Source organism: Dyella terrae, assembly GCF_004322705.1.
GTDB lineage: Bacteria > Pseudomonadota > Gammaproteobacteria > Xanthomonadales > Rhodanobacteraceae > Dyella_D > Dyella_D terrae.
In genome coordinates this window covers 171944-281122 of record NZ_SIZZ01000004.1, presented here as the reverse complement: position 1 = coordinate 281122, position 109179 = coordinate 171944, and the positions used below count along the sequence as shown (strand labels likewise).

The window sequence follows — 109179 nt, the reverse complement described above, 5'->3', positions numbered from 1 at the left end:
GGCCCTTTGGAGGCTCAGTACGCCGATGGGTCGCAATTGAACGAGCGGCGGACACCGTCGGCGGATGGGAAGCAGCTCGTGGTGGATGGGGAGTGGAAGCCGCAGGGGATGGCGGATGCGGTGGGGTTCAAGAGGACGTACGTGGGGTTGCAGTGAGGGATTAGTTGACCGCACCCCTCACATGTCGTCATTGCGGCGAAAGCCGGAATCCACGGCGACGACCCATTTGTCGCCTCATCGCTGCAGCCTTGAAACGTGGTCGCAGTGGATTCCGGCTTTCGCCGGAATGACGGCCCTTTGGAGGCTCAGTACGCCGATGGGTCGCAATTGAACGAGCGGCGGACACCGTCCGCGGATGGGAAGCAACTGGTGGTGGATGGGGAGTGGAAGCCGCAGGGGATGGCGGATGCGGTGGGGTTCAAGAGGACGTATGTGGGGTTGCAGTGAGGGATTAGTTGACCGCACCCCTCACATGTCGTCATTCCGGCGAAAGCCGGAATCCACGGCGACGACCCATTTGTCGCCGCATCGCTGCAGCCTTGAAACGTGGTCGCAGTGGATTCCGGCTTTCGCCGGAATGACGGCCCTTTGGAGGCTCAGTACGCCGATGGGTCGCAATTGAACGAGCGGCGGACACCGTCGGCGGATGGGAAGCAGCTCGTGGTGGATGGGGAGTGGAAGCCGCAGGGGATGGCGGATGCGGTGGGGTTCAAGAGGACGTATGTGGGGTTGCAGTGAGGGGTTAGTTGACCGCACCCCTCACATGTCGTCATTCCGGCGAAAGCCGGCATCCAGGGGCGATCATGCTCATCTGTGCGATACCGCGACCGGGCCGCTTACGCAGCGGGCGTTTCGGCCTGGCTGCCGCCGGCCGAGGCCCAAAATAAAAGTAACCCAAAGAAAATGGCCTGAGAGGCGGGGTGCGCTCAAGTTAGATACGTGCCTCACGGGACGCGCAGGCTCAAGTGATCACCGGTGGGGCCAACTAACGTCCGACTGTTGGCTATCCGCCCCACCGCTAATGGCACTCGCGCACAATCCGCGTCGTCCATGAGCGACTACGCACGGTTTACACCCCACGTCCAAAAAAGCACCGTCATGCCTGCGAAGGCAGGCACCCAGTGACGACCACACACGGTTATCGCCCCACACTCCCACGTCGTCATGCCGGCGAAAGCCGGCATCCAGTGGGATGCGTCGTGCGAAGCACTCCATTTAATCGGCGTGCTGCGCACCCGTATTTCGCTGGATTTCGGCCTTCGCCGGAATGACGACGGTTGGGGAAGCAGCGCGATCTACTCCTCCTCCACCTCCCCCGGCCGCCAGCTCTTCTCAAACCACCCCTCCGTCGGCCCATACAACCGCAGAATCACGAACCACCCCTTCCCCGGCAGCGTCTGCACCCAGTTCACGCCTTTTCCCTTCGGCGCCGTCGGCCCGAAGTGCACGTCCACCGATCCATCGCCATTCTTGGCCAGCCCTTGTTTCTGGCTCCCGATCCCCGGCAACCGCTGATCCGTCTGCAGTTCCGAGCGCGTCTGCGTGTCGTAGACCACCAGCGACCAGAAATTTTTCGCCGGGATGCCGCTGGGCAAATGCACGCGATAGCTCTTGCCGCCGTCGAGCATCTGGCCGTGCGCGTCGACGTAGTTGGCCGCGTATTGCGAGCCCATGCCGGGTTTCGCTTCGCTCATCGCCGGCGTGATGCCGGTGGCCATGAAGAAGAACATCGAGCGCGGGTCGAGCAGGCGCACGCCGTTGTGCTCAAACGTCGAACTGCCGCCGATGAAACCGGTGACCCATGAACCGTCGGGATAGATCTTCGCGGCCTTGTCGCGATTGCGATACACCATGGAACGCAGCGTGGCCTGCCCCACGGTGGCAGCCTCGCCGAGGATCTTCCTCATGCGCGCATCCGGCGCGAACGGCTGGCCTTTGACGATGCCGATGGATGCAAGCACGCCCAGCGTCTCCGGATCGCTCGCTTCGGCGGGCTCTTCCTGCACCACTTCGTTGACCTGCTCGAAGAACGACGCGTCGGAGGCCTGGATCGTATTGAAAGCCTTGCCGGTGACATTGACGAAATGGAACGGCGGCGGTTTGTCCGCCTTCGCCAGCGCGAAGATCCGCAGCTTGCGCATGTTGGCGGCGGCAGGACGCGGGTTGCCGTTTTCGGTGAAGCCGCGAAGGATCAGCCAGTTGCCGAAGGTACGCGGACGCGACACGTAGTAGCCCGCCGGCACTTCGCCGCTGTAGCCCGGCGGGACAAACAGGTACTTCGCGCCCTTGCCGCCGTCGGGGCCGGCCAGGCCGATGTCGGTGACGTAGTGGAACCAGAAATCGTCGACGAGGCCCAGCACATGGGGTGGCACTTCCACCACGACCGGGCCTTCATGCAGGTCGATCCACGCCGTCGCGTAGACGGTGTCCGTATTGGCGGTGAGGAACAACGACTTCGAATCGAGCAGGTCACCGAACAGCAGGGCGGCATGCGCGCTGCCACCGGCACTATGAATCCCCTTGCGCATCGCGGCCAGCGAGGCGGCCTGCTGCGTATCGAGGAAAGCCTGCACGGCCCGCTGGAAATCGAGGTTGTCGTAAGCCTTTTGCGCGGTGTCTTCGTCGGGTACGCCGTCCTTGAAGTTGAGCGTGCCGATAGGCGTGTCGACGGAAGGGGGAATGGTCAGCGACGACGGTATGTCGGTCGTCATCTTCGGCCGCTTCGCATGCTTGGCGGCATGCTTGGGCGGGGAGTCCGCCGCGAAGCCGGGCACGATGAAGACCGACGCAACGAGGGCCAGGATGGCGGCGGCCAGCCGCGCACGGACGATGGACATACGCTCGCTCCCTTGCGTGAACGACTGTTCTCGCGGGGCGATGCACCGTACCCGGGGCAACGCATCCTGGCCGGGTATGTTCGCTTCGTCCTTGCCGGTGACCGCGTCGTGGGAGCCGTGGCGTTCGAGGCCCTGACGAAGGGGGATATCAGCACGGCGCGCAGGCGGTGGTTACCGTAAATTCACCGAATGCGCGCCAGTAGTTTTACTTAGGCGCCCGGGCGGCTTCCTCGATGGATTGCTTGAGCTGCTGGGCATCGCCGGATGCGGGGGCGACCGCCAGCAGCCGCTCCGCATAGCCGCGCGCAGCGACCCAGTCATGGGCATCGCGCTCGATGGCGGCGAGGGTGAAGAGCAGCGCCGGGTCGTACGGCGAGACCTTCAGCGCCTTCGCCAGGACGCTCTTCGCCGCATCGATCTGCCCGGACGATTGCAGGGCGACCGCATAGACATAGGCGAAGCGGGCGCTGTCCGGCGCGGCATCGGTGGCGCGCTTGAGCCAGGCCAGCGCCTCGGGCGTCTTGCCCGCGCGAACCAGTGCGAGACCCTTGGCGTGCAACAGGCTGGCATGGGCGGGCGCCGCTTTCAGGCCTTCTTCGATGACGGCGCTGGCCTCGTCTTCGCGCCCTTGCGAGCGGTACAGATCGGCGAGGTTGACGTAGGCCGGCACGAAGTCGGCCTGGCGCTTCATCGCCAGGCGGAACTCGCTTTCCGCTTTGGCGGCATCGCCGCGTTCGGCGTAGACGATGCCGATGTCGAAGTGCGGTTCGGGGCGATCGGCGTTGACGGCCTGGGCGTCCAGCCAGAACGCGAAGGCACGATCACGCGCTTCGCGTTGTGCCGGATCGAGCAGGTTGTCCGGAAGCGAGGCGACGGCACGCGCGGCCTTGATGCGCACGTTGCGCACCGGGTCGTCGACATGCGCCAGCGCCAGCTGCGCGCGCACCGGGGGCGGGAACGACAGCAGGGATTCCAGCGCCGCCATGCGCATCAACGGATCCGGATCACTCAAGGCGTGTTGCAGCGTGGGCAGCGCCTCACGGCTGGGATAACGCTGCAGTTCGTTGACCGCCGTCGCGCGGGCAATCGCTGGCGACGTGGCGTCCTGCGCCAGTTGCATCAGGCCCGATGCCGCCCCGGGCGCCCCCTTGCGGGCCGTGTCCAGCGCGGGGAGGAAGTGCTGGTAACCCTTGCGCTCAGGGCCATGGGCTTTTTCGATCGCCTGTGCTGCCCACGTCGCGCCCTTGTCGGCGTGGCAGGTGGCGCAGGCATTGGGCACGCCGAATTTCTCGGTGAGGTCCGGGCGCGGCACGCGGATGGAGTGATCCGGGCGCGGGTTGACCACCATGTAGTTCTTCGCGGGCATGTGGCAGGCGACGCATTGCGAGCCGGCGCTGTCGGCCTTGTGCATGTGGTGCGCGGTGGTGTCGAACTTGCTGGCGGTGTGGCAGCTCAGGCACAGCGCATTGCCCTGCGCGCGGGTCTTGCCGCTGTGCGGATCGTGGCAGTCGCTGCAGGTCACGCCCTGCGCGTACATCTTGCTCTGCAGGAACGAGGCGTAGACGTAGACCTCGTCCAGTTGCTGGCCGTCGGCGTGATAGAGGCCCGTTGTGAGCAAGGCCGGATCGTGCGTGTCCATCAGGCGGCCGGTGGGCGCGGAGTCTTTCGCGATCACGCCGCGCCGCGCATGACACACCGCGCAGGTTTCCACTTCGCGATGACTGGACAGCACCGCGCTTCGCACGGGACTACCGCTGGCTTCATTGGGTACCCAGTGCACGCCATGGCGCTCATCCAGGGCGATGGCCAGGCCCTTGCTCTTGTCGCCGGCTTTCTGCGTTTCGCTGCCTTTCGTCCAGTCGAGATGGCGCGAGCCGGGGCCATGACAGGCCTCGCAAGCCACATTGATGTCGCTCCACGTGCTCTTGAAGGTATCGGCGGTGGCGTCGTAGTTGCGCTGGAAGTTGGTGGAGTGGCAATCCGCGCACATGTAGTTCCAGTTCTGGTTCAGGCCGGTCCAGTGCAGGTTGTCGTGAGCGCCGATGTGTTCGCCGGGGTACTGATTGAACCAGCGCTGGCCACCGGCTTCGCGCGGACGCGCATCCCACGAGGCACGCAGGGCCTGATAGCGGCCATCCGGAAATTCGACCAGGTACTGCTGCAACGGATATACGCCGAAGGTGTACTTGATGGCGAAGTCCGCTGGCTGGCCGTCCTTGCCATCGGTGCGCAGGTAGAACATGTCGTCGCGCTTGAACGGCAAGGCCGTGCTGCCGTCGGCCTTGAACGCCACGCCATCGAAACGTCCCTTCACCGCATCACCCTGCGCCAGCATCATCGCCTGCGCGTGGTGCGAGCCCTGCCAGGACTGCATTTGCGCCTGATGACAACCGCCACAGGTCTGGGCTCCGACGTAATGCGCGGGCGGCGTGGCCGGTGCTGCCGCTGTGCTGGCGGCCGGTGCGGGCGGGGCGATGATCGTGGGCGAGGACGGCTCATGCAGCCACCAGGCGCCCAGCGCCAGGATCACCAGCAGGCCGATGGCCAGCGGGGCCCACCAGTAGCGGGTGGACGTGTCTTCGGGAACGGGGGTCGGCGCGGGTTTGGCAGGTGTCTGACGACGTTTCTTGGACCTACCCATTCCCGCCCTCCGGTGTGAATCGCTGGTCGTTATCGCGTGACAGGATCGTATACCGGGCCAGATGTCGAGTCTTGGTCAAACCGGGTTCAAGGGCGGCAGGTCGACCCGGCGGCGCCACGGTGGCGTATGCCGTCGCTGGCGCGCGGCTTTGAGCGCGTCGAGCAGCGGCTGCGCGGTCCAGCCATCGGCCGTCTTGCTTTCCTCGCCATAAACGCGCGCCAGCAGTTCGCGTGACTGCAGCCGCAGGCCGTCGTCGCCATACCGCCGGATCCAGGCATCCAGGCTGCCTGGTTCGCCTTGCCGCGCACAGCGGCGAAGCCAGTCGTCCACCGCGCGATAGACGCGGTCGGCATCGCTGCTGTGGCGAAGACGCATGAGCTTGTGGAACGCCACGCTCTCTGATTGCCGATGGCGCTCGCGCCGCTCACGCATCGACTGCACGGCGCGCCGCAAGTGTGCCCGGAACCACCACGCCGCCACGCCCAGCGCCACCAGCACGACGAGGGCGATGCCCAGGTCGCTGCGCAGGAACGCCCACGCACGCTCCACCGGCCCCTGCCCCGGCACGCCGAACCGCCCCTGGGCCGGCGCACCCCACCACGCATGGAACTTCACGGCAGGCACAGTGCTTTCGCGCCACTGATGGGTCTGCACATCCATCCAGCGCACGGTGACCGGCGGCAAGGTGTAATGCCCGCGCTCCTGGATCACATACGACACCGACTCCGTCCGCTCTCCGCCCATGAATCCACCTTGGTCGCCCACCGCATTGCGCGTCTGTGCCGGCGCGGCATAGGTGGTGAGTCCATGGATGGGAGGAAACGCCAGCGGCGGGATCATCATCGCCGGCGCACCGTCGGCAGTGATGACGATGCGTCGCGTGACGCTGTCGCCGACACGCAACCCGCCCTTGTCGGGTGCCACGGCCTGGCTGACCTTCACGTCGCTGGCGATCAGCGCCTCGGTAACGCCGGGCGGGAGCGGCAGTGCCTGCACGCGCAAAGGCACCGGGGGTGTCATCGCCGTCACCGTGTCGCCATTCGCCCCCAGGCTCACCGACACCTGGAACGAAGGAATCGTCATGCGCCCGCCGCTCAGCGGTGTCACCAGGTACACGCGGCTGATGCCGGACCAGTTGGCGCCATCGATCGTCACCACGGGATGCGCGGCGTTCTCGTCGGTGAGGGCGACGTAGAGTCCCTCGATGCGTGGCGTGGGCAGCGTCGGCGCTTCGTGGAAGAACTCCGGCGTCAGGAGGTCCACGACGAGGCGCGCCGTTTCGCCCTGCACGAGCGTGCCTTCGGGCTCCAGGTGCACGCGCAACTGCAGGCGCTTCGGATCGTCCGTATTGGGCAACGCCGTGTCGTCCGCTCGTGCCACGACGGTAAGCAGTGCCAGCAACAGGAACAAGGCTGCGCGGATCATTGCGCCGTGCTCCTCGCCGGTACCGTGCTGGCCGGCGCCGGCCCCTCTCTTTCGATATTGAATTTCATGCGCAGGAAATCCGCCGGCGACACGCTCAGGTTGCGCATCCACACATCGGCCGGCACCTGGCGTACGCCACCGGACTTCACCGCTTGCTTCTCCTTGCCGCGCTTGCCCTCTTGATCCTCCTTGATCTCGTCGGCCTTCTCGTCCGGCGGGTGATCTTCGGGTGGGTTCTTTTCGCGTTCGGCGATCAGTGCCTTCATCAGGTCGCGATTGTTTTTCGCTTCGACGAACGTCGGACGAAGTTTCAGCGCCATCTCGTAGCCGATCAGCGCATCATCGAATTCCATGCGATGCGCATGGCAATTGGCGGCCATGAAGGCCGCATCAGGGCCGGGAAGGCTCGCGAAAATCGTCTGCGCCTGCTCGAAACGGCCCCAGCGATACATCGCAAGCGCTTTCCAGTACGGGTCGGAAAAATGATGGGCGGCCGCTTCGTAGTTGCCGTGCTCGAAGTACCAGCGACCCTGCTGATCGGGCGTCACGAACCAGTTGATTACGGTGCCGTCGGCCGCGTGGGCCGGTGCCGGCAACATGGACGGTGCCAGTACGCCGAAGACGATCACCCAGCGCACCATCCAGCCGCGCCGGAACCAGAACAGCGCGATCAGCGCGAGCGGGAAGCACAGGATGTAACCGGACTCTTTCCAGCGCGTGGTCGCATTCGGGTCGTGCACGATTTCCAGGTGATGGATGGCTTCGCGCTGCACCCAGCGCACATCGGTGTTGTCGTTGGTGAGGCTGGCGAGCGGCACCTTGGCCCCGTCGGAAAGACGCTTCAGGGCCGCCTCGTCGAGCTTGGCGATCTCGGGCGCGCCGCCGCTGCCGATGACCATCTTTCCGTGGGCATCGACCAACGTGCCGCCTTCGGTCGTGCCGACGGCGAGCAGCAGCACCTGGGCGTGCGAGGTTTTTGCGTGTGCCTGGAAGGCGGGAATCTGCGCATCGTCAAAGCCGCTGGTGATGAAGACGATGGTGCCCGGATCGGCTTCGGCGGCCAGCAGGCGATCGGCCATGGCGAGCGCGGCCGCAGCGTTCTGGCCCTTGTCGGGCATGAGATCGGTCGACAGCGCGCTGACGAACAGCTCCATCAAGCTGGCGTCGTCCGTGGGCGGCAACACCATATGCGCGGAGCCGGCGTAGACCACCAGGCCGGTGCGACCACCGGCGCGCTCCTTCATCAGGTCGCGGATTTTCTGCTTGGCGCGTTCGAGTCGCGTGGGTGCCACGTCCACCGCGTTCATGGCGGGAGACAGATCGAGCGCCACCACCATGGCGGCGCGATCCTCGCTGAAGGGCGGCGGGTCGCGTTCCCACGTGGGACCGGCGCAGGCGATGCCGCCGATGACAAGCACCGCGCACACGAAGTGGATGGGGCGCGGATGCCAGTGGCCCATGTCGCCGATCACCAGGTGTTTGAGCAAGTGCGGCGCGATCAAGCCCTTCCAGCGTTGCAATGGATCGTTGCGGCGCTGCCACCACCAGCCCAGGAACAGCCCCGCCGGTAACAGCAGCAGCCACAGCGGGCGGATGAAGTGGAAGCCCTGTTCCATCGCTCAGGCGCTCCGTGGCTCTGGCACGGGCTCGTCGCGTCGCCGGGTCATGGGCGCGAGCACGGTCAGCATCAGCAGGTGGTAACCGAGCATCAGCAACAGGCTCAGTCCCAGCGGGTAGTAGTAGAGCTTGACCTTGGGGCGATAGACCGAGTGCTTCACCTTGCTGGGTGTCATGCGGTCGAGCAGGTGGTAGATGTCCGCGAGTTGTTCGCGGTTCTCGCCGCGATAGCTCTGGCCGCCGGTGACTTTGGCGATGCGCTCGAGCGCGCTCAGGTCCACCTGGTTTTCGCCGCTCGCGTCGGGATCGCCAATGCCGATGGTGTGGATGACGATGTGGTGGTCTTTGGCGATGGCGGCGGCTTTCTCGGCCGGCAGGCGACCGGCGGTGTCGTGACCGTCGGTGAGCAGAATCAGTACGCGTTCGCGCTGCGCCGAATGCTCGGTCATCTTCACTGCCATGCCGATGGCGTCGCCGACGGCAGTCTGCGGGCCGGCCATGCCCACGCGAAGATCATTGAGCAACTCGCGCACCGCGTTGTGATCGAGCGTGAGCGGTGCCTGCGGAAAGGCATTGGTGCCGAAGACGATCAGACCGATGCGGTCGGTCTTGCGACGGGTGATGAAATCGTCGACCACGCCTTTGACCGCCGACAGCCGGTCGATGCGCGCACCTTGCGCATCGAGGAAATCCGGTGTCTGCATCGACCCGGACAGATCCACGGCCAACAGCAGGTCGCGCGCGGACTCGGTGCGCTCGACCGGCGGCGCCAGCCATTGCGGGCCGGCCGTGGCCACCACGACCAGCACCCAGCACAGCGGCGCAAGGATGCGACGCAGCCAGTTCGAACGCAGGATCACGGCGCCACGCGCGGGCGTCTGCCCGGTGGCTAGCGCCACGTCGTCGAAGAACGGCACGCGGATCGCGCGCGTGCGCTCGCCATACGCGGGAAGCAGCCACCACACCAGCAAGGGCAGCGGCAAGGCGAGCAGGAGCCAGGGGTACTCAAGCTGGAACATGGTCGCGTATCCAGCGTCGCAGCAAGGCCAGCAGGGCGTCCTGTTCCGCGTTGCCCAATGCATCGCCGCCGTAGGCGATGGTTTCCAGCCGCTGCCCCGGCCCGGCGGTGAAGGGGTTCCCGGGCAAGGTGCGGTCGAGGAAGCCGAGCCACGCGTCACCGGTCATCGGCGCGATGCGTTGCCGGGGCGCCCACGTGAAAACCGTGCGCTTCACCAGCGCCGGCAGCGCTTCAAGCGCGGCACCGCGACGCGCGGGCTCGGCGAGATCGCGTTCGATCGCATCCAGCTCAAGCAGGGCGGCGCGCCTGTAGCGATCGGCCCACCAGCGCCATGCGCGCCGGATCGCGTAGACCAGCAAGGCCAGCACGATCAGCGCCAGCAACACCCACCAGCCCGGCGCCTGCGGCCAGTACGAGGTGGGCGGAGGCGGCAAGGGGAGATCCTTCAGCGTCGCCAGGCTGGGCACATTCGGACCGGGCGCCTGCGGCAGCATCACGTACGCTCCCGCCGGCGCGAGGCATGACCGAGCATGCGCGCCACCTGGAGTTTCGTGGACTGCTCGGTGTCCAGCGCCAACATCGGCACCGCACAACGGGTCAGCAGATCCAGCGTGTCGCGCTCGTGGGTGTTGAACATCTCGCGGATCGGTTCGCGGATCGAGGATTTCCCCAGGTCCAGCTCCACCTGCAGCTCGCCTTCGGTGACGACGATGCGACCACGATCCGGCACGGCGCGCGCGGAGGGATCGAAGACCAGCGCGGCAATGACGTCGTTGTGCTCGGCCAGTTCGCGGATCAGCTTGAGCGTGTGTTCGTCGGCGCCGTAGAAGTCGCTGATGATGCAGACGAGGTAGTCGTGCGTGGCCACTTTGTGCGCCGCGCGCAGGGCATCGTCGAGCTGGCTGGCCTTCGCGCGGACGGTCGTGTTGGCATCGAGGGACTGGTTGCTGCGAGCGAGTGCGCCGAGGATGGCCTGCACGCGCGTGCGGCTGCGATGCGGGCGCACGCTCTGGATGCGCTGGTCGTCGAACACCACCCCCCCGGCGCGGTCACCGGCCTGAAACGCCATCCACGCACCGATCGCCGCCATCTCGGCGGCGACCACGGATTTCATCGCGCGGCGCGTGCCATAGAACATCGAGATGCGCTGGTCGACTACGAACAGCGCTGGGCGGTCACGCTCTTCGGTGTACGAACGCACCAAGGCGCGACCGGCGCGCGAGGAGGCGCGCCAGTCCAAGTAGCGAATGTCGTCACCGGGCACGTAGGCGCGGATCTCCTCGAAATCCAGGCCGCGGCCACGCAGGCGTGACGCGTGCCGGCCAGCCAGCACGCTGTGGTGTGGGCGATGCGGAAAAAACGAAAGCCGGCGCGCGTCGTATTCGAGGCGTGCAAGGTATTCGGGCGTGACGTAAACCGTGCCGACGTCGTTGGGTGCGGTAGCAGGCATGCGACCCCCTCAGGCCGGCACCGCGACACGCTCCAGGATCGTGTCGATCACGGTGTCGGCTTCGATGCCTTCCGCACCGGCATCGTAGGAGAGGATCAGGCGATGGCGCAGCACGGCGTGTGCCGTGGCGCGAACGTCGTCGGGCGTGACGTGGTCGCGGCCTTCAAGCCAGGCATTGACGCGCGCGGTGCGATCAAGCGCGATGCCACCGCGCGGACTGGAGCCGATCTGGATCAGCGTGGCCAGGTCCTTGTCGTAGGCGGCCGGATGGCGCGTGGCGTCGATGATGCCGATGACGTACTGCTTGATCGCCGGTGCGACATGGATCGCATGGATCTGCTTGCGCGCTTCGAAAACGTGCTCGGGCGCGATTTTGACGACGGGCGCGGACGGACCGCCCACCCCCGCCGGCACTTCTTCGCTGCGCACCAGATCCAGCACCGAAATTTCGCTTTCCTTGTCCGGATAATCGACCAGCACCTTCATCAGGAAGCGATCCAGCTGCGCCTCTGGCAACGGGTACGTACCTTCCTGCTCGATGGGGTTCTGCGTCGCCATGACGATAAACAGGTCTGGCATGGCATGCGTGGTGCCGGCGACGGTGATCTGCCTTTCTTCCATCGCTTCGAGCAGGGCCGATTGCACTTTCGCGGGCGCGCGGTTGATTTCGTCGGCCAGAATCACGTTGCCGAAGATGGGCCCGGGCTGGAACTGGAAGATGTTCTGGCCGCCCTGCTGGTGCAGCACTTCGGTGCCAGTGATGTCCGACGGCAAGAGGTCCGGCGTGAACTGGATGCGGCGCATCTGCGTGTCGAGATGCTTGGCCATGCTTTTTACGGCACGCGTCTTGGCCAGGCCCGGCAAGCTCTCCAGCAGCAAGTGGCCGTTGCCCAGCAGACCGATGATCATCTGGCGGATCAGCTCGCGCTGGCCAACGATCGACGTCTCCATGCCGGCTTGCAGTTGGGCGATGGCCTCGCGTGCATCCATGGTCTGTCCTCTCGGGTTGGGGCGAAGGGCTACTGCCCTCCGCCGGCCATCCAGCGGTAGTAGGGGTTGTTGCCGTCTTCGGCCATGACCCGGTCGAGATTGCGTCCCCAGCGCTCTTGGTCACCCTGATAGACGGCCAGGCCCGCGTCGTAGAAGGCCATCAGGCGCTGGTTTTCCTGGGTGACGTCGGCGGCCAGTTCCGGCGTGGCGTGCTGGAGCGGCGCATCGGTGCGCAGCGCGAGCACTTCCGGCAACACGCGCGAGAACTCGTCGGTGCGCAGCCAGTTGCCGTACTCGATGCTCGGGTGATCGTCGGTGACCGCGTCGGCACCGCCGGCGTAGCGTTCGAGCATCGCACGATCGCCGACCCAGGTCGCCAGCACGGCAGCGGAGTTGGATACGCCCACTTCGCCCAGCGCGCGCGCCACGCTCGGCTGGTTGAAGCGGCGAGCCACTTCATTCGCGTCCAGCGTGATGGGCTGGTAGGAGCCGATGAGCATCATCTCGTGCAGCTCGGTGGTCCACAGCGTGGCGTACGGGTAGGCGTCGAGGAAGGCGCGCACCATGGCTTGCGAGTCTTCGTTGTTCTGCGTCGCAAGCGGCCACCACTGGGCGACAAGGCCGTTCGTGTTGAGGCGCGAACCGGCCAGTTGATAGAAGTCGCGCGAGTAGAGGTTCACCACGCCCGAGGCATTGGGCGGCGGGGGTTCGAGGGTGATCAGGTCGTAGGTCTGGTTGCTGGCTAGCAGCTCACGGCGACCGTCGCGCAGACGGATGTCGAGGCCCTTGTCGGTGGTGCCGGCGCCGTAGTTGCCCTGGAACTGACCGGCGGCACGCACGACGGCGGGCAGGAGTTCGGCCACGACGCGATGTTCGAGCCCCGGGTACTGCGACAAAGCACCGGCGGTGATGCCCGTGCCGAAACCGATCACCAGCGCCGACTTCGGCGCGTCTTTGTGGATCAGCAGCGGAAGCAGCGCCTGCAGGCGCATGTAGCGCTGCGAGGGCAGCGTGTCCCCGGAATTGGAAACGCCCTGGATGTAGAGGCGGTGGAAGCTGTTGGCCTGGCGGCCCTGCTGGAGCACGGCCACCGTACCGCCGCGGCTCTCTTCGTAATACGACACCGCACCGCCGCGCGCCTGCGACAACAGCTCGGCCATCCGTTGCGGCGACATCACGACCGCGATGGCGACGGAACAGGCCACCAGGCCGATGGTGGCCATGCGCGCGCGCTTTTGCAGCGATGCGCCGCCATACACGGCAACCCATCCCACGACGCCGGCCGCAATGCCAAGCATCGCCAGCGTGCGCACGAGACCGAAGGTGGGGATCAGCGCGAAACCCGTGAGCGTCGTGCCGGCGATACCGCCCAGCGTGTTGAGCGCGACGATCGAACCGACGTTGCGGCCTTCGTGGCCGGCTTGCGCGCACAGGCGCAGGGCCGCGGGAAAGGCGGCTCCAAGGGCCAGCGTCGGCGCCAACACCAGGCACGCGGAGGCCACGGCGAAACGTGCGCTCATGGCGGCCAGGCGACTGTCGGTCAGTCCCAGCGTCGTGCTGGCCGCGACGCGCTGGACATCCATCAGCCAGGTACCCAGCACCGCCAGTTGCAGCAGCGCCAGCGTCCCGGCGAGAGCGATCAGCACACCGAAGGCACCCCAGGGATCGCGGATGCGGTCGGCGTAGCGCGAGTAGATGGCGCTGCCGATCATCAGGCCACCGAGGTAGGTGGCGAGCATCACCGCGAAGGCGAAGGCGCGCGTGCTCATGAACTGCACGATCACCTGCGACCACACCACTTCGTAACCAAGGGCGATGCCGCCGGCGACGGCATAGAGGATCAGTGCGAGGCGGATGTGGCGCGGCAAGCGCTCGCCTTTGGGTTGATCGACGATGTCCGCGTTGCGCGCGCCGTGATCCAGAACGATGGCCAGCAAGGCGACCAGCAGATTGATGGCGGCGGCGGCCAAAGCCGAACCGCGCACGCCGAACGCCGGCAGCAACAGGAAGGGCGCCAAGAGCGCGCCCGCGATGGCGCCTGCCGTATTGGCGGCGTACAAGCGACCACCGGTCTGCGCCATGCCACGGCCGGCCTGCATGCAGGCACGCACGAGCACGGGCAAAGTGCCGCCCATCAACACGGCCGGCAGTCCGACCAGGGCAAAGGGAAGCACCCATGCCAGCGCGCCGGCACTGTTCTCCATGCGCGCGAACGCGGGCGCGCTGTGCGCCAGCAGCCATGTCGCGGCAACACCCAGTACGGCGACGCCGACTTCGAGCGCCGCGTAGAGTCGCAAGGGCCGTTCGAGCCGATCGGCACGAAGTCCCAGCCAGAACCCGCCCACGGCGAGCCCGGCGAAAAAGGCACTCACCGCGATGGTGACGGCGTAGACCTCCACGCCCACCACCAGCGAGAGCTGTTTGATCCAGAGCAATTGGTACACCAGTGCCGCGGCACCGGACAGGAACAGCATGGCGATGGGCCAGACGGCCGGCATGCTGGAGGTGACGGGTACCGCCTTGCTGGGCTTGGCGCCGAGCTGCGGACGACGGGGCAAGGCGTTGGGCACGGTACTCACGATGTGATTGGCTCCCCTGGTGTCCCGGGCATCGTGCGAAGGCGGATGTCTTTTCCGTGCGAAAGGGTGGACCGCGGGCGCGACAGGGGCGCCCGCGGTCCGGTCGGACTTACTTGGTCTTTGCGTCGATCTTCTGCTTTACGTCATGCACGATCTGGTCAATCGAGAAGCTCGCCGGGCGCTGGCTCGGCGGGTAGTCGACGAAGGTCTGCAGGAACGCGGCTGCCTTGGCGACACCATCGGCGAAGAGGTAGGCGTTTTCCGTGCGCCACTGGTCGTAACCCATGCCGGAGATATCGGCATGTTCAAACGGATCCATGCGCAGGTTGTACATCTTCGGCACACGCAGGCAGGTAAACGGCTCGGCCCAGATGTCGAATTGACCCGCACGGCGCTGTTCGCAGAACACGAACTTCCAGTTGTCCATGCGCATGGCAACCAGTTCGGCGTCGTCATTGAAGTAGTAGAACTCGTGACGTGCCGGGACCTTGCTCTTGCCGGTCAGGTACGGCAGCTGGTTGAAGCCATCCAGATGCACCTTGAAGCTCTTGCCGCCCACGCTGGTGCCCTTGAGCAGCTTGTTGGTGATGTCGGCATCGCCTGCCGCCGCCACCAGCGTCGGGAACCAATCGAGGCCCGAAACCATCACGTTGGAGACCGTATTGGCGCGGATATGGCCGGGCCAGCGGATCATGCCAGGTACGCGGAAGGCACCTTCCCAGTTCGAATCCTTCTCGCTGCGGAACGGCGAGGTTGCCGCGTCGGGCCACGAGAACATGTTCGGGCCGTTGTCGGTGCTGTAGATCACGATGGTGTTGTTCGTGACACCAAGGTCATCCAGCGACTTGAGCAGTTTGCCGACATCCTGGTCGTGCTCGATCATGCCATCGGCGTACTCGTTGCCTGGCATGCCACTCTGGCCGCGCATCGACTCACGCACGTGGGTAAACATATGCATGCGCGTGGTGTTCATCCAGACGAAGAACGGCTTGCCGGCCTTGACCTGGCGACCCATGAAGTCGATGGCCGCACCGGTGGTTTCGTCATCGATGGTTTCCATGCGCTTCTTGTTGAGCGGACCGGTGTCCTGGATCTTGCCGTCCGCGAACGAGTGGATGACGCCGCGCGGGTGGTACATCTTCAGGAAAGCCGGATCGTCCTTCGGCCAGTACGGACGCTCGGGTTCTTCTTCGGCATTGAGGTGATACAGGTTTCCGAAGAATTCATCGAAGCCATGTGCCGTCGGAAGAAACTTGTCCTGGTCACCCAGGTGGTTCTTGCCGAACTGGCCCGTGGCGTAGCCCATGCCATGTAGCACCTGGGCAATGGTCACGTCGCGGTCCTGGATGCCCGCCGGCGCACCCGGCACGCCGACCTTGGACATGCCCGTGCGCCACACCGTCTGACCGGTGATGAAGGTCGAACGACCGGCCGTACAGCTGTTTTCGCCGTAGTAGTCGGTGAACATCATGCCTTCGCGCGCGATGCGGTCGATGTTGGGCGTGCGATAGCCCACCAGGCCGTTCGAATACGCGCTGATGTTGGTGATGCCGACGTCATCGCCGAAGATCACCAGGATGTTTGGCTTGCCATTGTTCTGTTGCTGGTTCTGCGCCGGCTCCTGTGCTTTGACAGGTGTCGGTTCCATCGTGACAGCAGCCACCACCAGCAGCGCGGTCGCTGCGATGGTGGCGAACGTCTGAGCAATTGCCTTTCGCGGCCAGAACATAAAGCCTCCTGATATGCACGGCCGCGTTGGCAGCCTCTCGTGGGGTCTCTTCTTACGTCGTTCTCATGGCTTCTCTGCGGGGTAGATCACCTTCCAGTCTTTCTTCATGTCGACCACCAGCCATCCCTTGGCGGTGGCTTCATCCAGGGCTTTATCGAGCTTGCCGATGGAGGATTGGCGGTCGTACGCGAACTCGCGCTCGCCATCGGTGTGGTGCACAAGCGCGGCGAAGCGCGGCCCGGTGCCGGCGGCCGTCCACTCGAGCATCTGCTGGTCACCGTCGGAATTGCCGAAGGCGAAAACCGGGCGCTGGCCAATGAAGCGTTCGATGCCGACGGGCTTGCCGGGGCCGTCGTTGATCAGCGCAACCTTGGGTGTCTTCACGAGCGTGGGCTTGCCGTCGCGCAGCTCATACTTCAGCTCGCCTTCGCTGCCGATGACCTGTTCGGGCGGAATGCCATAGACGGCCCAGACCCAGGGGCGCATGAAGTCCTGGCCGCCGCCGGACACGATGTAAGTGCGATAGCCGTTGTCGCGCAGGTACGCGAGCAGTTCGAGCATCGGCTGGTAGACCATCTCGCTGAAATGCCGGTTGGTCTTGGGATGGCGCGCGGTGGCCATCCATTGATTGACGCGATCGCGGAATTCGTCGCTGGTCATGCCCGCATGCGTCACGGCCAGCAGCTCCATCAAACCCTTCTGTCCCGTCGCGGCAACGCCTTTCATGTCACCGGCGAGCGCGGACTTGAATGGCTCGGTGGTCTTCCATTCCGGATGCTTCGGCGACAGCGCCTTCACCTGATCCAGCACGAAAAACAGCTGGAAATACATCGGCTGCTCGGTCCACAGCGTGCCGTCGTTATCGAACACGGCGATGCGCTGGTCCGGCGCGATGAAATCCGGCGAACCCTTGGTGGTGGTCTTGGTGACGAAGGATGTGATGGCCTGCTTGGCCGGGCCGTCGTTCCATGAAGGGAGTGCATCGCGTGCGGCCAGCGCGACGCCGGCCCATAGTCCCGAGAGCATCACCAACAACGCGATGGCTTTTTGGCAGGCTGCTGTCGCCCGACTGCGCTTTCCGTGTGACATCGCCACGTGGCCACCTTTGACGCATTCACTGGGGGATGACATTTGTCGCGTGCCGATGCAGCGACAAATGCCCAGTCAACGGTGGTCTATCGGGCGCGGGGGAACAATAGAAAAAATACTTAAGTGTGTTGCGGAAAATATACGGCGGCGGCGTGGGGGGTGCTCGCGTTGCGAGCAGTGGGGGGCGCCCGCTGTGCGGGCTGTGAACGGTAAACGGTAAAAGCAGGAGACGAAGCGCTGCCCCCGCTCTTACTGTTCACTGTTTACCGTTTACAGCGCCGAAGGCGCGCCAACGTTGCGAGCAGGGGGGCGCCCGCCGTGCGGGCTGTGAACGGTAAACGGTAAGAGCGGGAGACGAAGCGCCGCCCCGCTCTTACTGTTCACTGTTTACCGTTTACAGCGCCGAAGGCGCGCCAACGTTGCGAGCAGGGGGGCGCCCGCTGTGCGGGCTGTGAACGGTAAACGGTAAAAGCAGGAGGCGAAGCGCCGCCCCCCGCTCTTACTGTTCACTGTTTACCCTTTACAGCGCCACAGGCGCGACCTCACCGGGCGCGACAGCGCCCGGCCTCACGTCGTGCGACCGGCTTCGAAGAGGAACCAGGCGCGGCGTTCGGCTTCATCGATCCAGTTCTCGAGCAGGCTCGTGGTCGCTACGTCGCCGTGGCCGCTGCATACCTCATGCGCTTCGCGCATCTCGGCGACGATGGACACGTTGTCTTCACGCAGTTCCGCAAGCATGTCCGCGGGCGTGACGAAATCGGCGTCGTTGTCGGGCAGGCGTTGTAGCCGGGCAATATGTCCGATCGAGCGCAACGTCGTGCCGCCGAGTTTGCGCACGCGTTCGGCGATGGGGTCGAGCGTGGCGTAGATGCTGTCAGCTTGCTCGTCGAGCAGCAGGTGATAGTCGCGGAAGTACGGGCCGGACATGTGCCAGTGGAAATTCTTCGTCTTCAGGTAGAGCGCGAAGAAGTCGGCCAGCAAGGCGTTGAGTGCGCCACTGATGTCGCGACGGGCGGCTTCGCCCAGACCGGTCGGCGTAGCGAGCGGTGCCTTGCGGCGTTGTTTGGCCTTGTCGGCGTCTTTGACGGGCATGATGAGCTCCCTGGTTGGCAATGCATGCGGGTGGGGAACTGCGAGGGTGGCACCGCCCATGTCATCGGCGGATCAAGAGCGATCGCGAGCACGCGCGGCACAACGCCGCGGAGGACGACGGGGCAGCCCGTCGTCCCTTCTGCATTAACGCGGCAGGTCGAACACCAGCACTTCGGCATCCTGCGCCGCGTCGAGCACGATCTCCGACTCGCCATCGAGCTTGAGCGCGTCACCGGCCTTCAGCACCACGCCATTGGCGGTGAGACTGCCGCGTGCCACGTGCACATAGCCCAGGCGGCCTTCGGCCAGCGCGCGGGTCACACGATCGCTGCCATCGAGGATGCTCGCGTAGAGCAAGGCGTCCTGGTTCATGCGCAGCGAGCCATCGCGGCCGTCCGGCGAAACGATCAGGCGCAGCTGACCGCGCTTGGAGGCTTCGTCGAAATGCTTCTCTTCGTAGCTGGGCTTCACGCCGTTGCGCTCGGGCATGATCCAGATCTGCAGGAAGTGCACCGGGTCGTTCGGATCATGGTTGAACTCGCTGTGGCGCACGCCGGTGCCGGCGCTCATGCGCTGGACGTCGCCGTAGTGCAGCACCGAGCCCGTGCCCATGCTGTCCTTGTGCTCCAGGGCGCCGCCCAGCACGTAGGAAATGATCTCCATGTTCTGGTGGCCGTGCGTTCCGAAGCCCTGGCCGCCCTGCACCTGGTCTTCGTTGATCACGCGCAGCGGACCGAAGCCCATGTGCCTGGGGTCGAAGTACTCGGCGAACGAAAAGGTGTGGCGCGACGACAGCCAGCCGTGTTCGGCAAGACCGCGCTCGGCGCTGGTACGGACCTGGATCATGGGGAACCTCCTGCTGTCATGTTCAATGAGTTCGATGGCCGTTGAACCTTGCCATTTCCCTCGGATGGACAGAGTATGAGCCGGCCATGACGCCGCACAAAGCGAGCGTTTTACCCATCTATCATCGAATTTTTCGAATGCTCCGACTCAGCCTGGAAGCCCTGCAGATCCTGGACGCCATCGACCGCCGCGGCTCGTTCGCGGGCGCCGCCAAGGAGCTGCATAAAGTGCCCTCCACCATCTCGTATTCGGTGGGGCAGCTGGAGGAACAGCTGGGGGTGCAGCTGTTCGAGAGGTCGGGGCCAAGGGTGGCGCTGACCGAACCCGGGGCGGAACTGCTGAAGGAAGGGCGTTACCTGTTGCGGGCGGCTGAGGATCTGGAGGCGCGCGTGCGACGCGTGGCGTCGGGTTGGGAGACCGAGCTTTCGATCGGCATGGATTCGTTGTTCGCGCCGATTGCATTGCAGGAAGACATCCGGGCGTTTCTTGCCGAGGCTGATCAGACGCGCTTGCGACTGGATCAGGGTGCGCTGACCGGGACCTGGGAATCGCTGCTGGACCGTCGCACGGATCTGTTGATTGGCGCGGCCGGTGACGGGCCGTCAGGCGGCGGTTATCAGACGGAGGCGATGGGGGAGTTGTCGTTTGTGTTTGTGGTGGCGCCGGAGCATCCGCTGGCCGCGGTCGGGCATCCGTTGAGCAAGTTGGATTTGCAGCCGCATCGGGTGGTGGTGGTGGCGGATTCGGCGCGCAAGTTGCCGACGCGGACGGTGGGGCTGCAGTCGGGGCAGCATGTGATTACGGTGCCGGATATTCGTAGCAAGTTTGAGTTTCAGCGGGCGGGGTTGGGGTGTGGGTTTTTGCCGGAGCCTTATGTGCGGGGGGCTGTTGCTGCGGGGGAGTTGATTGTCAAAGGCGTGGAGGAGCCTAAACCGGATGAGACGTTTTATTTGGCTTGGAGGACGGGGGAGGATGGGGAGGGGTTGAGGTGGTGGAGGGAGAGGATGAGGGGTGCTGGGACTTTGGAGAGGTTGTTGGTGTTGTCGTGTTGAGGGGTGGGGTGACGCGACCTTGGAGAGGCTGTTGGCGTTGTCGTGTTGAGGGGTGGGGTGATGCGGCCTTGGAGAGGCTGTTGGCGTTGTCGTGTTGAGGGGTGGGGTGATGCGGCCTTGGAGAGGCTGTTGGCGTTGTCGTGTTGAGGGGTGGGGTGACGCGACCTTGCCGCTTACGCCGCGGGGGCGTTTCGTCCGACTGCCGTCGGCCGAGTCACTTTTCTTTTGCTGGCCCAAAATAAAAGTAACCCAAAGAAAATGGCCTGAGAGCGGGGTGCGCGCTTACGTTAGATACGTGTCTCACGGGACTCGCAGGCTCAAGTCATCACCGGTGAGGCCAACTAACGTCCGACTGATTGCTATCCGCCCCACCGCCGAAAGCGGAGTGGGGAACGACCGAACGTCGGCCTCGAAGGGGTGAGCGCAGCGAATAATCCATGGGCGACTGCGCACGGTTTGCACCTCGCACCCAAAAAACACCGTCATGCTGGCGCAGGCAGGCACCCAGTGGCGACCACATATGGTTATGGCCCCACCCTCCCACGTCGTCATGCCGGCGAAAGCCGGCATCCACGGGCGACCACGCACAGTTTTTACCGCACACCCCAAAAAAACACCGTCATGCCTGCGCAGGCAGGCACCCAGTGGCGACCGCACCCGGTTATCGCCCAACACTCCCACGTCGTCATGCCGGCGAAAGCCGGCATCCACGGGCGACCACGCACAGTTTTTACCGCACACCCCAAAAAAACACCGTCATGCCTGCGCAGGCAGGCACCCAGTGGCGACCGCACCCAGTTATCGCCCCACACTCCCACGTCGTCATGCCGGCGAAAGCCGGCATCCAGTGGGATGCGTCGTGCGAAGCACTCCATTTAATCGGCGTGCTGCGCACCAGTATTTCACTGGATTCCGGCCTTCGCCGGAATGACGGCGTATGGGGGTCTTACGCCTTCAACCCTTTCACATAAGCACCTGGCGCAACGCCAACGAGCTTCCTGAAATCCCGGATGAAGTGCGCCTGGTCGAAGTACCCCAGCTCCTGCGCGAGCGCCGCCCACGACACCTCGCGCCCCTCCTGCAGCTGCGCCAGCGCCTCATGCAGCCGGTAGCGGTTGATGACCCACTTTGGGCCCACGCCGATGTACTCGCGGAAGAGTCGCTGCAGGCCACGCGCAGTCATGCCGGTGCGTTCGCATACATGCTCGACGGTGGTGATGCTGCGGTCGTCGATGATGCTGGCGATGAGGGTGTTGACGCGGTCCACGGTGGCGTCGGGTGATGGCCAGTGGGTTTCCAGCAGTGTGGTGGCGAGCGATTCCATCTGCGTCAGGCCGGGTGCGGCGAGTACGTCGCGCTCGTAGGCTTCGCCGTCGGCACCGAAGACGTCGGCCAGCGCGATCGATTGATCGGCCAGGGTCGACAAGGCCTTGCCGTAGAACGGATGAAAGCCTGCGGGCTTGAACTTGATGCCGAAGGTGCGCCCCTGCCCACTCAGCTCGCACTCGAAGCGGCCGCTGTGCACGCCATAGATACGTGCCTGCGGTGGCTCGACGACCAAATGCACGTTGGGGTGCGGCAAGGTGGCTTGCTGTTGGGGCGGCAGGTCGCGCAGGTCCCAGGCCACGTACCAGAAGTGCTCGATCAGCGGGCGCAGGTGCTCCGGCGGCAGATGCCGCTCGTGCACGAAACTGCCCTCGCCCAGGTCCGTGCGAAGCACGCCGCGCGCCTTGCCGGCGTCGGTCATGGCAGGGAATCCCGAAGACGCTGTCGCATATTTCCAATCCCTGTGCGTCGCGGGGCGTTTCAATACGCCCGACACCTCATGGAGCAGCCATCATGCGCCTTGCCTTCCGCACCGTCCTGGCAATGAGCCTGTCCATGAGCCTCGCGCCACTGGCGCTGGCGAACGATACCCACTCACCATCCTTCCCGGCAAAGGAGACCACCATGTTGCAGGCCCGCGGCGATTTCGACGTCACCCTTACCCCTCACGCCGGCCCGGAAGGCGGCCCGGAGTTCGGGCGCATGGGCATCCACAAGGTGTTCCATGGCGAGCTGGATGGCAGTTGCGAAGGGGAGATGCTTTCCGTGATGACCGCGACGAAGGGCTCGGGCGCCTATGTCGCGCTGGATCGCTTCACCGGCACGCTGGCCGGCAGGCGCGGCAGTTTCATGCTGATGCACTACGCCACCATGACGCGGGGCGCGCCACAGCTATCGGTGACGGTGGTGCCGGATTCGGGCACAGATGAGCTCGCCGGACTGAGCGGCACCCTTGCCATCCATATCGATGACAAGGGCGCACACAGCTACACCTTCGATTACGCCATCAACTGATTTTGGCGAAGCCTTCGGACGCGGTGACCAACGCCATGCCGACCAGCAGCAGGCCGACGCCGCGGGCCACCTGACGCCCCCAGTGGGGCCGGCTCGCCAGCCAGGCCTGTGCTCCGCCCGCCGCTCCCGCCAGGGCGCCGTAGACCAGCAGCTGGCACAAGACAATCACCAGGCCCATCTCCACGGCCTGCAGCCAGATCGGCCCGCGCTCGGGATGCATGAACTGCGGAAACACGGCCAGCATGAACAGGTAGGCCTTGGGATTGAGCAGGCAAGACATCGCGCCGCGCTTGAACGTCAGCCAGCCCTGGCTGATGCGTACGTCGGCGTCGGGCAGCAGCAGCGACTGGGCGCGCAGCATCTGGTAGCCGATCCAGGCCACGTAAGCGGCGCCCAGCCACAGCACCGCTGTGTAGAGGCCCGGCACCACCTTGATCAACACGCCCAGCCCCAGCGTGGTCATCACCACGTGGACCGCGCCGCCGGCCATCACGCCAGCCACGGCGGCCATGCCGTTGCGCCGGCCTCCGACCACCGAACTGCCCAGCACATAAGCCATGTCGAGGCCGGGCAGCACGATCACGCCCAGCACCAGTAGTGCATAAATCGCCAGTTCCATCGGGGGAAGCATCGGGAAGCTCCACGGGTTGAAAGTCCTGGCGAACAAGCTATCGCTTAATCAGGACACTATCCGCCCTGTTTCCTGGCTATGCTCCACGCCATGTATCACCCCACTACCCGCGCCCTTGCCGTCCTCGAGCTGCTGCAGACGCACCGACGCATCAGCGGCGCGGAAATCGCGCGGCGCCTGGAGGTTGACGTGCGCACGGTGCGGCGCTACATCGCGATGCTCGAGGAGATCGGCATTCCGATCACCGCCGAGCGCGGACGCCATGGTGCCTACCTGCTGGTGCCGGGCTTCAAACTACCTCCGATGATGTTCAACGAGGACGAGGCCCTGGCCTTGTCATTGGGCTTGCTGGCGGCGCGCAACCTGGGGCTGTCCGAAGCCTCCACCGCCGTGGCCAGCGCGCAGGCCAAGCTTGAACGCGTGATGCCGGCGACCCTGCAAAGTCGCGTTCGCGCCGTCTCGGAAGTGGTGTTGCTGGATCTTTCGCGGGCCAGCGCGGCCGGCGCCAGCGAAACCCTCTTCACGCTCAGCAGCGCCGCCCAGCAATACCGCCGCGTGCACATGGGGTACCAGGCCGCCCATGGCGCGGCCAGCGAACGCGAACTCGATCCTTACGGCCTCGCCTTGCGCGAAGGTCTCTGGTACGTGGTCGGCCACTGCCATCTGCGCGGTGGGCTGCGCTCTTTCCGCCTGGACCGCATGCAGGAGGTGCGCATGCTGGAGCAGCGTTTCAAACGACCCCAGAACTTCGACGCCGTGGCCCACCTCACCTTCAGCATCGCCACGCTGCCGCGCGCGTATACCGCCGAAGTGATCTTGCATACCGACCTGCTCTACGCGATCGAGCGACTGGGCGGCGGCATGGGCCTGTTCGAGCCGGTGGAAGAAGGCGTCCTGTTGCGCGCGCAACTGGACGACCTCGATTGGTTCGCACGCCAACTCGCACGCATGCCGTTCGAATTCCGCGTGCTTTCGCCAAAACGTTTGCGCGCCGCGCTGGGCAAATTGTCGCGGCGCCTGCTTGCCATCTCGCTGACATAAATCGCAGCGCGCCGCATATCGGTGCCATGGCGTACAAATTGACGCAGCGAATTAAGTAGAAATACCGACTTTTTACCTGCTCCCGCACGACGTCTTTTTCACATCTTTGTCGACACGATGTGGACAAGGACTTAGTTGCTGGACTGACGCTTCCTAGTTGTTGCTCAGACGGCGCATGACACGACACGGATGCCGCCATGAGCGATCGCAACGAATCTGCCATCAGGCTTGCCACGCATCGTCGCGCGATGCCGGGCCACCAGGGGAAGGAGCGCTTCGTGTTTTCGTGGAAAAGAAACCTGCTCGCGGTTGCTCTGCTCGCGTGCGTGAGTCCGGTCTTTGCCCAGGACAGCAACGCGCAACTGAAGGCCGAGGTGGATGATCTGCGCGAAACGGTGAAGCAGTTGCAGGCCGAGGTGAAGGCCTTGAAAGCCAATCAGCAACAGCCGCCGGCGGTCACACAAACACCGACGACGACGCCGACACAACCCACGACACAAGTGGCGCAGGTGCCTTCGACCAACGTGCCCGTAGGCGCACCCGCAACGGCGCAGGTCACCGGCGTCCCCGCGCCCACCCTGCCGGCGCGTCAAAGCGTGTCGGACAACCCCGCCGGCGCATCGCGCCTGGACAACCAGGCGCCGCCGACCGATCCGGAACTGAAGGGCTTCATTCCGATCCCCGGCACCGACACCATGATTCGCCTGGGTGGCTACGCCAAGCTCGACGCGATGTACGACACCAAGGCGATGGGCAACACCGATCAGTTCGTGACGGCCAGCATCCCGGTGCCGCACGACGAGGACACGACCGGCAACTTCAACATGCATGCGCGCCAGACGCGCTTCAGTTTCGAAGTGCGACGCCCATCGAACATTGGCGGCACCATGCGTTTCTATCTGGAGAATGATTTCTTCGGCGGCGACAACGGCCAGTACAACTTCCACCTGCGCCAGGCCTTCGGCCAGCTGGGCAATACGTACGGCGGTTATGGCTACTCGGCTTTCATGGACGCCGATGCCCTGCCCGACACACTGGACTTTGCCGGCCCCGGCGGCCAGCTGTTCCTGCTCCAGCCGAGCATCCACCAGGCCTTCCACCTGGGCAAGTCATCCAGCCTCACGGTATCCGTCGAAAAGCCCGATTCCGAAGTGAGCACCATCAACGAAAACGACCCGGTCCGCGGCACGCAGCAGTTGCCCGACGTGGTCGTCGCCGCACGCACGGAGCACGACTGGGGCCATGTGCAAGGTAGCGTCGTGGCGCGCCAGCTCGGCTACACCAACGGCACGCGCAACGATCACGCCTTTGGCGGCGGTGTCGCGCTCACGGGTACATTCAACGTCACCGATCGCGGCAGCAACAACGACCTGGTGATGTTCAGCGGCAGCTGGGGCAAGGGCATCGCGCACTTCATTTCCGATACGGGTGCATCTGGCCTCGACGCCGCGGTCGACGCGCAAGGTCAGCTGCATGCGCTTGACGCCTGGGGTGCCTACGCCGCCTACACGCATTACTGGAACAAGGACTGGCGCAGCAACCTGGTTTACGGCGTCGCGCAGGCGCAGCGCAGCAACCTGCTTGCCAGCACGGCGTTCCGCGAGAGCAGCTACGGCGCGCTCAACCTGATCTGGAGCCCCTTCGCCACGCTCACGATGGGCGTCGAAGTGCTTTACGGCCGGCTGGAACAGCAAAGCGGTGCCGCCAGCAACAACATGCGTATCCAGGGCTCGCTGCAATACAGCTTCGTGCGCTGACCGTTCGATCCCTTACCCACCCGGGAGCCATACCATGGCAGACGAAAGCAAAAAGATTGGTGTTGTCGCCGCCACCTTCCTGGTGGCCGGCAACATGATGGGGTCCGGCGTGTTTTTGCTGCCGGGCAGCCTGGCCAAGATCGGCACCGTGTCGATGTGGGGCTGGGTGGTGACCACCATCGGCTCGCTGCTGCTGGCCTTCGTGTTCGCCAAGCTCGGGCGACTGGCGCCCAAGGCGGGTGGTCCCTATGCGTACGCGCGCGATGCGTTCGGCCCTTACATGGGTTTCCAGACCAACACCATCTACTGGTTCGCCAACTGGATCGGCAACGTGGCTCTGCCCGTCGCCGCGGTGGGCTACTTCAGTTACTTCATACCGGCGTTGAAGGAACCGATGATCCGCTCGGTCGTGGTGATCGCGCTGATCTGGCTGTTCACCTTCGCCAACATTCTTGGCGCCACGGTGGTGACGAGAATCCAGTCGATCACGACGTCGTTCGCGCTGGTGCCGCTCTTCGGCATTGCCATCTTCGGCTGGTTCTTCTTCAAGTCGGACATCTTTGCCGGCGCACACAACGTGTCGGGCAAGGGTGACTTCCAGGCGATTTCCAGCGCCGCGTCGCTGACCTTGTGGGCCTTTATCGGTGTCGAGTCGGCTTCCGTGTCGGCGGCCGTAGTGAAGAACCCGGAAAAGAACGTCGCCATCGCCACTATCGCCGGCGTGGCACTGGCCGCCGTGGTCTACATCTCCAGCTCCGCCGTGATCATGGGCATGATCCCCAACGATCAGCTGCAGGTGGCCGACGCGCCGTTTGCGCTGGCCGCACAAGTGGCCGTTGGCAATGTCGGCGGCTGGGTGGTGAGCCTTTGCGCGGCGCTGGGTGCCGGCGGTTCGCTGGGTGGCTGGATCCTGCTGACGGCATTGAGCGCCAAGGCGGCCGGCGACGATGGCCTGTTCCCGAAGATCTTCAGCAAGGCCAACAAGGACGACACGCCGGTTCAGGGCCTGCTGATCGTCGGCGTGCTGATGACCCTGATCGTGCTGGTGACGGCCGCCTCGCCGACGGCCTCCTCGCAGTTCGAAGTCATCACGCAGGCCGCCGTGGTGCTGACCCTGTTGCCGTACATCTACTCCTGCGTGGCCTGCTACTTCGCCGTCGAAGGCAGCCACACCACCACGCACACCGGTTTCTACTGGGTGCTGACCAGCATCACCGTCGTGTACTGCCTGTGGGCCATCTTCGGCACCTCTGGCGACCTGGTCACCTACGCCTTCCTGTTCATGCTCTTCATCTCGGTCTTCTATCCGTTCTTCAGCGAGCAGCGCCGCCGTGGCGAGCTCACTGTGCCGGTAAAGAAGACCCCGCTGTGATCCCCCGCGTTTCCCCTGCTTGCTGACGGAGTTAGGCCATGTATTTCAAAGCCCTCGACTATCCCATCGTCATCATCGATGCCGATTACGACTCGCCGCGCATCAACGGCATCCTGGTCCGCGCCCTCGCGGACGAGATCCGCTCGAACGGCCAGCGTGTGCTCAGCGGCCTCACCATGGACGATGCCGAGGCCGGTGCGCGCACGTACAACGCGGCATCGGCGGTGCTGATCTCCATCGATGGCACGGAAGAAGGGCCCCAGCAATTCGACCGGTTGTACAACTTCCTCGATACGCAACTGGCGTATCGGGAAAACCTGCCGATCTTCCTGTACGGCGAACGCCGTACGGTCGAACAGGTGCCGACCAAGCTGCTGAGCGTCACGCATGGCTTCATCTTCCTCTACGAAGACACCAAGAGCTTCATCGCCCGACAGGTGCTGCGTGCGGCCAGCGAGTACATGGAAGGCTTGTTGCCGCCGTTCTTCAAGGCGCTTGTAAACCACGCCGCGGAGTCGAACTACTCCTGGCACACGCCGGGCCACGGCGGCGGCGTGGCGTTCACCAAGTCGGCGGTGGGTCGTGCGTTCCACCAGTTCTTTGGTGAGAACACGCTGCGCAGCGATCTGTCGGTCTCGGTACCCGAGCTGGGATCGCTGCTCGATCACACTGGCCCGGTGAAGGCGGCCGAAAAAGAGGCTGCGCGCAACTTCGGCGCGGATCACACGTTCTTCGTCACCAACGGCACGTCCACCGCCAACAAGATCGTGTGGCACGGCACGGTGGCGCGCGGCGACGTGGTGTTCGTCGATCGCAATTGCCACAAGTCGCTGCTGCATTCGCTGATCATGACTGGCGCAGTGCCGGTGTACTTCCGCCCGACGCGCAATGCGCACGGCATCATCGGCCCGATCACGCTGGACCAGTTCGATCCGAAGGCGATGGCCAAGCGCGTCGCCGAGCATCCGCTGGCCAGCAAGGTAGCCAAGGCCAAGGGCAAGGATTTCCAGCCGCGTATCGCCGTGGTGACCAACTCCACGTACGACGGGCTTTGCTACAACGTGGAGCGCATTGCGGCGGACATTGGTGGCGGTACCGAGTACCTGCATTTCGATGAAGCCTGGTACGGCTACGCGGCCTTCCACGAGATGTACGAGAACCACTACGCGATGGCGAAGGGCAAACCACGCGACCAGGATCCGATCATTTTCGCCACGCATTCGACGCACAAGTTGCTGGCCGCCTTCTCGCAGGCCTCGATGATCCACGCCCGCAACAGCAAGACCCGCGAACTGGACGCCGCGCGCTTCAACGAGGCGTACATGATGCACACGTCCACCTCGCCGCACTACGGCATCATCGCCTCCTGCGATATCGCGTCGAAAATGATGGAAGGCCGCACCGGCCGCAGCCTGATCGAGCAGATGCACAAGGAAGCCATCGCCTTCCGCCGTGCCGTGCTGCACGTTGGCGATAGCATGAAGAAGGGCGACTGGTGGTTCCAGGTGTGGCAGCCGGATCAGCTGCGCGACCGTTTCGATGAAGGCGAGCGCGCGGGCATTCCGGTGAGCACCAAGCAAGCCGACTGGCAGCTGCAGCCCAAGGCCGCTTGGCACGGCTTCGGGGATATCCCGAAGAACTACGTGATGATCGACCCGATCAAGGTCACCCTGCTGATGCCGGGCCTGACCATGGACGGCAAGACGGAGAAGCGTGGCATTCCCGCCGCCGTGGTTTCCCGCTTCCTGTGGACCCGCGGCATCACGGTGGAGAAGACCAACCTCTACTCGTTCCTGATCCTGTTCTCCATGGGCATCACCAAGGGCAAGTGGAGCACGCTGACCACGGAGCTGCTGGCGTTCAAGGAGCTTTATGACGCCAATGCGCCGCTGGATGTGGCGCTGCCGACGCTGGTTCAGGACCATCCCGAGGCTTACAGCACGATGGGCCTGCGCGAACTGTGCGATGGATTGCACGCCTTCAATAACGAGCACAAGGTCGCGCAGGTGATGCGCGAGATGTACGTCGACTTGCCGGAGCCGGTGATGACGCCGTCGGAGGCTTACGACAAGCTGGTGCGCGGTGAGGTGGAGCGTGTCGAGATCGACAAGCTGTCCGGGCGGATTGCCTCGACGATGCTGGTGCCGTATCCGCCAGGTATTCCGACGATCATGCCGGGTGAGAAGTTTGGGGCGCAGAGCACCGCCATCCTGGAATCGCTACGGATTGCGCGCGCGCAGAATGAGCGCTTCCCGGGGTTTGAGTCGGATGTGCATGGGTTGATTGTGGAGGACGGTCCGAAGGGGCCGCGGTATGTGGTGGAGGTCTTGAAGAAGTGATTTGTGCGGCGGGTGGCCTTCCGCCCACCCGCCGTCATTCCGGCGAAAGCCGGACGGAGCCCAGCGGGCGGAGAACGACCGAAGGTCGGCCCCAGCGGGGTGAGGGAAGCGAATAATCCATGGGCGACACCGCTGGATCAAGCGACAACGTAGAAGGCCGCGCATTGGCCTTTGGTACGTCGTCGCGGCATCGCACCTTGTCGTAACTGGATTCTGGCCTTCGCCGGAATGACGACATGAAATGGTGAGGCAACGACCAACCGCTGTCGCACATGGATTCCGGCTTTCGCCGGAATGACGGCATGAAATGGTGAGGCGACGACCAACTGCTGTCGCACATGGATTATTCGCTTCGCTCACCCCGCTGGGGCCGACCTTCGGTCGTTCTCCGCCCGCTGGGCTCCGTCCGGCTTTCGCCGGAATGACGGCCTTGGGTGGTGAGTGGACCATTCATCGCTGTCGTCACTGGGCTCCTGCCTGCGCAGGAGTGACGGGATCTTGTGAGACAGCCCCAAGACAATGCAACGCGCTATCCTTCGCACCCATCATGGACACCTCACGCGAACAAACCCAACTCCGCCTCTCCATCTTCATCACCTTCCTCGTCGGCGCCAGCTGCGTTGGCATGGGTCTGGTGCTGAGGTCGCAGGCGATTGCGTTCGATGGCTTCTATTCGCTGATCGACGTGGTGCTCACCACGGGTGCGTTGGCGGTGTCCCGGCTGGTGATGAGCGAGGGTAGTCCTCGCTTCCAGTTCGGCTACTGGCACCTGGAGCCACTGGTCGTGGCGTTCAACGCGACCGTGCTGGCGATGACCTGTGGTTACGCCGCGCTCACCGCCGTGCAGGACCTGCTCAAGGGTGGGCACGAGCTGGCCTTCGGGCTGGGTGCCATGTGGGCAGCGTTGATCGGCATCGTCAGCATCGCGCTGGCGCTTTACATGAATCGCAAGAGCCGGCTGCTTCGTTCCACGTTGCTTAAACTCGATGCGCACGGCTGGATGATCGGTGGCGGCATCAGTATCGCGGTGCTGGTCGGTTACGGGATCGCCGCGATCCTGCATGGTGGCCCGTACGACAGCTTCACGCGTTACATCGACTCCACCGTGCTTTTGGTCGTCACGCTCGCCCTGCTTCCGCTCCCGCTCGGCAGCCTCGCGTCGGCGATGCGCGACGTGCTTCAGCTGGCGCCGGATGCACTCGACCACCGCGTGCGCACCGCCATGCAGGACGTGGTGCGCGACCGGGGTTATCTGGAGTTCGCCAGTTACGTCGCCAAGATGGGGCGCATGAGCTTCATCGACATCCACATCCTGGTCAGCCCGAACATGGAGCTCGGCAGCATGGCCGAGGTGGATGAGATTCGCGCGGACATCGCGCGACGCATCGGCGGCGATATCCGCGCGGAATGGCTGACGATCGTGTTTACCGGCAAGAAGGAGTGGCTGTAAGGATCGCGCCGGACGCTTACGGTTCGTCGTCCTCAAGCTCATCGCGCAGGCAATCCTTCAGCTCTTTGAGCGCCTCGGGAATGCCCGATGCGCCGATCAGGCTGGTCAGGAAGTTGTTGATCGCGTCGATCCATTTACGGAACGGCTTGATCCATGTGCCGCGTAAACGGCTGGCAATGGCTTCGCGCAGGGACCGATTCGCACGCGTGACCTGCTGCTCTTTCAAGTCCAGCTGCGCGCCATAGAAACCCGCGCGCTGAAAGCGCTCCAGCGGCGTGGCGAAAATCAGCGCCTCCGGGTGCACCAGTCCCGCGTCGGCCGGACGACGCCAGACATCACCCAGGCATTCGTCGATGGCGGCGCGCACGCGGTCGGCGGCGTCGCCGAACATGAAAGGCGCATTGATGCCGATCACCTCGAAGGTATCAATGGTGTCGGCGAGCATCAGCATCACGCGGCGGCGCGTGTCATTCAGATCGGACGTGGCCATGGGCATGACACGGCTCCAGCGTGGGGACACCGGTCAGCGTATGCCGTGCGAGGCTCCGGCGGGATTCGCCGGAAGCCATAGGTGAACCGCTGTAAGCGCCGGCACGGTCGGTGCCGGCGCTTACCTTGTTACGGGAACTTCTTCTCCACGCCGAGCAGGATCGACTGGTTGTCGCGACTGCTGTTGTCGAGCAGGTTCTGGTACTCGGCGCGAAGGATGAAGCCGCCCAGGGTCTGCAGCTCAATGCCGGCACCCAGCAGGGTGTGGTTGCGCGACTGGTTGGCGAGCGTGGCCTGGTACATCGGGCCGGTCAGCAGGTCGGCGTAACGCATAGTGGCCGTGCTCGAGCCCTGGAAGTCGTGGCCGAACTCGGCGCGCAGGCGCGGGATCCACACGCCGTAATCACGTTTGGCCGTCCATTCGGCACGCACACCCAGGGTGCCGGTGCTCGTCTTGACCGTCTGGCGACCATAGTTGAGCGCGTAGATCGCGTCGCCCTGCTCGGTGTAGCTGTCGAGCTTGGCCTGCGCGATATCCAGGCGGGCGTACGGCGACACCAGGCTGCCGTCGGTGCGGTGCTCGTAGCCGATGGCGAAGGAGCCAAACCACTGCTTGCCGTCGCGGCTGCCGTGGACGGTGTTGCCGTTGTCGGTGACGTAGCGGCGCGCGTCGAAGGAGAGCCACTGGTAGCCGACCAGGCCATCCAGGTACATCGAGGCGATCGGGCGGTAGCTGCCGTAGATGGCCACGTTGTAGCTGTCGACCGTGCTGCGGCTGTTGTGGCGACCGATGTCCGAGGCATCGTGACCGTAGCCCACACCGGCACCCAGCGCGAGGTTCGGGCCGAACTGCTTGTCGATACCGAGGCTGAGGCCCGAGGTGGTGAAGTCGATGCCGTTGTCGCTGGCGCCGACCTGGCTCTTGCCGAAGTTCACGGCACCGCCGGTCCACACGGCCACGTCACCCGGCAGGCCGGGACCCACCGATTTCGCACCCGAGGTGCCGGGCTCGTCGTCGTTCACCAGGTAGCGGCGGGTGAACTCGTCGCCTTCGCGCAGGCCGTTCATCGGGTCGCGGTTCTGGCGGCTGCCGGCCGAGGCCATGGTGATGCCGTTGGTGAAGCCGCTGCTGACGCCGTTGTGCAGGCTCTCCAGGCGACGCGTGAAGTTGCTGATCTGGCCGATGGCCAGGCGGCGGGCGGCGTCGGCCTGGGCGTCCAGGATGCCGCGCACTTCAGCGTCCTTCGAGGGATCGCTGCGGCCGGTCACCTTGACCGTCACCGTACCCGGTGCCGACGTCGCATAGGCGTTGGCGAGGGTGTAGGTGACCACGGCGTCACCGGCGTAGTGGATGTCGGCGGTGAAATCGAGCGCGTAGCCCGAGCCGCTCGCATGCACCGTGGCGGTACCGGCATTGGACGGCGTCACCGAGACCAGCGTGGCTGCGGTGAACGGGCCGCCATGCGCGCCAGCGGTGAGATCGACGGTCACCTGCTTACCTGCCGCTACCGCCGCCGTCTTCGGCACAGTGATCGGCAGCGGATTGACGGTCACCGTCACATGCGCCGGCGCGGACGTGCCAAACGGATTGGACAGCGTGTAGTCGAATCCGGTGGCGCCCTGCGCGTCGGCGGCCGCCGTGTACGTCATGTCGGTGCCACTGACGGTGACCGTTCCCACGGTCGGCGCCGTCGAGATGGCCAGGCCGGTGAACGGCGAACCCGTGGCGCCAGCCGCACCATGGATAACCACGCTCTGGCCGGCAAGCACCGTGATCGTCTGCGGTGCTGCCGTCGGCACGGCCAGCGGCGCGACGGCCACCGTCACGGTCGCATCGTTCGAGGTGCCGCCCGGGCCGGTAGCGGTGTAGTGGAACGTGTCAGTGCCGAAGAAGTTGGTCGCCGGCGTGTAGATCGCGTTGAGGCCGTTCACCGTGACGGTGCCATGCCCCGGGGCGCTGGTGATGGCAATGCTGGTGATCGGGCCCGTGTCGTTGCTGGTGACCGGAATGGTGACGGCGCTGTTCGCGTTCACCCCAGCGTTGTCGTTGACGGCAACCGGCGTCACATCCACCACGTTGATGGTGAGTGCCTGCTCGCCACTGAACCCACCGGGCCCCGTCGCCTTGACGGTGAAGTTGTAGCTGCCCGGCGTGGTAGGCGTACCGGAGAGCACGCCCGCGCTGGACAAGCCGATGCCCACGGGCAGGCCACCCGCACCGGACAGCGTGAAGGTGAATGAACCGGCCATACCCGAGGCCGTCAGCTGCGACGACATCGGCACGCCAACCTTCTGGTTCGGAAGGGAGGTAGGCGTGATCGAGATCGCCGGCGCGCCGATGTGGATGGTGACGCTCTGCCGGCCGTCGTAGGGCGCGTTCGGCCCGGTGGTGGTGTCCGTCGCGATCACTTCGAACGTGAAGTCACCCGCCGCCGTTGCGGCACCTGACAACTGACCCGACGAAGAGAGGCTGATGCCTGGCGGCAGGCCCCCGGTGCCGACGCTGAAGCTGTAACCGGGCGTGCCACCGGATGCGGTCACGCTGCCGGAGTACGGCACCATCGCGTCGGCCGATGGCACGGTCGCCGTGATCGCAATCTGCGGCGGGGCCAGGGTCCAGTCGTAGGCCTGCGTGGCGGTGAAGCCGTTGTCGTCGGTGACCTTGATGGTGAACTGCGTCTGGCCCGCCTTGGTCGGCGTGCCGGAAATGGCGCCGTCGCCGTGGAAGATCATGCTGGTGGGGAGCACCGTCCCCGCGTCCATCGTATACGTGTACGGGCCATGGCCACCCGTGGCGGTGAACGTGTGGTTGTAGCTTTGCCCGATCACCGGCAGCGGAAGTGTCGTCGGCAGGGAGATGCCCGGCGGGTTGACGATCAGCTGCACGACCGCGTTGACGGAGAAAGGCGCACCCGTGCCCGTGCTCGAGTCGGTGATCTTGAAGATCAGGTTGAAGTTGCCCGACTGCTTGGGCGTACCCGACAAGATGCCCGTGGCCGGGTCCAAGGTGAGGCCCGTGGGCAGGGTACTGGCCGTGGTCACCTCGTACGGCGCCGTGCCGCCCGTCGCACTGAAGGTGGCCGTGTAGGGCTCGCCGCCCGTCGTGGTCTGATCGAACGTCGAGGTGTTGATCAGCGTCGGCGGGGCGGGATGCAGCTGATACAGCTTCGATACCACACCACCGTTGCTGTCATTGACGGTGAGGGTGAATGACGACGTAGCCGTCGTCGTCGGCGTCCAGCTGATTTCGCCCGTCGTCGACGAGACGGTCAGGCCCGATGGTGCGCCCGCTACCGTGTAGGTGTACGGCGGAACGCCGCCCGTCACGGCCACGGTGGACGTGTATGGCTGCCCGATTTTCGCGGTGTCCGGAATCGTCGGCGGCAGGTTCATCGCCGGAACGTCGACGATGAGCGTGTAGTTCGCCGCGATCTGCCCGACCGTGCCAGTGGTGCTGTCGGTCACCGAGATCGTGATCGGGAAGTTGCCCGGTTGCGTTGGCGTACCGGAAAGTAGACCGGTGGATGCGTTGAAGCTCACGCCGTTGGGCAGGGTGCCGGTCTGTGTGAAGTGGTAGGGCGTATTGCCGCCGGCCGTGGTGAACGTCTGGCTGTAGGCCACGCCGTAGGTTGCATTGAGTGAGCCGCTCGCGGGCGACAGCGTCAGGACCGGGTCGCCGATGGTCAGAGGGTACGCCTGGGATCCCGTATAGGGTCCCGTGCCCGTCGACTTGTCGGTCGCCGTGATGGTGAAGTTGACTGAGCCGGTGGCCGTTGGCGTGCCGTGGAGCAGGCCGTTGGCATCCAGCGTCAGGCCGGCGGGCAGGCCCAAAGCGCTGAAGGTGTGGGGCGATATGCCGCCGGAGGCGACGATCGTCTGCGATACAGGGTTGCCGGCCCTCAGCGTCAGGCTGGTCGGAGTGACCGTGATCGTGGGCGCACCGATGTTCAGCGTGAGCGAGCCGCTCGTCGTGCTGAAGGGTCCGGTGCCGGTGCTCGAGTCCTTCGCTGTGATCGTGAACGTATAGGTGCCGCCACCCGTGGGTGTGCCGCTCAAGGTGCCGTTGGCGGCAAGCGTCAGGCCAGGCGGCAGCGAGCCACTGGCCGTGTAGGTGTACGGCGCGGTGCCACCGGTTGCGCCGGCCATGGGTTGGCTATAGGCCACGCCCACGGTGCCCCCCACCGTTGTCGGCGCGTAAACGATGGCCGCATTGGAGACGGTGATCGACACCGTCGCCGGCGACGATGTACCGGACGCGTTGGTCGCGGTGTAGGCAAACGAGTCGGTGCCCGAATAGCTGGCCACCGGCGTGTACGTGATGCTCGTGCCGACTGCGGTCGCGGTGCCGTGCGTCGCCTGGGTACTCACGGCGACGCTCGTTGCCGGGCCGCCCGTGAGTGGCAGATTGATGTTGTTGCTGCTGCTGCCGTGGGCAACGGTCGCCGATTGAATGCCTGCGACCGGCGGCGGGACAGCGAGGATGTTGACGGCGAAACTGGCGGCGGCAAAGTCGCCGTTCGCGTCCATCGCCTTGATGTTGAAGTTCGATGTACCGAGGGTCGTCGGCGTGCCGCTGAGCGTGCCGTCCGAGGCCAGGGTAAGGCCGGCGGGAAGCGTGCCGGTGTCCTTGGTGAAGGTGTAGGGTGACACGCCACCCGTTGCGGTGAACTTATAGCTGTAAGTGGTGCTGACCGCGCCGTTGGGCGGCGTGCCGGTCACCGTGATCGTCGCCTGGGTCACCGTCAGGTTGAAGGCCGCCGTGCCAGTGGCCGCCGTCGAATCAGTCACCGTCACCGTGATGTTGTAGTTGCCCAGCGTCGTCGGCGTACCGGAGATCAGGCCGGTGCCCGACATGGTCAGGCCGGGTGGCAGGCCGCCAGACACCGAGAACTGATAGGGGCCGGTGCCGCCGGTGCCGTGCAGCTGCTGGCTGTAGGCGACATTGCGCTGCGGTGAGGGCAGCGTCGATTCCTGGGTAGTAATTGTCGACGCGGCGCCAGTAATCGTGACATTGACCTGGACAAGATCGCCGTCGGAATCCAGAAAGGAGAAGAAGTCGGACGTGTGCGTCGTATCGTTCGTCGAATAGACGAAGTGACTCGTGCCCACATTACGGTCGACGTTGCCCCACTGTGCAGGCGTCACGATGTTGCCGACGCCGCCGAAGGATACGCAATCATTCGCGTCCAGGTCATAGGACGAACCGCTCGCTACGGTGATGTTGTATGGCCCGCACAACACCGAATTGGCCGCCATCGCTGGCGCCGGCCACATCGCGGCGAGCATCGCCAACACAGCCAGCGCGCACCCGACACGCGCGTACGACGAAAAGCGCATCGCAACGCGATGCAGCAGCGAACGGAGCAGCATGTGGATTCCCCTTGCGCGCCTCTTCCATGGCGTTGCGCTGGCGACCGGATGCGGCGCGCATCATCGGTGGCCCTGTGAGATGGCGACTGGAATTGCCCCGTACAAAAATGCGACTCAACGGGCTCAATCGTCCCGCATGGCCGATCTTCCCTGCCATGCTGAGTAACTTCCTGCGACCGGATATTTTCGCTGCCGGAACGGGCGTCTTGTCAAGCAGTGGGACAGTACGCCAGAGTAATAGTCTCAGGGCAGCCGGGACGGCTGGCCGGACACGGGGGACAACATGTCGGAACGCTTCATGGGGAACATCATCCCCGTCGGCTTTAACTTCGCGCCCAAGTATTTTGCCTTCTGCAATGGACAGATCCTGTCCATCCAGCAAAACCAGGCGCTGTTTTCATTGCTCGGCACCACCTACGGGGGCAACGGGACCACCGTCTTCCAATTGCCCAACCTGCAGGGTCGTACGCCTCTGGGCACAGGCGTGAGCCCCTCAAGCGGACAACCCTGGCAGATCGGCCAGGTCGGCGGCGTCGAACAGGTCACCCTGACGACGAACAACCTGCCTGCGCACAACCACATCGTCATGGGCACCAACGTCGCGGCCACCTCGCGCAATCCCGCGCTGGGCGTACCGGGCAACACGGGCTCCGAGAACGTGTATGCGGATGCCACCGGCCCGCAGGTATCGCTCAACGCCGCGGAGATCGCGCCGGTGGGCGGCAATGCCCCGCATGAAAACATGCAGCCCTACCTGGTGGTGAACTTCTGCATCGCTCTCCAGGGCCTCTTTCCCAGCCGTTCTTGACCGGAGCATCGACATGACACCTTATCTCGGAGAAATCCGGTTGCTCCCGTACACGCGCGTTCCGCTGGGTTGGATGGAATGCAATGGCGCACTCGTATCGATTGCCGAAAACGATGCGCTCTACACGCTCCTCGGCACCACGTACGGCGGCGATGGCGTACAGACCTTCGGCCTGCCCAACCTCCAGAGTCGCGTAGCGGTTCACCAGGGCACCGGGCAGGGTCTGAGCACTCGCGTGTTGGGCCAGGTGGGCGGCAAGGAGACGGTCACGCTCACCGCGCAGACCATGCCGACGCACACTCATATCATGCACGCGACAACGACCACCGCCACGGCCAATGCACCGTCGAACGCCCTTGAATACGGCGCCGTCGGCGGCGACACGATGTATTCCACGACGGTGGACGTGAACAGCGCGACCTTCCTGGCGACGTCGGTCACCATGTCGGGTGGCAACCTGCCACACGACAACATCATGCCGACCGTGGCCGTGCGCTATTTCATTTGCGTGTCCGGCGTCTTCCCGACACAGAACTGACCCGCTGTCCTCTGGACGCCACTTCTTACTAGAGAGAATGACTGATGGAGAGTTTCACCGGGGAAATCCAGCTTTTCGCGTTTAACTTCGCGCCCGCTCAATGGGCGTTTTGCCAGGGTCAGCTCGTCGCGATCCAGCAGAACACGGCGCTGTTTTCGTTGATTGGCACGCAGTTCGGCGGTAACGGGCAGTCGACCTTCCAGCTTCCCAACCTGGGCGGCCAGGTCGTCGCTGGTGCGGGTCAGGGTCCGGGACTGTCGCCGTGGGTGCAGGGCGAGCAAGAGGGTTCGCAGCAGGTTTCATTGCTGCTGCAGGAGATTCCCCAGCATACGCATGGCCTGCGCGCGTACGACCAGCGTGATGCCACCAAGCGCCATGCAACGCCCGCCAACGGTGACGCACTGGCGCTGCCGGGCAACGCCGCCCTCGCAACCAAGGACGTGACGCCCAACACGCAGTTTCCGCTGCAGATGCTTGATGTGACGGGCCAGTCGCTGCCGCACGAGAACATGCAGCCCTATCTGGCGCTGAATTTCTGCATCTGCCTGCAGGGCAATTTTCCGGCGTTCCAGTGAACCACCCGCTGCCCGCCTTCCCGCCGCGTGCGGGATGGATGCCCGACGAGACGCCGGCCTCCGCGCCGGCGTTTTCGTGGCGTGCAGCCACGGGCGACGACCTGCCCTTCCTGCGTGAGCTTTACGCGCAGCACCGCGCCCCGGAGTTCGCGGCGCTTGGCTGGCCGGAGTCGATGCTGCGGACGTTCCTCGATGGCCAGTTCGACATGCAACACCGCAACTACATCGCCTGCTACACGCCGGCCGATTTCCTTGTCGTTTTGCGCGAGGGTCGTGCGGTCGGACGCCTGTATCTCTACGGCACGGAAGACGCGATCCACATCATCGATATCCTGCTCATGCCATCCGAACGGGGTACGGGCATGGGAACGCATCTGCTGCGCACCGTGCAGGACGCCGTGCAGCGCAACGGCATGCAGGCCGTGAGCCTTCAGGTCGACGCACACAACCACGGTGCCCAACGCCTCTACGCGCGCCTTGGCTTCGCCTGCGAAGACGTCGGCGACGTGCAGTGGCGCATGCGCTGGCGCGCGGGCGTTACCGCCTGATCAGTTGAACACGGCCTGGTAAACGAAGCCCGATTTGTCGCGCGCGATCGGCACCAGGAACACGCCAAACTGGCCGAGCTTGCCGTGCGTCATGTCATAGATGCGTTGCGGGAAAAGCACCGCTGATTCGTTACGGAACAACAGCGAAAACGGCGTGCGCACCATGCCGGGAAAGAGCTTGCCCTGCGGGATGGGCGCCGCTTCGACCAGTACGAAATCCGTTTCGCCGTGTTGGTCGATGCGCACCCGGAACGTCTCGTTGACGTAGCTCGCGAAATGTTCGAGCTGGAAGAACTGCATGGTGATCCCCTGTCGGACGCTCCGCGTCCGTAAGGGATCAACGGTAAACGGTAAACGGCGATTGGGGAAGGCGCCGTCAGCCGGGACCGCGCATGTCCTTGATCACGCCGATGAGGGCCCGCAGGCCGGCGGGAACATGGCGGTGGCCCGGGTAGTACAGCGCGAGGCCTTCGTACGGAGGCGTCCAGTCGACCAGCGTGCGACGCAAGGTGCCGCGCTCGAGATCCGGCTGCACGTTCCACAGATTGAGATAGGCCAGGCCCAGGCTGGCGCGTGCCGCCTCCACGATCAGGCGTGGCTCGTCGAGCGTGATGGGGCCTTGCACGTCGACCGCCACCGCCTCGCCGCGCTTCTCGAACTCCCAGCGATAGACGCCGCCGCTGGGCAGTCGGTTGCGCACGCACACATGGTGCGCGAGGTCGGTCGGGACGCGCGGTTCCCCGTGCGCCTCAAAGTACGCGGGCGACCCCACAACGGCGAACTCCTGTGGTGCGCCCAGCGACACGGCGACCATGTCCTGCGGCACCAGCTCGGTGAGGCGGATACCGGCATCGAAGCCGCCCGCGACGATATCGACCAGCTTCCCCTCGGTAACGATATCCAGCTTCATCTGCGGATAGCGACGCAGGAACGCCACCAGCATGGGCATGCACTGCCACGCGGCGCCCGCGGAGGTGTTGATGCGCAACGTGCCCGATGGCGTGTCGCGGTGTTCACCGGCCTGCTCGATGGCCCCGCGGATCTGACCCATGGCCGGTGCCACGGACGCGACGAACTGCTCGCCGGCTTCGGAGAGCGACACGCTGCGCGTGGTGCGGTGGAACAGGCGCACGCCCATGCGGGTTTCCAGCGCGGCCACGGCGTGACTCAGCGCCGAGGTGGACATGCCCAGTTCGGTGGCGGCCGCGCGGAAGCTGCGCAGGCGGGCCACGGCCAGGACGGCTTCGAGTTCGATCAGTCCGGAGCTGCGCATTATCCCGATTTCCGCAATAGCTCATTGAGGTTTGTGCGGCTACACAACGCAATGATAGGCGCCTACCTTGATCCGTGCATCCCCTTCCCCCTTGAGGCAACCCCATGTACGCGATCAACCAGATCTATATCGACGGCGCCTTTGTCACCCCGCACGGCCAGGAGCTTTACGACCTGCACAACCCGGCGACCGGTGAGGTCAATGGCCAGGTCCGCCTTGCCGACGCCGAGGACGCCCGCCGCGCCGTGGCAGCTGCCAAGCGCGCTTTCCCCGCCTTCTCGCGCACCAGCAAGGCCGAGCGCGTCGCCCTGCTGCGCCGCCTGCACGACGCGGTGAAGGCGCGCGAGAACGACATCCTGGAGGCGCTGGTCGAGGAGTACGGCGCGCCGGTATCCCGCGCGGCATGGATGGCAGGCCACGCGAGCAGCGTGCTGGCCGATGCCGCCGACGTGCTGGAACACTACGCGTTCGAGCAGCAGGCGGGCCGCGCCCTCGTGCGCATGGAGCCGCTGGGCGTGGCCGGCATGATCACGCCGTGGAACAACGATGCCGGTTTCATCTGCGGCAAGCTCGCCGCCGCCATCGCCGCCGGTTGCACGGCGGTGATCAAACCCAGCGAGATGAGCGCACGGCAGACACAGGTGGTCACCGAAGCCCTGCACGAAGCGGGCTTGCCGCCAGGCGTCTTCAACATTGTCACTGGCCGTGGCGAGGTGGTTGGCGAGGCCATCACCACGCATCCGGACGTCGCCAAGGTGTCCTTCACCGGCTCCACCGCCGTGGGTCGCGCCATCCTTCGCAACGCCTCGGAAACCTTCAAGCGCGTCACCCTCGAACTGGGCGGCAAGTCGCCGGTGGTGATTCTCGACGACGCCAACCTGCGCGAAGCGATTCCCATGGCACTGCAGGCGGCCTACATGAACAGCGGGCAGGCCTGCATTGCCGGCACGCGCATCCTGATTCCCGCCTCGCGCAAGGCGGAAGCCGAAGCGATCGCGCGCGATGCCGCCGCGCAGATCAAGGTGGGTGATCCACGCGACACCGAGACGGCCGTCGGCCCGATGGTCAGCGCGAAACAGTGGGAGCGCGTGCAGCACTATATCCGTATCGGGCAGGAAGAAGGCGCGCGTCTGCTGGCTGGCGGCGAAGGCTTGCCGGGGTCGGTGCAGCGCGGCTGGTTCGTGCGTCCGACGGTGTTCACCGACGTGCGCAACGACATGACCATTGCGCGCGAGGAGATCTTCGGGCCGGTGGCGTCATTGATTACGTACGACGACGAGGCCGATGCCATCGCGATCGCCAATGATACGCCATACGGCTTGCAGGCTTACGTGATGTCTGCGGACGTGCCGCGCGCCGAACGCGTGGCATCGCAGATCACCGCCGGCCGCGTGCTGATCAACACGCTTTCGCACGAGCCGAAGGCGCCGTTCGGTGGCTTCAAGCAGTCGGGCATCGGTCGCGAGAACGGACGCTTTGGCCTGGAGGCGTTCCTGGAACCGAAGTCGATCCTGATGCCGTGAGCCTCACAGACGCGCGAGCCAGTCACCGAGCTGCTTGAACACCTGCGTGCGCGCCGGCTCCGCCTCGTTGAACAGCTCGTGGTACAGGGTGTCGAAGAAGCGCGTCGTCAGCTTCTGCGTGGCCCAGGCAGCCGCGGCGAAATCGCGGCTGCCGGCAGGGTTCACCAGATCGTCGCTGCCTGCGACCAGCAGCAAGGTGGGAATCGCCAGGTCGCGACCGTCGGCAACGGTCGTATGACCGGTGCGGAAAATGAAATCGGCCAGGCGCGGCGTGATGCGGCGATGGCACAGCGGGTCGGCCTTGTAGGCAGTGGCGACACGCACGTCGTGGGAAAGCTTGTCGAGCTTGAGGCCGTTGTCCAGCGGCAGGCGCGGGGCGATCTTCGCCAGCGAACCCGCCAGTCGCTGCAGCCAGGCCGGCTCGTGGCAACGCAGGGCCGGCGACGACAGGATCAGCGCCGACGCGCCGACCTGGCGGTCCAGCACGCAGCGCGCCGCCACCAGGCCGCCCATGCTGTGGCCCAGCAGCAGCGGCGGATTGTCCTGCTGTTCCGCGAAATCGTTGAACACCACGGCCAGGTCATCAACCAGGTCGTCACTGGTCTCCAGCCCGCCGCGCGGCCCTTCGCTGCGACCATGGCCGCGCTGGTCGTAACGGCGCACCGCATAGCCACGGGCATGGAACCACCGCGCCAGCGCTTCGTGCCGGCCACTGTGCTCACCCAGGCCGTGCACGATCAGGACGGAGGCGCGCGGCGCCTCGGGCGCGCTGTCCACCACGGCCAGACGGCAGCCGTCGGCCATGGCGAGTGAATGCTGGCGGGTGACGGGCGCGGAGCCCGGCGGAGCGACTTGCATGCGAAACCTGCTGTTCTTCCCATACTGACCACCGGGGTTTGCGACACCGGCGACCACCAACCGTCGCCGATGTCGCTGCACAAATCAATGTTCGTTGACTTGCAGCCCCTTGAGCAGCAGGTCGAGCTGGGTCTTCATCTTGTCCTGCGGCTGGGTCCCGCCCATGGTGAAGAACGCCGTGTAAACCACCGTGTCCTTGCCCACGTCGCCGGCCAGCTTCGGTGCGGCGATCTTGGTGTTGCCGTCGGCCGCATAGGCCTGGCTTTCGTAGGGATGGCGCCGGTTGATCAGCTTGTCCCAGTAGGACGCGTAGCTTTCGTCGAGCGACGCCGGCGGCTTCACATTGCGATAAATCACCAGGTAGTTCGACTCCGAACGGCGCGGGTTGTAGTGCAGCCCCACGGGGCCCCAGATCACCTTGCCATGGTCGGGCAGCATGCCCAGCGGCATCGAGAGCTGGCTGTCCGGCTCAATGCCCAGCAGGTCCGGCGTAAACGCCACATTGAAGCGCGGCGTGCGCAGGCTCAGGCTCTTCTGGTACGTCACATCCAGATGCACATCCTTGATGGCGTCCGGCAGCAGGCTGGTGTTTTTCAGGAACTCCGCCCACTGCGCCAGGCTGCCGTCGTACTCGACCGTCATGAAGTCGGTGATGGCGCGCAGGTCGGCCGCGGAGTCGTAGGCGCCACCCGCCGAGGCGAAGACCATCGACATCGCATAGCCGTCAGGCAACGGCAGGCAGTAGACGATGATCTTGGTGTCGTCGTACGGCAGGGTCCAGGTGCGGACCTGCCAGCGGCGCTTCCAGCCGTCGACATGCACCGTGTCGCTGATGGGCTTGCCCAGCGAGGTGATGCGCACGTGCTCGGGACCGACCGTACGCGCGAACAGTCCCGACTTGGCCAGCAGGTCGCCCAGCACCACCGGGTCGGTATAGAAGTTGGCGACCGGCGTGTTGTCCGGGCGACGCAGGTGCATGACGAACTTGCTCTGCGCCATCGATACGTCCAGATAGCCGTTGTTCGACAGCGACTGCCGTTTGGTGGTGTTGCTCTGCAGGAACCACTCGCCGGTGTTGCTGCGCACGATCATGCGCGGGAGCATGTTGCTCCACACCTCGTTGTACAGCAGGCGATCGCTGCCCTCGCCTCGCGGGAAGACGCGATCGGCATCCTTGGCCAGGATGTCCTTGAGCTGCGTTTCCACGTAGGCGTTGAACAGTTTGGTATAGCTGGCGAAGAAGTCCGGCAGCGTCTGTGGCAGCGGGAACGTGCCCTTGAAAGAGTTGCTGAGCGTCGTGTCGAAGATGTCCAGGCGATAGCTCAGGCGGCTGTCGATGACCGCGTTCTTCTCGGGCGCGTCGAGCACTTCCTTCATCTGCAGCGCGTAGTTGAGGTTCTCGTTGGCCGACTTCATCAGCACCACGCCGATGACCTTGCCGTCCTTGTCCAGCAACGGGCCGCCGCTGTTGCCCGGCGACGCCGCGGCCGAGAAGCGCATCCACTTCCACTGGCCCTGCTCCTGCTCGGGCGTGTCGGAGGTGTACAGGCCGTCGCGGATCACCACGCCCGTACCCAGCGCATTACCCACCGCGTAAACCTCCTGGTTCATCACGGGGCTCGTGTTGATCTCCAGCGGCTCGGGTGCCGGATCCTTGACCAGCGAGAACACCACCAGGTCGCGGCGCAGATCGAACTTCTCGATCTTGTCGATGGCGTAGACGTTGCCCTTGGCATCGCGCAACGACGGTTGGCCCCACAGGCTGTCGAGGCCAGCCATCAGCACGTGGCCGGCCGTCACGTAGCGGTTTTTGCCGATCGCGAAGGCGGTGCCGATGGAGAAGTATTTGTCGGTCCGGTCCTGGTAATCGAGCAGCTCCAGCGGCAGGGGCTTTTCGTAGGTCAGCGGATCCTTGTCCGGCTTGGCCGCCACCACTTCGAATGTCGCGCCCTGGATCCGCGGCAGCAAGGAGGCATCCAGGCTTGCCGCGCATGCCGTCCCGACCCACGCCGAACCCACCACCATCCACACCACCAGCACCAGCCAGCCCCGGATTGCCCGGCGACCCCATCCCTTCGTTGCGAACATACGTATCCCGCGCATGATGCGCGCCACCGATACCCCCCCTGGGTAGTCAGGAAGTGGCGCCAATGGGTCTCATAGTGGCACGGGCGCGGGGCCGCCCGCGAGTGTGCGCCATGGCGGGATGCGGGCAGGTTCTTGCGTGCGGAACGAACGAAGGGCCGGCATGGCCCGGCCCTTCGCTTCGCCCGTATCCGGGCCTTACAGGTCGGCCTTGAACTCCACGCCGATCACGCGCGGGTCGTTGACGAACGCGGTGCGGTTGTTGAAGTCGATGGCGCCGGTGATGACCTTCTTGTTGGTCAGGTTGCGGCCATACAGCGCGATTTCACGACGACCGAAGTCCCAGTTGTAGCCAACGCGGATACCGCCTTCGAGGAAGGGCTTGCTCTGGAATTCCTTCGACTCGTACAGGAAGAAATTTACGTCGCTGCGGTAGTTCCAGTCGGTGTAGACGAAGAACTCGCCGCTGTCGCCGTACGGAATGCCGTAGCGCGCGGTCAGCGTGCCGATCCACTTGGGCGCGTTGGGCAACGTGTTGCCGTCGACCAGCGCATTGCCCTGGGCGTTGAGCGGGTCGAGCACGGTGCAGCCCGAACCGCAGATGGCCACGGCCAGGTTCGGATCCTTCAGTTCCGTGTGGTTGTAGCTGCCGCCGGCGGTGACGATGAAGTTCGGCGTGAGGTAGGCCTCCAGGTCGAACTCGGCGCCGTAGCCGTCGGTCTTTTTGGCATTGAGCAGGCGAGTGACATTGATGTCGCCGCCCACGGCCGTCAGCTGCTGGTTGTGCATGGTGTAGCTGTACACGTCCGCATTGAAGCGCACGCGGTTGTCCATGCCGGTGGTTTTGATGCCCAGCTCGTACGAGGTGATCGTTTCAGGCTTGGCCACCGAGATGCTGTTGGCGAACAGCACGCGACCCTGCACGCTCGGCGCGCGGAAACCGTTGGCCACGCGCAGGTACAGGTTGACGTTCGGGTCGACCTGCCAGGTGCCGGTGACGTCGCCGCTCCAGCGCGAGTCGTGCGGATCGGCGGCCAGCGTCAGGGGGCCGCCACCGATCGGCGACAGGATGCGATCGACGCGGAAAGTGCGCGAGTCGTGCGAGTAGCGCGCACCGGCACGCACGTCGAAATCGTCGGCGATCTGGTACTTCGCCGATCCGAACACCGCCCACGCCTTGGTGCGCTGGGTCTGTTCGGCGTAGCCGTCCAGCGCATGATTGTTGAGCGTGGCGTAATCGAAGTTGCTGATCGCGATGTCTTCGTCGAAATAGTACGCACCGACCTGCCAGCTCAGCTGTTCCTTCGGATCGCTGGCCAGACGGAACTCCTGTGTGATCTGGCGATCGTGCGGGAGCGCGTCGGCCGTCTCGGACGGGAACGGCGTCACCCACTGCTGCTGCGCCGGCGTGTGCGGGATGGCGATACCGCCGTCGACGTCGCCGAGGCTGTACGTGGTGGCGCGCTCGAGGCCCGTGATCGACGTGAAGGTGTAATCGCCCAGCTTCCAGTTCAGGTGCAGGTTGGTGCCCCAGCTGAAGAGATGCTGGCGATTCTTGCCGTCCTGGTAGACCACATCGCGATCGAAGTTCGGGACGAAGCTGTTCTCGCCCAGCGGGATCGCATTGGCGCGGTTGACCATGGCGCTGCCGTCGAGCCAGCGTGCGTGCGCGCTGATCAGCGCGTTGAAGTCACCGTTTTCATACAGCGCCTGCAGACGGATGGCGCGATCGTTGTAACCGCCCAGCGCGTCCTTCTTGCCGGTGTAATCGTTGTCGATCCAGCCGTCGCGATGCTGCGCCAGCGCGGACACGCGACCGGACCAGTGCGAGCTGAGCGCGCCGCCGATCGCCGCTTCGGCGTTGGCAGTGCCCAGCGTGCCGTAGGAGACGCGTGCATAGCCGCTGGTTTCCTGGCTCGGCTTGCGCGATTCGAACTTGATCACGCCAGCCGGCGAGTTACGGCCGAACAGCGTGCCCTGCGGGCCGCGCAGCACTTCCACCTGGTCCAGGTCGAACAGCGGGAAACCCTTGAGGATGGGGTTTTCCTGCACGATGTCGTCGTACACCATCGACACCGGCTGCGACGCGTTCAGGTCGAAGTCGCTGTTGCCCAGGCCGCGGATGTAGAAGCGCGGGAACTCACGACCGTAAGAGGTTTCGGCGTAGACGCTGGGCGCGCGGGAAGCGAGCTGGAGCACGGTATCGCCGGCCTGGCCGAAGGCTTCGAGCTTCTCGGCCGGTAGCACGGTCATCGACACCGGGACTTTCTGCAGGTCTTCCACGCGCTTTTCCGCCGTCACGGTGACGGCCTGCAGCTCGGTGGGCTTCTTCTTCGAAGCGGTGTTATCCGTTTGGGCCGTGTTGTCCTGCGCATGGAGGGCAACGGGAAGCGCCAGGGCGGAGGCAATGGCAAGGGCGAGCACGGCGGACCGCGACGGGTGAACGCTCATGGTGTGAATCCCCAAGGATGTGAAGGCAGCAACGGTGTCATCCGGCGCAATACGCGAGCGCACGGTTTGGGCGTCGTATTGTCATGCAAACCTGCTAAGGGCGAAAGCGAAGATTTTTACGAAGGCTTGCCGCAAGCTGCTCACGCCCCCATCTGGTTACCCTGTCCGCCTGACGCCGATACAGCCCCTAAGCCCATGTCCCTGCTTGAGTTTCATCCCGCCGTGCGACAGTGGTTCGAGCGCCGTTTTCCGTCGCCGACCGCGGCGCAAATAGCCGCCTGGCCGTCCATACGTTCAGGAAAACCTACGCTTGTGGCGGCGCCCACGGGCTCGGGCAAGACGCTGACGGCCTTTCTTGCGGCCATCGACGGGCTGGTGCGTGAAGGCGTCGCCCAGGGCGGCGTGCTTCCCGACAGCACCGCGGTGATCTACGTCTCGCCATTGAAGGCACTGTCGAACGACATCCACGTGAACCTGGAGGAACCGCTCGAGGGCATCCGCGCGGAGCTGGAGGCCCTGGGGCTGCCGGACGTCGCCATCCGCACCGCGGTGCGCACCGGGGATACCCCGCAGGCCGAACGCAACCTGATGCGCAAGCATCCGCCGCACATCCTCGTCACCACGCCGGAGTCGCTTTACATCCTGCTGGGCTCCGACTCCGGTCGCGCGATGCTCGGTAGCGCCCGGACCGTGATCGTCGATGAAATCCATGCGATGGCGGCGAGCAAACGCGGCTCGCACCTCGCGCTGTCGCTGGCGCGACTGGACGCGCTGTGCCAGCGGCGCTTGCTGCGCATTGGCCTGTCGGCCACGCAGAAACCCATCGAAGAAGTCGCGCGTTTTCTGGTGGGCACGGATGTGCCCGGGGACGCATGCAACATCATCGATATCGGTCACACGCGCAAGCGCGATCTGGGCATCGTGGTGCCGCCGGTGCCGCTTGAGGCGGTGATGTCCAACGATGCGTGGGAGCTGGTCTACAACCAGCTTGCCGCCCTTTCGCAAACGCATCGCACAACGCTGGTGTTCGTCAACACGCGACGCATGGCCGAACGCGTGGCACGCCATCTTTCCGAACGCATGGGCAAGGACGTGGTCGCGGCGCACCACGGCAGCCTCGCGCGCGATCAGCGCCTGGATGCGGAGCAGCGCCTCAAGCGTGGCGAGCTCAAGGTGCTGGTTGCCACGGCCTCGCTGGAACTTGGCATCGACATCGGTGACGTCGATCTCGTGTGCCAGCTCGAATCACCACGTTCGATCGCGGCGTTCCTGCAGCGCGCCGGCCGCTCGGGGCATGCGGTGAACGGCACGCCCAAGGCGCGGCTGTTTCCGACGTCGCGCGATGATTTGCTCGAATGCACCGCCCTGCTCGACAGCGTGCGTCGCGGCGAACTCGACGCCCTGGAAGTACCGCCCAAGCCCCTGGACGTCCTGGCTCAGCAGATCGTCGCCGAGGTCGCCTGCCAGGAATGGAGCGAGGACGCGCTGTTCGACCTGGCTCGGCAGGCGTGGCCCTATCGCGATCTGTCGCGTGATGAATTCAGCGCCATCGTGCGCATGCTGGCGGAGGGCTTCACCACGCGACGCGGCGCGCGGGCGGCGTACATCCATCGCGATGCGGTGCACGGGCAATTGCGCGCGCGTCGTGGCGCGCGACTGACGGCGGTGACGTCCGGCGGTGCCATCCCAGACACCGCTGATTACCTCGTGGTACTGGAACCGCAGGCCACCGTGATCGGTACGGTGCACGAAGATTTCGCCGTGGAATCGCTAGCGGGCGATATCTTCCAGCTGGGCAACACCAGTTACCGCATCCTGCGTGTCGAACGCGATCGACTGCGCGTGGAAGACGCACATGGCGTGCCGCCGAGCATTCCGTTCTGGTTGGGTGAAGCGCCCGGACGCAGTGACGAGCTGTCGTTTGCCGTGTCCCGATTGCGCGAGGAGGCCGAAGTGCATCTCGACGCCGGTGGTGTCGATGCGCTGCGCCAGTGGCTGATCGCGGAGCTGGGCTTGAACGAAGCGGCCGCACAGCAGTTGACTGACTACATGGCGGCTGCGCGCGCCGCGCTTGGCGTGCTCCCCACGCAACACACCCTCGTGTTCGAACGCTTTTTCGACGAGTCCGGTGGCACGCAGCTGGTCATCCACACGCCCTGGGGCAGCCGCGTCAATCGTGCCTGGGGTTTGGCCTTGCGCAAGCGCTTCTGTCGCCAGTTCAACTTCGAGTTGCAGGCGGCGGCGACCGAGGACGCCATCGTGCTGTCGCTGTCGACCAGCCATAGTTTTCCGCTGGAAGAAGTCGCGCGCTATCTGCATTCCAATACCGCCGAGCATGTACTTGTCCAGGCCTTGCTCGATGCACCACTGTTCCCCGCGCGCTGGCGCTGGAACGCGACGACGTCGCTGGCGCTGCCGCGATTCCAGGGTGGCAAGAAAGTGCCGCCGCAGTTGCAGCGCATGAAGAGTGAGGATTTGCTGGCGACAGTCTTTCCCGATCAGGTCGCCTGCCTGGAGAACATTCAGGGCGAGCGCCAGATTCCCGATCACCCGCTGGTGAATCAGACGCTGTACGACTGCCTGCGTGAAGCGATGGACGTGGATGGCCTGCTCGACGTCCTGCGCGGCCTCGAGCGTGGTGATATCCGCGTCGTGGCGCGCGACCTCACGGCGCCTAGCCCGCTGGCCAGCGAGGTGCTCACCGCGGCGCCTTACGCGTATCTCGACGACGCTCCCTTGGAGGAACGCCGCACGCAGGCCGTGTCCACGCGTCGCGCTGGCGAGCCCATGCAATCAGGTGACTACGCGCAGCTGGATCTTTCGGCGATCGAGGCGGTGCGTGCCGAAGCCTGGCCGCAGGTGCGCAACGCCGACGAAATGCATGAAGCGCTGATGGTGCTGGGCGCAGTCACCGATGACGAAGCGGCAGCGCATCCTTCGTGGGAGGACTGGCTAGCCTCGCTGTCACGTGATCATCGCGCGACAAGGCTGGCACCGCGTGGACAACACGGCATCTGGGTCGCAGCGGAGCGCCTGCCTGTCCTTCAGGCCATGCACCCCGGGGCGCCCATGCAACCGGCCATCGAGGCACCGGCCGAGTTCACGAAAGTCGCGTGGACACGTGAGGATGCGCTGCTCGAAACCTTGCGCAGCCGCATGGTCGGCCTGGGCCCGATGTCGGAAGCGACGCTGGCTGCGGCCCTGGCAGCCGATGCCAGCGATGTCCATGCCGCCCTGCTGCGTCTGCAATCCGAAGGCTACGTCATGCAGGGCTACTTCACGCCCGGCACTGAGACTCTCGAATGGTGCGAACGCCATCTGCTCGCGCGCATCCATCGCTACACCCTCGGACGACTGCGTCGCGAAATCGAGCCGGTCAGTCGACGCGACTTCATGCGCTTCCAGTTTGCGTGGCAGCATGTCGGGCAGGGCCAGCGGCTGAGCGGTCCTGATGCGCTATTGGCCGTGCTTGCACATATGGAAGGGTTCGAGGCGGCGGCGGGCGCGTGGGAAAGTGAGATTCTGCCTTCGCGCATCGATGACTACGCCATCCACTGGCTCGACGATCTGTGCCGCGCCGGCCGCATCGGCTGGGCCCGGCTTCGCTGCGGCGGCGGCGGCTCGGGCCCCGTGCGAGCCACGCCCATCGTGCTGTTGCCACGCAAGGAATCGGGCATCTGGTCAAGCCTTGCCGCCGAAGCAGCCAACGGCGAGGTCGAACTGCCTTCGCGTGCTCAGGCGGTCGCCGACACGCTCAAGGAACACGGCGCCTTGTTCTTCGACGAACTCGTCGACAGTGCGCGACTGCTTCGCACCGAGCTGGAGGATGCCCTGGGCGAACTCGTGGCCGCCGGTCGCGTGACGGCCGACAGCTTCGCGGGCCTGCGTGCCCTGCTCCTTCCCGCCGCCAAACGTGACCAGCATCGACATCGCCGCGTTCGCCGGCACATGCTGAGCGGCATCGAAGACGCCGGTCGCTGGTCGCTGGTGCGGCCGCCACGCGTGGAGAGTGAAGCACGTGGTGAATACGTCGAGCACGTGGCGCGGGTCTTGTTGCGGCGTTATGGCGTGGTGTTCTGGAAGCTGCTTGAGCGCGAGGCATCGTGGATGCCGACGTGGCGCGAATTGCTGCGCGTGTATCACCGGCTGGAGGCACGCGGTGAAATTCGCGGCGGCCGGTTCATCGAAGGCCTGGTTGGCGAACAGTTTGCGCTGCCGGAAGCCGTAGCCAAGCTCAAACAGATGCGCGAGATGCCGGAGGACGGCCACCTCGTGTGCATCAGCGGCTGCGATCCGCTGAATCTGGTGGGTACCGTGCTGAGCGGCAATCGACTGCCGGCGCTGATCGGGACGCGCGTGTTGTTCGAGGACGGCGTCGCCGTGGCGGCGCTGGTGGGGAACAAAGCGCAGTGGTTGGTGGAGGGGGATTCGGCGCAGCAGGCGCGGTGGAAGCTGGGGTTGTTGCGGCGTGGAGTGGTTGGGGAAGAAGTGCGGGAAGCGGAAGGCTAAGCCTTAGACAACCTTCCCTTGTGCCGTCTTTCCGGCGAAAGCCGGAATGACGGCCATTGAAGGGTGATCAGGCGTCATCAACCGCTGAAATCACCCATGTAAATCAGCAACCCATCCCGCACCCGGAACTCACACCGCCCCGTCAGCGAAATCTGCTGACCCGCCCTCACCCCGTTCGGCAGGTCGATATGGCGGCGCTGGTGGGGAACAAGGCGCAGGGTTGGTCGAGGCGGATTCGGCGCAGCAGGCGAGGTGGAAGCGGGGGTGTTGCGGCGTGGTGTGGCGGCGGACGAAGAGTGGGAGGCGAAGGGGTAAGCCTCAACGTTTCTCTGCCGTCATTCCGGCGAAAGCCGGAATCCACTCGCGACAGTCATCGGTTGTCGCGAGTGGGTCGTGCGGGTGTTGTGTGGAGCGCTGGACGTGGTCGCCACTGGATTCCGGCTTTCGCCGAATGACGACCATGGTGGGCGCGCTTTCCATCAACCGCTGAAATCACCGATATAGATCAGCAACCCGTCCCGCACGCGGAACTCGCTGCGCCCGGTCAGCGAAATCTGCTGCCCTGCCCGCACGCCGTTCGGGAGATCGATGCCGAACGTGCCGTCGAACAGGATGTCCGCCGTCGCCGCGTCGCCATCCTGGCGGAATGACGTAATGATCTGGCGACGCGCGCTGAACAAATGCAGCGAGCTGCGCGCCAGATGCTCCAGCTCCGGCATGCCCAACGTGCGCACGCTCAGCACGCCCGAGGTGTAGTTCTCGAAGATCACTTCGCGATGCATCGTGGCCAGCATGGCCGTGACGTCCATGCGGTTGTAGGCGTCGATGTAGCGGTCGATGAGCTCGCGCATGGGAACATCTCGTAAGGCGGGGACGGCGGGAGCATAGCAATCCCGGCGGTGAATCGGCGCAGTTACTGCCAGGAAGCGCGGGCGATCAGGGCGATGGCGACCAGGGCAAGCAGCAGGCCCAGCGTATTCACGCGCGTCAGGCGCTCGCGAAAAGCCACGACGCCCACCAGCGCACCCAGTGCCACGACGCCCAGGTTCATGCCGGCGAATACAAGCGCAGGCTGCTGCGGGAGCGCCTGGTGCCCTTTCACGTAGAAGACGATGTTGCCGAAGTTGATCAGCCCCAGCAGCAGGCCGGCCCCTGCGTCGCGCAGGCTCAGGCGCGTCTGCCGGCGCAAGGCGCGGGCAACGGCCAGGGCGGTCGCCACGACCCACGCCAGCGCGAAACTTCCCTGCAAGGTTGCGGCAAACGGCACGCCCCCGAGTGCGACTTGCTTGAACAGGATGTCGATCAGGCCAAAGCCGACGAACACGGCCAGCGGCCATGCCCACGCGCCGGCGTCGCGGTCGCCGGGTGCGCCCGACGGTTTCCACACCATGCACAGCAAGGCCATCAGGCCCACGGCGATGCCCGCGCCCTTCAGGGCACCGGGCTGCTCGCCAAACAACAGGAACGCCGCCAGCAGCGAGATCAGCAGGGACAAACGCTGCGCCGCGTCGCTGCGCACGATGCCCGCATGGCGCACGGATGCGCCCAGCGCAATGAAAATGCTCGGCAGCAGCAGGCCCAGGCCCACGAGCGCGATCCAGGGCACGCCAGGTCCCTGCAGCACAGCCATGTCCGGCTTGAAGATCAGCGCCGTCAGCACGCTGGTGGCCACGTAGTTCCACGAGACGGCCTGGCCGATATCGACACCGAAGCGGCGCGCCAGCTTCAGCAGCACGGACACCAGGACACTGCACAGCACGCTCAGAAAGACGAAGGTCATGGTTGGGGGAATCAGCAGGCGAAGCGTTCGCGATAGCGTGCAGGACTGATCTGCAGCGTGCGGCGGAAATGGTGGCGTAGTGTATCGGCTGTGCCGAAGCCACAGGCGTCGGCGATCTGCTCCACCGCCAGATCGCTGGCCTCCAGCAGCTCCCGGGCGCGGGCGAGGCGCTCCTGCGTCAGCCATTGCTTGGGCGACAAGCCGGTGGCCTCCTCGAAGCGGCGGAGGAATGTGCGTTCGCTCATGCGCGCACGCTCAGCCAGCGCCGGGATCGTCAGGCCATCGCCCAGGCGGCGGCGCATCCAGTCCAGTACCGGGCCCATGGCAGCGCCCTGCTCCGGCAGCGGAGACGGCACGAACTGCGCCTGACCGCCGTCGCGGTGGGTCGGCACCACGGCGCGACGCGCAACGCGATTGGCGATCAGGGGACCCCAGTCACGCCGTATCAGGTGCAGCGAGAGATCGATGGCGGCCGCCGTACCGGCCGAGGTCAGGACCGAACCTTCGTCCACGTACAGCACGTCCGGTTCGACCGTGACGCGGGGATAGCGCTGCGCCAGGGCATCGGCATAGCGCCAGTGCGTGGTGGCCCGGCGGCCGTCGAGCAAACCCGCGGCCGCCAGCACGAACACGCCCGAGCAGAACGACAGTAACCGCGCGCCGCGCTCATGCGCGTCACGCAGGCGGGCGAGCAGTGCGGGCGGTGGCGCAGCATCCACGCCACGCCAGCCCGGCACGATGATGGTGCCGGCATCTTTGAGGAGCGCGAGACCGCCCTGCGCGCTGACCGTAAGGCCGCCGGCCGCCCGAAGCGGGCCGCGTTCGACGGCGCAGGTGGCGAAGTCGTACCAGCCGTCCAGTTCCGGCCGCGGTAGCCCGAACATCTCCACGGCCACGCCGTATTCGAACGTGCACAGGCCGTCGTACGCCAGCGCGACAACACGTCGATTGGCGGGCCCTGGCCGGCTGCGGGAACGCTTTGGCGGTTTTTTCATGGTGATGGCCATTTTTGCCAATGTCGGGCGGCTTCGCCAGTCCCCACACTGGGCGCACTTTCCGAAGGAGTCCGCCACCATGAGCAGTGTCGTTCGTTACATCCCGGCCGCCGACAGCGCCCAGGCGCTGGCGCACTTTCAGCAGCGCCTGACGTTTGAGACCGACTGCGCCGACGTGCATTACGCCCTGACGCACGAGCAGCCCGATTTCGTGCTGCTCGACGTGCGCACGCCGGCCATGTTCGCCGCCAGCCATGTGCCGGGCGCGATCAACATGCCGACCCGCACGATCGCCGCGCAGCGTCTGGGCGACTATCCGGCGGATACACTGTTTGTGGTGTATTGCGCCGGCCCGCACTGCAACGGCGCGAACAAGGCGGCCGTGAAGCTGGCGCAGCTGGGCCGCCCGGTGAAGGAAATGATCGGTGGGATCACCGGCTGGCTGGACGAAGGCTTCACCCTGGCGAGCGAAGCCGCGGTCGCCTGAGCGACTTACTTCAGTCCGCGCGCTTCCCGCGCCAGCAACTCGATGCCGGCCCAGTCGCCGGCCTTGAGCTTGTCGGCCGGCGTGAGCCACGAACCGCCGACGCAGATGACGTTCGGCAGCGACAGGAAGTCCGGTGCCGACGAGAGGCTGATGCCGCCGGTCGGACAGAAGCGCACCTGCGGCAACGGGCTTGCCCAGGCGGCGATGAGTTTGTGGCCGCCGGCAGGAACGGCCGGGAAAAACTTCAGGTGGCGATAGCCGCGCTCAAGCAAGGTCATCACTTCGGACGCGGTCGCGGTGCCCGGAAGCAGCGGCAGGTCGCTGTCGTCCGCCGCCGCGAGGATATTCGGCGAGATGCCCGGCGACACGGCGAAGCGCGCACCAGCTTCCCGCGCGGCGTGCAGATCCTTCGGCGTGAGCACGGTACCGACGCCAACGACAGCGCCTTCGACTTCCTGCGCGATGGCGCGCACCGCTTCCAGCGCCGCCGGGGTACGCAGGGTCACCTCGATCGCCGGAATGCCGCCGGCCACCAGCGCACGCGCCATCGGCACCGCGGCTTTCGCGTCATCGATGATGACGACCGGAACGACGGGCGCAAGCGCAAGAGTGGCCGCGATGCTTTGTTGCTTGGAATCGATGTGCATGGGAATCCGACGTTGAATAGGTGGATGGGCCGGTCGCTCAGAGCACGCCCGCGCCCAGATCGGCCTCGACCGCGGCCTGCCGGAACAAACCGAACAGCTCGCGACCCATGCCATGGTGGTGGGCGCTCAGGTCGGCGGTAGCCGGTACACGCGCGGCAAACTCGCCGGCTTCGACCAGCACTTCGACCGTGCCGTTGACCGCATCGAGGCGAATCATGTCGCCGTCGCGGATCTTGGCGATCGCGCCATGCGCGTTGGCTTCCGGCGTGACATGGATGGCCGCGGGCACGCGACCCGACGCGCCGGACATGCGGCCATCGGTCAGCAGCGCGATGCGATAACCACGATCCTGCAGCACCGCCAGCGTCGGCGTGAGCTTGTGCAGCTCCGGCATGCCGATGGCCTGCGGGCCCTGAAAACGCACGACGGCGATGAAATCGCGATTGAGTTCACCGCGCTCGAAGGCACGACGCACGTCGTCCTGGTCGTGGAAGACCACGGCCGGCGCTTCGATCACCAGGCGATCTTCCGGCACGGACGAAACCTTGATGACCGCGCGACCGAGATTGCCCTTGAGCATGCGCAGGCCACCATCCGGGCGGAACGGTTCGGCCATGCTGCGCAGCACCCCACGATTGCCGCTTTCCTTGCTGACCGGTGCCCAGGCGAGTTTGTGGTGCGAGTCCAGGTAGGGCACCTGCGCATAGCCGTCGAGGCCCGTGCCGAACACCGTACGTGCGTCGCGATGCAACAGCCCCGCGCTCAGCAGCTGATCGATCAGGAAGCTCATGCCGCCGGCTTCATGGAACTGGTTCACGTCGGCGTAGCCGTTCGGGTATACGCGTGCCAGCAGCGGCACTACCGATGACAGCGCATCGAAGTCGTCCCAGCGCAACTGGATGCCGGCCGCGCGCGCCATGGCCACCAGGTGGAGCAGATGATTGGTCGAGCCACCGGTGGCGTGCAGGCCGATGACGCCGTTGATGATGGCCTTCTCGTCGATGATGTGGCCGATCGGCAGATGGGACGAACCCTGCGCGCTCAGTTCCGCCAAGCGCTGCACGGCCTCGGCCGTGAGCGCATCGCGCAGCGGCGTATCCGGCGCGACGAAGCTGGCGCCCGGCAGGTGCAGGCCCATGATCTCCATCAGCATCTGGTTGGAGTTGGCGGTGCCGTAGAAGGTGCAGGTGCCCGGCGCGTGGTAGGCGGCCGCTTCGGCTTCCAGCAGTTCCGCGCGCCCGACCTTGCCCTCGGCATAGGCCTGGCGCACCTTGGACTTCTCTTCGTTGGTGATGCCGCTGGGCATCGGGCCGCTCGGAATGAAGATGCCCGGCAGGTGGCCGAAACTCAGGGCGCCGATCAGGAGGCCCGGTACGATCTTGTCGCAGATGCCCAGGTAGATCGCGCCGTCGAACATGTCATGCGAAAGCGAAACCGCCGTCGCCATCGCGATGAGGTCGCGCGAGAACAGCGACAGCTCCATGCCGGCGCGTCCCTGCGTCACGCCATCGCACATCGCCGGCACGCCACCGGCCACCTGGGCGGTGATGCCGGCTTCGCGCGCGATCTGGCGGATCAGCTCGGGGTAGCGCTCGTACGGCTGGTGCGCCGAAAGCATGTCGTTGTAGGACGTGACGATGCCGAGGTTCGGCGTGTGGCCTTCGCGCAGCGCTTCTTTGTCGTTCGGACCGCAGGCGGCGAAACCGTGCGCGAGGTTGCCGCAGGACAGTCGCTCGCGATGCGTGCCCGTGCTGCCGGCGGCATCGATGCGGCGCAGGTAGGCGCTGCGCGTCTCGTGGCTGCGCTCGCGCAGGCGCTCGGTGACTTCGGCAACGACGGGATGCAACTGGGTCATGTCTTACTCGATGGATGGGGGAAGAAGCGGGGAACGAACGTTGAGGGCCGTTCGTCCCCCGCTCTGTTGCTGGTACGTAAGAGCAGGCTCTACGGGCACCAGTACACGGATACCGGCGTACGGGTCTGCTCGAGCACCGCACGCACGGGATATTGCCGGGCTTCGCCGAGGCCCAGTCGGGCATCGGCGAGGATCTTCTGTTTGGCTTCGCCTTCGATGTGCAGGAACAAGGCCTGCGTATCGAGCAGCGCCGGGAGCGTGAACGTGATGCGCGGCTCGCCCGCACCGGCGGCACGCATCGGCAACACCAAAGCCGTGCCGGACAGGTCCAACGCCTCGGCCAGGCGATCGCCGCCCGGGAAAAACGACGCCGTGTGCCCGTCGCCGCCCATGCCCAGCACCACGGCATCGAAGGGATATGGCAGCGCGGCCATGCGCGCGCGGACCAGAACCAGCGCGGCTTCCGGCGTCGGCGCATCGGCGTAGAACGGCACGAAATGCGCGGCCGATGCCGCGTGCTGCAGCAGCTCGGCCTTCACCATGCGCGCGTTGGATCGCTCGTGCGACTCGGGCACCCAACGCTCGTCCACCAACACGACCTGCACCTTGCTCCAGTCGAGCTCCATGCGCGCCAGCTGCCGGAAGAAATGCACCGGCGTGCTTCCACCGGAGACTGCAAGCAAGGCCTTGCCGCGCCTTGCAAGGCCTTCGCGCAGTTTGTCGGCGACGCGCCCGGCCAGCGCGTGTGCCAACGCGTGGCAGTCAGTGAAGCTGTGGCTGGTGATGGAAAGCATGGTGATGGGAGGTCGGGTGAATGGGGAGGTCACCGAACGCGTGACGCTAGCAATCCGCGTGCAAGATTCCGGTGAACAGCCTGTTAGTCAGTGTCTTCGTTCCAGGTACGGCCATCGCGCTCAATCAGCGCCACGGCGGCGCTCGGCCCCCAGGTGCCCGCGGTATAGGGACGCGGTGGCTCGTTGCTGGCAGCCCAGGCTTCCAGGATCGGATCGGCCCATTTCCATGCCGCCTCCACTTCATCGCGCCGCATGAACAGGGTGGGATTGCCGCGTACGACATCAAGCAGAAGACGCTCGTACGCATCGGGCTGCTGCACGCCGAACGCTTCGGCAAAACTCATGTCCAGCGGCACGTGGCGCAGGCGCAAGCCACCGGGGCCGGGGTGCTTGATCGTCAGCCACAATTTCACGCCTTCGTCCGGCTGCAGGCGCAGCACCAGGCGGTTGTGCGCCAGCGGGCCCGCGTCGGCATTGAAGATGGAATGCGGGACGGACTTGAAGACCACCACGATTTCCGACACGCGCGCCGGCAGGCGCTTGCCGGTGCGCAGGTAGAACGGCACGCCGGCCCAGCGCCAGTTGTCAATTTCGGCCTTGATGGCGACAAAGGTTTCGGTGCCCGACTTGGTGTCTCCGTCGAGCTCCTCCAGGTAACCCGGCACGCTCTGGCCTTCGGCCGCACCGGCGCGGTACTGCCCGCGCACGGTCAGCTGTGCCGCGTTGGATTCGTCGATGTGCTTGAGCGAACGCAGCACCTTGAGCTTTTCGTCGCGCACCGCGTCGGGCGCAAGCGAATACGGCGGCTCCATGGCCACCATGCACAGCAGCTGCAGGATATGGTTCTGCACCATGTCGCGCAGTGCGCCGGCACGGTCGTAGTAAGCGCCACGGCGGCCGACACCCAGGGTTTCGGCGACGGTGATCTGCACGTGGTCGATGTGCTCGGCATTCCACAGCGGCTCGAACAGGGCATTGCCGAAGCGCAGCGCCAGCAGGTTCTGCACCGTTTCCTTGCCGAGGTAGTGATCGATGCGGAACGTCTGCGATTCATTGAAGTACTGGCCGACCGCATCATTGATGCGATTGGCACTGGCCAGGTCACGACCGATCGGCTTCTCCAGCACCACGCGCGACTTGCCTTCATTCAGGCCGTGATGACCCAGGCGCTGGCAGATGTCGACGAACAATTCCGGCGAGGTGGAGAGATAGAACACGCGCACATGGTCGGGCTGCGTGCCGATCATCTCGGCGAAGTCGTCCCAGCCTTCATCCTTGCGGGCATCGAGCGGCCGGTAATGCACCTGGCCCAGGAACTGCTCGATCTTGTCCTTCGCACCGCCTGCCTCGACCAGCGCATTGCGAATGCTTGCGCGGTAGCCGTCATCGTCCAGCGCTTCGCGGGCAACGCCGACGACGCGGCTGTGTTCGGGGATCTGGCCGTCGAGGAAGCGGTGGAACATGGCGGGCAGCAGCTTGCGCAGGGCAAGGTCGCCGGTACCGCCGAAAATCACCAGGTCAAAGGGATCGACCGGGGGGGAAGAAGCCGTCACTGCCGTCACCTCGACCTATGCGGGGAGCTGTGGGACCGATGGCTGTCACCGGCCTGGGAGTCTGATCCTACCGTACCACTGAAATACCAGACAACACCACTTGCGACAAACCGCATCAGGTCCGGCCTCCGGCAGCCTCAACCGGCCAACTGGTAGCGCCTGCAGGGCCCTGATTTATCCCATGCTTGTGGAATTGGTATGGTCATTGGTATCGTGACCACCATGGAAACCGCCCTGGCCAACGAATACCACCGACTCAGCCGCGATTCGGCTGCCCACCAGCCCCTGGCTTACCTGAGGCTGCGTCGGGCCATCCGCAACGTGGTCGAGCACCGCGACATCGAACCGGGTCAGGCATTGCCAAGCGAACGCGACCTGTCGCGTGCGCTCAACCTGTCACGCGTGACGGTGCGCAAGGCCATCGCCGGCCTGGTGGAAGAAGGCATCCTCACCCAGCGCCACGGCGCCGGCACGTTCGTCGCCGAGCGCATCATCAAGCCGATGTCGCGCCTCACCAGCTTCACGGAAGACCTTCGCGCCCGCGGACTGAACCCGCGCTCGGAGTTCTTCGAACGCGGCATCGGCGAAGTGACGCCGGAAGAGTCGATGGCGATGAACCTGTCGCCCGGCGTGCTCGTCGCGCGACTGCATCGCGTGCGCTACGCCAAGGAAGAGCCGCTGGCGATCGAGCGCAGCGTGGTGCCGGCCAGCATCCTGCCCGATCCGCTGGCGGTGCGTGATTCACTCTATGAAGTGCTTGAAAGCCTGGGCGCCCGCCCGCGCCGCGCCTTGCAGCGTCTTCGCGCGGTTTCGCTTGGCGCGCAACAGGCGCGCCTGCTGCATGTGCCCACGGGAAGCGCCGGCCTCAACATCGAACGCCGCAGCTTTCTCGATGACGGTCGCGTGGTGGAATTCACCACGTCGTGGTATCGGGGCGACATCTACGATTTCGTGGCGGAACTTCATACTGACTAGAGGAACGGTGAACAGCAAACGGTAAACGGACAAAGCAGCGCTTACCGCTCTTACTGTTTACTGTTCACAGTTAATCGTTTCTCTCATTCAAAAAGGCCGCCAGCTTTCACTGGCGGCCAACGGGGAGTGAGCGCCACATCCGTGTGGCGCTCGGTGAACCCGATTACATGGAGAAGTCGTAGCGCACGCCGAACTGGAAGTAGCGCGGCGACTGGAACGCCACCGGACGCAGGTAATCCACGCTGCGCACCGGCTTGTTGGTCACCGAACTGATCGAGCTTTCGCCCACTTCGATGATGGCGGTCGGTTCCTGCTTCGAGAACACGTTGAACACCGTGGCGGTGAATGCCAGCGGCTGCGAGTCGCCAGCCCAGCGCGGGCGGTACTCGGCGTTCAGGTCAAGCGACCAGGTCCACGGCAGGCGACCCTTCGAACCGCGCGGGCTGGGCTCGAAGTTGCACTCGAAGTACGAGGCGCCGTAGTGGATGGCGTCGACCGGGTCGAAACCGATGCAGTTCTTCGGACGACCCGAGGCAATCGCCAGGTTCGAACCGAACAGCCATTCCGGCGTCATCTGGTAGAAGCCGTACGCCTTGAACTGATGCGTGCGGTCGTTCGGCAGCGGGCCGTTGGTGTACTGCATGATTTCCGGGGCATCCCAGTCCTGGGTCACCGACGGATCGAGCTGGCCGATGTCGGACTTGAGCTGGCCTTCGGAGTTGCCGTAGCTACGCGAGAACGTGTAGTCGACGCGGCCGTACCACTTCGCATCGAACTGATGCTCAAGATACAGATCCAGCGAGTAGTACTTGCGCTTGAGCGGCGGGAAGCTCACGCCAGCTGGCGTGGTGAAGTCTTCCTTGGTCAGCTTGAAGGGCACGAAGTTGCCCTGGCCATTCACGTCCACCAGGAAGGTGTTGCTCTCGCCCGGATTGAACAGGTAGCAACCGGCAATGCGCGCATTGCTGATGTCGATGTTGTTGCGCGCGGCGTACTTCTCGAACGGACGCGAATCGCAGAAGTCGTCGATCGAGCTCTTGAGCTTGCGCACCGTGGCCTTCGCGCCGAAGGTCCAGTTGCTGCCGAGCATCTTGTCGAAGCCCAGGATGTACTCATCCTGGTAGTACGCCTTGATGCCCTGCGCGGCCACCGAGCGGGGATCGGGCGTCGTGCCGTCTTCGCCGTTGAGGTAGCTGCGCGAACCGAGCTGCGTCAGGTTGAGCGGCTCGCCGTTCGGTGCCACGCCGTTGTAGGTGTAGTACTCGCTGTAGTAGTTCGAGGCCGAGGCGCCGCGGATAGCCACGTTGGACGGAATCGCCAGGTGGTAGCGACCGGCGTTGCCGTAGACCTTGAACGACGAGTCACCGAACACGTCCCAGGTGACGCCCAGGCGCGGGGCCAGCTGGTGACGCTGCTTGACGTACACGTCGCCGGCGCCGTTGAGGTTCTTGAACTGCTCGTTGCGCAGGCCGATCTTGGCCAGCCAGCGGTCGGTGATCTGCCAGTTGTCTTCGATGAACTGCGCTTCCTGCTCCACCTTGACCGCTGCACCGGTCTGGAACAGACGCTTTTCAGCGACGTACTGCGTGCCCGGCGGCGGCACGATGTCCGGACGGCCGGTGACAGGGCCCGCGTTGCGATAGACCCAGCGATAGCCGCCTTCGTAGATGTTGCCCGCCTGCGATTCAAGCGTCTGGTTGTCCAGACCGGCACGCAGCGTGTGGCTGCCCAGGCGGTATTCGACGTCGAGGCGCCAGCCGTGCGTCTTGTCGTTGGCACCGGGGCCAAGCACCGTGCCGTTGACCAGGCCGCAACCGATGATGGTGTTCGGTGCGCCCTGGCGTGAGTCAAGAATCCACGGGCAGTTCGGATTGCTGGCGTAACCGAGGTTGCGCACGTGGTCGGTCTTGCTCTTGCCGTACAGGGCGTTCACCGTCAGGTCGTCGGTGATGTAGCCGGTGTAGCGACCGATGTAGACGTCACCGCCCGGCTGCGAGCCCGGGCCGGAGTCGAAGTTCTTCGTCTTGTCGGTACCCAGGTAGGAGGTGGCCACGCCCTGCGCGTAGTTGTAGCGGTAGATGCTCTTGTCGACGTCCGTCTTGTCGGAAATACCCGTCAGTTCGAGCAGGTGGCTGTCGGTGATGTTCCAGTTGACCTTCACCAACCACTTCATCGCCTTGATGTCGTCCGTACTGCGCTGCGGAGCAACGATCGACGTCGTGGTGTGGGCACGGGAGTCGGTCAGGTCGGCCGCGCCGTAGAAGAACAGCTTGTCCTTGACCAGCGGGCCGCTGACGTAGCCGGTGTACTGCATGGACGAGGTCTTGTTGTCGCCGCGGTACTGCCACAGCTGGCCGTTGGTGCGGTAGATGCTGCGCGGCGAATCGCGGAAGTACTGCGGAATGACATACATGCCAAGCCCGGCCTTCCAGGTGTTGCCGCCGCTCTTGGTGATCACGTTGATCACGCCGCCGGTGGAACGACCGTATTCGGCGCTGTAACCGCCGGTGTAGATCTGCTGCTGATCGATCGCGTCATACGGCAGGCTGGTGAAGCCCAGGCCGGTGAGCGCGTTGGTCACGGCATAGCCGTTGATGTAGTACTGGTTTTCCGACGCCGACGAACCACCGAACGACGCGACGTTGCCGTAGCGCGAGTCACCGGCCACCACGCCAGGCGCCAGCAGCGCGGCCGCGGTGACGTTACGTGCCAGCGGCAGTTTCTGCAGCTGTTCGGAGGTCAGCACGGTGCGCGAGTCAACCGACGACACGTCGATCGCCGGCAAGGCGCTGGCCACGACCTGCACGCCTTCAAGGTTCTGCGCGTTGGCCGAAGCGGCGGCTGAGCCACCGGCAAACGACACATCGACACCGCTACCCAGGGCGACCTGGATGTTGTCGCGCGATTCGATGGCCTTGCCATCCTTCTGCAGCGTCACCTTGTAGCGACCCACCGGCAGCGAGCCGGCACGGTAACGACCTTCGTTATCAACCTGCACGTCACGCGTGAAGCCGGTATCGATATTGGTCAGCTGGATGGTGGTACCCGGTTCGGCCGTGCGGCCGAAAATCACGCCGGAGGCATTGGACTGAGCCAGGGCCGTGCCGGCGATGCCCATGCCGAGCGCGAGGGCAAGGGCAGTTCGTTGCAACGCAAAGGTATTACGAGACGTACGCATATCGCTTATCTCCCCAGAAAGACGATCAATAGGGGTGGCAGGCGCCACCCAATGCGCAAAGCGGAGGAATTGCGGACCATCCCGGTCGGCCGTCTAGATGTCTTTCTGGAGCCCCCCGCTCCCGGCGCTTCCGCAATTTCTCACGACTCGCAAGGCGAACTTAGTGAGCACAGGGGCACCGCGTCAACAATTTCTTAATATTACAGTCGCAACTATGTACGTGACAGTAAGTTATTGAGCAAATGGCGAAAAATGGCCCCGCGACGCGCCCCGAAGGCACCCGTGGGCGTCAAGAAATCATGAACGCTCTATTAATGGCCTGTAAGAAAATGCGTCAATTTGCGTAATGAATGTGAAGCAGAGAAGGCGTTCCTGCCTGGCGGGCGCGAGCGATCAACGACCTTGTGCGCGCTGCCGAACAAAAAATGGCCGCCGGTTTGCCCGGCGGCCAATCGGGGAGATCCGCGCCAGGTGATCCCTGGCGCTTGTTCTGATTACAGCGTGAAGTCGTATCGGGCCGACAGGCGGACAGAACGCGGTGCCGAGTAGCTCAGGATGCGGCCGTAGTTCGGACTGATCGCGCCGCTGCCAAGCTGGTAGGTTTCGACGCGGTTCTGGGCGCGCTGCTGGTTGAACACATTGAAGACGTCCGCGCTGATGGCCAGCTTGTGGTCAGCCCAGGCCGGACGCCACTCGGTGCTCAGGTTCAGCTGGTAGGTCCACGGCAACGTGCCCTGGCTGCCGCGGGTTGCCACGGCACCGTTGCAGTAGAAGTACGACGAGCCGTACTGGTACGGATCGCTCGGGTAGATGCCCATGCAGTTCTTCGGGCGACCCGAGGACACGAGCAATACACCGCCAACCAGCCACTCCGGCGTCACCTGGTAGTAGCCATAGGACTTCAACTGGTGGCGACGATCATTGGGCAGGTTGCCCGTGGCACCGATCATGATCTCCGGGAAGTCCCAGGTCTGTGTCACCGACGGATCGATCTGGCCGATGTCCGAGAGCAGCAGGCCTTCGGAATTACCGTAACTGTGCGACCAGGTGTACTCGAAGCGCGCGTACCACTTCTGGTCGAACTGATGCTCAAGATACAGATTCACGGCGTAGTACTTGCGCTTGAGCTTCGGGAAGCCCAGCTCGTCCGCCGTCAGCGTGATGTCCTTGAGCGTGCCGTTGCCGTCGTGATCGATGGTGAACGTGCCACCTTCGCCCGGATTGAACAGCAAGCACGGCGCGCCGTCGGTTTGCCAGTTGGTGAATGCCGGGTTGGTGATGGGCGTGCCGGCCGCCTGCTCATGGGCGAGGAACGCGCGAGCATCGCAGAAGTCGTCGATGATGCTCTTGAGATTGCGGTAGATGACCTTCGCGCCCGTGGTCCAGTTGGGTGCGAACTGCCAGTCGGCACCAGCGATGTACTCATCCTGGTAATACGCACTCAGACCATGCTTCGCCAGCGTTTTCGGATCCGGAGCCTCACCGTTGGCACCGTTGGCGTAGAACACACTGCTGATGGGCGTGGGATTGATGGGCGCGTTGGTGACCGGATCGACACCGCTGTAGGTGAAGTACTGGTTCTCGAAGCGCTGCGGGCCGGCGCCGCGAATGGCAACGTTTGCCGGCACGGCGAGGTGATAACGACCGGCGTTGGCGTACACCTTGAGTGACGAATCGCCCATCACGTCCCAGGTTGCGCCGATACGCGGAGCGAGCTGGTGGCGCTGCTTCACGAACACGACGCCATCGGTGTTGAAGTTCTTGAACTGCTCGTTGCGCAAGCCGACCTGCAGCAGCCAGCGATCGGATATCTGCCAGCGGTCTTCAATGAACTGGGCTTCCTGTTCCACCTTCACCTTGCCGGCAGCGCTGAAGATCGTGCGCTGGGCCACTTCGGTCGCACCGGCGGGAACATTCATGCCCGGTACGGTCGAGAAGTCGTCGGTTGCGTCGTAGTAGGTCCACAGCGCGCCGCCCTGGGTGGCACGGCCCGAGAACGAGTTGATGGTCTGGTTATCGATACCAGCGCGCAGCGAATGCGAGCCGATGTGGTACGAGATATCGAAGCGCAGCGCCTTGGTCTCGTCATTCGCGCCCGGTGCCAACAAGTTGCCGCCGACGGGAGCGCAGCTGACGCGAGTCGGAACCGAGCGGCTGTCGGTGATGTTCGGGCAGACCACGCCTGCCGAACCAGCCACCGTATCCACGTGATCGGACGTGCTCTTGCCGTAGAGGGCGCTGATGACAAGGTCATCGGTGATGTAGCCGGTGTACTTGCCGACGTAGACCGTGCCGCCGACGGACGTGTTAGCCGTGCCAGTGTTCTTCTGGTGCTCCGTGCCCTTGAGCGTGCCGACGGTGTTGGTGTTGTAGTTGTAGTTGTAGATCGACGTGTCCTGGATATTGGTTTCACCCATGCCGGTGAATTCCAGGATGTGACTGTCCGTGATGTTCCAGTCGACCTTGGTCAACCAGCGCGTCACCTTGTTGGTGTCCGTGGTGGTCTTGGTGCTGTTGCCGTTGGTGCCGTTGTTGATGCCGAACTGCGCCAGACCGGTGTTGCGGGTCAGTTCGCCGCTGCCGTAGAAGAACAGCTTGTCCTTGACCAGCGGGCCGCTGATGTAGGCCCCGTAGAGCGTGTTGGTGCTGTTCTCGTTCGGTCGGAAGTACACCTTGCCATCGGTAGAGCGGCCGCTGCCTACCGGATAGTAGATGTAGCGCTGATTTGCCTTGAGCGCCGCCGGGGTCCACTGGACGTCCGCGCCCGCTTTCCACGAGTTCGAACCGTGCTTGGTGATGATGTTCACCACGCCGCCGGTCGAGCGGCCGTACTCAGCACCGTAGCCGCCGGTAAAGACCTGCTCCTGATCGATCGCATCGAAGGGCAGGCTGGTGAAGCCCAGGCCGGTCAGTGGGTTGGTGACGGGAAAACCGTTGATGTAGTACTGGTTTTCCGCCGCCGACGCGCCACCCATCGAGATGGAGTTGCCATAGCGGCTGTCACCGGCGGTCGTACCCGGCGCGAGCAGTGCGGCGGCGTTGACGTTGTTGAGCACCGGCAGCTTTTGCAGTTGCTCGGCCGTCATCACGGTTCGCGAGTCGACCGACGAAACGTCGATAGCAGGCAGTGCATTGGCCGTGACCTGAATGCCCTCGAGGTTCTTGGCATTGGCGGCAGCGGTGAAGGAAATTTCCTGGCCGGTGCCGACGACGACCTGCACGTTGTCGCGGGTATCGACGGTCTTGCCGTCTTTCACCAACGAGACGCGGTAGCGACCGATCGGCAACGCGACGGCGCGATAGCGACCGGAAGAATCCACTTGAACATCGCGTGCGAGACCGGTGTCGAGGTTTTCGACGTGGACCGTCGCCGCATTGTCATCCGCGCGACCAAAAATGCTGCCCGACGCGTTGGACTGGCCATGAACGATGCCCGCCAGGCCCATGCTCAGGGCGACGGCCAGCGCGGTATGACGCCACACCGGCGCGCGCCGGTGAGTCAGAAGCTTGCTCATTGCTCTCTCCCCAGAAAGAAATCGAATCCGAATGGCTCGAATGCCCACGGCGTGCACGGTGCCGTGCCTTGCAGAACGCAAGCCGTTCCCGTGGCGGCCCGAGGGCCACCATGCAAAAGCTTGCGTTCCTGATTCCCCTTGCGTTTCCCCTAGCGCCTCGAATCGCAATATCTGGCGAGGCGCGCGTCGAAAGTAATCACGATGCTCCGGGCGCGTCAACAACTATTTTACGATTTTGTGCAATGTGCCTTTCGTCACGTTGACATTGATAAACGATGGCTTGCGGCAAACTTGCGAATGCACCATTGATGCCGTTCGAATGGCCGTCCAGACGGCTATTCGGGCGTGATGCTTTGTTTTTGCTTAGTGCCTTGAATGACTCGCGAAGTTGCGGCTGCATCGCACCCCGGCTAAAGTCCCGCCGTTCGGGTGTCCCGGTTTTACCGGGATGAAACGGGAAGCCGGTGCGTTCCTTTGACAGGAATCAGTCCGGCGCTGCCCCCGCAACGGTAAGCGAGAGAGTTGGAGCGGAACCGTCGGCCACTGTGCGTGAAGCATGGGAAGGCCGTTCCGCAGGCACGCCTTGGGGCGTGCGCTCGCAAGCCCGGAGACCGGCCCGAATCTGAAACCTGGCGGATCGCGGTGGGCGATGCGGACCTCGTTGCGGCCTGCCGGCCCGTCGGCGTTCGTACGCTCTTCGCTTCGCCAGCTCATGAACCGTGAGCCGTGCGCGTGGCGCGGCGAGGAAGCTCCACCGATGAAGAAGACCCTGCTGGCGACGGCCCTGCTGTCCTGCATTTCCCTGGCGCATGCCGCCGACCAGGCTCCCCAGGACCTGGCCCCCGTTGTCGTGACGGCAACGCGCGTGGCAACGCCGATGGATGAAACCCTGGCACCGGTCACGGTGATCACCCGCGAAGACATCGAGCGCCTGCAGCCGGCGTCGGTGCAGGACCTGCTGATGGGCCTGCCCGGCGTGACGATGACCAACGCGGGCGGCTTCGGCCAGCAGACCTCGCTGTTCATGCGCGGCACCAATTCCTCGCACACGCTGTTGCTGGTCGACGGCGTGCGCATCGGCACCGTGGGCGCCGGCATCCCGGCCTACGAGCAGCTGCCGGTGGATCAGATCGACCGCATCGAAATCGTGCGCGGCCCGCGCTCCAGCCTCTACGGCTCGGACGCCATTGGCGGCGTGATCCAGATCTTCACCCGTCACGGCCAGAAGGGTGACAGCCCCACCCCGTCCTTCAGCATCACCGGTGGCAGCCACCGCTACACCGACGGCCAGGCCGGCATCTCCGGCGGCACCGAACACGGCTGGTACAACGCCAGTGTGGGCGGCCAGTACACGCGTGGCATCAACAGCTGCCGCGCTGCTGCTCTGAACGTCGGCGGCTGCTTTACCAACGAGCCGGACGACGATGGCTATCGCACGTACTTCGGCTCGCTCGGTGGCGGATATCGCTGGGACAACGGCACGGAGCTCACCGCCAACCTGCTCAAGAGCAAGGGTGACATCGAGTACGACGGCGATTTCCAGAACGACACGCGTCGCTCACAGCAGGTCGCCGGTGCGCGCCTGGGCTTTGGCGTCATGGACTTCTGGAAGATGAGTCTTTCCGTCGGCCAGAACATCGATCGCGCGGACAATTATCTCGATCGCGCGGATCTTGGCGCCGACATGGTGCGCGAGGGCTATCTGTATTCGCGTCGCAACCAGGCGTCGTGGCAGAACGACTTCACGCTGGCTCCGGGCCAGACGCTGAGCGCCGGCGTCGACTACCAGCAGGAACACCTGCAGAGCGACACCGACTACCTGAGCACCACGCGCAACAACACCGGCGTGTTTGGTTTCTACCAGGGCCTGTTCGGCGCGCATGAGTTGCAGTTGTCCGCGCGCCACGACCACAACGGCCAGTTCGGCAATCACAATACGGGTGCGGCGGCTTACGGTTACACGCTGGGCAACGGCATCAAGCTCACCGCGTCCTATGGCACGTCGTTCCATGCGCCGACGTTCAACGACCTGTACTTCCCGCCCTTCTTCGGTTTCCCCACGGCCAACCCGGACCTGAAGCCGGAAAAGGCACGCACCACCGAGCTGGGCGTGTCAGGCAAGCCGGGCATCTGGAACTGGGCGGTCAACGCGTATGACACGCGCATCAATGATCTGATCGAACTGGACGAGAACTACGTCCCGGCCAACACCAGCAAGGCGCGCATTCGGGGCATCGAAGGCCAGCTGGGCGCGGATGTCGACGGATGGCACCTGCGTGGCTACCTCACCTACCAGCGCCCGAAGAACGACGGCAACGGCGTGAATCACGACAACCTGCTGGCGCGTCGCCCGGAGCGCATCGCCCGCTTCGACATTGATCGCGATGTCGGTGCGTTCAGCGTGGGCACGTCATTGACCGCGCAGAGCTATCGTTACGACGACGCCGCCAACCTCAACCGCCTGGGCGGTTACGGCACGGTCGACCTGCGTGCAACGTGGAACTTCCTGCCGGGATGGAGCGTGCAGGCCCGCGTCGCCAACGTGTTCGATCACACCTACGAGACGGCGCGCTTTTACAACCAGCTTGGGCGCACGGCGTACCTGACGCTGCGCTACTCGCCGGCGAAGTAACGATGAAAAGCGGGCTTCGGCCCGCTTTTTCGTTGTGGCGAATGACAGGTCCATGACTTCTCACCTGTCACCGCGATGCTTAAGGGCCCCGCAAGTTTCTTCGATTAGCATGTGATCCAGTGCACGGAACCATGCGCTTTTCCCCGGGCGCATCGACAGGGCACGTGTTGCTACTCCCCGGTGGTCTGCGTCGAACGCTTCGGACGAAGCGGTCGCGGGCTGCTGCGTCCTCAAGCCCGGCCCGTGATGTGAACCATGGACTCTGTTTCGCACGCAACTCGTCATCGTCGTACACGCGCCGCGCATACCCGTGGCGTGCTGCCGGTCTGGGGCGTCTTGCGCGATGCGGTCACCGCACCGAGCGCCTTGCGCTGGCGCATGCGCTGGCAGCGCCTGATGGCCGAGCATCACGCGCTCCAGAACGCGGCCGAACGCGATTCCCGCCTGCTTGATCGTTGGCAGCATCGCTATCTGAATCGCCATTTCGGTCCGCAGGAAAAGGCGCGTCGCCTGGTGGAGCATTTCCAGTCACTGACCTCGATGCTCACCCCGGTGGCGCTGGAAGCCATCCATGCCCAGGGCGGGCTGCGCCTGGGCACCGTCGTGCTCAAGGACGGACGCGAGCTGGCACTCAAGCTGGCGCCACCGCCGGTGTGGGGCTGCGAAGGCGAGCTCGACCTGGCGTTGTCCCACGCCGAATGCGATCGACTGTATTCCCTTACCCTGACCTTCTCCGCGACCCGGGGCGAGTTGCTGATCGGTTGCCTGCAAGGCCCCTGGGGTGACGAAGGCCGCGACGTCGTGCGCGACGTGACCAAGGGTTGCCACGGCCTGCGCCCGAAGAACCTGCTGATGTCGATGGTTTACCCGCTGGCCGAAACCCTGGGCCTGCCTTCCATCAAGGGCATTTCCAATGACGCCCATCCCCTGTCGCGCACCGGCAAGATCAAGGCGTCGTACGACGGCTTCTGGGAGGAACAGGGCGGCCAGCTCGGCGATGACGGCTATTACCGCTTGCCCGCCGCGGAGAGTCCGCGCGACGAGTCCGGGGTGGCGTCGCGCCATCGTGCCGAATTCCGTCGCCGCGAAAGCTTGCGCCAGGGGCTGATCGACCAGCTGCGCCTCACCCTCGCGCAATCGCGGGCCTGACTCCCCCACTTCAGGCACATCCCGAACACCCCCTTCTGCGGACAGAATTCGCGTTGTTCAAGCTTGCTGTCCGGGGCGCGGCCGCGTCCCGCCATGCGTTACCCGTACGCGACAGGGAAGTTCGGGGAGCCTGGTGAATATTTTTGCGCCACTGATTCGTCGTCCCATTGGCACCTTGCTGATGGCGCTGGGCCTCGCGATGGCGGGCCTGTGGGCCTATTTGCTGCTGGGTGTCGCGGCCCTGCCGACGATCGAGTTCCCCGGCATGTCGGTTTACGCCGAAGTGCCCGGCGCCAATGCGCAGACGATGGCATCCAGCGTGGCTGCGCCGCTGGAACGGCACCTGGGCCGGATCCCCGGCATCAAGGAAATGGATTCGAGCAGCAACGACGGCTCGACCTCCATCGTGATCCTGTTCGAGCCGGGTCGCTCCACCGACAAGCTCGCCCGCGACGTGGAGGCGGCCATCAACGCATCGGCGGCGGACCTGCCCTCGACAATGACGATCCCGCCGCGCTACTTCAAGTTCAATACGTCCGGCATCCCCGTGCTGCTGATGTCGATCACCTCGCACACGCTGCCGCCAGATCGCCTGTTCGACCTGACCGATACCCTGATCAAGCCGGCCATGTCGCAGATCCCGGGCGTGGCCCAGGTGCGCGTGATGGGCGGCCGCCCGAAGGCCGTGCGCGTGGAGCTGGACAACAACGCGCTGGCCGCCCGCAATCTCACCGGCAATGACGTGCGCAACGCGCTGCGCGCGGCCAACGTGACCTCGCCGCAAGGCCTGCTGACCGACGGCAAGACCAACATGACGGTCACCGCCACGGACCAGTTGAGCGAGCCGAAGGATTTCGCCGATGTGCTGATCTCGGTGAAGAACGGCGTGCCGGTGCGCCTGTCCGATGTGGCTCGCGTCTACAGCGGCCAGCAGGACGAGTACCAGGCGGCCTGGTTCAATGGCCAGCGTTCGGTCAGCGTGCGCATCAGCAAGCGGCCGGAGGCCAATGCCGTGGCCACGGCGGATGCCGTTCGCGCGATGCTGCCGCAGATCCGCGCGTGGTTGCCGGCGGACCTGGAAATCACGCCGATCTTCGACCTGACCCAGACCACCAAGTCCGCCCTGCGCGAAGTGCAGATCGCGCTGATGCTGAGCGTCCTGATGGTCGCGGTCGTGATGCTGGTGTTCCTGCGCCGCGTGCGGCCCACGCTGATCGCCATGTTCAGCGTGCCGCTGTCGCTGGCGGGCGCCTTTATCGTGATGTGGTCGCTGGGCTACACGCTCAACACCCTGTCGCTGGTGGCGCTGGTGTTGTGCATCGGCTTCGTCGTCGACGATGCCATCGTCGTGATCGAGAACATCGTGCGCCACATGGAGCACGGCGAAGCGCCCTTGCCTGCCGCGCTGGTCGGCGTGCGCGAGATCGGTTTCACCGTCATCTCGATCACGCTGTCGCTGGTGGCGGTGTTCGTGCCGCTGCTGTTCGGCAACAGCCAGTTCACGCTGCTGATGCGCGAGTTCTCGGTCACGCTGACGGCTGCGGTGGTGATTTCCGCTGTAGTCTCGCTGACCGTGACACCGGCCCTGTGCGGCCGCTACTTCCGCACGGAGCTGCCCGGCCAGCGCCAGCCCGGGCGCATCGAGGCGGCGGTGGAACGCTTCGATCGCAAAGTCCATCACATCTACGAACGCGCGCTCGACTGGGCCCTGCACCACCGGCGCCTGATGCGCTGGCAGCCGCCGATCCTGCTGGTGGTCACCATCCTGCTGGCGGTCGCCGTGGTGAAGTCCGCGGGCTTCAATTTCATGCCGCAGGAAGACATCGGCATGATCCAGGGCGATATCCGCGCGGATGCCAACATCTCGCCGCTGCTGATGGCCGAGCGCGCGAAGAAGGCCGCCGCGATCATGCGCGACGATCCTGCCGTGCTCGACGTGACGACGTTCCTGGGCAGTGACCGCGCCGGCGGTGCCGTTGGCAACCAGGCCACGATGTTCGTCGACCTCAAGCCCAAGGGCGACGGCCCCGGCCAGCGCCCCGAACACATCGATAAAGTGATCGAGCGGCTGGGCAAGGCCTACGAAAAGCTGCCGGAGCTGCGGGTATCGCTGCGTTCGATCGGCTTCTTCAACGGGGGTGGTGGCGGCGGCAGCAACGGCAGCGAGAGCTTCCAGCTGGTGAGCACCAACAGCATCGACCTGCAGCCGTGGGTCTACAAGGTGACGCGCATGATGCGCGACACCAAGGTGTTCCGCGATGTCACCAGTGACTACGACACCGTCGACAAGCAGCAGATGCTCAAGGTGGATCGCAAAGCCGCCGGCCGCCTGCACGTGAGCATGGGCATGGTCGACACGGCGCTCTACAACGCCTTCGGCCAGAACCAGGTGTCGATCATCTATTCGGACATCAACCAGTACTGGGTGGTGCTGACGTCCGCGGCCGAGCGCTCGCTCAGTCCCGAGGCGCTGCTCAACACTTATGTGCGCAACAACCAGGGCGGCATGGTGCCGCTGTCGGCGATCGCGCATATCGAGCCGGCGGTGACGCCTTCCTTCGTCAACCACTACAACCAGCTTGAATCGGCGCAGATCTATTACAACCTGCCGCCGAACTATCCGCGCGACAAGGCGATGGGCCTGATCGAAAGCGTCATGAACCATGCGGGCCTGCCCGCGGGCGTGAAGCTCGCTTACACCGGCGAGAACGAGCAGTTGCAGGACACCCAGGACAACACGTCGATCCTGCTGCTGGGCTCGATCCTGGCCATGTACATCGTGCTGGGCATGCTTTACGAGAGCCTGGGCCAGCCGCTGACCATTCTCTCCACCCTGCCGGCCGCCGGTGCCGGCGCGTTCCTGGCGATGCTGGTGACGCATACGCCGCTGTCGCTGATTGGCGTGATCGCGATCCTGATGCTGATCGGCATCGTGAAGAAGAACGCCATCCTGATGGTCGACTTCGCCCTGGTGGCCGAACGCGAATACGGCATGTCGTCGCTCGACGCCATTCGCCAGGCCGCCCTGGTGCGCTTCCGTCCCATCACCATGACGACGCTCGTGGCGATTGGCGCGGCGTTGCCGCTGGCGATCGGCTTCGGCATCGGATCGGAAATGCGCCAGCCGCTGGGCGTGGCCATCGTCGGTGGCTTGCTGGTGTCCCAGCTGCTTACGCTGCTGAGCACGCCGGCGATCTACTTGTGGAACTACGACCGTCTCGCCCGTCATGCGATGGGCCTGATGCCTCTGCGCCTGAAGTGGACGTCGGGTGTAAGCGTCGCGCTGGGTTCGGCCATGGGTGTGGCGGCACTGGTTTACCTGCTCGCGCCGGCGCTGCAGGACAAGCTCAGCATCAACCCGCTCGCCAGCCTGCCGCTGATGGCCTACGGCGCGGCGCTGGCGTGGGCAGGTCTCAAGGCCTGGCGCAAGGTTCGTCGCGCGCGCTTCGTCGTGTTGGGCTTGCTTGCGGTGGTACTGGCGCCGGCCATGCTGGTTGCTGCGTCCGCCTATCTGAACGATCAGGGTGGCCTGATGGGCGTCCTGTTGCCGGCGGCGCTGCTGGCTTATGTCACCTGGGCGGTCTTCAGCCGCCGCACGCGCCATTACTTTGCCGAGCGCCTGCGCCAGGTCCATCCCCTGCCCGCGCCACTGGGCGCCTGAGCGAAACCTGTCGTCACCGCGCCGCCCCGCACATCGGGGCGGCGCCCCACTTTTGGCACCCTGCCTTCCGGCACGGACGGACTTCCTGCACATTCGCCGCGCACACGTGGGGTAGTCATATAGTCGCTATGATTGCGCCCGCCTCCAGCGCCGCGCGTGCTGGCACACGATCCCCGCGTCTGGCATGCCAAGCAGGTATGCCTGGGCATGCGCACCGACAGCCCGGTACGGAAACCACGTGAACATCTTTGCGCCATTGATTCGCCGACCCGTCGGCACCTCCCTGCTTGGGCTCGGCTTGTTGCTGGCCGGCTTCTTTGCGTATCGCCTTCTGGGTGTCGCCGCCCTGCCGACGCTGGAATTCCCCGGCGTTTATGTCGCCGCCTCGATGCCAGGCGCCAGTGCGCAGACGATGGCCAATACGGTGCTGGCGCCGCTGGAGCGTCACCTGGGCCGTATTCCAGGCATCGAAGATATGTACGGCAATGCCACCGAAGGCTCGGCCTCGGTGCAGATCCGCTTCAACCTCGATCGCTCGGCCGACAAGGCCGCGCGCGACGTCCAGGCCGCCATCAATGCCGCCGCCGTCGACCTGCCGACGGGCATGCCGTCACTGCCGCAGTACTTCAAGTTCGACACGTCGCAGATTCCGATCCTGCTGGTCTCGTTCACCTCGACCAGCCTGCCGCCGGACAAGCTCTACGACTTGACCGACACCCTGCTCAAGCCCGCCATCTCGCAGATCGACGGCGTGGCCCAGGTGCAGGTGTTCGGCGGCGCGCCACATGCGGTGCGCGTGGAGCTGGACAATAACGCCCTGGCTGCCAAGGGCCTGACGGCCGACAACGTCACCAACGCCCTGATCGCCGCCAACGTCACCTCGCCGCAAGGCATGCTGACCGACGGCCGCACGCAGATGACCGTCACGGCCAACGACTCGCTGCATACGCCGGAAGAATTCGGCAGCCTGATGATTGCCGTGAAGAACGGCGTGCCGGTGCGCCTGGCGGATGTCGCGAAGATCTACAGCGGCCCGCAGGACATCTACCAGGGTGCCTGGTTCAACGATAAGACCACCGTGGCGATGCAGATCAGCAAGCGCGCCGATGCCAACGCCGTGGATACGGTGGATCGCATTCGCGCCAAGCTGCCGCAGTTCCATGAGTGGATGCCGGCGGACGTGCAGATCACGCCGATCTTCGACCTCACCCAGACCGCCAAATCGGCGCTGCATGAAGTCCAGGTCGCGCTGCTGATCAGTATCGTGATGGTGGTGATGGTGATGCTGGTGTTCCTGCGTCGCCTGCGCCCTACCCTCATCGCGTCGCTCAGCGTGCCGCTGTCCCTGGCCGGCGCGTTCGTGATCATGTATTTCCTCGGCTACACGCTCAACACGCTGTCGCTGGTGGCGCTGGTGTTGTGTATCGGCTTCGTCGTCGACGATGCCATCGTGGTGATCGAGAACATCGTGCGCCACATGGAACATGGCGAAGCGCCCTTGCCTGCCGCCCTGATCGGCGTGCGCGAGATCGGCTTCACCGTGGTGTCGATCACCTTGTCGCTGGTGGCCGTGTTCGCGCCGATGCTGTTCGGCAACAACATGATCATCAAGCTGTTGCGTGAGTTCTCGGTGACGCTCGCCGTGGCGGTGATCTTCTCGGCCATCGTGTCGCTGACGCTGACGCCGGCACTGTGCGGCTACTTCCTGCGCCATGAAGAACCCGGCGAGCACAAGCCCGGTCGCATTGAACGCGCGCTGGAGCGTTTCGATCGCGGGCTGCATGACGTCTACGAACGCTCGCTCAACTGGGCCATGCGCCATCGCCGCTGGATGCGCTGGCAGCCGCTGATCTGCTTCATCCTTACCATTCTCCTTGGCTTTGCCGTGGTGAAGACCGCGGGTGGCAACTTCATGCCCGAGGAAGACATCGGCATGCTGCAGGCCGATATCCGCGCGGATGCCAACATTTCGCCGACCGCCATGGCCGCGCGCGTACAGCGTGCGACGGAAATCATGCGCAAGGACCCGGCGGTGCTGGACGTGCTCACCACGCTCGGCGCCAACGGCGGCGATGGCGCGGTCGGCAATGCCGGCAGCATGTTCGTGGATCTCAAGCCCAAGGGCGAAGGCCCCGGCATGCGCAAGGAAAGCGTCAAACAAGTGATGGAACGCCTGTCCAAGCAGTACGAGCTGCTCCCGGACGTGCGCGTGTCGCTTGATGCCGTGCAGTTCCTGGGCGGCGGCGGTAGTGGTGACGCCGGTAGCCAGTACGAGTTCCAGCTGATCGGCAGCAGCGGCGAGAACCTGCAGCCGTGGTCGCTGAAAATGGTGCAGTGGCTGCGCGCGCGACCGGAAATGCGCGACGTGAAAAGCAACTTCGACCTCACCGGCAAGCAGCAGATGCTGAAGGTCGATCGCGAAGCCGCCGGCCGGCTGGGCCTGAATATGGGCCAGATCGATACCGCGCTGTACAACTCGTTCGGCCAGCGTCAGGTCTCGGTGATCTATTCGGACATCAACCAGTACTGGGTGGTGCTGACGTCGTCGTCCGCCACGTCGCTGAGTCCGGAAGCGCTGCTCAATGTGCGCGTGCGTAATCCGAAGGGACAGATGATCCCGCTATCGGCCGTGGCAAGCATCCAGCCGACCATCTCGCCGATGCGCATCCGCCATCACAACCAGCTCGAAGCCTCGACCATCGGCTACAACCTGCGTCAGGGCGTGGAGCAGGATCGCGGCATAACGCTGGTGAACCAGGCAGCCATTGCCCTGGCGCTGCCGGCCGGCGTCCGCGTGGAATTCACCGGCCAGAACCAGCGATTGCAGCAGGCCAAATCCAACGGCATGGTCCTGCTGATCGCGTCGATCGTCGCGATGTACATCGTGCTCGGGATTCTCTACGAGAGCCTGGGTCATCCGCTCACCATTCTCTCCACCCTGCCCGCCGCCGGCATGGGCGCGTTCCTGGCGATGCTGGTGACGCAGATGCAGCTCACGCTGATGGCCATCATCGCGATCCTGATGTTGATTGGTATCGTGAAGAAGAACGCCATCCTGATGGTCGACTTCGCGTTGGTCGCGCAGCGCGAGCGAAACCTGTCGCCACCGGATGCGATTCGCGAAGCCGCGCTGGTGCGCTTCCGCCCGATCACCATGACGACGCTGGTAGCGATGGGCGCAGCGTTGCCGCTGGCCATCGGTTTCGGCATCGGTTCGGAGATGCGCCAGCCGCTGGGCGTGGCCATCGTCGGTGGCCTGCTGGTGTCGCAGCTGCTCACGCTGCTGAGCACCCCGGCGATCTACCTGTGGAACTTCGACCGCCTGGTGCGCCATGCTAAGGGCCTGATGCCGTTGCGGCTGATGTGGACGTCGGGCATCACCATTGCCTTGGGCGGCGCCCTGGGCATTACGGGGCTTCTCGCCGTATTCGCCCGTGGCATGCAGGACAAGATGCATCTCAATCCGCTCGTAGCGCTGATGCTGGCGATCTATGGCTGGGCGCTCGTTCGCACCGCCATCGCCACCCTGCGCAAGACTCGCCGCGCCCGCTTCCTGATGTATGCGCTGGTGGCGGTGCCTTTGATTCCAGCCGTGCTGGGCCAGATCGCCGCCATGGCGAACGGTGGCGGCAGCATGCTGGTGCTGATCGTGGGTGGCATCTTCCTGCTCTATGCGAGCTGGGGTGTCTTTAGTGGGCGGACGCGCGAATACTTCGGTGAACGCAAGCGACGTGAGCAGGACACCTCACTGATGACGCCTGTGGGGGCGTGATCGATCAAGCGATCGATTCAGAGTGAAGGCATCCACGAAAAAGGCCGCCGGAGTGAATGCTCCGGCGGCCTTTTCTTATGCGATGACCGGTGGACTCAGGCGTCGCCTTCGACCACCGCAGGGATCAGCGATGCCTTCGCATGCGGTGCACTCAACATATGCGCCTTCCGCCAGCCACCCCACTTGTAATACCCCATCGCCATCAGCATCGCCGCCATCGAACCCAGCGGGAAACTCCACCATATCGCCTCTGCACCGATGCTCGGCATCAGCGTCACCGCGAACGGCGGACGGATCAGCCACATCGAAATAGTGAGCACGATCAGCGGCGGCCACACGGCGCCCGTTGAACGCACCACGCCGAACAGCACGAAGGTGACGCCGAAGAACAGGAACGACCATACGGCGATCATGTTCAGATGCGCCGCCAGTGCGAGCGCTTCTCCGTCGCCGGGCAGGAACAGGTTCAGCGCAGCGCGGTTGAAGATATAGATGATGCCGATGAGCAGGCCGCTGAGCAGGAAGTTGTAGCCCACGCCAATGCGCGCAATGCGATTGACGCGATCCCACAGCTGCGCGCCGACGTTCTGCGCGGCCATGGACGACACCGCCGCGCCGATGGCCATCGCCGGCATCTGCACGTAAGTCCACAGCTGCGTCGCCGCACCGTAAGCGGCCACCGTCTGCGAACCGTAGCTGTTGACCAGGCGCATCATCAGCATCGACGACGAGGAGATCACCAGCATCTGCAGGCCCATCGGGAGGCCCTTGAAAATCAACGCACGCAAGATCACCGGATCGGGCTTGAGGAAACCAAGCTCTGCGCGCGTCAGGCGCAGAAAGTGTTTGCGCCCGTACAACGTACTGAGCAAGGCGATCAGAGCCACGCTCTGCGCGATCAGCGTCGCGACGGCGGATCCCGCCGTACCCATGGCCGGTACCGGACCCCACCCGAAGATGAAAAGCGGGTTGAGCGCAATGTCCAGCAGCACGGACAGGCCCATGAACAGGAACGGCGTACGTGAGTCGCCTGCGCCACGCAGGGTCATCATCAGAAAGTTGTAGAAATAGATCGTCGGCATGGCGACGAAGATCATGTGCAGGTAGGGCACGGCGTAGGGCAGGGCATCGGCAGGTGTTCCCAATGCCCGGAGCATGGCCGGGGTGGCGAAGTACCCGAAGACGGATACCAGCACCGACATCACCACGAAGAAACTCACACCCGTGCCCACCACGCGCTTGGCTTCGAGCATATTGCGCGCGCCCAGGCTCTGGCCGATCAGGATGGTGCTGGCCATGCTCACGCCGAACACCGCGGTGATCAGCAGGAACACGATCAGGCTGGCATTGCTGATCGCCGTGAGCGCGGACTCCCCGAGGAAGTGGCCGATCCACATCGCATTGACGGAAGCGTTGAGCGACTGAAGTACCGTGCTGCCCAGGATGGGCAGCGCGAACATCAGCAAGGTACGTGCGATGGGCCCTTCGGTAAGCAAGGGCTGGCGGGGAGGGGACGCGGACATGGGTGCGAGTTCTTCTTTTTAGGTTTACGTTCGTTCTTCAGCCGTGTCCCACGCGGACGAGGCCAGGTTCTTCAGGTGGTTGCGGACATCCGACGGCCAGTGATCGATGAGCGTGTGGAAGCCATCGCGCTCACCGCGCCAGAACGCACGCGATGCCTCTTCGAAGCCACGCAGGTCACCTGCGATGGCCTGCATGAAGCGGTCGACCGCCTCGCTGGCCTGGCGCGAGGATTCACCGTTGCTGTTGCCGCGACGCGCTTCGTCAACGAGGCGACGAATCGTGGCCGAGGCGCCGCCGGGCTGGGAGGACAGCCAATCCCAGTGGCGAGGCAGCAGGGTGACTTCACGCGCCACGACGCCCAGCTTCGGGCGACCGGGGCCACGTGGCACCGGTTCGGCCGAGGCAGGCTGCAGGCGCGCCTTGACGTCGTCCGGCGTACCGCGGAAATCAATTTCAACCTGACGACTGGTGCGGTCGTCGAAAATCATCACCGGACCGGGAGCACCGGCGTCGATGGCGCGTTTGGTGGCAAGGGCCACGTCCAGGAAAGAACCGGACGCGATCAGGCGAAAACCGTCGAAAGCCGTGCAGGAAGCAGGGAAGGGGGCATTCATAAGTTTAACCCGGGGCAAATGGAGCAGGCGGATAATGGCCGGGTAATATCCCGGCGTCAAGTCGGACCACATGGCAAAGACGCGCGAGGTGAGCGGCGCCGAAAGACCAACGAACGGATCGTCGCTGGCTTCACTGAGACTTGACGCTACTTAGTAAACTATAGAGTTTACAAAAAGAACAAGTGCAATCCGTAAGGTTTTTTGCCCATGCGTTATCCCCGCCTCCTCCGCAGCGCGCTCGCGTTCGCTTTTATCCCCTTCGCCGCCGTCGCATCCGCCGCCCACGTCGAAGTCCAGGGTGGCCGCAGCTACATGGACAGCTACGGTGCCAACACGGCGTTCGTGGAAGCCGTGTTCGCCGATCGACCGATTGGCGACAGCCACTGGACCTGGGCGCCTGACGTCTCCATGGGCTGGATCAACGGTCGCAGCACCCATCGCTATGACGGTAGTGGCTACGACGCCCACGACAACGTCGCGCTGTTTGCCGGTGGCGCGCGATTTCGCTATGGCAGCGACAGCGACTGGTATCACGGCTTTTTCTACAGCCTGCAAGGCGCCGTACAGACGGGCCGCACGCAGGCACTCAGCAGCATCGGTGAGTTCGTCAATACCGTCGGCTGGCAAGGGAAGCATGTGAGTTTTCAGATCCGCCACATTTCCAACGGCGGCACCCATGGCCCCAATCGCGGTGAAACCATGGCGCTGGTCGGCGTGGGCTTTGGTATGTGAATCATCGGTCCCACCGGAGGCCACGGTTTCGGACTGCCCTATTCAGTCAGACGAACCTTCCGGCGTGCCTGTGCGTTCGTATGTGGACGACCTCGGTACCGCTCCCGTAGCACCCTCCGTTGAACTGGCGAAGCTGATCAGCATGGGGCGTCTCCCCAGACTCGTTCGTCGCAGCCGCGTGGCGCACCTGCGCGAATAATGAGGTCGGCCGACATCGCTTGCCTTGGCAAGAAGGTCCATGGCGCCATCAACACGCCGCACGACGGGCCGGGCGCCCGTTCGAAGCGCGCATCAGAGCCTGGTGCTGTCTGCCTCGGAGTCGGCCATGGCCTGCGCATACGTCGGCGGCGAGGGCTCGACGGCGATGGACGGTCGCATGGCCTCTTCGTACGAGGGAGGCATGTCCGCAGGAATCGCCGCCACGTTGGTGATCATCCTGGGCGGAGCCACGGGAGGTGGCGCAGGTGACCCAGGCGGCCCCAGGAGATGCTTGCCATGGTTCAACAGCATCCAGTCGATCCTGTCGCGATAGTAAATCGAGTCGCCCAGCTTCCTCGCCAGGTTCCCGTAGGAACCGGGGTCGGCCTTCAACGCCCGTATCGCGCGGGCGTTGTCATCGCGGAGGTTTTTCACCTCTGTGATGATCGCCTTCAGATCGCCCTGTCCCTGGGAAGATCGGCGATAACTGACAGCACGGGGCAACCATTCCTCATACCTGTTCTCCAATGCCACCAAGCGAGTGTGAATCCCGGTCACCTCGGCGCTGGTGACGTGGCGACGCATGGCCGAGATCGCGGTTTGCTGTACGCGTGAAGGGCCCGCTGAGTTGTATGACGGAGATAGTGTTGGAGTCATGGCGATGGTTTCTCGCGCCTGCGGTCATTCATCCTGGGGAGCGTCGCGCGCAGCATGCTTTCAACCGTCGACCGCATGCGCGCTCGGAAAGACATGACGATGACGACCTGTCGACCTCACCGACCATCTGAGAGGCTCGGGGTCCCTCGCATGGACCCCGGCCCTTGCCCGGCTACTCGCCTCCCGCTGCTTGCCTGACAAGTACGGCATGGCCTGAGCGAGCCGGGCGCCGGTCGGAGTTATCGGGGGGACGATCCGACCACGTTCCCCGGATTGGAAAGTGACAAGGGTTCCATGACAGATGGGTTGGGATCGGAGTCGGGCTTGTCCGACACCTTCTCAAACAGATCCCCGGCCAGGTCGAACAAGCCCTGCACCTGATTCAAATCCGAATCCAAACCAGAGCTCGTCAGGCAACTGACCTCCAGCTCCTTGAGTTCATCCTTTAACTCCAGACACCGGCGGCCCACGCACTCCAGCGCAATGCGACCGACCTCGCTCAGATCGAAAGCGAGAAGTTCGTTGAGGTCACCACCGATCCGAGCGCAATGCTCCGACACGCTCGCCTTGCTGGCGTTGTTGCCGTCCGCGCCTGCATGGCTCACGGGCGTGCGCTGCGAGCTTCTGAGTTCATCTGCGCGCGTCCGCTGCCCATCAATGCACTGGAACACGGTCGGTTTGGCGATATCTCCCGTGCGTGCACCGGGATGTGCCACGTCAGATCCCTGGGATAGACCCCGCACGGGGACCCCGTCTGTTTGGTCCCCGGTGTGGTTCGGCGCATGAGGGGTCACGGCCGGGCGGATACCGGCAGGGTTGGAGATGGGAGTGTTCATAAGTGGTGCCTCAGGGAAGATAGCCCGAGTCTACGGCGCTCCTCCGAAGGCAACTTTCCGGAAACGGCCACGAACCATTCATCCAAATGATGACGGGAAGAGCGGGCCCTTCACACGGATAACCCCGGCCATGATCGCTGCCTGGTATTGCGGACCTTTCCCGTGCATTAGCGTGATGGCGAGCTTCCGACGTCAATGGTCATGCGCATGTCTTCTCCGGTTTTCCTGTATCGCTTCGTCTATGGGCTGTGTGGCGGCAACCATGTCAGGGTGAGAGGCGCAGACATCGAGAATCTCGGGAACAAGGTCATCCAGGTGATGAATACACCTCATAAGGTCCCCGGCGCGCGCCACACGTTCGGCGGCTTCCCGTGCCCTTCCGAAACGAGAACCGAAAAGCTGCGCGAACTTGAAAGAGACGCCAGCCGGAAGATCGGGCAAATCAACCGAAAAAAGTGGCTGTACCGGCATGCGAATGCGAAGCGCGAATCACTGAGTGTGCTGATCGCGACCATCAACAACGAACTGGCAACCGTGAAAGCCTGCGTTGCGCGACCCCTTGATGAATTTCAGGCATTCACCAACAGCCGCCTTGACGAAGAGCGCGGCATGTCCGTTTCGCGAGCCAGGGAGGCCGAAGTCCTCATGTTCCTGCAAAGCTTCCAAAGCCCAGCCGCCCACACGACCCGGGGCGGCCCCGACGAGCCGCCCGATATCGCATCCCCTTAGTGACCGCCACCCGCCGCCGGCCCGCCCTTCGCCGTGAACGGCGGCTTGGCCAGCCACACCACGAAGACCAGGCTGACGAAGACCCAGCCCAGCACGTGGAAAACTTCGTTGAAGGAGATCTGGTACGCCTGCTGCGTGATCATGTTGTTGATCGTCGTCGCCGCCGCCTGCGTATCGCCATGGCCGATGGTGTTCAAGGCCGCCTGCGCCGTGGGGTCGTAGGGCGTGATGTGCTCGGCCAGCTGCGCGTGGTGCACGATGGCGCGGTGATCCCACATGAAGGTGGTGAGCGACGCAGAGAAGCTCGCGCCGAGCGTACGCAGGAACGTCGCCAGGCCACCGCCCGCGGCAATCTCATGCGGCTGCAGATCCGATAGCAGGATGGTCGTCACCGGCATGAAGAACAACGCGACGCCAAGGCCCTGCAACAACTGCACGCCCGCGATATGCATGAAGTCGATGTCGAGGAAGAATTCCGAGCGCAGGAAGCTGGTCGCGCCCATCACCAGGAACGAGATCGACGCGATCAGACGCAGGTCGAAGCGATTGGAGTACTTGCCGACGATAAAGGTGAGCAACACCGGCAGGATACCCAATGGCGCACTCGCAAAGCCCGCCCATGTCGACGTGTAACCCAGGTTTCGCTGCATCCACTGCGGCACCAACAGACCGATGGCGAAGAACGCGGCGTAGGCGAGCACCAGCGCCAGCGTACCCATGCGGAAGTTGCGGTGGCGGAACAGCTTCAGGTCGACGATCGGTTCCTTCTCGGTGAGCTCCCAGATCAGGAAGATCGCGATACCGATCACCGCAACGATGGTGGTGACCACGATGAAGGTGGAGCTGAACCAGTCTTCTTCGTTGCCCTTGTCGAGCACGATCTGCAAGGCGCCCACGCCGATGATCAGCGTGATCAGGCCCACCCAGTCGATCTTGGGGCGCATCGTGACGTCATTGCGGCCCTTCATCTGGTTGGCGATGACCATGCTGGCGAAGATGCCGATGGGCACGTTGATGAAGAAGATCCACGGCCACGAATAATTGTCGGTGATCCAGCCGCCGAGGATCGGACCCGCAATGGGCGCGACCACGGTCACCATCGCCAGCAGCGCCAGCGCCATGCCTCGTTTGGCCGGTGGATAGATCGAAATCAGCAGCGCCTGCGTCACCGGATACATCGGGCCCGCCACCGCACCCTGGATGGCGCGGAAGAGGATCAGCATTTCCATGCTCTGCGCGATGCCACACAGGAACGAAGCAAGCGAGAACAGCAGCGTCGACCAGATGAACATCTTCACTTCGCCGAATCGGCGCGTGAGGAAGCCGGTCAGCGGCAGCGAAATGGCCATGCTCACCGCGAACGAGGTGATCACCCAGGTGCTCTGGTTGACGCTCACGCCCAGGTTGCCGGCGATAGTCGGCAACGACACGTTGGCGATCGTCGTATCCAGCACCTGCATGAAGGTCGCCAACGACAGGCCGACCGTGGTCAGGGCCATATTGGGCGGACGGAATTGGGTGTTCATAGGCCGTCAGAAGTAGAGGATAAGAGGCGCAAAGCAGGAGCCGTGACGTGCAGTGAGCGACAAAGCCACAGCCCACTTCGTTCTCTTCAAAACAAAAGATGTGAATCAGGGCGGGCGGGCAAGGGCAGGCACGCAGAGCGCCCTTGCCCTTACCTCTTCACCGTTAACCGTTCACCGAGCGAGCGCCATGCGCTCGCTCAATGCTCCCCCGCCATATTGGCGTGGATCACCTGATCGATCAGCGCATCCGCCTGGGCCAGTTCCTTCTTGTACACATCGGTGCTGAAGGCCGGCGCGGTCGGTGCCTGCTGGGCGAGCAGCGGGCCGTTCTGGTCGTGCAGGGTGACCTCAACCTTGGTGGACAGGCCGATGCGCAGGGGATGCTGGTCAAGCTGCTTGGGATCGTCGAAGGTGATGCGCACCGGAACGCGCTGCACGATCTTGATCCAGTTGCCAGTGGCGTTCTGCGCCGGCAGCAGCGAGAACGCGCTACCCGTACCAACACCCAGGCTCTGCACCTTGCCCTTGTAGGTCACGGCGCTGCCGTAGACGTCAGCGTGGATCTCGACCGGCTGGCCGATGCGCATCTTGGTCAGCTGCGTTTCCTTGAAGTTGGCATCGATCCACACCTGATGCAGCGGCACCACGGCCATCAGCGCCGAACCCGGGGCGACGCGCTGGCCCAGCTGCACCGTGCGCTTGGCGACGTAACCGTCGACCGGAGCGACGATGGTGCTGCGCACGTCGTCGAGGTAGGCGGCACGCAGCTTGGCGGCGGCGGTCTGCACTTCCGGATGGGAAGCGACCACGGTGTCATCGACCAGCACCTTGTTGGTCTGGTACTGCTGCTGGGCGGCGATCAGCGCGCTTTCGGCGGTGGTTAGCGTGTCTTCGGCGTGCGACAGCTCTTCGGCCGAGATCGCGCCGGACTTGGCCAGGTCACGACGACGGTTGAAGTCGGAGCGCGCCTTGTCGACAGCGACCTTGCGTGCGGCCACATCGGCCTGCGCGCCGGAAACGCTGCTGTAAAGGCCACGCACCTTGCGCACGGTGTTGGCGAGGTTGGCCTTGGCCTGGGTCAGGGCCACGTCGGCGTCGCTCGGATCGAGCTTCACCAGCACGTCGCCTGCATGCACCAGGTCGCCGTCGTCGGCGCCGATGGACACGACCGTGCCCGGGATCTGCGGGGTGATCTGCACGATGTTGCCGTTGACGTAGGCATCGTCGGTGCCTTCGTACCAACGACCGTCGAAGTAGTACCACACGCCCCAACCGACGAAGACGACCACGAGGATCGCGGCGAGCAGGCGGAGCAGAAAGCCGCGACGGTTCTTCTGCGGCGGTTGGACGGCGGTGTTGTCGGCCGCGAGCGGAGTCTGGCTGGACATGGGGATAGCCTTCAGAGAGAACGGTCAGTAGGGGAAGCGGTGTTGGCGGCGACCTGGGCCGGCTCGGACTGCGGGCGGAAACCGCCACCGAGGGCCTGGATCAGCTGCACCGAAAGATCGACCTGCTGCGACTGCAGCTGGGCCATGTGACGCTGGGCGACGAGCAGCTGCTGGCGCACGATCAGCGCTTCGAGGTAGTTGCCCACGCCCGACTTGTAGCGTTGCTCGGCGAGCTTCCACGCGTCATTGGCCGCGGCCAGTGCGCGCTGCTGCGCCTCGATCTGCGTCTGCATCGACTGCAGCGCGTTGTAGGTATCGGCCACTTCGTTGGTCGCGCCGACCAGGATCTGGTTGTACTGCGCGACGGCGAGGTCGTAGGTGGCGTCCTTCGCCGACAGGTTCGCGCGCAGGCGACCGCCGTCGAAGATCGGCAGGCTCAGCGACGGGCCGGCTTCGAAGAAGCGGTTCTTCATGCTGAAGAGATTGCCGCCGCCCATGCCGAGCAAGCCGGCCATGGCACCGATGCTGACGTTGGGCAGGAACTCGCTCTTGGCGACCTTGATGTCCTTGCTCGCCGCTTCGACGCGCCACCGCGCGGCGACGAGGTCGGGGCGATGGCCGATCAGGTCGAGCGAGAGGTTACCCGGCACGGCCAGTTCGGACGGCTTGAGCACCTGCGGGCGCGTGATGTCGAGGCCGCGATCGGGGCCCTTGCCCAGCAGCACCGAGAGCGACGAACGCGCGGCATCGATGGCGCGCGCGGCGACAGCCATCTGGCCATCGGCGTTGGCGACTTCGGTTTCGTTCTGCTTGAGCTGCAGCTGGCTGTCGATGCCGGCGTTGACGCGCTGACGGGTCAGGTCGCGCACGCTGGTGGCGCGATCAAGTTCGTCCTTGGCGACATCTTGCTGTGCATATGCGTAGCCCAGCTGCGTATAGGCGCGAGCGACATTGGTGGACAGCTCGATGCGTGCAGCCTGGCGATCGATCTCGGCGGCACGGGCTTCACCGAGTGCGGCTTCCCACGCGGCGCGCTTGCCACCCCACAGGTCCAGGCCCCAGTTGAAGCTGGCATAGCCGTACTTGGCCCAGGCGAAATGGCTGTCGTTGCCGGTGAGGGCGCCCGGCAGGCGGGCGCCGGCAATGCTGGCACCAGCGTTGACGGTCGGCCCACGCTCGGCGTCGGCCACGCCGGCAGCCGCCTGCGCCTGCTGCGCACGCGCGTCGGCGGCGGCAAGGCTGGGGTTGTCGTGCAGGGCTTCAGCGATCAGCGCGTCGAGCTGTGTATCGCCCAGCGCGGTCCACCAATCCTGCTGCGGCCAGGCGGCCGGGGAGACAGGAACGCGATCGAGGCTGCGCTGGCTCTTCAGCGAGCTGGCCTCGGTGAGGGTGCCGGAAGGCTGCAGGCCGCCGGTGCTGACGCATCCCGCCAACGCCAGGGTCAGTCCGATCGCCGCCGCCATTGTGTGCAGACGCATGGTGAGTATTCCGAAGATGAGAGAGTCAGTTACTTGTTGCGGAGCGCCTTGAGTACGCGCCCCAGGTAGTCGTGCAGTTGTTCGCGCTCGGTTTCGCTGAGCGTGTGCTGTGCGGCATCCATGACGAACTCGCTGCAGCCGATGAGCTGGTGCGTGAGCGTCACGCCGGCTTCGGTCAGTTCGATGCGCAGGGCGCGTCGGTCCTGTTCGTGCGGACGGCGGCGCAGGTAACCCTTGCGTTCGAGCTGGTCGAGCTGGCGCGTCATGGCGCCGGCATCCAGTTCCACCGCGCGCGACAGCTCGGTGGCCGACATCGGGCCCATGTACGAGAGCCGCTTGAGGATCAGGAACTGCGTGTACTTCAGGTCCATGCCCTTGGTGGCGATCTCGTTTTCGATCGCGCGCACCAGTTCGGCGCGCACCAGTCCCAGCAGGACGCCGATGCTTTCCTTAGGACTACTCAGGGCGGATGTATCAATCATGGACGCGCATTCTATTGCCGTACAGATATTTGTCAAGGCAAATATATGGACGGCAACGTCTGCCGGGTCAAATGTTCAGTTCTAAGCCAGTTCTTCCGCCAGTCTCAGGCTTCGCTGAGTCAGTTCGTCGTCGATCAGGTTGCGCAGGGCGGGGTCGCGCACGGCAAACAGCTCGAAGACGCCGAGGGCTTTGAGGGTCGGGAGGACGCTCAGCAGCTGGGGTTCGATCTCCCGGCGCATGTCTTCGGGAGTGAGGGGGTCAAGCATCAGTTGTGCGTGGACGACGAAGCGAGTCAGAGCTTCGGCGGCGTCCAGGGCGGTGGACGACACGTCGCGGTACGACATCTTGGTCTCCTGCTTTTCTGGAGGACGTCCGGCCTGGCGCAAATGTGACAACCGCTCGGCGGAGTCGTGGAACGGCTCGCCGGGGTAGCGAGCAAGACGAAATCCTAAGATCAGTCTTGTCTGGCGTGATAGCGTTAGTACGCCAATTTCTGTCGAGTTCACGCCATGGGACACGCGCACGGCCCCCAGATGACCCCCGACGACTACTTCCGACGCCTGGAGCGCGCGGATGGCCCGGCCCTGATTGCCTTCGTGGTGAACAAGCAGGACGACGCCATGTCGGCCGGCGAATCCGAATGGCATCGCCACGTGCGCGGGCAGTTCTTCTATCTCGAGAAAGGCCTGATCAGCGTGCGCACGCACGACGGCGCATGGACGCTGCCGCCGCACCGCGTGGGCTGGTTGCCACCGGGCGTCATGCACACCGTGCGCATTGCGGAGGCGAGCAGCGGTTGGGGCGTCTACGTCTCGCCGCATGCCGCCAACGGCTTGCCCGAAGACACGTGCATCCTCAACGCCAACGACCTGATGCGCGCACTGGTGCATCGCGCGTCGTCCTGGTCGGCCGAAGACGAGCTGACCGCCGAGCAGGAGCGCGTAATCGCCGTGCTGATGGACGAGATGCGCCACGCACCGCACGAACCGCTGCATCTGAACATGCCCAATGACCGGCGCCTCCAACGCATCGCGCACGCGGTGCTCGAGCATCCCGACGACGTGCGTTCGCTCGAAGCCTGGGCCGACTGGGCCGGCGTATCACCGCGCACCGTGTCACGCCTGTTCCGCGCGCAAACCGGCAGCAGTTTCACGCAATGGCGCCAGCAGGCACGGCTGACGCGTGCGCTGGAGCGACTGGCCCTCGGTGAAGCCGTGGCGACGGTGGCCGATGCGCTGGGCTACGCGAGCGTGAGTGCGTTTGTGGCGATGTTCCGGCGGAGTTTTGGCGTGTCGCCGGGACGGTATTTTGCGGAGAGGGCGTGAGAACGAACCTGCGAACCCGTATCAAAGGGTGACCGCACCCCGCCCCAACTCAATCACCCGCCCGCCCACATAAACACCTTCGGCGTCGACCCAAAGCTGCAACCGGGACGGTCGGCCGATGGCATCGCCTTGTTCAACGTGCAGGTGCACGGGTACGTCTTTGCCCTGCCCGCGCCACCAGCCGCCCAGGTTCGCGCACGCTGAGCCGGTGCCGGGGTCTTCGGCGACGCCGCCTTCGGGGCGCACGAGGAAGTAACGGGTGACAATGGTATTGGGGCGCTCGGCATCGCATGCGAACAGATACGCCGTGCGGCGCGAGAGGCTATTGAGCGGCCAGCGATCGAGCAAGGCGGCGTTGGGCTGCGCCTTGCGCACGGCTTCGACCGAACGCAGCGGCACCAGCAGCTGATGGGCGCCGGTGTCGACCCATTGCGGCGCGTCGAGCAGGTCGTCGGCATCGAGGCCGAAAAGTGCTGCTATGTCCGCTGGCGGCACGTCGACCGGGTCGATCTTCGGTGCTGCACCACCTGGCGCCGCGAAACGCCATACATCGCCCTCGGCGCGCAATGGCACCACGCCCGCGTTGAACTCCAGCGACAGGTCATCACCTGCGCCCGTGAGCGCGCGCACCACGTGCGCGGTGCCCAGGGCGGGGTGACCGGCGAAGCGCATTTCGTAGCCGGGGGTAAAAATCCGGACACGGGCGTGCGCGTGCTCCGAGGGCAGCACGAAGGTGGTTTCGGACAGATTGAACTGGACGGTGAGGGCGTGCATGGTCGCGTCGTCCATGCCGCGGGCGTCCTCGATCACACAAAGCGGATTGCCACCGAAGGTGGATTCGGCGAAAACGTTGAGCAGGCGATAGTGGTAGGTCGTCACGGTATCGAATGTCGGAGTCGGGTCGCGGAAGGTAGTCGCGTCGAAGGATATGCGCCTGAGGCGCTCCCCCATGATGCTTGAGGAACGCGGATGAAATATCTGCTCGGAGTTTTGCTCATGACCAGTCTTGCCGCCAACACGCATGCCGGCACCGAAGTGACAGCCAAGGGACCGGCGGGCACCTTGCACGGCACGCTCGAGTCACCGCCGTCGAAAGATGCACCCGTCGTACTGATCATTCCGGGCTCCGGACCGACCGATCGCGATGGCAACAGCCCGCTCGGCATCAAGGCGGCGCCTTATCGCCTACTCGCCGAGGCTTTGTCCGCCAAAGGCATCGCCAGTGTTCGCGTCGACAAGCGCGGCCTGTTCGGCAGCCAGATCGAAGGCTTCGACCCCAACAAGGTCACCATCGACGACTACGCGGCGGATGTGTCGGCCTGGGTGTCGGCGCAGCGCGAGCGCACCGGCCAACGCTGCATCTGGGTGCTGGGCCACAGCGAGGGTGCGCTGGTCGCCGTCGTGGCAGCGGCGCACGACCCGCACATCTGCGGTTTGGTGCTGGCATCGGGCGCCGGTCGCAACATCGCCGACGTGATGATCGAACAGCTCAAGTCGAACCCCGCCAATGCGCCGATCCTGCCGCAGGCGCTTGGCGCGATTGCCGATCTGCGTGCGGGCAAGCACGTCGATACGTCAGCCTTTCCCGCACCGCTGCAGCCGCTTTTCCGACCGGCGGTGCAGGATTTCCTGATCAGCATGTTCTCCTACGATCCGTCGGAGGTGCTGAAGAAGAGCAAGCAGCCGGTGCTCGTCGTGCAGGGCACGACGGACCTGCAGACGTCCATGGAGGACGCAAAACGTCTCGCTGGCGCACGCGCAGGCGTGACGCTAGTGCCGATGGAAGGCATGAACCATGTGTGGAAGGACGCGCCGAGTGAGCGCGCCGCGAACATCGGCACCTACGGCAATCCGGATCTTCCGCTGCATGCGGGCCTGGCGGACGCGATCGCCGATTTCGTTCGCCACGGTAAGTAATGCCGTACGAAAGAAGGGCGCCTCGCGGCGCCCTTCGATGTCGATCAGCGTTGTGCCAGATGCGTGGGCTCGGGCGCGGAGCCCTGCGAGGCATCGTGCAGCAACTGCTTGACCAGTGCGCGCTCCTTCGGCGTCCACTCCACGGTGGTCAGGAGCACGCGGTTGTCGGTACCCCAGCGCTCGGGATCACTCTGCGCGGCGGCGCGATACCAGGCGACAGCAGCGTCACGCTCACCCACGGCGGTGTAAGTCAGGGCCATGGCCATGGGCAACCACTGCGGACGGGTGCCGGGACGCAGCGCCAGATTGCGCTGGAAAGCGGCCATCGCGAGCGCCGGGTTGTCGAGATTCAGTTGCGACCAGCCATATGCCCACAGCAGGTGCCGGTCGTTGGGTGAGATGCGCAGGGCGCGACCGAAATTGCGTTCGGCGGACTTGGCATGGTTGGTGATGGCAGCCCGCCAACCTTCGTAGGTGAGGCGCGGCACCGGGCTGAGGTGCGGCGAAATCAGCATGAACGCAGGCCTCGAGCCATTGCCGGCTTCCGGATACAGGCGCGCCGACCAGTCGACGTCGCTGTAAGGCTTGCCGTCGGGCATCACCACGGCGAAGCGTGGCGGCGGCGTGGTGGTTTCCTGGGCCGTCGCCATCATGGCCAATCCCAGGGACAAACTTGCAAGCAATGCACGAGCTACGGTCTTCATGACGACACTCCGTGGCGAATCCTCACCCCGGCGCCATCCTAGTTCCGGGCCGGCGCGCTCCGCCAGTGTCAGGTTCGCGTAAGGCTGCGACCACACGCAGCAGGCCGCCGACCTGTCATCCGCGTCCGATTCGGCGACAATGGCGCCCTTTCCTGCCGGAAACGGCACCGTTCCGAGATTCCCGATGACTCCTTCCGTCCTGCGCATCGCCACCCGCAAGAGCGCCCTTGCCTTGTGGCAGGCCGAACACGTGGCCGCCGAACTGCGCCTCGCCCATCCGCGTCTGGTGGTCGAACTGGTGCCGATGTCCACGCGCGGCGACGAGATCCTGGACAAGCCGCTGGCCACCATCGGCGGCAAGGGCCTGTTCCTCAAGGAGCTCGAAGTGGCGATGCTGGAGGGTCGCGCCGACCTGGCCGTGCATTCGCTCAAGGACGTCCCCGCCGAACTGGAACCGGGCTTTACCCTGCCGGCGATCCTGCCGCGCGCCGACGCCGCGGACGCCTTTGTCAGCCGTGATGTCGCGACCCTCGCCGACCTGCCGCTGGGCGCTCGCGTCGGCACCTCGTCGCTGCGCCGCCAGGCGCAGCTGCGCGCGCTTCGCCCGGACCTGACCCTGCTGGATCTGCGTGGCAATGTCGGCACGCGCCTGTCCAAACTGGACGCCGGCCACTACGACGCCATCCTGCTGGCCTGCGCGGGCCTGGAGCGCCTGGGCCTGGCTGACCGCATCCGCAGCCGCCTCACCGCCCCCGAATGGCTGCCGGCCCCGGGCCAGGCCGCCATCGCCATCGAAGCACGCGCCGACCAGCCGGACGTGCTCGAGCTTCTCGCGGCGCTCGACGACGCGGAAACCCGCCTGGCCGTCACCGCCGAGCGCGCCATGAACCAGGCCCTGGGCGGCAGCTGCACGGTGCCGGTGGGTGCATGGTGCGTGGTCACGGAGCATGGCCTGCACCTGCGCGGGTCGGTGGGTGACGCCACCAGCGGCCGCCTGCTGCATGCCGAAGGCGAGGCGCGCAGCGATGAAGCGCATGCGCTGGGACGTCGCGTGGCCGATGCGCTCTTCGCACAAGGCGCCGCGGAATTCTTGAAGCGGTAAGGCCGGGCGCTGCGCGCCCTGTGAATCCGCCCGCTGCGCGGGCTGTGAACGGTGAACAGTAAGAGCCGGGCTAGGTAGCCTCGCGCTTCGCTCTTACCGTTTACTGTTTACCGCTCACAGCGCCACAGGCGCGACACCACCGGGCGCGCAAGCGCCCCTCACCCCATGCGCAGCAGCTTCCTCAACGCAGGCAGATTGCGCCGGCTCACTTCGGGCGTGAACTCCGACCCGCCCAGTCGCGCCAGCACGCGACCGTCGGCCAGGGTCTTGAGGCCCACCAGGCGTTGCTGCGGCACCAGGCAGTTACGGTGCAGGCGCACGAGCTGATCGGGATACGCCTCTTCGAGGTGGCGCAGTGATTCCTCGAGCAGCAACTCACCGCCGCGATGCTGGACGACAACGTACTTTTCGTCGGCCAGCAGGCAGACCACTTCATCCAGCGCGATGCGCACCTGCTCGCCGCGCAAGCGGCCGCTGAGGTAACTGGTGACTTCGCGTGGCGTCGCGGCGATGCGCTGGCGGGCGCGGGCGAGGGCATCGCGAAGCCGCTCCATGCGGACGGGTTTGAGCAGGTAGTCCACCGCGCCCAGTTCAAAGGCATGCACGGCGTGCGCTTCATACGCCGTGCAAAAAATCACCTGAGGCCGGGTGCGACCGGACAGGCGCTGCGCCACTGTGGTGCCGTTGATGCCAGGCATATTGATGTCGAGCAGCAACACATCCGGATGCACGGTGCCGAGGGCATCAAGCGCCGCATCGCCATCGCCTACCTGGCCGACCACCTCGACGTCCTCGCATTCGCGCAGCAAGGTGGCGAGGCGAAGGCGGGCGAGGGGTTCGTCGTCAACGATCAGTACGCGCATCGGTTTGTTCCGGCAGGATCAGTTGCACCACGAATCGATCACCTCGCGGGCCCGCGTTCACCTGCGCACGCGGGCCGTAGCGCAGTGCCACGCGCTGGCGCACGTTGGTCAGGCCATGGCCCGTGCCGCCGTTCGAGGGCGCTTCGGGCAGCGGATTGTCGATCTCGATTTCGATATGCCCCTTGCCGCGGCGTCCGCGAAGGAACACATCGCCGCCCGTGCGCGAGGGCTGGATGCCATGGCGGACGGCGTTCTCGACCAGCGGCTGCAGGAGCAGGCGCGGCAACGGAAAATCGCCGGGCAGGGCGTCGAGGTCGCGCTCGACGCGCAGGCGGTCGCCCAGCCGCAGGTGCTCGATGGCGAGATAGCGATCGACCAGGTGCCATTCGTCGGCGAGCGTGCCGTCATGCGAATCGTGTTGCCCGAGTGCGGCGCGAAAGAGTTCGGACAGGTCTTCAACCGTGCGTTCGGCCGCGTCGGGGTCAACGCGCACCAGCGCGGCAACCGTATTCATGCTGTTGAAGAGGAAGTGGGGGCGAATGCGCGCCTGCAAGGCTTCCACTTGCGCGTGCGCCACGGCGGCGAGTCGCGCCTGCCACTGCGCCACCACGTAGAAGTAGCGCAGCATGGCGGCACCGAGCAGTGCGGCGATGATGGTGTTGTCACGCACGAAGACCGTGGCACCGGATCCGATCAGGCTCATGTCCAGCGCCGTGTTCATCCATGCGGCCATGCCACTGGCCATGGCCACCACCAGCACCATCAGCAACCACACCGTGCCGTAAGGCCACCGTCCCGGCAGGCGGTCGAGCGCGGGCCGCAACTTGCACAGACCCACGCCGATCACGAGCGCCATCCACTGCGCGAACAGCATGCCCATGCTGTACCCGCGCCAGCCGCGACTGCTGTCCGGCGCCAGCCACATCACCGTCACCGTGAGCGCCGCGACGATCAGCAACGCGAACAGCACGGGCAGGCTGCAGAAGTCGGGCAGCGGGTTGGGATTGGCGGGGCGGCGGGGCGGCATGGGCCGCAGTATGCCCTGACGGTGAATCCGGCGGCTGACGCCGCCTGTGAGGCCGCCCGCTGCGCGGAGCTGTTAACGGTAAACGGAAAGGCAGGCACCCGGTCGTCCAGGCCCGCTCTTACTGTTCACCGTTCACAGCGCCAAAGGCGCGACCTCACCTGCGCGCAAAGCGCGCACCCATCCACGTCCGCAGATCCCCCACCTCTTCACCGCTCACCGAATGCGGCATCGGATAGGTGTGCCAGTCAACGCGGTAGCCGAATGACTGCAGGACGTCGCGCGCCTGCACGCCGCGTGTCAGCGGCACGATGGGATCGGCCGTGCCGTGGCCCCAGAAGATCGGGGTATCGGCGTTGGCGGCGTGGCGTTCGGCGGCGAAGCTGTCTTGCATGGGCAGGTAAGTGGACAGGGCCACGATGCCGGCGAGCTTGCGCGGATGGCGCAGGCCGCCGGACAGGACGATGGCCCCGCCCTGGGAGAAACCGGCCAGCAGGATGCGCTCGTCCGGCACGCCACGCTCGTTTTCGCGCGCGATCAGGGCCTCGACGGCGGCGATGGAGGCGCGCATGCCGGCCTCATCGGGCCGGGAAACCAGGTCGACGCCCGAGATATCGAACCAGGCGCGCATGGGCATGCCGCCGTTCAATGTCACTGGTCGCACCGGAGCATGGGGAAACACGAAGCGCAGGGCCGGCCATGGGGGCGCCACCAGCTCCGGGACGATGGGCCCGAAATCGTGTCCGTCGGCGCCCAGCCCGTGCAGCCAGATCACGCTGTGGGTGGGGTGAGGACCGGTTTCGTGTTCGACGCAAGGCAGGAGCATGCAGGAGGCCAGGCTAAGGAAGATCAGGGACGCTGGAGGCGGCGTCGGAAGGGGAGCAAGAACGCACGACGATCGGATCGGTCTACCCGGGAGAAGACGGAATGCGTTCGGGGAAAGTTCCGCGGGGAGTCGAAAGTGGGCGCTGCGGCGCGTAACGCACGATGCCTCCTTGGCGATGCGGCACTGCTGGGATCAGGCAGCTTAGGGCGCGCCAGGGGCACAGGACCATCCCACCCTTGGCGCTTGCGGGCGGGCCCGTCTTGGTTATGCTGCCCGGTTTGGATGTTCGGAGCACCCGATGCGCCCCTTGTTCTTCGCCGTGCTGGCCGCGCTCGCCGCCGCACCCGCCGCCCAGGCACAGACGTCGCCCGCCCGCCTGGACATGGAAACGATCATGGCCAATCCCGAGTGGATCGGCACCGCGGTGGAGTCGCCGTACTGGAGCATCGACGGGCGCAGCCTGTACTACTCACTCAAGCGCGAAGGCAGCAAGGTGCGCGATCTGTATCGCGTCGATGTCGCCAGCGGCCAGGCCAGCAAGCTCGATCCGGCCGCCGTGGCGCAGGCCGACGGTCGCGCGGTTTTCGATCGCAGCCATCGCAAGGCCGCCTTCGTGGCCCACGGCGACGTGTTCCTCGTCGACGTGGGTACGGGCCGACGCACGCAGATCACGCGCACGCCGGAAGCCGAGTCCTCGCCGCGTTTTTCCGCCGATGGCGCCAGCCTGCAGTTCCGCCAGGGCAACCAGTGGTTCGTGCATGACATCGCCAGCGGCATCACCGCGCCAGCGGCCGTGCTCCAGCTCGCTGACGACCCGCAGGCCAAGCCGTCCAGCGCACTGAGCGACGAACAGCTGCGCCTGTTCAGCACGCTGCGTAAGCTCAAGTCCGACAAAGACGCCCAGCGTGCCAATGACGAAGCGCTCGCGGCGGCTGATCCCTCGCGTGCGCCCAAGACCTTGTGGCTTGGCGATGTCGGCCAGCTCGTCGACACCGAATTGTCGCCCGATGGCCGCTGGATGCTGGTGGTCACGCAGCCGAAGGACCGCAAGGCCGGCAAGGCACCGGAAGTCACGCATTTCGTCACCGAATCCGGCTACTCCGAGCAGCAGTCGACGCGCGTCTACGTCGGTCGCAACGATCCGGCGCCACAGTCGCTGATGCTGGTGGACCTGGCGGGCCGCAAGTCGTATCCGCTGAAGACCGATGCGCTGCCGGGCATCAAGGACGATCCGCTGAAGGACATCCGCGCGCGCACCATCGCGTCGCTGGAGAAGGATGGCCAGGCCGACCAGGCCAAGGCACTGAAGGCGCCGGACCTGCGCGCCGTGCGCATCATTTCCGATGCGGATGACGGCGGTGGCGGTGGCATCGTGTGGAGCGACGACGGCCAGAACGTGGCCGTGCAGCTGCGCGCGATCGACAACAAGGATCGCTGGATCGCGACGGTCGACTTCGGCAATCACCAGCTGGTTACCCAGCACCGCCTCACCGACAAGGCGTGGATCAACTGGAACTTCAACGACTTCGGTTTCCTGCACGACAACCGCACGCTCTGGTACATGAGCGAGGAAAGCGGCTGGTCGCATCTGTACGTGAAGCCGGCCGGCGGCAAGGCGCGCGCGCTCACCGAGGGCAAGTTCGAGACGAGCCACCCGGTGTTGAGCGAGGATGGCCAGTGGTTCTATGTGCGCACCAACCAGGCCGCACCGTACAGCTATGACGTGTATCGCGTACCGGCCAACGGTGGCCAGCTCACGCGTGTCACGCAGTTCCAGGGCATGGACGATTTCGTGCTTTCGCCTGATGGCAAGCAGCTGGGCGTGCTCCATTCGTCGCCTTACGTGCTGCCGCAGCTGGCGGTGCAGGATGCCTCAGGTGGCGCGTCGCGTGACCTGACCAACACCATGAAGAGCGCCTTCACCGCGCGCCAGTGGATCGCGCCGCAGATGGTGCCGGTGGCGTCCAGCCACGGCGCGGGCACGATCTGGGCGAAGTACTACGGCCCGGCCGATGCGGGCGCGGCGGCGTCGCGTCCGGCGGTGATCTTCGTGCACGGCGCGGGTTACCTGCAGAACGTCACGCTGGGCTGGTCCAACTACTTCCGCGAGCAGATGTTCCACAACTTGCTGGTGCAGAAGGGCTATGTCGTGCTCGACATGGACTACCGCGCCTCCGAAGGCTACGGCCGCGACTGGCGCACGGCGATCTATCGCCAGATGGGTCATCCGGAACTGGAAGACCTGCTGGACGGCAAGGCGTGGCTGGTGAAGAACCACGGCGTCGATCCGAAGCGCGTGGGCATCTACGGTGGCAGCTACGGCGGCTTCATGACGCTGATGGCGCTGCTGCGCGCACCGGGCGAATTCGCGGCGGGCTCGGCCCTGCGTCCGGTGACGGACTGGACCACCTACAACCACGAATACACCTCCAACATCCTCAACGATCCGCAACTCGACCCGGAGGCTTACGCCGCCAGCTCGCCGATCGAATACGCCGACAAGTTGCAGGACGCGCTGATCATCCAGCACGGCCTGATCGACGACAACGTGCTGGCCAGCGACTCCATCCGCCTGTACCAGCGCTTCATCGAACTGCACAAGAAGAACTTCTGGATGTCGCTGTACCCGATGGAGCGACACGGCTTCGTGCATCCGGATTCGTGGTTCGACGAATACCGTCGCATCGATGAGCTGTTCGATACTTACGTGAAGGGAGTCGGGCGCTGACGCGCCCGGGTGGGTCGCGCCTTTGGCGCTGTGAACGGTAAACGGTAAGAGCGGGCGAACATTTGCCCGACCCTGCTCTTACTGTTTACCGTTTACAGCCCCGCAAAGCGGGGCGCCCCCCCTCAGGGCCGCGCAGCGGCCCTGACCACTCAGAAGTTGTACACCAGGTTCGTCGTCATCAACGTATCGGTGTTCTTCGTGCCCGGCTGCGTGTCGCTGTTGTAGCGGACCTGGTAGCCAAGCTTGAGCGCCATCTTCTTGGTCATGCTGACCGAGAGGCCGATGTCGTTCTGGTAATACTGGTTCTTCGAGCCCGCTTCGACCAGCAGCGTGTCTTCCAGTGCCGTGTTGTCGGTGAGGCGGTACTTGTAGTTGATCAGGCCACGGCCGACGACTTCGCTTTCGGTCGGCTGGCGCACTTCGGTATTTACGCCGGTTACCGGGTCGACCACGTCGGTGTTGGCGGGGCGGTAGCGCTTGTAACCGGGGCCGGCTTCGAACGACAGCTCCGTGCGCTCGGTCTTCAGGGCCACGTAGCCGTAACCGATCGACACGATGCCCTGCCACAGGTTGGCGCCGAAGTCGTCATGCTCGTAACGGGCGGCGCCGACGATGTAGCTGCGCGGGTCGAGCTTGTAACCCACCGAGGCGCCCGTGTCGTAACGGTTGGCGGTGGTGGTGAGCTTTTTGATTTCCTGGCCGTTGGAATCGACGATGGTCGTGTCGCCCTTCGAGCGCACGCCGTTGAGGAAGAAGTTGTTCTTCCACAGCTCGTTTTCCTGGTTCAGGCCGAGCTTGGCGTTGGCGTTTTCAGTGCGCGAGTTACCGCGGGCGGAGGCGAAGCCGAACTCGCCCGAACCGCTCCAGCCACCGTTGCTGGCGGCATTGCTGCTGTCGGACGTCGAGGTCGACGCGTCCTGGGCGTGAACGCCAAAACTGGCGAAACCGGCAACCACGAGGCCGGTAAAGAGAATCTTTCTCATGGGATTTATCCGCATTTCGTTAAGCAAATGTAAGCCCCAACCTTAACGGAAAGGCTTGAACTTGTAATGAATCGGGGGTTTTGGATCGAGGCGAATGGCTTTGCAAAGCCACTCAGGCTGGACTGAGATGAGAGTCCGCGCGCGCCAGGCTCCTATGATACAGGTCTTGATCAAGACTCTTCCCTAGGACGCATCCCACGGCAGCCAGGGTGGCCAGCCAGGTGTGGCCGACACCCCAGGGCGTCAGCAACAGGACCACGCCGGGAAGGACATAGACAAGCAGGCCGGAAAGCATGTGTCGCGCCCGCGTTTGGCGTCTTTTCGCCGATGTTGTCGACACTTTCGAGCGCCACAGCGCACGCCACCGTATGGCGTCCAGGACGCCGGCGACCACGGTCACCAACTGGACCAGGGCGATCCAGAGCCCGGGTGCGTCTTCGCCTCCCTGGGCCATGGCAAACAACCACAGCCCGCCCGAATAGAGCGCGGCAACCATGCGACCAGCCGAGGCGGCGAAGACCGGACCCCATCCGCGAACCGACGTTCGCGGGAGACGCATCGCGTAGACCAGGGTGACCAGGCTAAGCGCGGCGAGCGCGCCTCCCGAAAGACGGGTGGCCCAGAACAGGTTGTCGCCGCGGGCGAGCCCGGCGACCGCCATCATCGGCAGAAAGGCCGCCAGGGCGATGAGGCCTTCTGCGGTAGGGCGACTGTGCCGACCAAAGCGCCAACCCAGCCATTCGGGCAGGCCAATCCAGGGGAGGCAGGCCAGCAAAGGCCCCAACCCAATCAGCGCACCACCCCAGGCCAGCGGCACCAGCGTATCGCCGCGGCCGGCCGGAAATACGCCCACCGCAAGCCCCAGGCCGAGCCAAACCCACAGTCCATAACCGCTCATGGCCAACATGCGCGTGGCCATGAACAGTGCCTGGTGCCGTGAAGACCGGGGTCGAACCGGGGCGGGCGTAGGGGGATTTGCCGGCATGTACGTGAGCTCTGCCATTCCTTGCAGGGGATTACTTAGCTTCGGGCGGCCGCCATGGAATGACCATCGCATAAGGAAGATCGTTCCCCGCTGACGTCCTTGCAAGCACCGGCCGCGTGAATTGAGTGTCCGTTCAACTGGGTTTTGCCTTAGCTTTCACGTGCGTAGCGAGATGGTTGGCGATCAGTGTCTTTCCGTCCCCACCAGCCGTGCCAAAAGCGTACTTGCGGCAACGACAGGCGGTGCGCATCCTAGGTCGGTTTTCAGCGTCGGCAGTGTCGCCATGGACCGTTACGAACGTATTCTTACCCTGCATCGCCTGCTGAAGTCGGCGCACTATCCCGTGCCCCTTCCTCGCCTGATGGATGAGCTGGAGTGCTCGCGCGCCACGCTCTATCGCGATGTGGCGTTCCTGCGCGACGCCCTGGGCGCCCCGATCGAAAGCGCGGGTGGCGACCACGCCGCCTTCCGCTACGCGGCGGGCGAAGGCGAACGCTTCGAGTTGCCCGGCCTTTGGCTGACCTCGGACGAACTGGCCGCCTTGCTGGCGCTCAACGAACTGATCGGCCGCAGCGGCCCGGGCGTGCTGGCCGGGGCGCTGGCACCCTTCAAGGCGCGCATCGAGCACCTGCTGTCCGACCAGGGCAGCGGCAAGGCTTTGCCGATCGAGCGCATTCGCGTGATTGCCTGGGGAGAGCGCAAGCTTGATCAGCAGGTCTTCCGCATCGTCGCCGGCGCCGTGCTTGAGCGCCGCCAGATCCGCTTCCGCTACCGCGCCCGCACCACCAATTCCGACAGCATGCGCACGGTCTCGCCCCAACGCCTGACCCATTACCGCGACAACTGGTACCTGGACGTGTGGGACCACGATCGCGAGGCGCTGCGCAGTTTCGCGGTCGATCGCATCGCCGATCCGACAGCGCTGGATGCGCCGGCCCGTGACGTGCCCGAGGCCGAACTCAATGACATGCTCGCCTCCAGCTACGGCATCTTCGCCGGCAAGCCCAAGGCCTGGGCGACCATCCGCTTCTCCCAGCATGCCGCGCGCTGGGTCGCCGACGAGCACTGGCATTCGCAGCAGAAGGGCGAGTGGCTGCCCGACGGTCGCTACGAGCTGCAGGTGCCGTATTCCAACTCCAAGGAACTGCTGATGGACGTGCTCAAGTACGGCCCGGATGCGGAGATCGTGGCGCCGCTGTCACTGCGCGAGGAGACCAAGATCCAGCTGCAGCTGGCGCTTGGCGGTTATCAGCAGCCGCCGAAATAAGGCGGGACCGGAGCCGGTCCGAACGAAGGGCCGGTGCAGGGGGTGGCCGGTGGCATGGGCCAGAAACGGTATGCTGGGCCGGTCCGACATCGCCGGTCCACGCACTGGCGTTCGCGCCGCCCTCTGACTCCAGGCCTTCCTCGTCCTTATGTCCGTTGCCACGCTTCCGAGCGAAACCGCTTCTGTCCCGCGCAAGCCCACCGTCGCCCTCGCCCTCGGCGGCGGCGGCGCGAAAGGGCTGGCTCACATCGGCGCCATCGAGGAAATCCTCCGGCAGGGTTACGAGATCACCGCGATCGCGGGCACGTCGATGGGTGCGCTGATCGGCGGCGTCTACGCGACGGGCAAGCTGGATGCCTATCGGGACTGGGTGTCGGCGCTGGCGAAAATGGATGTGCTCAAACTGGTCGACTGGACCTTTTCCGGCGGTGGCCTGATCAAGGGCGAGCGCATCATCGGCACCATGCGGGAGCTGATTGGCGACCGCCTGATCGAAGAACTTCCGCTGGCCTACACGGCGGTGGCCACGGACCTGGAGCGCGAACGCGAGGTGTGGTTGACGCGCGGTTCGCTGTTCGACGCCATTCGCGCCTCGATCGCCATTCCGACGGTATTTCGCCCCTACAGCATGGACGGTCGCCTGCTGGTCGACGGCGGGTTGCTCAATCCGGTGCCGGTGACGCCGCTGATCCGCGAGCCGGCGGACTATCTGTTCGCCGTCAGCGTCGATGGCCCGATCGCGGTAAGCGCGCCGGAAACCACGGCCGCGGCACCCGCGGAGGTTTCCCAGGGCTATGCGCATCGCATCAGTGAGTTCGTCGGTCGCCTGATGCCGCACAGCGAAGCGCATGAGTCCGAGCCCAAGGTGCGCGACCTCGGCATGCTCGATCTGCTGACGCAATCGATGGACCTGATGCAGGCCAATCTGGCGCGCCTTCGCCTGGCCGCCTATGCACCGGACCTGCTGATCCAGCTACCGCGCAATATTTCCATGGCGTACGAGTTCTATCGTGCGCGTGAACTGATCGAGCTGGGGCGCGAGCGTGCGCGTACGGTGCTCGAACAATGGCAACCGCTGCACCACATCAATGAGGGCCGTGCCCTTTGAGCCAGTCTTCGAGGTAGGTCTTCAACGCGATGGCGTTGTTGTGGTCCTCGTCCTTGGCGCCGTAGAGCAGGGTGACCCGGTGGCGCGAGGCGTGCTCGGCCAACGGGCGCCAGAACTCGGCGTGCTTGTCCAGCTCGGTGGCATAGCGATGGCGGAACACGTCCCAACGCGTGGGATCGTGGTTGAACCAATGGCGCAGCGCGGTGGACGGCGCCACTTCCTTGGCCCATGCATCGAGCGCGGCGTCTTCCTTCTTTAAACCGCGCGGCCACAAGCGATCCACCAGCACGCGATAGCCGTCGTTCTTGGCTGCGGGCTCGTAGACACGCTTGATCTGGATGCTCATGGGCGACGCCGGACGGTGGGCGGTCTTCTACCGTAGGCCGCAGTGCGTCAACGAAGCGTGGGGATGGCCGGCGTCAGAGCTCTTCGACTTCCGTGACCTTGCCACGGCGCATGAGCCATGCCACGCCACGCAGGTCGGCGATACCCACCCACAGGCGATCAAGCATGCCGTACTTGGAGGTACCGGCGGTGCGCGGGCGATGGCCGACCGGCACGCTCTGACTTTCGTACCCGGCGCGCTTGACCAGCGCCGGCAGGTAGCGATGCATGTGGTCGAAATACGGCAGGCGCAGGAACACGTCGCGCTCGAACAGCTTCAGGCCGCAGCCGGTGTCCGGGGTGGCGTCCTTGAGCATGCGCGAACGCACCGCGTTGGCGATCTTCGAGGAGATGCGCTTGTTGAAACTGTCGCGGCGCGTCGTGCGCCAGCCGGCGAACAGGCGCACGCGCGGACCGGCGGTATCACGCGCGGCCAGCAGCTTGGGGATATCGGCCGGATCGTTCTGGCCATCACCATCGAGCGTGGCGATCCACGTGCCCTTCGCTGCACGCACGCCATTCCACACCGCCGTACTCTGGCCGCTGCGGCTCACGTGATGGATCACGCGCAGCTCGGGGTACTTCGCCTTCTCGTTGCCCAGCACCTGGCGGCTGTCGTCACTGGAGTCGTCGTCCACGTACACGATCTCGAAATCCACCTTGCCGCGCAGGGCACCGGCGATCTCGGCCAGGAGCGGAGGGATGTTGTCGCGCTCGTTGAACACCGGCACGACGACGGAGAGCTGTGGCATGGGGGAGGCCTTTGCTTGCTAAAAGGGAGGCGATGCGCCTTGGGGGCGCATTCTAGCGGGGATGGCGCGGGGATGGGTTGAATGGCGACCTGACCGGGTTTCCCCGGGCGCCCGGGGCCACGCCCGGCCACGTCGCCGGGATGGTCACTCATCCATCGGAATCGTCGATCCGCTGGTTCCACGATTCTGTCGGATGTCGTTAAATGCCTGCCCGGAATGAGGCGGGGACGCCTCCAGGACTGAATGGCCATGGAAGTATCCCGAGAGGAGTGTCTGGCGTTTTTCCGCGAACACGGAGGCACGCCGGAGGTCTATTTCTCCGACCACTTCGAACGATTCAGGAAGACGTTCCACGAATTCGACGGCGACTGGAAGGGTGGGCGCCGCGTCCTCGATATCGGCGCTCACTGGCTGCACCAGGCGTTGATCTGGAGCCGCGGCGGGTATGCCATCACTGCGGTGGAATTTCCGGCGCTGTTCCTTGAAGAAAACGTCCGCAGGGCCGCCAGCGCGGCGAACATCCGGTTGCTCGGTTGTGCGGACCTGGGCTCGGCGACCGACTTGTCGGCTCTGCCGGATGACTCGGCGGACGTCGTGCTCTTCACCGAGATCCTGGAGCACATCACCTTCAACCCGATCGCGTTCTGGAAACAGATCTATCGCATCCTGGCGCCTGGTGGCCGGATCATCGTGACCACGCCCAACTACTACTCCTGGCGCGGCAGGGCGTGGCGACCGCTTCGTTTTCTTGCCGGTCGCGGCGGCGGCCTCCCCGTGGAGGACGTCATCGGGGTGGGCAACTATGCGCACCACTGGAAGGAGTACAGCCTTGGCGAAGTGAAACGCTACTTTGGCTTGCTGTCCCCGGATTTCGTGGTGGCCAAGGCGAAGCGGGTGCCGACTTACCAACGGTCCCGCGTGGGATGGAAGCGCGCGGTGCAGACGGTGATGGATGTCATGCCGCTCACGCGGCCGAACATGCACGTCGAGATCGCGCTGCCGCAGAAGCGGCAGGGGATTGTGGCGGTCGCGTCGTATTGAGGATTCGGTGAGTGCGGGAGGTGGGCTGAAAGGCATGACGGTTGCCGCAGCCCCTTGCCCTAACCCACCCTCACCGTCGTCCTTTTGCCGCAGGCCGGTCGGCGCCCGAAGCGCGACGGTGACGATAAGACGCCCGGAAAACCCGCCTCAGCGAATCTTTCCGAGGATCCCTTCCAGCTCGTCGTTGCTGTGATAGTGAATCACGAGCTTGCCGCGGCCACCGCGACCATGCGCGAGCTCCACGCGCGTGGCGAAACGTTCCGCCAGCTGGCGTTCGAGATCGGCGATGTTGGGATCGCGCGCGGGCGCGCCCTTGGCCTTGCCTTTGGGCTCAGTCTGCGCACGACGAGCGGCTTCTTCGAGTTCGCGCACGCTCCAGCCGTTGCGCGCGGCTTCGAGTGCGAGGCCTTCGGCATCGCGCTCGGGCAAGGTGAGCAGGCAACGGGCGTGGCCCATTTCCAGCTTGCCTTCGTCGAGGAGCTTCTTGATGGAATTCGGCAGCTCGGTCAGGCGCAGCAGGTTCGACACGGCGGCACGTGAGCGGCCGACGGCATCGGCGGCCTGCTGGTGCGTGAGGTCGAAGTCGTCGATCAGGCGCTTGAGCGCGTCGGCTTCTTCCAGCGGGGTGAGGTCCTGGCGCTGGATGTTCTCGATCAGAGCCATGGCCGGCACGGCCACTTCGGGCACGTCCTTGACCAGGGCGGGGATCTCGCTCATCTGCGCGCGCTGCGCGGCGCGCCAGCGACGTTCGCCGGCGATGAGCTCGTAGCTGTTGTGGCCGAGTGCGCGGACGACAACCGGCTGGATCAGGCCCTGGGCCTTGATGGACGCGGCGAGTTCGTCGAGGGCTTCGTCGTTCCAGTGACGGCGCGGCTGGTACTGGCCCGGCTTGATGTACTGGATGGGGAGCATGCGCAGCTCGCCTTCCTGTTCGATCACCGAGGGAGCACCCTCGTCACCGCCGCCAAGCAGGGCATCGAGCCCGCGTCCGAGGCCTCGTTTCTTCGCTGCGGCCATGCTTACTCCTGATGAATGTCAGCGGCGTCGTAGGCCGCTTCGCTGTCGCTGTCGTCATGCAGCGGCACCGGCAACGCATCGTGCGCCTGCCCGGCCGCCATGCCGCGCTCGCGGCGGATGATCTCGCCGGCGAGGCCGATGTAGGCGATGGCGCCACGCGAACTGCGGTCGTAGAGATGAATGGGCTGGCCGTGGCTGGGCGCTTCAGCCAGGCGCACATTGCGCGGAATGATCGAGCGCAGCACCTTGTCGCCGAAATGCTGGGTGAGCTGCGCCGACACTTCGTTGCCGAGGTTGTTGCGCACGTCGTACATGGTGCGCAGCAGGCCTTCGATCTCGAGGTTTGGATTCAGGCGCTGGCGCACGGCCTTGACCGTGTCGAGCAGGCTCGACAGGCCTTCCAGGGCGAAGTACTCGCACTGCACGGGAATCAGCAGGCCATGCGCCGCAGTCAACGCGTTGAGCGTGAGCAGGTGCAGGGTCGGCGGACAGTCGATCAGGATCGTGTCGTACTTGTCATCCACCTTGGCCAGCTGTTCCTTGAGCCGGCTTTCGCGCGCAATGGCGTCCATCAGCTTGAGCTCGGCGGCCGTCAGATCACCATTGCCCGGCAGCAGGTCGTAATGCGCTTCGGTGGTGACGATGGCCTTGTGCAGCGGCGCTTCGTCGAGCAGCACTTCGCAGCCGTTGGGCTTGGCAACGCGCTTGTCCACGCCCGACGCCATGGTCGCGTTGCCCTGCGGATCGAGATCGATCAGCAAGACGCGGCGCTTCGCGGCAGCGAGTGCTGCGGCGAGATTGACGGCGGTCGTGGTCTTGCCGACGCCGCCCTTCTGATTGGCGACAGCGATGATGCGTGCCATGGAATCGTCGTGGTCGATGGTTGGAAAGGGGGGCTAGAGTAACAGCCGGGGCCGGTTGGGTGGGCGTTCAGACGCGGGAGGACGTGTGGGGAGACCCCGCACACCCAGGCCGACGAAGCTCACAGTTTTGGAGATTGCCCTTCGCGTCGAGGCCCGACCGACATCAAAAATCGCCGATTTCCGTGCGGCACCGCCGCAACTCAGGCGCGACCCAACACCACCAGGTGACGCTCCGCGTCCAATCCGGGCACTTTCAGATCAGCCACTTGGCGTACGGCAAAGCCCTCCGGGATGCCGCCGAACTCGTCGTCGGGCTGCCGGCCCTTCATCGCCAGCCAAATGCCGTCGGGCGCCAGCAGGTGGCCACCCCAGCCGAGCATGTCTTCCAGCGTGGCGAACGCGCGGGCGGTTACGCAGTCGAACTGGCCTTGCACCTCTTCCACGCGCGACTGCACGGCGCGGACGCCTTCGAGCTTGAGCGAGCGGATCGCTTCGCGCAGGAAGCGCACCTTCTTGCCGTTCGAATCCACCAACAGGATATCCCTGCCGGGCGCCGCGATTGCCAGCACGATGCCCGGCAAGCCAGGACCGGTACCCAAATCGGCCAGGGTCTGGCCCTGCACGTAGGGCAGGATCGCCAGCGAATCGAGGAGGTGGCGGGTGATCATTTCCTGCGGATCGCGCACGGCCGTGAGGTTATAGGTCGCGTTCCAGCGCGCCAGTAGGGCCTGATAATCGAGCAGGCGCTCCACCGCGCCGTCGGGCAGGGTCAGGCCGAGAGCCTGGATGCCTTGTTCGAGCAGGCGTTGG

At 64.9% G+C, this 109179-nt stretch carries 80 protein-coding genes and 1 riboswitch (1 of these 81 running past the window's edge); of the genes, 28 read left to right on the top strand and 52 right to left on the bottom strand.

The window, feature by feature from the left end; genetic code table 11:
* Window positions 1-1295: 1295 nt before the first annotated feature.
* The 13 genes from EYV96_RS18555 to EYV96_RS18495 all read right to left on the bottom strand — a co-directional run bounded on the left by EYV96_RS18555 (window position 1296) and on the right by EYV96_RS18495 (window position 19313).
* Window positions 1296-2837: a DUF1254 domain-containing protein gene (locus EYV96_RS18555; RefSeq protein WP_131153080.1), complete on the bottom strand. Its 1542-nt coding sequence runs from the start codon at window positions 2835-2837 to the stop codon at window positions 1296-1298.
* Between the two features lie 205 nt (window positions 2838-3042).
* A complete protein-coding gene (locus EYV96_RS18550) occupies window positions 3043-5478 on the bottom strand; it encodes a tetratricopeptide repeat protein (protein ID WP_131153079.1) in 2436 nt (811 codons plus the stop codon).
* A 75-nt stretch (window positions 5479-5553) separates the two neighbouring features.
* Entirely contained in the window at window positions 5554-6903 is a 1350-nt protein-coding gene (locus tag EYV96_RS18545; RefSeq protein WP_131153078.1) for a BatD family protein, read from the bottom strand.
* On the bottom strand, window positions 6900-8519 hold the full coding sequence (locus EYV96_RS18540) for a VWA domain-containing protein (protein WP_131153077.1): 1620 nt from the start codon (window positions 8517-8519) through the stop codon (window positions 6900-6902). The genes EYV96_RS18545 and EYV96_RS18540 overlap by 4 nt, the downstream gene beginning before the upstream one ends.
* Before the next feature lie 3 nt (window positions 8520-8522).
* Window positions 8523-9539 (bottom strand): VWA domain-containing protein, encoded by a 1017-nt coding sequence (locus tag EYV96_RS18535; RefSeq protein ID WP_131153076.1) that lies wholly within the window; start codon window positions 9537-9539, stop codon window positions 8523-8525.
* Window positions 9526-10032 carry a DUF4381 domain-containing protein gene (locus EYV96_RS18530; protein WP_240732658.1) on the bottom strand — a complete coding sequence of 169 codons (507 nt, stop codon included), beginning with the start codon at window positions 10030-10032 and terminating at the stop codon, window positions 9526-9528. Before EYV96_RS18530 ends, EYV96_RS18535 begins: the two co-directional genes overlap by 14 nt.
* The gene (locus tag EYV96_RS18525; RefSeq protein ID WP_131153074.1) at window positions 10032-10988 is read right to left on the bottom strand and encodes a DUF58 domain-containing protein; all 957 of its coding nucleotides are present in this window, start codon (window positions 10986-10988) and stop codon (window positions 10032-10034) included. The genes EYV96_RS18530 and EYV96_RS18525 overlap by 1 nt, the downstream gene beginning before the upstream one ends.
* Before the next feature lie 9 nt (window positions 10989-10997).
* Window positions 10998-11978, bottom strand: coding sequence for an AAA family ATPase (locus EYV96_RS18520; RefSeq protein ID WP_165488733.1), 981 nt, complete (start codon window positions 11976-11978; stop codon window positions 10998-11000).
* A gap of 29 nt (window positions 11979-12007) precedes the next feature.
* A complete protein-coding gene (locus EYV96_RS18515) occupies window positions 12008-14557 on the bottom strand; it encodes a spermidine synthase (protein WP_240732654.1) in 2550 nt (849 codons plus the stop codon).
* Between the two features lie 109 nt (window positions 14558-14666).
* Window positions 14667-16286 carry an arylsulfatase gene (locus tag EYV96_RS18510; protein WP_131153073.1) on the bottom strand — a complete coding sequence of 540 codons (1620 nt, stop codon included), beginning with the start codon at window positions 16284-16286 and terminating at the stop codon, window positions 14667-14669.
* A 63-nt stretch (window positions 16287-16349) separates the two neighbouring features.
* Window positions 16350-17312, bottom strand: coding sequence for an HAD family hydrolase (locus EYV96_RS18505; protein WP_131153072.1), 963 nt, complete (start codon window positions 17310-17312; stop codon window positions 16350-16352).
* 630 nt (window positions 17313-17942) lie between these two features.
* Window positions 17943-18467: a Dps family protein gene (locus tag EYV96_RS18500; protein ID WP_131153071.1), complete on the bottom strand. Its 525-nt coding sequence runs from the start codon at window positions 18465-18467 to the stop codon at window positions 17943-17945.
* Window positions 18468-18611: 144 nt separating this feature from the next.
* On the bottom strand, window positions 18612-19313 hold the full coding sequence (locus EYV96_RS18495; protein WP_131153070.1) for a pirin family protein: 702 nt from the start codon (window positions 19311-19313) through the stop codon (window positions 18612-18614).
* Between the two features lie 137 nt (window positions 19314-19450).
* Here EYV96_RS18495 and EYV96_RS18490 point away from each other — a divergent pair, with 137 nt between their 5' ends.
* The gene (locus EYV96_RS18490; RefSeq protein ID WP_131153094.1) at window positions 19451-20365 is read left to right on the top strand and encodes a LysR substrate-binding domain-containing protein; all 915 of its coding nucleotides are present in this window, start codon (window positions 19451-19453) and stop codon (window positions 20363-20365) included.
* 946 nt (window positions 20366-21311) lie between these two features.
* On the opposite strand, the gene EYV96_RS18485 is transcribed toward EYV96_RS18490, so the two are convergent.
* The gene (locus tag EYV96_RS18485) at window positions 21312-22112 is read right to left on the bottom strand and encodes a helix-turn-helix domain-containing protein (protein ID WP_131153069.1); all 801 of its coding nucleotides are present in this window, start codon (window positions 22110-22112) and stop codon (window positions 21312-21314) included.
* 92 nt (window positions 22113-22204) lie between these two features.
* Between EYV96_RS18485 and EYV96_RS18480 the strand changes: the two genes are divergently transcribed.
* Window positions 22205-22705, top strand: coding sequence for a DUF3224 domain-containing protein (locus EYV96_RS18480; protein WP_240732653.1), 501 nt, complete (start codon window positions 22205-22207; stop codon window positions 22703-22705).
* Here EYV96_RS18480 and EYV96_RS18475 read toward each other — a convergent pair.
* On the bottom strand, window positions 22698-23336 hold the full coding sequence (locus EYV96_RS18475; RefSeq protein ID WP_131153068.1) for a LysE family translocator: 639 nt from the start codon (window positions 23334-23336) through the stop codon (window positions 22698-22700). The two genes, EYV96_RS18480 and EYV96_RS18475, sit on opposite strands and share 8 nt — an antisense overlap.
* Before the next feature lie 90 nt (window positions 23337-23426).
* Between EYV96_RS18475 and EYV96_RS18470 the strand changes: the two genes are divergently transcribed.
* The 5 genes from EYV96_RS18470 (at window position 23427) to EYV96_RS18450 (ending at window position 31295) form a co-directional block, all read left to right on the top strand.
* Window positions 23427-24377 carry a helix-turn-helix transcriptional regulator gene (locus EYV96_RS18470; RefSeq protein WP_131153067.1) on the top strand — a complete coding sequence of 317 codons (951 nt, stop codon included), beginning with the start codon at window positions 23427-23429 and terminating at the stop codon, window positions 24375-24377.
* Window positions 24378-24574: 197 nt separating this feature from the next.
* Window positions 24575-26134 (top strand): DcaP family trimeric outer membrane transporter, encoded by a 1560-nt coding sequence (locus EYV96_RS18465; RefSeq protein WP_240732652.1) that lies wholly within the window; start codon window positions 24575-24577, stop codon window positions 26132-26134.
* 34 nt (window positions 26135-26168) lie between these two features.
* Complete coding sequence (adiC, locus tag EYV96_RS18460; protein WP_131153066.1) at window positions 26169-27506, top strand: arginine/agmatine antiporter; 1338 nt, start codon at window positions 26169-26171, stop codon at window positions 27504-27506.
* A gap of 38 nt (window positions 27507-27544) precedes the next feature.
* Window positions 27545-29845, top strand: coding sequence for an Orn/Lys/Arg family decarboxylase (locus EYV96_RS18455; protein ID WP_131153065.1), 2301 nt, complete (start codon window positions 27545-27547; stop codon window positions 29843-29845).
* A 547-nt stretch (window positions 29846-30392) separates the two neighbouring features.
* Complete coding sequence (locus tag EYV96_RS18450) at window positions 30393-31295, top strand: cation diffusion facilitator family transporter (RefSeq protein ID WP_131153064.1); 903 nt, start codon at window positions 30393-30395, stop codon at window positions 31293-31295.
* Between the two features lie 16 nt (window positions 31296-31311).
* On the opposite strand, the gene EYV96_RS18445 is transcribed toward EYV96_RS18450, so the two are convergent.
* On the bottom strand, window positions 31312-31791 hold the full coding sequence (locus EYV96_RS18445; RefSeq protein WP_131153063.1) for a hypothetical protein: 480 nt from the start codon (window positions 31789-31791) through the stop codon (window positions 31312-31314).
* Between the two features lie 122 nt (window positions 31792-31913).
* Window positions 31914-37154 carry a putative Ig domain-containing protein gene (locus tag EYV96_RS18440; protein WP_131153062.1) on the bottom strand — a complete coding sequence of 1747 codons (5241 nt, stop codon included), beginning with the start codon at window positions 37152-37154 and terminating at the stop codon, window positions 31914-31916.
* A gap of 283 nt (window positions 37155-37437) precedes the next feature.
* Here EYV96_RS18440 and EYV96_RS18435 point away from each other — a divergent pair, with 283 nt between their 5' ends.
* Genes EYV96_RS18435 through EYV96_RS18420 form a run of 4 tightly spaced genes read left to right on the top strand, consistent with a single transcriptional unit; the run spans window position 37438 to window position 39623 of the window.
* Window positions 37438-37962 carry a phage tail protein gene (locus EYV96_RS18435; RefSeq protein WP_131153061.1) on the top strand — a complete coding sequence of 175 codons (525 nt, stop codon included), beginning with the start codon at window positions 37438-37440 and terminating at the stop codon, window positions 37960-37962.
* A gap of 13 nt (window positions 37963-37975) precedes the next feature.
* Window positions 37976-38500: a phage tail protein gene (locus EYV96_RS18430; protein ID WP_131153060.1), complete on the top strand. Its 525-nt coding sequence runs from the start codon at window positions 37976-37978 to the stop codon at window positions 38498-38500.
* A 41-nt stretch (window positions 38501-38541) separates the two neighbouring features.
* Window positions 38542-39075, top strand: coding sequence for a phage tail protein (locus EYV96_RS18425; RefSeq protein ID WP_131153059.1), 534 nt, complete (start codon window positions 38542-38544; stop codon window positions 39073-39075).
* A complete protein-coding gene (locus EYV96_RS18420; protein ID WP_131153058.1) occupies window positions 39072-39623 on the top strand; it encodes a GNAT family N-acetyltransferase in 552 nt (183 codons plus the stop codon). The genes EYV96_RS18425 and EYV96_RS18420 overlap by 4 nt, the downstream gene beginning before the upstream one ends.
* Here the strand turns inward: EYV96_RS18420 and EYV96_RS18415 are convergent, their stop codons facing one another.
* Window positions 39624-39923: a DUF6916 family protein gene (locus tag EYV96_RS18415; RefSeq protein ID WP_131153057.1), complete on the bottom strand. Its 300-nt coding sequence runs from the start codon at window positions 39921-39923 to the stop codon at window positions 39624-39626.
* Between the two features lie 76 nt (window positions 39924-39999).
* Entirely contained in the window at window positions 40000-40896 is an 897-nt protein-coding gene (locus EYV96_RS18410; RefSeq protein ID WP_131153056.1) for a LysR family transcriptional regulator, read from the bottom strand.
* A gap of 104 nt (window positions 40897-41000) precedes the next feature.
* Between EYV96_RS18410 and EYV96_RS18405 the strand changes: the two genes are divergently transcribed.
* Window positions 41001-42419, top strand: a complete 1419-nt coding sequence (locus EYV96_RS18405) for an aldehyde dehydrogenase family protein (RefSeq protein ID WP_131153055.1) — start codon at window positions 41001-41003, stop codon at window positions 42417-42419.
* Window positions 42420-42422: 3 nt separating this feature from the next.
* Here EYV96_RS18405 and EYV96_RS18400 read toward each other — a convergent pair whose 3' ends face one another.
* From EYV96_RS18400 to EYV96_RS18390, 3 genes are all read right to left on the bottom strand, one after another.
* On the bottom strand, window positions 42423-43277 hold the full coding sequence (locus EYV96_RS18400; protein ID WP_131153054.1) for an alpha/beta hydrolase: 855 nt from the start codon (window positions 43275-43277) through the stop codon (window positions 42423-42425).
* Between the two features lie 84 nt (window positions 43278-43361).
* Window positions 43362-45365, bottom strand: a complete 2004-nt coding sequence (locus EYV96_RS18395) for a S1 family peptidase (RefSeq protein WP_205746209.1) — start codon at window positions 45363-45365, stop codon at window positions 43362-43364.
* Window positions 45366-45560: 195 nt separating this feature from the next.
* On the bottom strand, window positions 45561-47813 hold the full coding sequence (locus EYV96_RS18390) for a TonB-dependent receptor (RefSeq protein WP_131153053.1): 2253 nt from the start codon (window positions 47811-47813) through the stop codon (window positions 45561-45563).
* A 195-nt stretch (window positions 47814-48008) separates the two neighbouring features.
* On the opposite strand from EYV96_RS18390, the gene EYV96_RS18385 reads away from it, so the two are divergent.
* Window positions 48009-52322, top strand: a complete 4314-nt coding sequence (locus EYV96_RS18385) for a DEAD/DEAH box helicase (protein ID WP_131153052.1) — start codon at window positions 48009-48011, stop codon at window positions 52320-52322.
* Window positions 52323-52801: 479 nt separating this feature from the next.
* On the opposite strand, the gene EYV96_RS18375 is transcribed toward EYV96_RS18385, so the two are convergent.
* From EYV96_RS18375 to ftrA, 3 genes are all read right to left on the bottom strand, one after another.
* Window positions 52802-53173, bottom strand: coding sequence for a nuclear transport factor 2 family protein (locus tag EYV96_RS18375; RefSeq protein ID WP_131153051.1), 372 nt, complete (start codon window positions 53171-53173; stop codon window positions 52802-52804).
* Between the two features lie 62 nt (window positions 53174-53235).
* Window positions 53236-54102, bottom strand: coding sequence for an EamA/RhaT family transporter (locus tag EYV96_RS18370; RefSeq protein ID WP_131153050.1), 867 nt, complete (start codon window positions 54100-54102; stop codon window positions 53236-53238).
* An 11-nt stretch (window positions 54103-54113) separates the two neighbouring features.
* Entirely contained in the window at window positions 54114-55097 is a 984-nt protein-coding gene (gene ftrA / locus EYV96_RS18365; RefSeq protein WP_131153049.1) for a transcriptional regulator FtrA, read from the bottom strand.
* Window positions 55098-55176: 79 nt separating this feature from the next.
* On the opposite strand from ftrA, the gene EYV96_RS18360 reads away from it, so the two are divergent.
* Window positions 55177-55584, top strand: a complete 408-nt coding sequence (locus EYV96_RS18360) for a rhodanese-like domain-containing protein (RefSeq protein ID WP_131153048.1) — start codon at window positions 55177-55179, stop codon at window positions 55582-55584.
* A 5-nt stretch (window positions 55585-55589) separates the two neighbouring features.
* Here the strand turns inward: EYV96_RS18360 and EYV96_RS18355 are convergent, their stop codons facing one another.
* From EYV96_RS18355 to zwf, 4 genes are all read right to left on the bottom strand, one after another.
* Window positions 55590-56231, bottom strand: coding sequence for a bifunctional 4-hydroxy-2-oxoglutarate aldolase/2-dehydro-3-deoxy-phosphogluconate aldolase (locus tag EYV96_RS18355; RefSeq protein WP_131153047.1), 642 nt, complete (start codon window positions 56229-56231; stop codon window positions 55590-55592).
* Between the two features lie 37 nt (window positions 56232-56268).
* Entirely contained in the window at window positions 56269-58086 is a 1818-nt protein-coding gene (gene edd / locus EYV96_RS18350; protein ID WP_131153046.1) for a phosphogluconate dehydratase, read from the bottom strand.
* 89 nt (window positions 58087-58175) lie between these two features.
* A complete protein-coding gene (gene pgl / locus EYV96_RS18345; protein ID WP_131153045.1) occupies window positions 58176-58880 on the bottom strand; it encodes a 6-phosphogluconolactonase in 705 nt (234 codons plus the stop codon).
* Between the two features lie 83 nt (window positions 58881-58963).
* Window positions 58964-60433, bottom strand: a complete 1470-nt coding sequence (gene zwf / locus EYV96_RS18340; RefSeq protein ID WP_131153044.1) for a glucose-6-phosphate dehydrogenase — start codon at window positions 60431-60433, stop codon at window positions 58964-58966.
* Window positions 60434-60655: 222 nt separating this feature from the next.
* Between zwf and EYV96_RS18335 the strand changes: the two genes are divergently transcribed.
* Window positions 60656-61408, top strand: a complete 753-nt coding sequence (locus tag EYV96_RS18335; protein ID WP_131153090.1) for a GntR family transcriptional regulator — start codon at window positions 60656-60658, stop codon at window positions 61406-61408.
* 163 nt (window positions 61409-61571) lie between these two features.
* Here EYV96_RS18335 and EYV96_RS18330 read toward each other — a convergent pair whose 3' ends face one another.
* Both EYV96_RS18330 and EYV96_RS18325 read right to left on the bottom strand, forming a co-directional pair.
* A complete protein-coding gene (locus EYV96_RS18330; protein ID WP_131153043.1) occupies window positions 61572-64586 on the bottom strand; it encodes a TonB-dependent receptor in 3015 nt (1004 codons plus the stop codon).
* A gap of 494 nt (window positions 64587-65080) precedes the next feature.
* Window positions 65081-68101, bottom strand: a complete 3021-nt coding sequence (locus tag EYV96_RS18325) for a TonB-dependent receptor (protein ID WP_131153042.1) — start codon at window positions 68099-68101, stop codon at window positions 65081-65083.
* A 410-nt stretch (window positions 68102-68511) separates the two neighbouring features.
* Window positions 68512-68735, top strand: a riboswitch (cobalamin riboswitch).
* A 123-nt stretch (window positions 68736-68858) separates the two neighbouring features.
* Here EYV96_RS18325 and EYV96_RS18320 point away from each other — a divergent pair.
* From EYV96_RS18320 to EYV96_RS18305, 4 genes are all read left to right on the top strand, one after another.
* Window positions 68859-70733, top strand: a complete 1875-nt coding sequence (locus EYV96_RS18320; RefSeq protein WP_131153041.1) for a TonB-dependent receptor domain-containing protein — start codon at window positions 68859-68861, stop codon at window positions 70731-70733.
* A 255-nt stretch (window positions 70734-70988) separates the two neighbouring features.
* The gene (locus EYV96_RS18315) at window positions 70989-71882 is read left to right on the top strand and encodes a VirK/YbjX family protein (RefSeq protein ID WP_131153040.1); all 894 of its coding nucleotides are present in this window, start codon (window positions 70989-70991) and stop codon (window positions 71880-71882) included.
* A 133-nt stretch (window positions 71883-72015) separates the two neighbouring features.
* Window positions 72016-75543, top strand: a complete 3528-nt coding sequence (locus tag EYV96_RS18310; protein WP_131153039.1) for an efflux RND transporter permease subunit — start codon at window positions 72016-72018, stop codon at window positions 75541-75543.
* 238 nt (window positions 75544-75781) lie between these two features.
* Window positions 75782-79315 (top strand): efflux RND transporter permease subunit, encoded by a 3534-nt coding sequence (locus tag EYV96_RS18305; protein WP_131153038.1) that lies wholly within the window; start codon window positions 75782-75784, stop codon window positions 79313-79315.
* A 95-nt stretch (window positions 79316-79410) separates the two neighbouring features.
* On the opposite strand, the gene EYV96_RS18300 is transcribed toward EYV96_RS18305, so the two are convergent.
* Both EYV96_RS18300 and EYV96_RS18295 read right to left on the bottom strand, forming a co-directional pair.
* Window positions 79411-80838, bottom strand: coding sequence for an MATE family efflux transporter (locus EYV96_RS18300; RefSeq protein WP_131153037.1), 1428 nt, complete (start codon window positions 80836-80838; stop codon window positions 79411-79413).
* A gap of 24 nt (window positions 80839-80862) precedes the next feature.
* Entirely contained in the window at window positions 80863-81453 is a 591-nt protein-coding gene (locus tag EYV96_RS18295; protein WP_131153036.1) for a DUF2239 family protein, read from the bottom strand.
* Between the two features lie 207 nt (window positions 81454-81660).
* On the opposite strand from EYV96_RS18295, the gene EYV96_RS18290 reads away from it, so the two are divergent.
* Window positions 81661-82185, top strand: a complete 525-nt coding sequence (locus EYV96_RS18290) for a lipid A 3-O-deacylase (RefSeq protein WP_131153035.1) — start codon at window positions 81661-81663, stop codon at window positions 82183-82185.
* A 291-nt stretch (window positions 82186-82476) separates the two neighbouring features.
* Here EYV96_RS18290 and EYV96_RS18285 read toward each other — a convergent pair whose 3' ends face one another.
* Entirely contained in the window at window positions 82477-82968 is a 492-nt protein-coding gene (locus EYV96_RS18285) for a hypothetical protein (RefSeq protein WP_131153034.1), read from the bottom strand.
* A 311-nt stretch (window positions 82969-83279) separates the two neighbouring features.
* Window positions 83280-83756 (bottom strand): hypothetical protein, encoded by a 477-nt coding sequence (locus tag EYV96_RS18280; protein WP_131153033.1) that lies wholly within the window; start codon window positions 83754-83756, stop codon window positions 83280-83282.
* 327 nt (window positions 83757-84083) lie between these two features.
* On the opposite strand from EYV96_RS18280, the gene EYV96_RS18275 reads away from it, so the two are divergent.
* Complete coding sequence (locus EYV96_RS18275) at window positions 84084-84605, top strand: hypothetical protein (RefSeq protein ID WP_131153032.1); 522 nt, start codon at window positions 84084-84086, stop codon at window positions 84603-84605.
* Here EYV96_RS18275 and EYV96_RS18270 read toward each other — a convergent pair.
* The 5 genes from EYV96_RS18270 to EYV96_RS18250 all read right to left on the bottom strand — a co-directional run bounded on the left by EYV96_RS18270 (window position 84602) and on the right by EYV96_RS18250 (window position 89824).
* Entirely contained in the window at window positions 84602-86131 is a 1530-nt protein-coding gene (locus tag EYV96_RS18270; RefSeq protein WP_131153031.1) for a DHA2 family efflux MFS transporter permease subunit, read from the bottom strand. The genes EYV96_RS18275 and EYV96_RS18270 overlap by 4 nt on opposite strands.
* A 197-nt stretch (window positions 86132-86328) precedes the next feature.
* On the bottom strand, window positions 86329-87519 hold the full coding sequence (locus EYV96_RS18265) for an HlyD/EmrA/EmrK family protein (RefSeq protein WP_131153030.1): 1191 nt from the start codon (window positions 87517-87519) through the stop codon (window positions 86329-86331).
* An 11-nt stretch (window positions 87520-87530) separates the two neighbouring features.
* Window positions 87531-88997 carry an efflux transporter outer membrane subunit gene (locus tag EYV96_RS18260; RefSeq protein ID WP_131153029.1) on the bottom strand — a complete coding sequence of 489 codons (1467 nt, stop codon included), beginning with the start codon at window positions 88995-88997 and terminating at the stop codon, window positions 87531-87533.
* Window positions 88998-89026: 29 nt separating this feature from the next.
* Entirely contained in the window at window positions 89027-89479 is a 453-nt protein-coding gene (locus tag EYV96_RS18255) for a MarR family winged helix-turn-helix transcriptional regulator (protein WP_131153028.1), read from the bottom strand.
* Between the two features lie 81 nt (window positions 89480-89560).
* Complete coding sequence (locus tag EYV96_RS18250; protein WP_131153027.1) at window positions 89561-89824, bottom strand: hypothetical protein; 264 nt, start codon at window positions 89822-89824, stop codon at window positions 89561-89563.
* Window positions 89825-89989: 165 nt separating this feature from the next.
* On the opposite strand from EYV96_RS18250, the gene EYV96_RS18245 reads away from it, so the two are divergent.
* Window positions 89990-90805, top strand: coding sequence for an AraC family transcriptional regulator (locus tag EYV96_RS18245; protein WP_240732651.1), 816 nt, complete (start codon window positions 89990-89992; stop codon window positions 90803-90805).
* 21 nt (window positions 90806-90826) lie between these two features.
* On the opposite strand, the gene EYV96_RS18240 is transcribed toward EYV96_RS18245, so the two are convergent.
* A complete protein-coding gene (locus EYV96_RS18240) occupies window positions 90827-91684 on the bottom strand; it encodes a PhzF family phenazine biosynthesis protein (RefSeq protein ID WP_131153026.1) in 858 nt (285 codons plus the stop codon).
* Window positions 91685-91801: 117 nt separating this feature from the next.
* Here EYV96_RS18240 and EYV96_RS18235 point away from each other — a divergent pair, with 117 nt between their 5' ends.
* Window positions 91802-92722 (top strand): alpha/beta hydrolase, encoded by a 921-nt coding sequence (locus EYV96_RS18235; protein ID WP_205746207.1) that lies wholly within the window; start codon window positions 91802-91804, stop codon window positions 92720-92722.
* A gap of 44 nt (window positions 92723-92766) precedes the next feature.
* Here the strand turns inward: EYV96_RS18235 and EYV96_RS18230 are convergent, their stop codons facing one another.
* Window positions 92767-93426: a tetratricopeptide repeat protein gene (locus EYV96_RS18230; protein WP_131153024.1), complete on the bottom strand. Its 660-nt coding sequence runs from the start codon at window positions 93424-93426 to the stop codon at window positions 92767-92769.
* A 184-nt stretch (window positions 93427-93610) separates the two neighbouring features.
* On the opposite strand from EYV96_RS18230, the gene hemC reads away from it, so the two are divergent.
* Window positions 93611-94528, top strand: a complete 918-nt coding sequence (gene hemC, locus EYV96_RS18225) for a hydroxymethylbilane synthase (RefSeq protein ID WP_131153023.1) — start codon at window positions 93611-93613, stop codon at window positions 94526-94528.
* A gap of 158 nt (window positions 94529-94686) precedes the next feature.
* On the opposite strand, the gene EYV96_RS18220 is transcribed toward hemC, so the two are convergent.
* The 3 genes from EYV96_RS18220 to EYV96_RS18210 form a co-directional block, all read right to left on the bottom strand.
* Window positions 94687-95391 (bottom strand): LytR/AlgR family response regulator transcription factor, encoded by a 705-nt coding sequence (locus EYV96_RS18220; protein WP_131153022.1) that lies wholly within the window; start codon window positions 95389-95391, stop codon window positions 94687-94689.
* Window positions 95372-96418 carry a sensor histidine kinase gene (locus EYV96_RS18215; RefSeq protein ID WP_131153021.1) on the bottom strand — a complete coding sequence of 349 codons (1047 nt, stop codon included), beginning with the start codon at window positions 96416-96418 and terminating at the stop codon, window positions 95372-95374. The genes EYV96_RS18220 and EYV96_RS18215 overlap by 20 nt, the downstream gene beginning before the upstream one ends.
* Before the next feature lie 154 nt (window positions 96419-96572).
* Window positions 96573-97241 carry an alpha/beta hydrolase gene (locus tag EYV96_RS18210; protein ID WP_131153020.1) on the bottom strand — a complete coding sequence of 223 codons (669 nt, stop codon included), beginning with the start codon at window positions 97239-97241 and terminating at the stop codon, window positions 96573-96575.
* Between the two features lie 298 nt (window positions 97242-97539).
* On the opposite strand from EYV96_RS18210, the gene EYV96_RS18205 reads away from it, so the two are divergent.
* Window positions 97540-99969 (top strand): S9 family peptidase, encoded by a 2430-nt coding sequence (locus EYV96_RS18205; protein ID WP_131153019.1) that lies wholly within the window; start codon window positions 97540-97542, stop codon window positions 99967-99969.
* A gap of 149 nt (window positions 99970-100118) precedes the next feature.
* On the opposite strand, the gene EYV96_RS18200 is transcribed toward EYV96_RS18205, so the two are convergent.
* The gene (locus EYV96_RS18200; protein ID WP_131153018.1) at window positions 100119-100952 is read right to left on the bottom strand and encodes a DUF481 domain-containing protein; all 834 of its coding nucleotides are present in this window, start codon (window positions 100950-100952) and stop codon (window positions 100119-100121) included.
* 112 nt (window positions 100953-101064) lie between these two features.
* Window positions 101065-101871: a hypothetical protein gene (locus EYV96_RS18195; RefSeq protein WP_131153017.1), complete on the bottom strand. Its 807-nt coding sequence runs from the start codon at window positions 101869-101871 to the stop codon at window positions 101065-101067.
* A gap of 349 nt (window positions 101872-102220) precedes the next feature.
* Here EYV96_RS18195 and EYV96_RS18190 point away from each other — a divergent pair, with 349 nt between their 5' ends.
* Both EYV96_RS18190 and EYV96_RS18185 read left to right on the top strand, forming a co-directional pair.
* Window positions 102221-103204, top strand: coding sequence for a helix-turn-helix transcriptional regulator (locus tag EYV96_RS18190; RefSeq protein ID WP_131153016.1), 984 nt, complete (start codon window positions 102221-102223; stop codon window positions 103202-103204).
* Window positions 103205-103352: 148 nt separating this feature from the next.
* Window positions 103353-104312, top strand: a complete 960-nt coding sequence (locus tag EYV96_RS18185; RefSeq protein WP_131153015.1) for a patatin-like phospholipase family protein — start codon at window positions 103353-103355, stop codon at window positions 104310-104312.
* On the opposite strand, the gene EYV96_RS18180 is transcribed toward EYV96_RS18185, so the two are convergent.
* Both EYV96_RS18180 and EYV96_RS18175 read right to left on the bottom strand, forming a co-directional pair.
* A complete protein-coding gene (locus tag EYV96_RS18180) occupies window positions 104290-104658 on the bottom strand; it encodes a DUF488 domain-containing protein (RefSeq protein WP_131153014.1) in 369 nt (122 codons plus the stop codon). The genes EYV96_RS18185 and EYV96_RS18180 overlap by 23 nt on opposite strands.
* Before the next feature lie 73 nt (window positions 104659-104731).
* Complete coding sequence (locus tag EYV96_RS18175) at window positions 104732-105448, bottom strand: glycosyltransferase (RefSeq protein WP_131153013.1); 717 nt, start codon at window positions 105446-105448, stop codon at window positions 104732-104734.
* Between the two features lie 243 nt (window positions 105449-105691).
* On the opposite strand from EYV96_RS18175, the gene EYV96_RS18170 reads away from it, so the two are divergent.
* Window positions 105692-106489, top strand: a complete 798-nt coding sequence (locus EYV96_RS18170; protein ID WP_131153012.1) for a class I SAM-dependent methyltransferase — start codon at window positions 105692-105694, stop codon at window positions 106487-106489.
* A gap of 147 nt (window positions 106490-106636) precedes the next feature.
* Here EYV96_RS18170 and EYV96_RS18165 read toward each other — a convergent pair whose 3' ends face one another.
* The 3 genes from EYV96_RS18165 to rsmG all read right to left on the bottom strand — a co-directional run.
* Complete coding sequence (locus tag EYV96_RS18165) at window positions 106637-107506, bottom strand: ParB/RepB/Spo0J family partition protein (protein ID WP_131153011.1); 870 nt, start codon at window positions 107504-107506, stop codon at window positions 106637-106639.
* 2 nt (window positions 107507-107508) lie between these two features.
* Window positions 107509-108369, bottom strand: coding sequence for a ParA family protein (locus EYV96_RS18160; RefSeq protein ID WP_131153010.1), 861 nt, complete (start codon window positions 108367-108369; stop codon window positions 107509-107511).
* Between the two features lie 200 nt (window positions 108370-108569).
* Window positions 108570-109179: the 3' portion of a 16S rRNA (guanine(527)-N(7))-methyltransferase RsmG gene (gene rsmG, locus EYV96_RS18155; RefSeq protein WP_131153009.1), read on the bottom strand. It continues 20 nt past the right edge of the window; only the last 610 of its 630 coding nucleotides appear in the window; the start codon falls outside the window, past its right edge; it ends in the stop codon at window positions 108570-108572.

Excerpts from the sequence above, each read along its gene's own strand:
- EYV96_RS18555 (WP_131153080.1), bottom strand. The coding sequence starts at position 2,837 with ATGTCCATCGTCCGTGCGCGGCTGGCCGCCGCCATCCTGGCCCTCGTT.
- EYV96_RS18550 (WP_131153079.1), bottom strand. The coding sequence starts at position 5,478 with ATGGGTAGGTCCAAGAAACGTCGTCAGACACCTGCCAAACCCGCGCCG.
- EYV96_RS18545 (WP_131153078.1), bottom strand. The coding sequence starts at position 6,903 with ATGATCCGCGCAGCCTTGTTCCTGTTGCTGGCACTGCTTACCGTCGTG.
- EYV96_RS18540 (WP_131153077.1), bottom strand. The coding sequence starts at position 8,519 with ATGGAACAGGGCTTCCACTTCATCCGCCCGCTGTGGCTGCTGCTGTTA.
- EYV96_RS18535 (WP_131153076.1), bottom strand. The coding sequence starts at position 9,539 with ATGTTCCAGCTTGAGTACCCCTGGCTCCTGCTCGCCTTGCCGCTGCCC.
- EYV96_RS18530 (WP_240732658.1), bottom strand. The coding sequence starts at position 10,032 with ATGCTGCCGCAGGCGCCCGGTCCGAATGTGCCCAGCCTGGCGACGCTG.
- EYV96_RS18525 (WP_131153074.1), bottom strand. The coding sequence starts at position 10,988 with ATGCCTGCTACCGCACCCAACGACGTCGGCACGGTTTACGTCACGCCC.
- EYV96_RS18520 (WP_165488733.1), bottom strand. The coding sequence starts at position 11,978 with ATGGATGCACGCGAGGCCATCGCCCAACTGCAAGCCGGCATGGAGACG.
- EYV96_RS18510 (WP_131153073.1), bottom strand. The coding sequence starts at position 16,286 with ATGTTCTGGCCGCGAAAGGCAATTGCTCAGACGTTCGCCACCATCGCA.
- EYV96_RS18505 (WP_131153072.1), bottom strand. The coding sequence starts at position 17,312 with ATGCTCTCGGGACTATGGGCCGGCGTCGCGCTGGCCGCACGCGATGCA.
- EYV96_RS18500 (WP_131153071.1), bottom strand. The coding sequence starts at position 18,467 with ATGCCCGTCAAAGACGCCGACAAGGCCAAACAACGCCGCAAGGCACCG.
- EYV96_RS18495 (WP_131153070.1), bottom strand. The coding sequence starts at position 19,313 with ATGATCCAGGTCCGTACCAGCGCCGAGCGCGGTCTTGCCGAACACGGC.
- EYV96_RS18490 (WP_131153094.1), top strand. The coding sequence starts at position 19,451 with ATGCTCCGACTCAGCCTGGAAGCCCTGCAGATCCTGGACGCCATCGAC.
- EYV96_RS18485 (WP_131153069.1), bottom strand. The coding sequence starts at position 22,112 with ATGACCGACGCCGGCAAGGCGCGCGGCGTGCTTCGCACGGACCTGGGC.
- EYV96_RS18480 (WP_240732653.1), top strand. The coding sequence starts at position 22,205 with ATGCGCCTTGCCTTCCGCACCGTCCTGGCAATGAGCCTGTCCATGAGC.
- EYV96_RS18475 (WP_131153068.1), bottom strand. The coding sequence starts at position 23,336 with ATGCTTCCCCCGATGGAACTGGCGATTTATGCACTACTGGTGCTGGGC.
- EYV96_RS18470 (WP_131153067.1), top strand. The coding sequence starts at position 23,427 with ATGTATCACCCCACTACCCGCGCCCTTGCCGTCCTCGAGCTGCTGCAG.
- EYV96_RS18465 (WP_240732652.1), top strand. The coding sequence starts at position 24,575 with ATGAGCGATCGCAACGAATCTGCCATCAGGCTTGCCACGCATCGTCGC.
- adiC (WP_131153066.1), top strand. The coding sequence starts at position 26,169 with ATGGCAGACGAAAGCAAAAAGATTGGTGTTGTCGCCGCCACCTTCCTG.
- EYV96_RS18455 (WP_131153065.1), top strand. The coding sequence starts at position 27,545 with ATGTATTTCAAAGCCCTCGACTATCCCATCGTCATCATCGATGCCGAT.
- EYV96_RS18450 (WP_131153064.1), top strand. The coding sequence starts at position 30,393 with ATGGACACCTCACGCGAACAAACCCAACTCCGCCTCTCCATCTTCATC.
- EYV96_RS18445 (WP_131153063.1), bottom strand. The coding sequence starts at position 31,791 with ATGCCCATGGCCACGTCCGATCTGAATGACACGCGCCGCCGCGTGATG.
- EYV96_RS18440 (WP_131153062.1), bottom strand. The coding sequence starts at position 37,154 with ATGCTGCTCCGTTCGCTGCTGCATCGCGTTGCGATGCGCTTTTCGTCG.
- EYV96_RS18435 (WP_131153061.1), top strand. The coding sequence starts at position 37,438 with ATGTCGGAACGCTTCATGGGGAACATCATCCCCGTCGGCTTTAACTTC.
- EYV96_RS18430 (WP_131153060.1), top strand. The coding sequence starts at position 37,976 with ATGACACCTTATCTCGGAGAAATCCGGTTGCTCCCGTACACGCGCGTT.
- EYV96_RS18415 (WP_131153057.1), bottom strand. The coding sequence starts at position 39,923 with ATGCAGTTCTTCCAGCTCGAACATTTCGCGAGCTACGTCAACGAGACG.
- EYV96_RS18410 (WP_131153056.1), bottom strand. The coding sequence starts at position 40,896 with ATGCGCAGCTCCGGACTGATCGAACTCGAAGCCGTCCTGGCCGTGGCC.
- EYV96_RS18405 (WP_131153055.1), top strand. The coding sequence starts at position 41,001 with ATGTACGCGATCAACCAGATCTATATCGACGGCGCCTTTGTCACCCCG.
- EYV96_RS18400 (WP_131153054.1), bottom strand. The coding sequence starts at position 43,277 with ATGCAAGTCGCTCCGCCGGGCTCCGCGCCCGTCACCCGCCAGCATTCA.
- EYV96_RS18395 (WP_205746209.1), bottom strand. The coding sequence starts at position 45,365 with ATGTTCGCAACGAAGGGATGGGGTCGCCGGGCAATCCGGGGCTGGCTG.
- EYV96_RS18390 (WP_131153053.1), bottom strand. The coding sequence starts at position 47,813 with ATGAGCGTTCACCCGTCGCGGTCCGCCGTGCTCGCCCTTGCCATTGCC.
- EYV96_RS18385 (WP_131153052.1), top strand. The coding sequence starts at position 48,009 with ATGTCCCTGCTTGAGTTTCATCCCGCCGTGCGACAGTGGTTCGAGCGC.
- EYV96_RS18375 (WP_131153051.1), bottom strand. The coding sequence starts at position 53,173 with ATGCGCGAGCTCATCGACCGCTACATCGACGCCTACAACCGCATGGAC.
- EYV96_RS18370 (WP_131153050.1), bottom strand. The coding sequence starts at position 54,102 with ATGACCTTCGTCTTTCTGAGCGTGCTGTGCAGTGTCCTGGTGTCCGTG.
- ftrA (WP_131153049.1), bottom strand. The coding sequence starts at position 55,097 with ATGAAAAAACCGCCAAAGCGTTCCCGCAGCCGGCCAGGGCCCGCCAAT.
- EYV96_RS18360 (WP_131153048.1), top strand. The coding sequence starts at position 55,177 with ATGAGCAGTGTCGTTCGTTACATCCCGGCCGCCGACAGCGCCCAGGCG.
- EYV96_RS18355 (WP_131153047.1), bottom strand. The coding sequence starts at position 56,231 with ATGCACATCGATTCCAAGCAACAAAGCATCGCGGCCACTCTTGCGCTT.
- edd (WP_131153046.1), bottom strand. The coding sequence starts at position 58,086 with ATGACCCAGTTGCATCCCGTCGTTGCCGAAGTCACCGAGCGCCTGCGC.
- pgl (WP_131153045.1), bottom strand. The coding sequence starts at position 58,880 with ATGCTTTCCATCACCAGCCACAGCTTCACTGACTGCCACGCGTTGGCA.
- EYV96_RS18335 (WP_131153090.1), top strand. The coding sequence starts at position 60,656 with ATGGAAACCGCCCTGGCCAACGAATACCACCGACTCAGCCGCGATTCG.
- EYV96_RS18330 (WP_131153043.1), bottom strand. The coding sequence starts at position 64,586 with ATGCGTACGTCTCGTAATACCTTTGCGTTGCAACGAACTGCCCTTGCC.
- EYV96_RS18325 (WP_131153042.1), bottom strand. The coding sequence starts at position 68,101 with ATGAGCAAGCTTCTGACTCACCGGCGCGCGCCGGTGTGGCGTCATACC.
- EYV96_RS18320 (WP_131153041.1), top strand. The coding sequence starts at position 68,859 with ATGAAGAAGACCCTGCTGGCGACGGCCCTGCTGTCCTGCATTTCCCTG.
- EYV96_RS18315 (WP_131153040.1), top strand. The coding sequence starts at position 70,989 with ATGGACTCTGTTTCGCACGCAACTCGTCATCGTCGTACACGCGCCGCG.
- EYV96_RS18300 (WP_131153037.1), bottom strand. The coding sequence starts at position 80,838 with ATGTCCGCGTCCCCTCCCCGCCAGCCCTTGCTTACCGAAGGGCCCATC.
- EYV96_RS18295 (WP_131153036.1), bottom strand. The coding sequence starts at position 81,453 with ATGAATGCCCCCTTCCCTGCTTCCTGCACGGCTTTCGACGGTTTTCGC.
- EYV96_RS18290 (WP_131153035.1), top strand. The coding sequence starts at position 81,661 with ATGCGTTATCCCCGCCTCCTCCGCAGCGCGCTCGCGTTCGCTTTTATC.
- EYV96_RS18285 (WP_131153034.1), bottom strand. The coding sequence starts at position 82,968 with ATGCGTCGCCACGTCACCAGCGCCGAGGTGACCGGGATTCACACTCGC.
- EYV96_RS18275 (WP_131153032.1), top strand. The coding sequence starts at position 84,084 with ATGTCTTCTCCGGTTTTCCTGTATCGCTTCGTCTATGGGCTGTGTGGC.
- EYV96_RS18270 (WP_131153031.1), bottom strand. The coding sequence starts at position 86,131 with ATGAACACCCAATTCCGTCCGCCCAATATGGCCCTGACCACGGTCGGC.
- EYV96_RS18265 (WP_131153030.1), bottom strand. The coding sequence starts at position 87,519 with ATGTCCAGCCAGACTCCGCTCGCGGCCGACAACACCGCCGTCCAACCG.
- EYV96_RS18260 (WP_131153029.1), bottom strand. The coding sequence starts at position 88,997 with ATGCGTCTGCACACAATGGCGGCGGCGATCGGACTGACCCTGGCGTTG.
- EYV96_RS18255 (WP_131153028.1), bottom strand. The coding sequence starts at position 89,479 with ATGATTGATACATCCGCCCTGAGTAGTCCTAAGGAAAGCATCGGCGTC.
- EYV96_RS18250 (WP_131153027.1), bottom strand. The coding sequence starts at position 89,824 with ATGTCGTACCGCGACGTGTCGTCCACCGCCCTGGACGCCGCCGAAGCT.
- EYV96_RS18245 (WP_240732651.1), top strand. The coding sequence starts at position 89,990 with ATGGGACACGCGCACGGCCCCCAGATGACCCCCGACGACTACTTCCGA.
- EYV96_RS18235 (WP_205746207.1), top strand. The coding sequence starts at position 91,802 with ATGACCAGTCTTGCCGCCAACACGCATGCCGGCACCGAAGTGACAGCC.
- EYV96_RS18230 (WP_131153024.1), bottom strand. The coding sequence starts at position 93,426 with ATGAAGACCGTAGCTCGTGCATTGCTTGCAAGTTTGTCCCTGGGATTG.
- hemC (WP_131153023.1), top strand. The coding sequence starts at position 93,611 with ATGACTCCTTCCGTCCTGCGCATCGCCACCCGCAAGAGCGCCCTTGCC.
- EYV96_RS18220 (WP_131153022.1), bottom strand. The coding sequence starts at position 95,391 with ATGCGCGTACTGATCGTTGACGACGAACCCCTCGCCCGCCTTCGCCTC.
- EYV96_RS18215 (WP_131153021.1), bottom strand. The coding sequence starts at position 96,418 with ATGCCGCCCCGCCGCCCCGCCAATCCCAACCCGCTGCCCGACTTCTGC.
- EYV96_RS18210 (WP_131153020.1), bottom strand. The coding sequence starts at position 97,241 with ATGCTCCTGCCTTGCGTCGAACACGAAACCGGTCCTCACCCCACCCAC.
- EYV96_RS18205 (WP_131153019.1), top strand. The coding sequence starts at position 97,540 with ATGCGCCCCTTGTTCTTCGCCGTGCTGGCCGCGCTCGCCGCCGCACCC.
- EYV96_RS18200 (WP_131153018.1), bottom strand. The coding sequence starts at position 100,952 with ATGAGAAAGATTCTCTTTACCGGCCTCGTGGTTGCCGGTTTCGCCAGT.
- EYV96_RS18195 (WP_131153017.1), bottom strand. The coding sequence starts at position 101,871 with ATGGCCACGCGCATGTTGGCCATGAGCGGTTATGGACTGTGGGTTTGG.
- EYV96_RS18190 (WP_131153016.1), top strand. The coding sequence starts at position 102,221 with ATGGACCGTTACGAACGTATTCTTACCCTGCATCGCCTGCTGAAGTCG.
- EYV96_RS18185 (WP_131153015.1), top strand. The coding sequence starts at position 103,353 with ATGTCCGTTGCCACGCTTCCGAGCGAAACCGCTTCTGTCCCGCGCAAG.
- EYV96_RS18180 (WP_131153014.1), bottom strand. The coding sequence starts at position 104,658 with ATGAGCATCCAGATCAAGCGTGTCTACGAGCCCGCAGCCAAGAACGAC.
- EYV96_RS18175 (WP_131153013.1), bottom strand. The coding sequence starts at position 105,448 with ATGCCACAGCTCTCCGTCGTCGTGCCGGTGTTCAACGAGCGCGACAAC.
- EYV96_RS18170 (WP_131153012.1), top strand. The coding sequence starts at position 105,692 with ATGGCCATGGAAGTATCCCGAGAGGAGTGTCTGGCGTTTTTCCGCGAA.
- EYV96_RS18165 (WP_131153011.1), bottom strand. The coding sequence starts at position 107,506 with ATGGCCGCAGCGAAGAAACGAGGCCTCGGACGCGGGCTCGATGCCCTG.
- EYV96_RS18160 (WP_131153010.1), bottom strand. The coding sequence starts at position 108,369 with ATGGCACGCATCATCGCTGTCGCCAATCAGAAGGGCGGCGTCGGCAAG.